General features: G+C 51.2%; 86 protein-coding genes and 5 tRNA genes (1 of these 91 running past the window's edge). 55 read left to right on the forward strand and 36 right to left on the reverse strand.

The features are described 5' to 3' along the window. Window positions 1–383: 383 nt before the first annotated feature. Window positions 384–2,675, reverse strand: coding sequence for a BamA/TamA family outer membrane protein (locus tag H8527_RS04225; RefSeq protein WP_370539225.1), 2,292 nt, complete (start codon window positions 2,673–2,675; stop codon window positions 384–386). A gap of 85 nt (window positions 2,676–2,760) precedes the next feature. On the opposite strand from H8527_RS04225, the gene H8527_RS04230 reads away from it, so the two are divergent. From H8527_RS04230 to H8527_RS04290, 13 genes are all read left to right on the forward strand, one after another. Beyond that, window positions 2,761–3,522 carry an RNA methyltransferase gene (locus tag H8527_RS04230; protein ID WP_187545897.1) on the forward strand — a complete coding sequence of 254 codons (762 nt, stop codon included), beginning with the start codon at window positions 2,761–2,763 and terminating at the stop codon, window positions 3,520–3,522. A 45-nt stretch (window positions 3,523–3,567) separates the two neighbouring features. Next, the gene (locus tag H8527_RS04235) at window positions 3,568–4,800 is read left to right on the forward strand and encodes a glycosyltransferase family 2 protein (protein WP_187545899.1); all 1,233 of its coding nucleotides are present in this window, start codon (window positions 3,568–3,570) and stop codon (window positions 4,798–4,800) included. A 171-nt stretch (window positions 4,801–4,971) separates the two neighbouring features. Then, window positions 4,972–5,895: a M23 family metallopeptidase gene (locus H8527_RS04240; RefSeq protein WP_187545900.1), complete on the forward strand. Its 924-nt coding sequence runs from the start codon at window positions 4,972–4,974 to the stop codon at window positions 5,893–5,895. Window positions 5,896–6,373: 478 nt separating this feature from the next. Continuing rightward, the gene (locus H8527_RS04245) at window positions 6,374–6,982 is read left to right on the forward strand and encodes a thiamine phosphate synthase (protein WP_187545902.1); all 609 of its coding nucleotides are present in this window, start codon (window positions 6,374–6,376) and stop codon (window positions 6,980–6,982) included. 49 nt (window positions 6,983–7,031) lie between these two features. Further along, window positions 7,032–7,964, forward strand: coding sequence for a ribose-phosphate pyrophosphokinase (locus tag H8527_RS04250; RefSeq protein WP_187545904.1), 933 nt, complete (start codon window positions 7,032–7,034; stop codon window positions 7,962–7,964). Between the two features lie 128 nt (window positions 7,965–8,092). Then, window positions 8,093–10,456 carry a transglycosylase domain-containing protein gene (locus H8527_RS04255; RefSeq protein ID WP_187545905.1) on the forward strand — a complete coding sequence of 788 codons (2,364 nt, stop codon included), beginning with the start codon at window positions 8,093–8,095 and terminating at the stop codon, window positions 10,454–10,456. A 7-nt stretch (window positions 10,457–10,463) separates the two neighbouring features. After that, on the forward strand, window positions 10,464–11,216 hold the full coding sequence (gene kdsB / locus H8527_RS04260; protein ID WP_187545907.1) for a 3-deoxy-manno-octulosonate cytidylyltransferase: 753 nt from the start codon (window positions 10,464–10,466) through the stop codon (window positions 11,214–11,216). Window positions 11,217–11,329: 113 nt separating this feature from the next. After that, entirely contained in the window at window positions 11,330–12,460 is a 1,131-nt protein-coding gene (locus H8527_RS04265; protein WP_187545909.1) for a phosphatidylinositol-4-phosphate 5-kinase, read from the forward strand. A gap of 50 nt (window positions 12,461–12,510) precedes the next feature. Beyond that, window positions 12,511–14,586: an alpha amylase C-terminal domain-containing protein gene (locus H8527_RS04270; protein WP_187545911.1), complete on the forward strand. Its 2,076-nt coding sequence runs from the start codon at window positions 12,511–12,513 to the stop codon at window positions 14,584–14,586. Then, window positions 14,587–15,555, forward strand: a complete 969-nt coding sequence (locus H8527_RS04275) for a DUF6057 family protein (RefSeq protein ID WP_187545912.1) — start codon at window positions 14,587–14,589, stop codon at window positions 15,553–15,555. It abuts the gene before it with no gap. A 10-nt stretch (window positions 15,556–15,565) separates the two neighbouring features. Then, the gene (locus H8527_RS04280; protein ID WP_187545914.1) at window positions 15,566–16,090 is read left to right on the forward strand and encodes a DUF5063 domain-containing protein; all 525 of its coding nucleotides are present in this window, start codon (window positions 15,566–15,568) and stop codon (window positions 16,088–16,090) included. A 15-nt stretch (window positions 16,091–16,105) separates the two neighbouring features. Next, a complete protein-coding gene (locus tag H8527_RS04285) occupies window positions 16,106–16,939 on the forward strand; it encodes a 3'-5' exonuclease (RefSeq protein ID WP_187545916.1) in 834 nt (277 codons plus the stop codon). Then, complete coding sequence (locus tag H8527_RS04290; protein WP_187545918.1) at window positions 16,936–18,126, forward strand: class I SAM-dependent rRNA methyltransferase; 1,191 nt, start codon at window positions 16,936–16,938, stop codon at window positions 18,124–18,126. The genes H8527_RS04285 and H8527_RS04290 overlap by 4 nt, the downstream gene beginning before the upstream one ends. 356 nt (window positions 18,127–18,482) lie before the next feature. On the opposite strand, the gene H8527_RS04295 is transcribed toward H8527_RS04290, so the two are convergent. Then, a complete protein-coding gene (locus H8527_RS04295) occupies window positions 18,483–19,349 on the reverse strand; it encodes an ATPase (RefSeq protein WP_187545919.1) in 867 nt (288 codons plus the stop codon). Between the two features lie 152 nt (window positions 19,350–19,501). On the opposite strand from H8527_RS04295, the gene H8527_RS04300 reads away from it, so the two are divergent. The 11 genes from H8527_RS04300 to H8527_RS04350 all read left to right on the forward strand — a co-directional run bounded on the left by H8527_RS04300 (window position 19,502) and on the right by H8527_RS04350 (window position 39,110). Then, window positions 19,502–20,797 carry a M64 family metallopeptidase gene (locus H8527_RS04300; RefSeq protein ID WP_187545921.1) on the forward strand — a complete coding sequence of 432 codons (1,296 nt, stop codon included), beginning with the start codon at window positions 19,502–19,504 and terminating at the stop codon, window positions 20,795–20,797. A 14-nt stretch (window positions 20,798–20,811) separates the two neighbouring features. Next, entirely contained in the window at window positions 20,812–23,340 is a 2,529-nt protein-coding gene (locus H8527_RS04305; protein ID WP_187545923.1) for a DNA translocase FtsK, read from the forward strand. A 1-nt stretch (window position 23,341) separates the two neighbouring features. Further along, window positions 23,342–23,944, forward strand: a complete 603-nt coding sequence (locus tag H8527_RS04310; protein WP_187545925.1) for a LolA-like putative outer membrane lipoprotein chaperone — start codon at window positions 23,342–23,344, stop codon at window positions 23,942–23,944. Window positions 23,945–23,981: 37 nt separating this feature from the next. Continuing rightward, entirely contained in the window at window positions 23,982–24,920 is a 939-nt protein-coding gene (gene trxB, locus H8527_RS04315; RefSeq protein ID WP_187545926.1) for a thioredoxin-disulfide reductase, read from the forward strand. A 1,066-nt stretch (window positions 24,921–25,986) separates the two neighbouring features. Further along, window positions 25,987–32,853, forward strand: coding sequence for a hypothetical protein (locus tag H8527_RS04320; RefSeq protein WP_187545928.1), 6,867 nt, complete (start codon window positions 25,987–25,989; stop codon window positions 32,851–32,853). Window positions 32,854–32,962: 109 nt separating this feature from the next. Beyond that, window positions 32,963–33,574: a hypothetical protein gene (locus H8527_RS04325; protein WP_187545930.1), complete on the forward strand. Its 612-nt coding sequence runs from the start codon at window positions 32,963–32,965 to the stop codon at window positions 33,572–33,574. Window positions 33,575–34,036: 462 nt separating this feature from the next. After that, window positions 34,037–35,119 carry an aldose epimerase family protein gene (locus tag H8527_RS04330; protein WP_187545932.1) on the forward strand — a complete coding sequence of 361 codons (1,083 nt, stop codon included), beginning with the start codon at window positions 34,037–34,039 and terminating at the stop codon, window positions 35,117–35,119. Between the two features lie 52 nt (window positions 35,120–35,171). Further along, the gene (locus H8527_RS04335) at window positions 35,172–36,452 is read left to right on the forward strand and encodes an MFS transporter (RefSeq protein WP_187545934.1); all 1,281 of its coding nucleotides are present in this window, start codon (window positions 35,172–35,174) and stop codon (window positions 36,450–36,452) included. Between the two features lie 127 nt (window positions 36,453–36,579). Further along, window positions 36,580–37,740: a galactokinase gene (gene galK / locus H8527_RS04340; protein WP_187545935.1), complete on the forward strand. Its 1,161-nt coding sequence runs from the start codon at window positions 36,580–36,582 to the stop codon at window positions 37,738–37,740. A 112-nt stretch (window positions 37,741–37,852) separates the two neighbouring features. Next, a complete protein-coding gene (locus tag H8527_RS04345; protein ID WP_187545937.1) occupies window positions 37,853–38,545 on the forward strand; it encodes a LysE family translocator in 693 nt (230 codons plus the stop codon). A 1-nt stretch (window position 38,546) separates the two neighbouring features. Next, the gene (locus tag H8527_RS04350; protein ID WP_187545939.1) at window positions 38,547–39,110 is read left to right on the forward strand and encodes a DUF4924 family protein; all 564 of its coding nucleotides are present in this window, start codon (window positions 38,547–38,549) and stop codon (window positions 39,108–39,110) included. Window positions 39,111–39,571: 461 nt separating this feature from the next. On the opposite strand, the gene H8527_RS04355 is transcribed toward H8527_RS04350, so the two are convergent. From H8527_RS04355 to H8527_RS04410, 12 genes are all read right to left on the reverse strand, one after another. Continuing rightward, on the reverse strand, window positions 39,572–40,858 hold the full coding sequence (locus H8527_RS04355) for a DUF4374 domain-containing protein (protein ID WP_187545940.1): 1,287 nt from the start codon (window positions 40,856–40,858) through the stop codon (window positions 39,572–39,574). Window positions 40,859–40,908: 50 nt separating this feature from the next. Then, window positions 40,909–42,207: a DUF4374 domain-containing protein gene (locus tag H8527_RS04360; protein WP_187545942.1), complete on the reverse strand. Its 1,299-nt coding sequence runs from the start codon at window positions 42,205–42,207 to the stop codon at window positions 40,909–40,911. Between the two features lie 52 nt (window positions 42,208–42,259). Beyond that, window positions 42,260–44,467 (reverse strand): TonB-dependent receptor plug domain-containing protein, encoded by a 2,208-nt coding sequence (locus H8527_RS04365; protein WP_187545944.1) that lies wholly within the window; start codon window positions 44,465–44,467, stop codon window positions 42,260–42,262. A gap of 512 nt (window positions 44,468–44,979) precedes the next feature. Continuing rightward, on the reverse strand, window positions 44,980–46,287 hold the full coding sequence (locus H8527_RS04370; protein WP_187545945.1) for a TolC family protein: 1,308 nt from the start codon (window positions 46,285–46,287) through the stop codon (window positions 44,980–44,982). A 10-nt stretch (window positions 46,288–46,297) separates the two neighbouring features. Further along, entirely contained in the window at window positions 46,298–47,425 is a 1,128-nt protein-coding gene (locus H8527_RS04375; protein WP_187545947.1) for an efflux RND transporter periplasmic adaptor subunit, read from the reverse strand. 76 nt (window positions 47,426–47,501) lie between these two features. Further along, on the reverse strand, window positions 47,502–48,752 hold the full coding sequence (locus tag H8527_RS04380) for an ABC transporter permease (protein WP_187545949.1): 1,251 nt from the start codon (window positions 48,750–48,752) through the stop codon (window positions 47,502–47,504). A gap of 170 nt (window positions 48,753–48,922) precedes the next feature. Next, window positions 48,923–50,173, reverse strand: a complete 1,251-nt coding sequence (locus H8527_RS04385) for an ABC transporter permease (RefSeq protein WP_187545950.1) — start codon at window positions 50,171–50,173, stop codon at window positions 48,923–48,925. A 4-nt stretch (window positions 50,174–50,177) separates the two neighbouring features. Beyond that, the gene (locus H8527_RS04390) at window positions 50,178–50,888 is read right to left on the reverse strand and encodes an ABC transporter ATP-binding protein (protein ID WP_187545952.1); all 711 of its coding nucleotides are present in this window, start codon (window positions 50,886–50,888) and stop codon (window positions 50,178–50,180) included. Between the two features lie 132 nt (window positions 50,889–51,020). Beyond that, window positions 51,021–51,839, reverse strand: coding sequence for a GIN domain-containing protein (locus tag H8527_RS04395; protein ID WP_187545954.1), 819 nt, complete (start codon window positions 51,837–51,839; stop codon window positions 51,021–51,023). Between the two features lie 81 nt (window positions 51,840–51,920). Continuing rightward, window positions 51,921–52,295 (reverse strand): GntR family transcriptional regulator, encoded by a 375-nt coding sequence (locus tag H8527_RS04400; protein WP_187545956.1) that lies wholly within the window; start codon window positions 52,293–52,295, stop codon window positions 51,921–51,923. A 32-nt stretch (window positions 52,296–52,327) separates the two neighbouring features. Then, on the reverse strand, window positions 52,328–53,212 hold the full coding sequence (locus tag H8527_RS04405) for a hypothetical protein (RefSeq protein ID WP_187545957.1): 885 nt from the start codon (window positions 53,210–53,212) through the stop codon (window positions 52,328–52,330). Window positions 53,213–53,239: 27 nt separating this feature from the next. Then, on the reverse strand, window positions 53,240–54,079 hold the full coding sequence (locus H8527_RS04410; RefSeq protein WP_187545959.1) for an ATP-binding cassette domain-containing protein: 840 nt from the start codon (window positions 54,077–54,079) through the stop codon (window positions 53,240–53,242). A gap of 377 nt (window positions 54,080–54,456) precedes the next feature. On the opposite strand from H8527_RS04410, the gene H8527_RS04415 reads away from it, so the two are divergent. The 3 genes from H8527_RS04415 to H8527_RS04425 all read left to right on the forward strand — a co-directional run bounded on the left by H8527_RS04415 (window position 54,457) and on the right by H8527_RS04425 (window position 54,736). Next, window positions 54,457–54,533 (forward strand) — tRNA-Asp (locus H8527_RS04415). A gap of 23 nt (window positions 54,534–54,556) precedes the next feature. Beyond that, window positions 54,557–54,630 (forward strand) — tRNA-Arg (locus H8527_RS04420). Window positions 54,631–54,662: 32 nt separating this feature from the next. Then, a tRNA-Arg gene (locus H8527_RS04425) sits at window positions 54,663–54,736 on the forward strand. A gap of 527 nt (window positions 54,737–55,263) precedes the next feature. Here H8527_RS04425 and H8527_RS04430 read toward each other — a convergent pair. The 14 genes from H8527_RS04430 to H8527_RS04495 all read right to left on the reverse strand — a co-directional run bounded on the left by H8527_RS04430 (window position 55,264) and on the right by H8527_RS04495 (window position 67,977). Next, the gene (locus H8527_RS04430) at window positions 55,264–55,467 is read right to left on the reverse strand and encodes a winged helix-turn-helix domain-containing protein (protein WP_187545960.1); all 204 of its coding nucleotides are present in this window, start codon (window positions 55,465–55,467) and stop codon (window positions 55,264–55,266) included. Between the two features lie 131 nt (window positions 55,468–55,598). Further along, window positions 55,599–56,702, reverse strand: coding sequence for an Mrp/NBP35 family ATP-binding protein (locus H8527_RS04435; RefSeq protein WP_187545962.1), 1,104 nt, complete (start codon window positions 56,700–56,702; stop codon window positions 55,599–55,601). 57 nt (window positions 56,703–56,759) lie between these two features. After that, window positions 56,760–57,062, reverse strand: a complete 303-nt coding sequence (locus H8527_RS04440) for a Dabb family protein (RefSeq protein ID WP_187545964.1) — start codon at window positions 57,060–57,062, stop codon at window positions 56,760–56,762. A 27-nt stretch (window positions 57,063–57,089) separates the two neighbouring features. Further along, on the reverse strand, window positions 57,090–57,866 hold the full coding sequence (trmB, locus tag H8527_RS04445) for a tRNA (guanosine(46)-N7)-methyltransferase TrmB (protein WP_187545965.1): 777 nt from the start codon (window positions 57,864–57,866) through the stop codon (window positions 57,090–57,092). Then, on the reverse strand, window positions 57,853–58,053 hold the full coding sequence (gene xseB, locus H8527_RS04450; RefSeq protein WP_187545967.1) for an exodeoxyribonuclease VII small subunit: 201 nt from the start codon (window positions 58,051–58,053) through the stop codon (window positions 57,853–57,855). Before xseB ends, trmB begins: the two co-directional genes overlap by 14 nt. A gap of 5 nt (window positions 58,054–58,058) precedes the next feature. Continuing rightward, window positions 58,059–59,372: an exodeoxyribonuclease VII large subunit gene (xseA, locus tag H8527_RS04455; protein ID WP_187545968.1), complete on the reverse strand. Its 1,314-nt coding sequence runs from the start codon at window positions 59,370–59,372 to the stop codon at window positions 58,059–58,061. 30 nt (window positions 59,373–59,402) lie between these two features. Then, window positions 59,403–60,779, reverse strand: coding sequence for a S8 family serine peptidase (locus H8527_RS04460; protein WP_187545970.1), 1,377 nt, complete (start codon window positions 60,777–60,779; stop codon window positions 59,403–59,405). 86 nt (window positions 60,780–60,865) lie between these two features. Then, window positions 60,866–61,198 (reverse strand): translation initiation factor, encoded by a 333-nt coding sequence (locus H8527_RS04465; protein WP_370539226.1) that lies wholly within the window; start codon window positions 61,196–61,198, stop codon window positions 60,866–60,868. Between the two features lie 13 nt (window positions 61,199–61,211). Continuing rightward, a complete protein-coding gene (locus H8527_RS04470; RefSeq protein WP_187545972.1) occupies window positions 61,212–62,159 on the reverse strand; it encodes a PstS family phosphate ABC transporter substrate-binding protein in 948 nt (315 codons plus the stop codon). Window positions 62,160–62,278: 119 nt separating this feature from the next. After that, window positions 62,279–63,130 carry an energy transducer TonB gene (locus H8527_RS04475; protein WP_187545974.1) on the reverse strand — a complete coding sequence of 284 codons (852 nt, stop codon included), beginning with the start codon at window positions 63,128–63,130 and terminating at the stop codon, window positions 62,279–62,281. A gap of 21 nt (window positions 63,131–63,151) precedes the next feature. Beyond that, complete coding sequence (locus H8527_RS04480) at window positions 63,152–63,781, reverse strand: biopolymer transporter ExbD (RefSeq protein ID WP_187545976.1); 630 nt, start codon at window positions 63,779–63,781, stop codon at window positions 63,152–63,154. A 17-nt stretch (window positions 63,782–63,798) separates the two neighbouring features. After that, window positions 63,799–64,407, reverse strand: coding sequence for a biopolymer transporter ExbD (locus tag H8527_RS04485; protein ID WP_187545978.1), 609 nt, complete (start codon window positions 64,405–64,407; stop codon window positions 63,799–63,801). A 25-nt stretch (window positions 64,408–64,432) separates the two neighbouring features. Beyond that, on the reverse strand, window positions 64,433–65,296 hold the full coding sequence (locus H8527_RS04490) for a MotA/TolQ/ExbB proton channel family protein (RefSeq protein WP_187545980.1): 864 nt from the start codon (window positions 65,294–65,296) through the stop codon (window positions 64,433–64,435). A gap of 818 nt (window positions 65,297–66,114) precedes the next feature. Continuing rightward, on the reverse strand, window positions 66,115–67,977 hold the full coding sequence (locus tag H8527_RS04495) for a S9 family peptidase (RefSeq protein ID WP_187545981.1): 1,863 nt from the start codon (window positions 67,975–67,977) through the stop codon (window positions 66,115–66,117). A 244-nt stretch (window positions 67,978–68,221) separates the two neighbouring features. Here H8527_RS04495 and H8527_RS04500 point away from each other — a divergent pair, with 244 nt between their 5' ends. The 7 genes from H8527_RS04500 to H8527_RS04530 all read left to right on the forward strand — a co-directional run bounded on the left by H8527_RS04500 (window position 68,222) and on the right by H8527_RS04530 (window position 75,516). Continuing rightward, entirely contained in the window at window positions 68,222–69,913 is a 1,692-nt protein-coding gene (locus H8527_RS04500; RefSeq protein ID WP_187545983.1) for a hypothetical protein, read from the forward strand. A gap of 13 nt (window positions 69,914–69,926) precedes the next feature. After that, window positions 69,927–70,574, forward strand: coding sequence for a ribulose-phosphate 3-epimerase (rpe, locus tag H8527_RS04505; RefSeq protein ID WP_187545985.1), 648 nt, complete (start codon window positions 69,927–69,929; stop codon window positions 70,572–70,574). A gap of 154 nt (window positions 70,575–70,728) precedes the next feature. Further along, entirely contained in the window at window positions 70,729–71,769 is a 1,041-nt protein-coding gene (locus H8527_RS04510; protein ID WP_187545987.1) for a bifunctional oligoribonuclease/PAP phosphatase NrnA, read from the forward strand. A 558-nt stretch (window positions 71,770–72,327) separates the two neighbouring features. Continuing rightward, window positions 72,328–73,503 carry a PLP-dependent aspartate aminotransferase family protein gene (locus tag H8527_RS04515; RefSeq protein ID WP_187545988.1) on the forward strand — a complete coding sequence of 392 codons (1,176 nt, stop codon included), beginning with the start codon at window positions 72,328–72,330 and terminating at the stop codon, window positions 73,501–73,503. Between the two features lie 27 nt (window positions 73,504–73,530). Next, window positions 73,531–74,718 carry a MalY/PatB family protein gene (locus H8527_RS04520; RefSeq protein ID WP_187545990.1) on the forward strand — a complete coding sequence of 396 codons (1,188 nt, stop codon included), beginning with the start codon at window positions 73,531–73,533 and terminating at the stop codon, window positions 74,716–74,718. A 231-nt stretch (window positions 74,719–74,949) separates the two neighbouring features. Further along, window positions 74,950–75,023 (forward strand) — tRNA-Thr (locus H8527_RS04525). A gap of 61 nt (window positions 75,024–75,084) precedes the next feature. Beyond that, the gene (locus H8527_RS04530; RefSeq protein ID WP_187545992.1) at window positions 75,085–75,516 is read left to right on the forward strand and encodes a hypothetical protein; all 432 of its coding nucleotides are present in this window, start codon (window positions 75,085–75,087) and stop codon (window positions 75,514–75,516) included. Between the two features lie 132 nt (window positions 75,517–75,648). Here H8527_RS04530 and H8527_RS04535 read toward each other — a convergent pair whose 3' ends face one another. After that, window positions 75,649–75,981, reverse strand: a complete 333-nt coding sequence (locus tag H8527_RS04535) for a hypothetical protein (protein ID WP_187545993.1) — start codon at window positions 75,979–75,981, stop codon at window positions 75,649–75,651. A gap of 39 nt (window positions 75,982–76,020) precedes the next feature. Continuing rightward, window positions 76,021–76,335 carry a thioredoxin gene (gene trxA, locus H8527_RS04540; protein WP_187545995.1) on the reverse strand — a complete coding sequence of 105 codons (315 nt, stop codon included), beginning with the start codon at window positions 76,333–76,335 and terminating at the stop codon, window positions 76,021–76,023. A 516-nt stretch (window positions 76,336–76,851) separates the two neighbouring features. Between trxA and H8527_RS04545 the strand changes: the two genes are divergently transcribed. The 6 genes from H8527_RS04545 (at window position 76,852) to H8527_RS04570 (ending at window position 85,358) form a co-directional block, all read left to right on the forward strand. Further along, window positions 76,852–78,795 carry an ABC-F family ATP-binding cassette domain-containing protein gene (locus tag H8527_RS04545; RefSeq protein WP_187545997.1) on the forward strand — a complete coding sequence of 648 codons (1,944 nt, stop codon included), beginning with the start codon at window positions 76,852–76,854 and terminating at the stop codon, window positions 78,793–78,795. Window positions 78,796–78,819: 24 nt separating this feature from the next. After that, a complete protein-coding gene (locus H8527_RS04550; RefSeq protein WP_187545999.1) occupies window positions 78,820–80,169 on the forward strand; it encodes a DUF389 domain-containing protein in 1,350 nt (449 codons plus the stop codon). Between the two features lie 40 nt (window positions 80,170–80,209). Next, entirely contained in the window at window positions 80,210–82,234 is a 2,025-nt protein-coding gene (locus H8527_RS04555) for a M13 family metallopeptidase (RefSeq protein WP_187546001.1), read from the forward strand. A gap of 120 nt (window positions 82,235–82,354) precedes the next feature. Next, on the forward strand, window positions 82,355–82,729 hold the full coding sequence (locus H8527_RS04560) for a DUF1304 domain-containing protein (RefSeq protein ID WP_187546002.1): 375 nt from the start codon (window positions 82,355–82,357) through the stop codon (window positions 82,727–82,729). Between the two features lie 6 nt (window positions 82,730–82,735). Further along, the gene (locus tag H8527_RS04565) at window positions 82,736–83,605 is read left to right on the forward strand and encodes a homoserine O-succinyltransferase (RefSeq protein WP_187546004.1); all 870 of its coding nucleotides are present in this window, start codon (window positions 82,736–82,738) and stop codon (window positions 83,603–83,605) included. 115 nt (window positions 83,606–83,720) lie between these two features. After that, the gene (locus tag H8527_RS04570) at window positions 83,721–85,358 is read left to right on the forward strand and encodes an ABC-F family ATP-binding cassette domain-containing protein (protein ID WP_187546006.1); all 1,638 of its coding nucleotides are present in this window, start codon (window positions 83,721–83,723) and stop codon (window positions 85,356–85,358) included. 984 nt (window positions 85,359–86,342) lie between these two features. Here H8527_RS04570 and H8527_RS04575 read toward each other — a convergent pair. Next, the gene (locus H8527_RS04575) at window positions 86,343–86,516 is read right to left on the reverse strand and encodes a hypothetical protein (protein WP_187546007.1); all 174 of its coding nucleotides are present in this window, start codon (window positions 86,514–86,516) and stop codon (window positions 86,343–86,345) included. A 100-nt stretch (window positions 86,517–86,616) separates the two neighbouring features. Here H8527_RS04575 and H8527_RS04580 point away from each other — a divergent pair, with 100 nt between their 5' ends. Together H8527_RS04580 and H8527_RS04585 are read left to right on the forward strand one after the other, a co-directional pair. Then, the gene (locus tag H8527_RS04580) at window positions 86,617–93,474 is read left to right on the forward strand and encodes a hypothetical protein (protein WP_187546009.1); all 6,858 of its coding nucleotides are present in this window, start codon (window positions 86,617–86,619) and stop codon (window positions 93,472–93,474) included. Between the two features lie 109 nt (window positions 93,475–93,583). Continuing rightward, window positions 93,584–94,195, forward strand: a complete 612-nt coding sequence (locus tag H8527_RS04585; RefSeq protein ID WP_187546011.1) for a hypothetical protein — start codon at window positions 93,584–93,586, stop codon at window positions 94,193–94,195. 53 nt (window positions 94,196–94,248) lie between these two features. Here the strand turns inward: H8527_RS04585 and H8527_RS04590 are convergent, their stop codons facing one another. From H8527_RS04590 to H8527_RS04610, 5 genes are all read right to left on the reverse strand, one after another. Beyond that, window positions 94,249–94,764 (reverse strand): hypothetical protein, encoded by a 516-nt coding sequence (locus H8527_RS04590; RefSeq protein WP_370539227.1) that lies wholly within the window; start codon window positions 94,762–94,764, stop codon window positions 94,249–94,251. A gap of 308 nt (window positions 94,765–95,072) precedes the next feature. Beyond that, window positions 95,073–95,145 (reverse strand) — tRNA-Pro (locus H8527_RS04595). Window positions 95,146–95,227: 82 nt separating this feature from the next. After that, entirely contained in the window at window positions 95,228–96,475 is a 1,248-nt protein-coding gene (locus H8527_RS04600) for an ABC transporter permease (protein WP_187546013.1), read from the reverse strand. A 78-nt stretch (window positions 96,476–96,553) separates the two neighbouring features. Beyond that, complete coding sequence (locus H8527_RS04605; RefSeq protein WP_187546015.1) at window positions 96,554–97,753, reverse strand: pyridoxal phosphate-dependent aminotransferase; 1,200 nt, start codon at window positions 97,751–97,753, stop codon at window positions 96,554–96,556. An 86-nt stretch (window positions 97,754–97,839) separates the two neighbouring features. Beyond that, the gene (locus H8527_RS04610) at window positions 97,840–98,751 is read right to left on the reverse strand and encodes an RluA family pseudouridine synthase (RefSeq protein ID WP_187546017.1); all 912 of its coding nucleotides are present in this window, start codon (window positions 98,749–98,751) and stop codon (window positions 97,840–97,842) included. A gap of 184 nt (window positions 98,752–98,935) precedes the next feature. Between H8527_RS04610 and H8527_RS04615 the strand changes: the two genes are divergently transcribed. The 13 genes from H8527_RS04615 to H8527_RS04675 form a co-directional block, all read left to right on the forward strand. Beyond that, on the forward strand, window positions 98,936–100,009 hold the full coding sequence (locus tag H8527_RS04615) for a hypothetical protein (RefSeq protein WP_187546019.1): 1,074 nt from the start codon (window positions 98,936–98,938) through the stop codon (window positions 100,007–100,009). A gap of 267 nt (window positions 100,010–100,276) precedes the next feature. Continuing rightward, window positions 100,277–101,917, forward strand: coding sequence for a hypothetical protein (locus H8527_RS04620; protein ID WP_187546021.1), 1,641 nt, complete (start codon window positions 100,277–100,279; stop codon window positions 101,915–101,917). A 168-nt stretch (window positions 101,918–102,085) separates the two neighbouring features. Beyond that, window positions 102,086–102,376, forward strand: coding sequence for a DciA family protein (locus H8527_RS04625; RefSeq protein ID WP_187546022.1), 291 nt, complete (start codon window positions 102,086–102,088; stop codon window positions 102,374–102,376). Window positions 102,377–102,395: 19 nt separating this feature from the next. Continuing rightward, the gene (locus H8527_RS04630) at window positions 102,396–105,725 is read left to right on the forward strand and encodes a DEAD/DEAH box helicase (protein ID WP_187546024.1); all 3,330 of its coding nucleotides are present in this window, start codon (window positions 102,396–102,398) and stop codon (window positions 105,723–105,725) included. Between the two features lie 614 nt (window positions 105,726–106,339). Then, window positions 106,340–108,361: a transketolase gene (locus tag H8527_RS04635; protein WP_187546026.1), complete on the forward strand. Its 2,022-nt coding sequence runs from the start codon at window positions 106,340–106,342 to the stop codon at window positions 108,359–108,361. A gap of 208 nt (window positions 108,362–108,569) precedes the next feature. Then, window positions 108,570–109,007 carry a ribose 5-phosphate isomerase B gene (gene rpiB, locus H8527_RS04640; RefSeq protein ID WP_187546027.1) on the forward strand — a complete coding sequence of 146 codons (438 nt, stop codon included), beginning with the start codon at window positions 108,570–108,572 and terminating at the stop codon, window positions 109,005–109,007. Between the two features lie 255 nt (window positions 109,008–109,262). Continuing rightward, a complete protein-coding gene (locus H8527_RS04645) occupies window positions 109,263–109,538 on the forward strand; it encodes an HU family DNA-binding protein (protein WP_187546029.1) in 276 nt (91 codons plus the stop codon). A gap of 317 nt (window positions 109,539–109,855) precedes the next feature. Next, on the forward strand, window positions 109,856–111,436 hold the full coding sequence (locus H8527_RS04650; RefSeq protein ID WP_187546031.1) for an Rne/Rng family ribonuclease: 1,581 nt from the start codon (window positions 109,856–109,858) through the stop codon (window positions 111,434–111,436). Between the two features lie 262 nt (window positions 111,437–111,698). Continuing rightward, on the forward strand, window positions 111,699–112,340 hold the full coding sequence (locus tag H8527_RS04655; RefSeq protein ID WP_187546032.1) for a hypothetical protein: 642 nt from the start codon (window positions 111,699–111,701) through the stop codon (window positions 112,338–112,340). Window positions 112,341–112,371: 31 nt separating this feature from the next. Beyond that, window positions 112,372–112,665: a hypothetical protein gene (locus tag H8527_RS04660; protein WP_187546034.1), complete on the forward strand. Its 294-nt coding sequence runs from the start codon at window positions 112,372–112,374 to the stop codon at window positions 112,663–112,665. Between the two features lie 20 nt (window positions 112,666–112,685). Beyond that, a complete protein-coding gene (locus tag H8527_RS10030; protein ID WP_187546036.1) occupies window positions 112,686–113,009 on the forward strand; it encodes a cell division protein ZapA in 324 nt (107 codons plus the stop codon). 11 nt (window positions 113,010–113,020) lie between these two features. Continuing rightward, entirely contained in the window at window positions 113,021–114,559 is a 1,539-nt protein-coding gene (gene rny, locus H8527_RS04670; RefSeq protein WP_187546037.1) for a ribonuclease Y, read from the forward strand. Window positions 114,560–114,926: 367 nt separating this feature from the next. Further along, a protein-coding gene (locus H8527_RS04675; RefSeq protein WP_187546039.1) for a sugar transferase crosses the window boundary here: on the forward strand, window positions 114,927–115,343 show its 5' portion. The gene runs 183 nt beyond the window's last position; only the first 417 of its 600 coding nucleotides appear in the window; the start codon lies at window positions 114,927–114,929; its stop codon lies beyond the right edge, outside the window.

Consider the following 115,343-nt stretch of genomic DNA (forward strand, 5'->3'; position numbering starts at 1 on the left):
AGCACTGCCGAAGAAAGACCCTATATATAATATGGTGTGCTTGCGGTGGTGGAAGAGGTGTGTGAGGGGGGCGGAGTTGGGGGATGGTCGTGGCACACGATGGAAAGCTCTCCTGCATCATGGACGAGGAGTGATGGAGCACTACTCGTTTTCGGCGGTCATCGCGAAGTGGGATGTTTTTCGTCTCTTCGCGATGGGACGTTTGTTCCTTCCCGAAGGGACACTCGTTTCTTCTCGAAGGGACGTTCGTCTCTTCCCGAAGGGACGATTGCTTTCTGCCATCGGCATCACAACAACTCACACGCTGTCGGTCACGGCCATTGCCCCATGGGGTGTGGTCGGAGACGGCGAGTGCGAGAAAGGGAAGCAGGGCCGAGGCTTCGTCAGAAGGGCAATCCCACGGCGAAGTGGAGGGCGAAGTCGCGGCTGAAACGAGGATGGAAGATGGGGTAGTGGTCGCGCCCGGAGGGCACGGTGGGATTGATGGCTTTCATGCCGCCATCGAAGCGGAGGATGAAGTAGTTGAGATTGAGCCGCAGACCTACGCCATAGGCTACGGCAATTTGCTTGTAGAAACTGTTGAAACGGAATTGTCCGCCGGGTTGATCCATATAATTGCGTGTGTTCCACACGTTGCCGGCATCGACAAAGGCAGCACCTTCAAATTTCCAAAACAAGGCGGCGCGATATTCTGCAGAGAAATCGAGTTTGAGATTGCCGGTTTGGTTGATGAAATCGATGTTGCCGTCTTTCCCTACGTAAGCGCCGGGGCCGAGGGTACGTACGCTCCAGCCGCGCACCGAGTTGGCACCTCCTGAGAAATAACGCTTTTCGTAAGGAATAATCGTGGAATTTCCGTAGGGGATGGCGATGCCGAATGCGGCATGGAAAGCCACGGAACTTTTCTCGTTGATGCGTAGGCTCTGAGAATAGTCGAAGTCGGCTTTGATGTATTGCGAATAGGGGATATTGAAGAGGGTATAGTGTCCGTCGGCATTACGGTGGATGTGGAGCACTTTTGACAAGCCGTAGAGCAGATTGCCCGCACTCTCAATGTTGGCCCGCACTTGGTAACCGTTGCTTTGATAGAGTTGGCCGCCGGAGCGTGAGCGGAGAGAATTGTAAGTGAAACCATAAGACGACTTCATGATGAAGAGGTTCTCATAGGAGTAACGTAGTACGGCATAACGTGGATCGTCGCCCTCAAGGTAGTTTCGGCGAAAGGTTTGTGAAATCCACGGCATGAATACATAGTTGAGCGAAAGGAGATCAAGGTGGTTCTGCCAATTGGGCTGGCTGTGCTTGTTCCAATTGAGTTGCCAAGCAGCTGTGAGCAGGCGACGGTGAAACTCGGGGCGGTTTTGAGAGTTGTAGAGCAGCGATAGGTCGGTAGCGCCTTTGTAACGCCTTAGTCCCGCACGTGTGGTCGTGATGGGTAGGGTAGGGAGGCGCAATGTGCTCTCAAACCCATATTCAATATAGTCTTGATGGGCATAGCCTTCAAGGTGTCGGATGGATTCGTAGGCGCCACGCAACTTCATGGAGAGCGATTCTGCTCCGCGGAAGAGATTGCGATGGGTATAGGCCAGTGTAGCTGCTCCTCCGAGGTCGCCGGCAGTGTTGGTGCCTTCGAGATCGAAGCTGATGCCGTGCGGCTTGTTGAGCTGTACGAAGATGTGGGCTTGCAGGGTGCTGTCGGACGGCTGTGGCGGCAGATAGCGGATGGAGGAATAGTTTACCGCTCCGAGTGCGTTGAGATTTTGATAAGAATATCGGGTGGCGCGATCGCTGTAAAGGCTGTCGAGCAAGATGAAGCAGTTGCGGGCATAGACAAAGCGGTTGATCTGCTGTCGGCCATTGGTGAAGAAGTGTATGCCGCGATAGAAAGTGCTGTCGGTGGGCTGCCCGTCTTCGACATTTTCGTAGAGGTTGATGCGTCCGATGCGGTAGGCGCGATAGGCCATGGCACGGTCGGTGTTGGGCGGCAGACGGAAGTGGAAGGTGAGGTCGACACTTGTAGAGTTGGCGGTTGTGTCGGCCGTGTAGCTCACAAATTCATTGTTGATGTTGGCAAAGCCCTTGTTCTGCAAGAGTTGTATGATACGGTTGCGTTCGGCATCGAGCACGGCCAAGTCAAGCGGCATTCCGCGATAGAGCAAAGACCGGCTGCTGTCGGCGCGCACAATCGCGGCAATGGTGTCGCTGTCGTAGAGATGACGGAGGGACTGTACATAGGAGCGCCGACCGGGCTTCATCCGATAGATCAGGTGAGTGCGCTGCCCCTTGTGTTGCACCTCGGTGTCGACGGTGGCTTGAAGGTAGCCTTTGGTCCGAAGGGCGCTGACGAGCGAGGCTTGCGAGTGACGCATCAGTGTGTCGTTGTAGACCACAGGGGCTTCGCCGATGCGGTGCATAATGCGGTTGAAGAGCAGGCGGTCGTTGGTGCCCGAGAGGCAGTAGATGCCCAAAGGCACTTTGATGGTGCTGAGCCATCGGAGATTGGGCTCTTGGCGGATGTGGGAGCGATAGTCGGCCGGATTGACCTGCGCTGCATCGCTCTTGAGACGAACGCTTGAAAGCAGGCTTTCTCCCTCGCCCATGAAGCGGGTGGGGGAGCAGGCAGAAAGGAGAGCCAGACACAGACTCAGCAGAAGGAAGGAGAGGGAAAACTTCACGAAAAGAGGCGATTTTGAGTTGCAAAGGTAGGCATTTGTAGAAAAATGCTCGTATCTTTGCACCATAAATTTATGTAATCCTCGCATGCTCTCTAAAAACAAACAGAAGTACGTCCGCAGCCTCGCGCTCAAAAAGCACCGCGATGCCCAAGGGGTGTTCATAGCCGAAGGACCGAAGGTGGTGGGCGACTTGCTCCCCCTCCTGCCCTGCGTGTTGCTGTGTGCCACGCCTCAATACCTGGCAGCGCATCCCACGGTGCAGGCAGAGGAGGTGGAGGAGGTCGATGAGCGCACGTTGGCGCAGATTTCGCAACTCACCACGGCCCATGAGGTGCTGGCCGTGTTTCGCCGACCGCAGCCTACAACTGCCGACCTCGTGACGCTGGCACGGACGCAACTTTGCCTTGCGCTGGATGGCGTGCAGGATCCCGGCAATGTGGGCACGATGGTGCGCATTGCCGATTGGTTCGGGATTGAACACCTCTTCTGTTCCCGCGACACGGCCGATGTCTTTTCGCCAAAAACGGTGCAAGCCACGATGGGGGCCATTGGGCGCGTGCAGGTGCATCAAGTGGATTTGGCCGAGTGGGTCAAAGGCCTGCCCCTGGATGTGTCGGTCTACGCCACTACTTTGGAAGGACGCAACTTATATACAGAGGCTTTGACGCCCACGGGGGTCGTGGTGATGGGCAACGAGGGGCGGGGGATTTCGGCCGAGGTGCTGAACCAGGTCAATCGGCAGCTCTTTATCCCCAACTATCCTGCCGAGCGTGCCACGAGCGAGAGCCTCAATGTGGCCATCGCTACGGCCATCGTCTGCGGTGAGTTTCGACGGCGCTTGGCTTGACCTCTTGTTGTTCTGTCTCCTTTATTTTGCTTTCCTTTATTTTGCATGATGTTTCCTCTCTTCTTTATGATTCCTCTGGCCGTGACTTTGGTGTCGGTACTGTTGCTGGCGTGGCTGCGCTGGGGCGCTTTCTCTTCCCTGATGAAACTGGCCACAGAACAGCGTCAACAAAGCCTGCCTGCAAGCGAGACTTCCTCCCACCACAGCCTGAAGGAAGAGCGCCACTTGCCACCACGCGTGTCGATTGTGGTGCCGTGTGAGAACGATGGATGGTGGGTGGAACGCCATTTGGAGTATTTGCTGAAGCAGAACTTCGACCGCTTCGAAGTGATTGTGGCTGATGCCTCTGATGCCGAGGACTCCACAGCCCACTTTGTGAAGCGCTTGCAGATGCAGTATCCCCATTTGCGCTATACGGCTGTACCCGAGGCCAATCACAACATCGTGCGCCGCAAGCTGACACTTACCTTGGGCGTCAAGGCGGCATGGTCTCCTTGGGTGGTGTTCATCAATCCCGAGGGAGCTCCCGACAGCCCCAATTGGTTGGCACATCTTGCCTGCCACTTTCATGACGAAACCGATGTCGTGATGGGCTATGCCAACTACGATGACAGTGTCGGAAGCCCCGGTCGGCGGGCTGTGCTCCAGCGTGCCCATCGTTTTGCTCAACAGGTGCAGGCGCTCTCTCGTGGCACAGTCGTGGGCTGCGATGCGTGCAATGTGGCGCTTCGCCGCGAGTGGTTTCTTGCCCAAGGTGGTTTTGCCGACAGTTTGGCGCTGCCCTATGGAGAGTGTCTGATGTTGGTGGCTTTACGCGCTCAGGCAGATCGCGTCGCCGTGGTGTTGCATCCCGAAGCCAAGGTGCGCATCCCACTGCCGGATGCCGTGTTGCTGCGCGAGGAGCGTCAGCGTCAGCGGGAAGTGCATCGTCTGTTGCGGCACCGTTGTTGCTGGACATTTGTGCGCGATAGTTGGGCCTCATCCGCACTCTGTTTGGCCCAACTCTCCACCTTATTGTTTGTGCTGACGAGGATGGCTTATTTCTTTGGTGGGAGTTGGCTTTGGTTGCGCGAAGTGGGCATCTATCTTCCAACTCCTTCTCCCGTCTATGCCTGGATGGATTTGCTCTACGATGTGCCGGCTTTCGTGCTGCTGATCGTGTTGATGACGCTCCCCATACGCTCTGCGCGCCGTTGGCTTTCCGCTTTGGGCGAAGAGGGCTATGGTTTCTACATCTACGTTTACGAGTGGCTTCAACCTTGGCGGGCTTCACGGTAAGGCGATAAGCAGTCATAAGTGCAAAGTATACTGCATATATGACTGGGTGGAATGCAGTTGTATCACTTGCGCGCGTCATTTTATGTAGCTTCTCGGGAAGAAAATCGTTGGATTGCTTGGCCGAGTTGCAGAAAATAAGTATTTTTGCAGGCATAACTTCATCCCTCACTAATGCATACTCTCAGTTTACCTCGTGTTTTTTCCCTCCTTTTTGCTTTCTGTGTGGCCGCGACATTCTTCGGTCAAGACTTGATAGCTCGTCAAGCTCCTATTGATAGGAAAATGAAAACTGTAGATTCTGTTTCGATCAATCGTGTGATGAAGCGCGCTGAAGTGACGAACTACGAAAACACCGAGCTCTACACTTCTTGGAATACCTCGAAAGTGCACTGCTATGCCAATGCCACTCTGCCCGAAAGCTACCGCATCGACCTCCGTGGATTTGCAATGCCTACGCCCAGCCGTGTAGTGACATCGAAGTTCGGCTATCGCCCCGCTTTTCGCCGTATGCATAAGGGGTTGGACATTAAAGTCTACACCGGCGATACGATTGTAGCTGCTTTTGATGGAAAAGTACGCATTGTTGACTATGAAGCTGCAGGGTATGGCTATTATGTAGTCATCCGTCACAAGAATGGCTTGGAAACAATCTACGGACATCTCTCTAAGCAACTGGTGAAATCAGGAGATATGGTCAAGGCCGGTGAAGTGATTGGCTTAGGAGGGAACACTGGACGTTCCTATGGGTCGCATCTCCATTTTGAGACCCGCCTCTTGGGAGTCGCTATCAATCCTGCTTTGCTTTTTGATTTTGCCAATCAAGACGTGACCGGTGATTATTTCGTGTTTCACGCCAATGAAGACTATTCCGGCAGTTCTCCCCGATTGGTGGCCAAGACCGACCAGGGTAGCGAACATACGATTGGAGGAGCTGTGGCTATGCAACAGTCGAAACATTACAAGGTGAGCCGTGGTGAAACCCTTTATTCTATTGCAGAAAAAACGGGACTGACCGTTGCGACACTCTGCGACCTCAATGGAATTAGCGCTTCTGAAAAACTTAAACCTGGTCAGATTCTCAATCTTCGCCATTAACTCTGCGAGAGGCTTTGAGCAAAATAGGGATAAGTAGGTGTTCAGAATTAATTGATACTATATTTGCTTCCATCTTCTGTCAGTTCATCTTAGCAAAGAAGGAGTGTAGTGGGCTACACGATTGATGAACAAGAGCGAGATGGCGGGAAAGGAGGAACAAAGAAGGTATCAAAGTAGAGAACATCCTATGACTAAGATGTCTACGATTAATTTTGAACACCTACTTACTATATTTACTTTTGTACACCGCAAAATTTGTAGATTCTATCTGCAAATTTTGCGGTGGATTTTTGTAGAAGATATACGATTCTTCTTCACTTCTTCTCAGAAGGAGGGAGAAGCTCTATCGGAATTTGCAACTCCCACCAACAAAATATGTAGGCTATGGGTGGAAAATCACCATTTTCTATTTGAAAGTAAGGTCAGCTCATCCTTTTTCACTACCTTTGCATCACAATTAAACATCAAGCCAGCGGTAATGAAACTTATCTTAATGACTCGTCCGGAGTTCTTTGTCGAGGAGCATCAGATACTTACTGTGCTTTTTGAAGAAGGCTTAGACACACTTCACCTCCGCAAGCCCAACACGGAGCCGGTCTATTCGGAACGTCTGATTTCTCTCATACCGGAAGTGTACCGACGGAACATTGTGGTGCATGACCACTTCTATCTCAAAAATGAATATGGGTTGAAAGGTATCCATCTCAACCAGCGCAATCCCGAACTTCCCACGAATTATAAAGGACACATTTCCTGCTCCTGCCACACTGAGGAAGAGCTCAAAGCATGTTCGGCCTTTTGTGACTACGAGTTCCTCTCTCCTATTTTTGAACGTGTAAATGATAGCGAGTTTAGTGCTGACTTTTCTTCCTCGAAACTCCATGATTTTCGAAAGCGCCACTTTATCAATAAGAAAGTGATGGCGATGGGTAATGTCGGTCTAGACAATCTTTCACTGCTGAAAGACTATGGCTTTGGAGGAGTTGTTGTTTTGGGAGATTTGTGGAACCGATTTGATATCCATACTCACCACGATTATAAAAACATCATCAGCCACTTTCGGAAACTTCGTAAGGCGGTGAATTGATGTCCTGCTTCTTGTCTTCACACCCACCAACCCAATAATCCAACCCAACATGAACAGTAAAATTAAGGTTTTCTCGGGCACTAAGAGTCGCTATTTGGCCGAGAAAATTTGTGAGAACTTAGGTTGTGAAATGGGCAATCTGACGATTACCTATTTTGCCGATGGCGAATTTGAAGTTTGCTACGAAGAGTCTATCAGAGGCTGCGATGTTTTTTTGATTCAAAGCACTTTCCCTTCGGCCGACAATCTGATGGAACTGCTCCTTATGGTCGATGCCGCAAAGCGAGCTTCTGCACGCACCATCAATGCTATTGTCCCTTACTATGGATGGGCGCGGCAGGATCGCAAAAGCAAACCGCGTGTGTCCATTGCGGCTAAATTGGTTGCCAATATGCTCAGTTTGGCCGGAATCAATCGCATCATGACGATGGATTTACATGCTGACCAAGAGCAAGGATTTTTCGAAGTCCCGGTCGACCATCTGTTTGCCTCCACAATTTTACTTCCCTATATCAAGCAGGCCAATCTCAAGAACCTGTGTATTGCCACGCCCGATGTCGGAGGCACAAAGCGAGCCAGTACCTATGCTAAGTACTTGGATTGCCCAATGGTGATTTGCAACAAAACTCGTCAACGCGCCAACGAAGTCGCATCTATGGAGGTGATTGGCGATGTCAAAGGTATGGACGTCGTGTTGGTAGACGATATGGTCGATACCGCAGGAACGATTACTAAGGCTGCCGATCTCATTAAATCGATGGGCGCTAACTCTGTGCGGGCTTTGGCCAGCCACTGCATCATGTCCGGACCGGCCGATGAACGCGTAAGCAACAGCCAGTTGGAAGAAATTGTGTTTACCGACTCCATTCCCTACCAAGGAAACTGCAAAAAAATTAAGCAGCTCAGTGTTGGCCCTCTCTTTGCAGAAACCATCCGTCGCGTCCTCAACAATGAAAGTATCAGTAGCCAATACATCATCTAACTTTCTACGCTTCGTTAGTTAAAATAAAGTGGTCATGCAGGAACTTCATCTTCCGGCATGACCACGTTTTGCTTCTTTTGGTCTTCATATTGCTTCTACGCCTTAGCCTCTCCTCTTACATCAACTCTATGCGTCGTACTTTTATCCTCACTCTTTGGTGGTTGCTTCTCAGCTTTATTCTACTCATAGCTCTTGGCATCTTTATGATTGAGCGTGGCTGGATAGGCAATATGCCCGATCTCAAAGAACTTCAAAATCCCATCAGCAAGTTTGCTTCTCAAGCCTATACTGCTGATGGAGAACTCTTGGGTACGTGGTCGCGCAATGAAAATCGTGTATTTGTGGTCAAAGATAGCATTTCCGACCATGTCTTCAAAGCACTTGTTGCCACGGAAGATGTACGTTTCTACAACCATTCGGGCGTGGATGCCAAAGCCTTGATGCGAGCCATTGTGAAGCGTGGCGTGTTGGGGCAAAGAAATGCCGGTGGTGGCTCTACGATTACACAGCAATTGGCCAAACAACTCTACTCGGAACATGCGCAGAGCACTTTGCAGCGTCTCTTCCAAAAGCCCGTGGAGTGGGTGATTGCCGTTGAGATTGAACGCTATTACACCAAAGAGGAGATTATGACTCTCTACCTCAACTACTTTGATTTTCTGCACAATGCCGTCGGCATTAAGACCGCTGCCAATGTCTACTTTGGTAAGTCTGCCCGCGAATTGACCATCAACGAGGCTGCCTTGCTGGTGGGGATGTGCAAGAACCCCTCTTATTTCAATCCCGTTCGCGAAGGAGAGCGTTGTCGCCAGCGGCGCAATGTAGTGCTGCAGCAGATGGTCAAGGCGGGCTATCTTGATGCCGATAGTTGTGCACGCCTGAGTCAAGAGCCGCTCCAACTCAACTTCCATCAGGTCGATCACAAAGAGGGGAAAGCTACTTATCTGCGGGAGTATCTCCGCCAAATATTAATGGCAGATAAACCCGACAAACGAAATTATCGGGCTTGGCAGATGCAACAGTTTTATAGCGATTCACTCTCTTGGGAACAAGACCCACTCTATGGCTGGTGTAAGAAAAACAAAAAACGCGATGGCGAAAACTATGATTTGTATACGGATGGTCTAAAAGTATATACGACCATCGACTCTCGGATGCAGCAGTATGCCGAAGAGGCTGTGTTCAAGCAAGTCGCACTGAACTTGCAACCCGCATTTAATCAAGCCAAACGCGGCTCTTCGACATTCCCTTATTCATCAAAACTTTCTCGCAAGCAAATTGACAATATCCTCAATAAAGCGATTCGACAGACTGAACGCTATCACACGATGAAGTCGGCAGGCGCAGACGAAGAAACCATCCGGACTGCATTTGCCACCAAAGTCCCGATGACGGTCTATTCGTACCATGGAGATATCGACACACTCATGTCTCCTTTAGACTCTATCCGCTATTATAAAAGTTTCTTACGTGCAGGACTCCTTTCCATCGACCCTGCCAATGGCTATGTAAAAGCCTATGTGGGTGGACTTAATTATGCCCACTTCCAGTATGATATGGCCATGGTGGGACGCCGCCAAATCGGTTCGACGATGAAGCCCTTTGTTTTTTCCATGGCGATGGAAGATGGCTATAAGCCTGACGATTTCATTTCCAACGCCCAACGCACTTATGGAGGGTGGACGCCTCGTAATGCCAATCATGCTCGGGCCGGTGAGATGGTTACTCTGAAATGGGCATTGTCGCAATCGAGCAACTGGGCCACGGCCAATTTGATGAATGAGGTGGACAGAACAGGTGTTCGACTTGCCGAACTTCTGCATACATTTGGCGTGGCCAACCCGGATCTTTACCCCTCAATGGTGCTGTGCTTGGGGCCTTGCGATATCACTGTGGCAGAAATGGCCTCCGCTTATACCGCATTTGTCAATAAAGGGATTCGCTGTGCCCCCCTTTTGGTGACCCGCATAGAAGACAGTGAGGGCAATGTGCTGGCGGAGTTCACACCGCGCATGAACGAAGTCATTTCCGAAAAGACCAGTTACGAGATGATTGATATGATGCGTGCGGTCATCGACCAAGGTACCGGACGTCGTCTACGCTATAAGTTCAATTTGGAAGGTCCGATAGCGGGCAAGACCGGAACGACCAACAACAATTCAGACGGTTGGTTTGTTGGATATGTGCCCCGCCTTGTCACTGCCTGTTGGGTAGGGGGAGAGGACCGAGATATCCACTTTAACTCAACAGCACAAGGACAGGGAGCATCAACTGCCCTACCCATTTGGGGGTTGTACATGAATCGCGTGTTCAAAGACGCCCACTTGGGCTATGACCCCAAAGAGAACTTCTATGTGGGAGAACGCCCTCATGGAGCCGACAGTCTCCGAAATAACACCGCGGTTCCTTCTGCTGCGGCAGATGGAGGAGAAAGTAGAAAAAACAATACTCCTGCAAAGGCCGAGTTCTCAGACGACAAACTCTTTAATTGATGTCCCGATGAAGTTTATTGCTATTATTCCAGCCCGTTATGCTTCCACACGCTTTCCTGCCAAACCACTTGCATGGTTGGCAGGAAAACCAATCGTCCAACATGTCTATGAACGAGTTTCTCAGGTGATTGCCGATACTTTTGTGGCTACCGATGACGAACGTATCTTTGCCGCCGTGGAAAAATTTGGCGGCAAAGCTATTATGACTTCTACCGAACATCGGAGTGGAACGGATCGTTGTTATGAGGCGGCTTGTAAGTTGAACATGGAATATGATGTCGTTATCAATGTACAAGGTGATGAGCCTTTCATTGCAGCTTCACAGTTGCACGCCCTGATGGATTGTTTTGAGCATCGTCGGACCCAAATTGCCACTTTGGTAAAGCCTTTCGCACTTCATCAGGGGTGGGAGGCGCTTTCCAATCCCAACTCTCCCAAAGTCGTCATTGATGAGCAGGGTTTTGCGCTCTATTTCTCTCGCTCTGTGATACCTTTCCTGCGAGGTATTCCCGAGACAGAATGGTTGGCACACCATACTTTTTACAAGCACATCGGCATTTATGCCTATCGAAAGGAAGCACTGCACACCATCCAAGCTTTGCCTCAAAGCCGTTTGGAGATTGCAGAAAGCTTGGAGCAACTGCGCTGGCTGGAAGCAGGATTGAAAATTCGTGTGGGGCAAACGGAGATAGAGACAATTGGTATTGATACTCCCGAAGATTTGCAGAAAGCAGAGATTTTCTTAGCCCGGCAAGCATAAAACCTTTCTTTCTCTTTGTTATATGCAAAAGTAATAGTAACTTTGCCGATATACAGCGGTGTTCACGCCATGGTATCCATCCTTACGACTTCATTCTCTTGGGCTTTTACGATATGACGAAAAACTTTCTCACTTTCATCTTCTTTCTCTTTTTCTCTGTGGCTTTTCTTCATGCCCAAAAATTAGAAGTAGGCACTTACACTTTCCCGAAAACAAAGGCTGTCTATACCGGTGAGATGATAGGCAAAAAACCTTATGGAAAGGGACATACCGTCTTTGTGAATGGAGATAGCTATGAAGGAATGTATGAAAACGGGAAGCGTCAGGGCTATGGCACTTATCTCTATGCCGATGGCGAAAAGTATGAAGGAGAGTGGTACAAAGATCAACAGCATGGCCGTGGCACTTACTACTTCATTAACAACAATCGTTATGAGGGATTGTGGTATCGTGACATCCGCGAAGGAAAAGGTACGATGTTCTACTACAATGGAGATATCTACGTTGGCGATTGGAAGCAAGACAAGCGTGAAGGTGAGGGCACTTACACCTTTGTGAGCGGGGCTTACTATCGTGGACATTGGGTGGCCGACAAGAAACAAGGCAAAGGAACTTTTGACTGGCACGATGGCACACGCTACGAAGGGCAGTGGTTCAATAACCTGCGCAATGGTTATGGGACTTATCAATATGCCGATGGCGATGTCTACATTGGTGAGTGGAAAGATGACAACCAGCACGGAAAAGGCATTTACAAATTTCGCAATGGTGATGTCTACGAAGGCCAGTATGTAGCCGGTGAACGTACTGGTGAAGGAGTTTGCAACTTTGCGAGTGGTAATAAATATGTCGGCAGTTATAAGAATGGTGAACAAAGTGGTATGGGGACTTACACCTGGAAAGGACAAGCCACTTACACCGGCCAATGGAAAGCCGACAAGCCCAATGGACAAGGCGTTTACAAAACCAAAACTGGTGATGACTACACCGGTCAATGGAAAGATGGCCTGATGGAAGGCGAAGGAGTGCTTCACACGGCCAATGGAGAGCGCTACAAGGGACATTTCCAGAAAGGTCTTAAACACGGCCGTTGCATAGAGATACAGACGGATGGCACGCGTTTTGAAGGTTCTTATTCCGAAGGAGAACGAAACGGTGACTTCATCGAATATGACCGAAATGGAAATAAAATTGCGGCTGGCACCTACGAGCGTGGACGACGCGTTGAAACCTATAAACGCTAACCCCAGCTCATCAGATATCTCACACAATAGCATCATAAAAACAGGCAAATATGAAAGTTCCGACACAACAGGAAACACAACTCCGCACGGAAACTAAAAAGACAGCGGACAAGAGACCGACGGTTCTCAAAATCGTACAAAACGATTCTTGGCTCGAGCCCTTTAATGCTGCTATTCTTGGGCGTCATGAGCACGCGCTGCAAAAAAAGCATGAACTTACGCAAGGGACTCAAACCCTTGCCGAGTTTGCTTCCGGACATCTCTATTTCGGTCTGCATCAAGAAGCTCAACAATGGGTCTTTAGAGAGTGGGCGCCCAACGCCACACGGATGTTTCTGGTGGGCGACTTCAATCAGTGGCAGGAAACGCCGGAGTACGAGTTGCAGCGCCTCGAAGAAAATGGAAATTGGGAAATCAAACTTCCTCTCAAAGCCATGGCCCATGGTGACTTGTTCAAACTGCATGTCTATTGGGAGGGTGGACAGGGAGAGCGCATCCCTTCTTATGCCCATCGTGTGGTGCAAGATGAGCAAACCAAAATCTTCTCTGCACAAGTCTGGGCTCCCGAACAGCCTTATCGCTTCAAACATACGGACTTCAGGCCCGACCGCAACCCCCTCCTCATCTACGAGTGCCACATCGGGATGTCGCAGGACGCGGAAAAAGTGGGCACTTACAATGAATTTCGTGAGAATGTCCTGCCCCGTGTGATTGCCGATGGCTACAACTGCCTGCAAATTATGGCTGTGCAGGAACATCCTTATTATGGCTCGTTTGGCTATCACGTCTCCAACTTCTTTGCTGCTTCAAGCCGTTGTGGCACTCCCGAAGAGTTGAAAGCCCTCATTGATGAAGCCCACAAGCATGGCATTGCGGTCATTATGGACTTGGTGCAGAGTCATGCCGTCAAGAACGAGGTCGAAGGCTTGGGCAACTTTGCCGGCGACCCTCACCAGTATTTCTATTCCGGCGACCGTCGCGAACATCCGGCTTGGGACAGCCTTTGCTTCGACTACGGAAAGAACGAAGTCATCCACTTCCTACTCTCCAACTGCAAATATTGGCTCGAAGAGTTCCACTTCGATGGTTTCCGCTTCGATGGCGTGACGTCTATGCTTTATTACAGCCATGGGCTTGGAGAAGCCTTTGGCGGCTATGGCGACTATTTCAATGGACACCAAGACGACAATGCCATCTGTTACCTCACCTTGGCCAACGAACTCATCCATCAGGTCAATCCCCATGCCATCACCATTGCCGAGGAAGTCAGCGGAATGCCCGGTTTGGCAGCGCCTTTCAAGGACGGCGGCTACGGCTTCGACTATCGTCTGGCTATGAACCTGCCCGACTATTGGATCAAGACCATCAAAGAACTCAAAGACGAAGATTGGAAACCATCTTCCATTTTCTGGGAACTCACCAATCGTCGCGCTGATGAGAAAAACATCTCCTATGCCGAGAGTCACGACCAAGCCTTGGTGGGCGACAAAACCCTCATCTTCCGCCTCATTGATGCCGACATGTATTGGCACTTCCGCAAGGGCGATGAAAACGAACGCGCCCACCGCGGCATCGCCCTGCACAAGATGATACGCCTCGTGACGGCCTCCACCATCAATGGCGGTTACCTCAACTTTATGGGCAATGAGTTCGGTCATCCCGAGTGGATTGACTTCCCCCGCGAAGGCAACGGATGGAGTTACAAGTACGCCCGCCGTCAGTGGAATTTGGTCGACAACAAGGAGTTGTGCTATCATTTCCTGGGCGATTTCGACCGCGCCATGCTCAGTACGCTCAAGCTGGAGCACAACATCCAAAATCTGCCTGTTGTGGAGATTTGGCACAACGATGGCGACCAAATCTTGGCTTACCAGCGCGGCGACCTTCTGTTTGTCTTCAACTTCTCGCCCACCAACTCCTACACCGACTATGGGTTTATGGTCAAGAAGGGGGCTTACAAGGTGGTGCTCAACACCGACAACCCCGACTTTGGAGGTTTCGGCAACACCGACGACACCATCACCCACTTCACCACCGACGACCCCATCCTCGATGCCGACGGCAAAGGCTGGTTGCAACTCTACATCCCGGCACGCTCGGCCGTCGTGCTGCACAAGAGCAAATAGATGAAACTTCCCACTTTCCTTTATTCTCTCTATCTCCGAAGAGTGCGTATTCTTCCCTACGCACTCTTCGGAGTGTTTATCTTCTGCTATGCTGCCGTGCTCAAAGGCGAAACGCTCACAGCCTGGATCTACGGCCTGACCGAAGGGCGGCTGCTACTCTCCTCTGGGTGGTTTGGGATTCTCGGGGTGATGTTCGTCCTGCCTCTCCTTCGCCTGGCCCAATGCTTTCTCCTGCCGAAAGTCTGTGACTCAACGCCCACTTTCAGTCTGCATCGCACATTGCTGACACTGCTTGCCGTTTGTTGGGGCATTGGTATCCTCACTCCCTCCGATGAAGCCCAAACCCTCGAACTGAAGATGGGCCGACTTTGCCTACAAGAACACTATGTCGAAGCTCTCTCCGTTGGCGAAAACTTTGCTCATCCCACGCCGCGAGTCGTGGCACTGAGAGCCTATGCCCTCACGCAGTTGCAGCGCGACACCCTCAGCAGCCCTTTGGCCGACACCTTTTTTGACTATCCTCTGCCGTCCAAAGCAAATGCGGCGATGCTCCGGATCGTCCCGACTGCCGCAACACCTTATTATGCTGAACTCGTGCACCGGTCGCTCGCGGCTTCTCCCGCTCTCCGCCGTTCGCGGCAGCAGCACCTCCATTGGCTTGGGCTGTTGCTGGACCGAAAGTTGAGCACCTTTGCCGAGGAGTTTCGTTCCTCCCCATTTGCCTTCTCTCATCCGGAGACACTGCCCATGGCCTATCGAGAGGCTCTCGTCCTTTATCGCCGTACGGGTGCACAACCTTTCGTCTCCTATACCGATGCCACCATCGAAGCCAACTACCGTGATTTCCTCGACTTACGGCAAAAGTTCCTTGCCACGCAGGCTCACTCACCCATCGAAGAGAGCAACCTTCTGCGTAGCGACTACGGACAAACCTACTGGCATTTCTATTTCTACAATTCAATCTACTGAACATCTATTTATGGAAGAACTTCAACATATCTACCGCCGTGACGTACTCGAATTTGTCACCGTTGCCACCGAGTTTTGCAAACAGCTCGAACAGTGCCCGGGAAGCGAACGAAGCGAATTTACCTCCCTCATGCAGCGTCTCATCCCCATGGTCTACCTCAAAGCCACTCTGGTGGAAGAAGTTGAAGAGGGCATTGGCTACGTCGAACCGGCCGTCACCGAAGCCGATTACGAATTTGTGCGCACTTCCATTGCAGCCATCTTGCGCAATGCCGACGACTATCTCGACGTCTTTGTCGAAGACTTTCGCTACTCCGATGGGCCCGTGGTGTGCACCATCAGTGAGAGCCTTGCCGACTGCTACCAGACGCTCCGCAACATGGTCGAAGCCTTTCGCTCCGAAATCGACGAAGCCATGGAAGTGGCCCTCTACGAATGTCTCGAAGACTTCCGCAACCGCTGGGGGCAACCGCTTCTCGGCGCGCTCCGTGCCCTCCACGAACTTGTTGCTTCCGGACAGGTCGATGAATTGTAGTACATTTACTTACCTATGTTAGAACTCTTCACCCAAACCGATAAAAAGCTCATTCCCACCCTGCCGCGCTACACCTTCTCCGGCCGTATCATTGTGGTGCAGAGCGAATCCGAAGCCGAACGCGCTGTGCGCTACCTCCGCACCTGCCCTCTGCTGGGCATCGACACCGAAACGCGCCCCTCCTTCCGCCGCGGCACCACCCACCAAGTGGCGTTGCTGCAAGTGGCGGGCGGCGACCTTTGCTTCCTCTTTCGTCTCAACTTCATGGGCTTCCCCGACTGCCTTGCGCAACTTCTCGAGGACGAAAACCTTTGCAAAGTGGGTCTCTCGCTCAAAGACGACTTCCACCAACTCAGCCAGCGCCTCCCCGACTTCACACCGCGAGGCTGCATAGACCTCCAGCAGATGGCCGCCGCGATGGGCATTGAGGACATGAGTCTGGCCAAACTCTTTGCCAACTTCTTCCGCCGGCGCATTTCCAAAACGGCGCAACTCACCAACTGGGAGGCCGACATTCTCGATGAAAAACAGCGCCTTTATGCCGCCACCGATGCCGATGCCTGTATCCGCCTCTACGAACGTATGGTGCAACTGCAAGCCTCCCACGACTTCGTCCTGCTTCCCGCTCCTCCCAAGCCTGAGCCTCCCGAAAGTGCAGCACCGATGGCTTCGTCCGCCCTACGAGCGACGACAAAAACTCGCAAGACAGCCACCAAACGAACTTCCAAAGCCACGACCTCCCCAAGTCGCTCCAAAAAGAAAAGCAGCACGACGGCCAAAAGCAAAACCACTGCTCGCAAGCGCACCACCTCGCGCAGACAATCTCCTAAAGACGCCCCCACCTTATGAACACGCTCATCCTTCGCCGCGGCAAGGCCGAAAGCCTCAAGCGCTTCCACCCTTGGATATTCTCTGGTGCCATCCTCGGCACACAACCTCGCAACACGCCTCTCACCGAAGGCGAAATCGTACGCATTGTCGATGCCGAAGGACAATTCTTAGCCATCGGACACTATCAAATCGGTTCCATTTCCGTGCGCGTCCTCACCTTCCACGACGAGCCCATCGACCACGCCTTTTGGGTGCGCCGTCTGCGCCAAGCCTTCGCCATGCGTGCCGCGTTGGGGCTCAATACCGCTCCCGAGCGCAACAACATCTATCGCCTTGTCCACGGTGAGGGCGACCAACTCCCCGGTTTGGTCATCGATGTCTTTGGCCGAACCGCTGTCATGCAGGCCCACTCTGTGGGAATGCACTGCGACCGCGAACCCATCGCCGACGCCCTCCTCGAAGCCGCCGAAGGCCGTCTCGACCATGTCTATTACAAAAGCGAAACGACCCTCCCCTTCAAGGCCGACCTCCATCAGCAAAATGGCTTTCTGCGCGGCGAAACCACGGCCGATGTGGCCTGCGAAAACGGCCTGAATTTCCACATTGACTGGCTCCATGGGCAGAAGACGGGCTTCTTTGTCGACCAGCGAGAAAACCGCACCCTGCTCGAACATTACAGCCGCGACCGCGCGGTGCTCAACATGTTTTGCTACACCGGTGGATTCTCCGTCTATGCCATGCGTGGCGGCGCCCGCCTTGTCCACAGCGTTGATGCCTCAGCCCAGGCCGTCGAACTCACGCGCCAAAACATTGCTCTCAACTTCCCCGACAACCCTCGCCACGAAGCCTATGCCGAGGATGCGTTCCGATTTCTCGAACGCGCCGGCGGCGACTACGACCTCATCGTCCTCGACCCGCCGGCCTTTGCCAAGCACAAAGACGCGTTGCGCAACGCCATTAAAGGCTACACGCGCCTCAACGCCATCGCTTTCCGCAAGATTCGCCCCGGCGGCATCGTCTTCACCTTTTCTTGCTCGCAGGCGGTCAACAAGGACCAGTTCCGCCTCGCCGTCTTCACCGCTGCCGCCCAAAGTGGCCGCCACGTGCGCATCCTCCATCAGCTTCACCAGCCGGCCGACCACCCCATCAACATCTACCATCCTGAGGGCGAATACCTCAAAGGGCTTGTGCTCTACGTCGAATAGCCCCTCGCCCGATTTTCTCTACCCCCAACTCCCTTTCAACGGCTGCCATCGTTCCTGCACAACGATGGCAGCCGTTCGTTTTGCAGAATCCTCCACTAAGGAGAAAAAGTGGCTTACGTCAAGGAAAAACTATAAACCAAACTTTGAATTACATAAACCAAACTTTGGTTTATATAAACCAAGGTTTGAATTACATAAACCAAGGTTTGGTTTATAGTTTTTCCTTGACGTAAGCCACTTTTCTTGCCGAAGAAAACATCTTTGAAACGAAGCCAAGCAAAAAAGCACCCAGCGTATTTGATCGCCTATGGTTATAAAAGGCAGTCAAATGCGATGGGTGCGTTTAAAGTGTGGACTTAAAGTTCGGGGGACAAGGCTTGCTCAATGAGGCTGTCCAGCGGTGCACGAAGGATGCGCCCCGTGCAGAAGCCTTCGAGCTGTGCGGCAGCAGAGAGTTCGTCGGCAAATAAGGCAGCGATGCTTCCCACAAAATTGACGGCTAAATCCGGGCGGCGATAAGGGAGGATGTTGCGACGGAAGAAGGTGCGAAACTCGTTGAGGAGGAAGGCGCGGATGCTCTCTTCCTGCCGATGGCGCAGGAGAAAGGGGGTGAATTGCGCCAAATAGCGATTGGGAGCAGGCTCGCGGTAGACGTGCTGAATGAGTTTGGGCAAATCAATGGGGTAGTCGGCTTGAAAGGCTTCGCAGAGATGAGGAGGCAGCACGCCTTTGAACACATCGGCCACCAAGTGCTTGCCCAGCGATCCACCGCTCCCTTCATCGCCCAAGATGTAGCCCAGGCTTGGCGTGGACTGCACGAACTTCTCACCATCGTAGAGTGCGCTGCCTGAGCCTGTGCCCAGGATGCAGACAATGCCGGCTTCCTGCGTGCAGAGGGCGTGGGCCGCTCCCAAGAGGTCGGAAGCCACGCGGACGGACAGGGCCGAAAGTTGCTGTTTCAGTAGGTCGGTCATGCGCGCTTCTTGTTCGGGACGGCAGCCGGCGCCGTAGAAGACCAGTTCATCCAAGGCTTCCGCGGCTGAAAACTCCGGAAAGGCCTTCAGAGCCGGCAGGAGTTCGTCGCGAAGCACGTGAGTGATGCTTTCGTCGGTCATCAGACTGGGGTTGAGGCCCGCGGTTTGTAGGCGGCAGACCAACCGGCCGGCAGAGAGCAAAGCCCAGTCCGTTTTGGTCGAGCCGCTGTCGACAATCAACTTTTTCATATTTCCTATTCAGTGTCGGGGTGAAAAACTCGGCAAAAGTACAAATAAACGTCCAATGGCGCCGCCGTTTCGGCAAAAAAATCGTAACTTCGCTGCACTTTTGTTCTATAGAATAGGGCATTCTAAAACCAACAAATTCCTCTGCTCCCGATATGAAAAAGTTTTTGCTCTTCTCCTTCCTTTTGGTGTCGCTTTCGCTTTCGGCAGCCGCTCCGGTTGATTTCGACCGCTATTTCAGCGACCGGACTTTGCGCATCGACTACATCTTCTCCGGCAATGCCCGACAGCAGTTCATCGCTTTGGACGAATTGCATGTGGCCGAAGGGTGGGCCGGCCGTCGGGTAAATTTGGACGAAGTGCCTTTGCGCGGCAATGGCCAGATTACGATGCGCGATGCTGCGACAAAGGCGGTGATTTACAAGACCTCCTTTTCCACTCTGTTTCAAGAATGGGTGAGCACGGAAGAAGCTACTGCGACAACCCGCTCTTTCGAAAATGTGTTCCAACTGCCGATGCCGCGACAGAATGCCGAGGTCACGGTGGAACTCTACAATCCGCGGCAGCAAACGACAGCGACGTTCACGCACTTGGTCAAAATCGACGACATCCTCATCCGCCCTTTGCCCTCCGCTTCGCCCTATCCTCACCGTTATTTGCACAAGGGCGGCGACAGCAAGCAGTGCATCGACATCGCCATTGTGGCCGAAGGCTATCGGGCGGAAGAAATGGACGTGTTCTATCGGGATGCACAGGTGGCAACGGACGAATTGCTTTCTTATGCGCCTTACTCTACGTACAAGGACCGCTTCAACATCGTGGCCGTGGCTGTGCCCAGCGCCGAGAGCGGGGTGAGCATTCCGCACAAGAAGGAGTGGAAGACCACCGCCCTCAACTCCCATTTCGACACGTTCTACAGCGAACGCTATCTGACAACGTTGAGCCTCAAGACACTCAACAACGTGCTCGCCGGTGTCCCCTATGAGCACATTATTATTCTGACCAACACCGACAACTATGGCGGTGGCGGTATCTACAACAGCTACACCCTCGTGGCGGCACACCACGCACTCTATAAGCCCGTAGTCGTGCATGAGTTTGGGCATTCTTTCGCCGGATTGGCCGACGAGTATTTCTACGACAGTGCCTATGGCGAACTCTTTCCGACGGATGTGGAGCCGTGGGAGCAAAACCTCACCACGCGGGTGGACTTCGCCCAAAAATGGCAGAACATGTTGCCCAAGGGCACGCCCATCCCCACGCCCACTCAAGGAAAGCCCGACACGGACATGACCCGCATCGGGGTGTACGAAGGCGGGGGCTATCAGAGCAAGGGCGTCTATCGCGCTTTCCGTGATTGCCGTATGCGCACCAACGAAGCACCCACCTTTTGCGCGGTGTGCCGTCGTGCTACGCAACGTCTCATCCAGTTTTACACAGAACAAAAATAAGCCGAAACCTACGAATGGCAGAACAAAGAAAAAACGTGTATTCTACTTCTAAAAGCAAGACAACGAGAGGAAAGAAACCATCGAAATCGCAACGCAACGCCCAGTTGCGCGAAGAGTTCAAGAGCGTGGCCGGAGTGAGTTCGCGCCGCGACTACTATCGCTTTGCAGGAGGAATGTTGATCTTGGTCATCGCGTTTTTCATGATTATCTCGATGGCATCCAACCTCTTCACCGGTAGCGAAGACCAAGCCGATGTCTTGGCGGGCACGGTTTCGCACGCGTCCAACTACGGCGGCAAACTGGGAGCTTATTGCGCCTATTACTTTATGAACAACCTCTTTGGCGTGTTCAGCCTTCTCATCCCGGTGTTCCTCTTGGGCGTTGTGCTGAAACTGATGCTCAAAGAGGCCAGCCCCATCCGCTTGTGGCTGCTGTTCATTCATCTCGGTGTCATCATGGTCGTGGGCAGTGTGGATGCCCATTGCATTCAGGTGCTGTTCCTCTCGACCTTTCAGCACGAACTCTCTTTCGATTTGGGCGGTGCTCACGGTCGGCTGGTCTATGAATGGATGACCAATTATGTGGGCGAAGTGATTACGGCGATCATCTTGTTGCTTATCACGTTGAGCTACATCGGCTATTGGTTCACACAAGTGTTCATCTGGTTCTTCAAGGCTTTCCATAAACTCAGCCGTGTGCTCTTCGGTGTGCGGGAAGAGGAGGAAGAAGAGGCTGAAGATGCCGCCGAAGAAGAGGTGGCAGACGAAGAAAACGACCCAGCCGATGATGAAGCCGCCTCGCCTGCCGACCCGGAGGAGGAGAGTGAGGAAGAGGACGCAGCGCCATCGCTGGTGTTCAACATCACCGACACCACCGCTGAAGAACAAGAAGCCGAGGACGTTGCCATTGCTGCCGAAGAGGGCGAGGAAGACGAGGAGGACGCTTTGGAAATGACGCTCAACACGACTGCCGAAGAAGCCAAAGCCGATGCGCAAACCTTGGGCGATGTCGCCGACCTGCCTCCCTATGACCCGAAGCGCGATTTGAGCCACTACAAATATCCTCCCCTCACCCTCTTGGCCAAACACAGCGCCGGCAACACTCCTATTGATATGGCGGAGCAGCAGGCCAACAAGGAACGTATCGTCACGACCTTGGGCAACTTTGGGGTGGAAATCACAGAGATCTCGGCGACCATCGGCCCGACCGTGACGCTCTATGAGATTGTGCCTGCTCCGGGACAGCGCATCTCGAAGATTAAGAACTTGGAGGACGACATCGCGCTCAGCCTTGCGGCCTTGGGCATTCGCATCATCGCTCCCATTCCCGGCAAGAACTCCATCGGTATTGAAGTGCCCAACAAGAAGCCGCAGATTGTGTCAATGGAGAGCATCCTCAACACGCAGAAGTTTCAAGAGACGGACTACGAGCTCCCCGTTGCTTTGGGCAAAACCATCACGAACGAGGTCTTTATGGTCGACTTGGCCAAAATGCCCCACCTCCTCGTAGCCGGTGCAACGGGACAGGGTAAGTCGGTCGGGCTCAACGCCATCATCACCTCCTTGCTCTACAAGAAGCACCCCGCCGAATTGAAGTTGGTCATGGTCGACCCGAAGAAGGTGGAATTTTCCATGTATCAGCCTTTGCTCAAACACTTCTTGGCGCAAGTGCCCGACAGCGAAGAGCCCGTCATCACGGATGTCACAAAGGTGGTGCAGACACTCAAAAGCCTGTGTCAAGAGATGGACAATCGCTACGACCTGCTAAAAATCGCGCATTGCCGCAACCTGAAAGAATACAACGCCAAGTTCATCAAGCGCCGCCTTAGTCCCGAGCACGGCCATCGCTTCCTGCCTTATATTGTAGTGGTCATCGACGAATATGGCGACCTGATGATGACGGCCGGCAAGGACATCGAGCTGCCGATAGCCCGTATTGCGCAGTTGGCGCGTGCCGTGGGCATCCACATGATCATTGCCACGCAGAGTCCGCGTGCTGAAATCATCACGGGCAAAATCAAAGCCAACTTCCCGGCACGCATGGCTTTCAAGGTGATGGGTTCACGCGAAAGCGGTATCATCCTCGATGCCAAAGGGGCCAACAACTTGATTGGACGCGGAGATATGCTCATGCTGACCAATGGCAAACTCACCCGTGTGCAATGCGCCTTTGTCGATACCCCGGAGGTGGAAGCCATCACCGACTTTGTCGCAGCTCAACAAGGCTACCCTTACCCCTTTGAATTGCCGCTGGTGGCCGAAGAGGGCACTGAGAGTGGGGGGGACATCGGTTTGGGCGAAGGCAGCACGTTCGACCAAGTTGCGCGCTTCGTGGTGAACACCCAACAAGGCTCTACTTCCAAAATTCAGCGCACCTTCAAAGTCGGATTCAACCGTGCCGGCCGCCTGATGGACCAGCTCGAAGAAGCGGGCATCGTCGGCCCCGTCAATGGCTCGAAACCGCGTGAAGTCTATGTGCAGTCTGAAATCGAACTCGAACAAATCTTGGGCAATCTCAAAGCCCAAGGCAAACATTTTGATTGATATGAAACAACGCATCTTTCTCCTTATGCTCACGCTCTTGCTGGCCGTGGGCGGCAGTGCACAGACAGCTACCTCTGTGCTCGACAAAGCAGCAAAAGCCCTCACGGGCGGTAGTGTGACGGCAGCCTTTTCGGCCAAAGGTGGGATGGGCAACTCCTCGGGCACCATCACCGTGCAAGGCGACAAATTCGTTCTCCAATCCCCGCAAGCCCGCATTTGGTTTGACGGCAAAACGGAGTGGGCTTTGGCACAAGGTTCGGGCGAAGTGAACGTCACTACCCCCACCGCAGCCGAAATCGCCTCGATGAACCCGATGAACTTCCTCCACCTCTACAAGCGCGGCTATAAGGCTACCCTCACAACGCAAGGAAACAACTACGAAGTCCACTTGGTGGCCGAAAATGGAAAAGCGGCCATCAAGGAACTTTACATCACCCTCAATTCCTCTAACTATCAACCCTCGACCGTCCGACTGCGCACCAACAGCCACAATTGGACCACCATCAGCATACGCTCCCTTCAGAAATCCGGCAAGAAGTCCGATGCCTTCTTCCGCTTCAACCCCAAAGATCATCCCAAGGTGGAGGTTGTCGACCTCCGCTGACGCTCATTCGAACATCACACTCAAAAACAACTCAATTATGGAACTCTTAAAAACGCTCATCCTCGGCAGCGGCCCTGCCGGATATACAGCGGCCATCTATGCCGGCCGCTCAGGCATCACCCCCGTCATCTACGAAGGCATTCAGCCGGGTGGACAACTCACGCAGACCACCGATGTCGACAACTTCCCCGGCTACCCCGAGGGGGTCGATGGCAACGCACTGATGGACGACCTCCGCAAGCAGGCTGAACGTTTTGGCGCGCAAATCCGCACGCAGATTTGCACCAAAGCCGACCTTTCGCAGCGTCCTTACACGCTCACGTTTGACGATGGCAGCCAAGTGCAAACCCAAACGCTCATCATCGCCACGGGCGCCAGCGCCAAATATCTCGGACTGCCTGACGAAGAGAAGTATCGCGGCATCGGTGTTTCGGCCTGCGCCACTTGCGACGGTTTCTTCTACCGCAAGAAGACGGTGGCCGTGGTCGGCGGTGGCGACACGGCCTGCGAAGAAGCTACCTACCTGTCGGGACTCGCACAAAAGGTCTATCTGATTGTGCGCAAGCCTTTCTTGCGCGCTTCGCAGGCCATGCAGGACCGCGTGTTTGCCAACGAAAAAATCGAAGTGCTCTTCGAGACCAACACGCTCGGCCTTTATGGGGAAGATGGGGTAGAAGGTGCCCACTTGGTTCACCGTAAAGGCGAAGCCGATGAGCGTCGCTATGACCTCCCCATCGATGGCTTCTTCCTGGCCATCGGGCATAACCCCAACAGCGAACCCTTCCGTGAGTGGCTCGAAGTCGATGAAATCGGCTACATCAAGACCCAGGGCCAAACGCCACGCACCAATGTGTCCGGCGTCTTTGCTGCCGGCGATGTGGCCGACCCGCTCTATCGTCAGGCCATCACCGCCGCCGCCAGCGGTTGCAAAGCTGCCATCGAAGTGAAAAACTTCCTGGACGAACACGACCTTTAAGGCGGCTCTTCCTCAGCCTACTCTCTTCCACACCCTCCTTACAGCCGGCCGGCTTTCTTCGGAAAGTCGGCCGGCTTTTGCTTGTTCCGCCATCTTATCTCCTTTTTCCGAAAAACACCATGCCTATGGAGGTTTATTTCTATGCTCTCGGAGGCTTATTTCCACGGCGTGGCGTTCCAACGCCATCCTTTTGGCGATGCGTCGCCAACCCTTTGGCGTTTTCGTGGCGACAGATGTGCTTGTAAAACAAAGCATTACAAAAAATAATGATGAGCCGCTTGCTCCGTCTGTTCATTGACGCTTGAAACTACTTTCCCTTTCCAGTCTCTTATGAGAGGAGATTGGACAGCTTTTCTTACTTTTGCTGCTTTCCAATAGAAAAGCGAATGTCTGAGAAACGTTTTAAGATAAGTGATGCAGTCAAGGGGCTCGTTTTTTAGAATGAAAGTATTCTCCTCGTCCCTCCATAAGTTTATCTGATTTTCTTTTAGTTTTTCGCCTGTTTTTGCAAACTGTACATTTCAAAAAATAGGGGGGGGGTAAATTGATTTTGTTGATTTTCCAGTAATAGTTTTTGAGTTCGGTAAAAGTTGTTTACTTTTACAGCGGAATTCATTTGGGAAATTCTTCTCGAAATACCATTCCTGTGTGAAGTTTCGGATATTCGCCCCCTTCGGGGACGCAACGCCGTGCATGACGTCTGCCGTAGGTTCGTCTTCTTTCGTCCTCCTCGCCTACGGTTATTGAGATTGGCCCCTTCCCGGGACCTCATGCTGCACTCAATCACAGCGTATCATCCTCTCTCTTCACAGCTTTGCGTGTTGATAACGCCGCAGGACCGCCCCCAAAGGAGGTATCTCTGAATAGCCGTGGGTGAGGAGGACACCGCCCGAAGAACCTACGGAAAGCCATCCGCCGAACGAAACGCCCCCGACGGGGACGTCCTTCGGCCGAAGAACGACTCACGGCAGAAAACCGTCTCCCCCGAGCCTGCTCAAAGACTTCTCACTACATCGTGACGTACACACTTCATCCTGAAAATCAGTAATTTTCAAAATATAGTTTTATGTATTCTCACTTCTCACACTTACGTTGGTATTGCCTGCTGCTGTTGGCAGCCGTGGCCACCATAGCGAGCGGTCAGGGATGTCCCGGCTTGTCGAAAGGAGATTTCACTGTCGAGCTTGATGCAGGCAACACTACCTGCAATCAGCCCGGAGTGGTGCACATTTCCTATCGAAATGCCGTGCGTGGGTTCACAAAACTCACCTATCAGTTCTCGACCGACCGTAACACTTACCCCATTGCCCAAGACGCACTCCCCAGCGAACGTGTTTCTGTGCCGCTCGACAACCACTGGAGCGAAGGAACGCCCATCTACATTCGTGTCTTGGCCGAATGTCCCGGCCAGCGAGTGCCGCAAAGTGTAGGACTCGACAAACTTACCTACACGGAACTCACTGCGAGTCATCCACAAATTGTTGCCACGACCCAGTCTTCCAACGGCTGCACCGGTAAACAAGGTGTGATACGAGCACGTATCGGAGGTGTTACGGGATTCTCCAAAGCCTCTTACAGTCTTTATAAAGGGACGACATTGGCGCGTACCCTCTTCTCGGCCAAGCCCGCGAACTATGTAGAGTTCACAGGCTTGGCTGCCGGTACCTATCGTCTGGTGGCGAAACTCACTCCCTCCTGCACCATCGGAACGCCGCCCACAGCTCCTGCAGGAGCCACTTGGAGCGGTGGCGAACTCACCATCGAAAAGGAAGTCGTGGTGGATGTTTTCACGCTTGGAGCTTATGGTTATCCTGTTGTTGGAACTTGTCTGGGTCAAGTCTCTGCCGGTGTGTCGCGTGCCAACGGCATCACTTCGATGACTTATGAGGTCCTTCCACGAGGTGGCGGCGCTCCATTAGCCACCGAAACCGTGACTGCACCTACTCCTAATCTAGGAAAAATCTTCGGAGCGCTTCCTGCGGGTGACTATACTCTCCATGCTACGGCCAACTGCGGTAGTGCCGAACTATCTGCTGATTTTACCGTAGGAACTGTAGAAATCGGTACGCTCAATGCCTGGGTAACGCGCCAGCCGCTCCCCACTTGCGGAGGCGGAAGTATTCAGGTTTATTTGCCGGGCGTTACGCTTACAGCTCCTGCAACGTTCCGTTTATTGGATGCAAGCAATAGTTTGGTCGAGACATTGACCACAACAGATACCTATGCCAAGTCCGGAGGAGTCGTCAATTTCAAAAACTTAGCCGAAGGCAAATATACTATCGAGGCAGAGATGTGTGGAAGTCTCGTCCAGCGAAAGGAAGTTGAGCTAAAGGCGCAAGCACAACTCTATGTGGGTGCTCGAACCTATGCAAAAGGGATTTGTGCCGGCAGTGGAGGAGGTGAGCTTCAAATCAGTTTTAATCCTCAGTTGGATCAGTCTGGACAACTTGAAGTCTTTTATGCCGGTAGTTTGATACGTACGATGCAAGTGGCTTCTGGCTGGCAAGGAACAAAATTGACGGGTCTTCCTGCGGGAGATTACAAGGCTCGCTTAACCTTGGCTTGTGGTGAGGTGATTGAGACAGAGACCGAATTGCGAGCAGACAATGTGCAATACAATCTCAATGCCCAACAAAGTTTTGCAGAACGATTCTGCACAGGCTATTTTATCACCCTTACTCCCAATATCTATAACAAACCTGAGATAAGACAGCTTTTTTTGGATGGTCGCTATGAAATCATACAAGGGAGCACGGTGGTAGCCTCAGGGCTTTACAGTGCTTATGATGAAAAAGTGGGTGTACAAGTACCGGCTCCCGGGAAATACACTGTCCGCCTTATTGCCTCTTGTGGAACGGTTTCTATGAAGACTGAAGTAGAGGTAAAGAAACCCACCTTGAAAGTTAGTGCATACGAAAGTACTGCTCCATCTCCTTGCGAAAGTGATGGAAAAGCGCGTATCGATACCCAATTAGATAATAATAATTACACCGCTAACAATGCAAAACTTTCCAAGTTATTCACTTGGAGTCTCGAAAAGGATGGTACCCCTTATACTCCGGAGTATATACAATATTATGATCAATCAGGTTCTTACTTCAGCATTGAACTCGAGCGACTTCCTGTGGGAACTTACAAAGTTAAGGTTAGTTCAATATGCGATCCGACTCTGAAAGATGAATCCACTTTTGTTGTCACAGCGAAGGCTAAATTTTCCAATACTTTGGAAAACGTGAAAGTTTTTCCCGCTTGCGGTAATCTTACGCTCGGTGGGCTAGAGAATGATAATATTAACCTACCTGCCGGTACTAATCAAGTAACAGCCAAAGTGATAAATCGAGATACGGGAGTAGAGGTCTTTTCTGAAAGTAGAAATCGAACAGGTAGCTCTTATGATCCTCCTCTTGAGAAGAAACTACCCGTGGGTAACTATCGTTTAGAAGTGCAACCTTATGGTTATTGCTCTTCCTATCCTTTGTTTACCTATGAATTTACAATTCCCAATCAAACTGAGCCTTTTGAGAATATAGACTTCAACAGTGGAGAAAGTCCTAACACTTGGAATGCTCCCATCATCAAGGGGACGGCTCCATGTGCCAGCACAGGAAGCCTTCAAGTGGGTATGAGAGACTATTCGAACAAACTCCCGGCTGTCATTTCCTCCATACAATTCATTCTAACTCCGGAAAATGGAGGTACCCCCCAAACCTTGTCGATGAACAGTAAAGATGGGTATGTGAAATTCCAAAATCTGGCGGCCGGAGACTATAAACTCAATATGCTTATTGATGGGGCAGACTGCTTCAAGACTTTGAAAGTCACGATTCCCACCTCCTTAGAAGACATTCCGGTTTTAGCAGCGGTCGATCCTGTCGTCAATGAATGTCCCCGTCAGCGTGGAGCTACATTTAAGATTGAAGGAAACAATTCCTTCGTTCAGTCGAAGCCGAAAATCTGTAAAGTCTGGATGTGGGATGATGCCACTAAAAAATATGTAGAACAGCTTTCTCAGACGATTCCTCCAGGACAATTCGAAACGTACTTCCCCAATATTCCCAACTACACGGGCACGCAAGCTTCCAACAACCCTTGGAGCATGCCTTTCGGGGTGGCTTGGCCCTATATGCTCACGGTGGATATGTGCGGAGAAACGATTTATAAAACCTATGCGGCGAGTACCAACGCCGGTGCTCCTATGGCTAAGATTACCCATACGGATGTCACTCTAGCCAAACAAGGAACGATTACTGTACGAGCATTAACAACGCAACAGAACAACCCCAACTATTTTTATCCTATCGGACAGAAGGATAAAATAGAATGGACGGTAACCAATACAGCAGGTACGGAAACGTTTACCAAAACAGTAAAGGCTACCGACAGCTACACCTTTACCGGAATTCCTGAGGGTACTTACAACATCACAGGTGTTTACAAGATAGACCAATGTGAGGCGACTTATCCTCTGAATATGGGTTGGCCGGTTACGCCTACCGTCATCAAGCCGGGTACAGTGTTGGCTAAAATCACCGGAGTGAATGGTGATTGCGATGCCAATGCACAACTAAAATTGGCATTGCAGGATCCCACAGGAGTTACTAAGGTTACCTATTTTGTCAAAAATACGAAGACCGGAACTGAAACCGTAATCTCGACTACGACACCGGCCGTGGAGAAGGTGATAACCGGATTGGATGCAGCCACTTATAATATCAGAGTAGAAAGTGAAGTACCCACCGGGGCAACCTTGACAACCTACACAGACAATGTGTCCGTAACGCTGACCACCTCTTCTCCTTATATGACGATTGTTCAGGATGTTAGGCGGACTCGTCCTTCTTTCAAAAATTGTGCTACGGGCTATTTGGCTTTCCGTTTCCAAAAGGATTACTCCGATCAATACTCTGGCTATCTTCCCTATTTTATTGATGATGCAGAGTATCATTTCCGTATCACAGCAGCTCCTCCAGGAGTCACTGTGCCACAAGATATTGTTCTGGACCATCCTTGGAAAGGTCAAGGAAACACATATGGATATTGGGATCATGATGATCTCGCCAAGTATGGTAGCTACAATATCACTCCGATGCGCAATTTACCTGCGGGCAAATATAAGGTTGAGGTCACCAATCGTTGTAAGACTGCGATTGTCGACTGTGAAATTCCGGAAAGTGACAATCTTCCTAATTTTAATAGTTGGTATGGACATTGTGGATTATCTAGGTTAAGATTTCAACCGAAGAATGATGGTAAATACTATGCAGATTATAGACCTTTCATAGGCACAGGTTCTACGGACATACTTTGGGATGATTTGTTGACTTTTGATTTTCACGCCACAACGGGTACAGTTCTTTCAGGAGTCCCATATATCAATGAGGATTACAATGGGCGCAGTAATTCAGCCTCTACTGTAGTCTATAATTTTCGTCCTTGGCTTTTGGATAAGATCACTCTGAAGGCCAAATGTGGTGGAATTCCAGATGTCGAATACCCCTTAAATTTCAATGTTTGTGGAGGAGACTTTTGTGGCGAATTGACTTTCTCTTATGACCTTTCAGCTTACAAAGGGGTTGAGGATCTCACTTTGCTCATCGAGGAGCTACCAACCACTCATTGGGATTATTTGACCGGAAAAATGGTTAAAACTCCCGGAGCGGAGATTAGACGTGTGCCTCATTGGCAAGGAGGTATTTACAACTTTGGCCCTCTTTCACGTACTGTCTATGTACGCATTGTTACTGCCGATGGGTATAATATTGTAGAAGCAGATATGACCCCGAGGAGTTCTACGGCATCAGTTTACCACAATTACACCTATTCGTATTGTGATGGATATACAATAAGTACATATGATAGTAAGGATTGCCAGCGTAAAACATATATAAGCATACAGAAAGATGATGCTGCTCATACAGAAATAGAGCGTTCGCCCTTGCTGTTTGATCATAAAGCATGGGAACCTAAAACCCATTTGCAATATGGTGAAAACTATGTTGTGGTTTCTATGGATGAACATGGGACACCGCAGGCCACCCAAAAGTTTAAATACGATAATCGCACCTTTGTTGCTGGCTATAAGTTTAGCAACTATTGTGATTATCCCAACTCATCTTGCCAAAATGATGGGCAAGGAAACAATGTTTGTAGTTATACACCAGAATGGGTAGAGTTGATTCCTCCATCAGGATATGGAGCTCCTCCACTTAACATGGAATGGTATGTTCCTGAAGATATTGCCTTTACGGTGGTGCTGAATGGACGTAGATATACTGCTAAACCCTACTATCGTCCGTGGGGTAATGCAGGGAATAACAGTTATGTTCATTGGACAAGAGTAACAGATTACTTGGGAAATACCAGCTCTAGTGAACCCCGTATACAGTTGAAATGGACCTACGAAGAAGGAGGAGTGACTTATGAAGATAAGCCCAAATTTGATATCGGATCCTCTTTCACTGCAACTGCGACGAGTGCAACTTGTGGAACCAAATCTGTACCAGGCATAACTTCACTCCGTGGTACAATCTATGTAGATGGGACTGGAAGTTGGCAGCAAACCTGTACCGGATGGGATTACTATCCTCCATCATGGGTTACTTACAAGGATGGGAGTGGGCATAGCCATGGTTATAGTGTCTATCAATACTACAACAACGGTAATTGGGTAAGTGTCGGTACGCCGCTTGCTGTCCCAAAGACTTCATCAAGAGTCCAACTCCAATTTAAGGGCAGTTATGAGTGCGAAATGTACTATAGTACAGATCTTGTCTACAAGGATCACTACGTAAAGGCTTCGGAAAGCGTGTCTTACTTCTGCTCGAGCAGCAATAAAGGACAAATCTACGTGGCGGCTACCTCGGGTAATCCTCCTTATCGATTTGATTTGTTGGACGGCGATGAGGAAAGTTCGCCCGTGGTGATGACCCTAACCAGTCCCAACGAAAGTCCGGTGCTCTTCGAATATGGTGATGTGGGTAAGAAGTATCGCATCAATGTCTACGACAAATGCAACAACCTGCGTATCGCCTACCATACTACCGTAGTATCGACCGGAGACTTGGCCTATCAGCTGAGTGGAAAGAAAGAGTTTTGCGCAGAAGAGAACATGGATCTCGTCGGACAATACATCCCAGGAGCGATATACACTTGGACTTTGCCCGATGGCTCTACGAGATCCGGACAGATTCTCTCTCTCGGTCCTGCTCGGACAGCACTGGCGGGGCGATATACCATTGATATCCTGCCGCCGAACTGTGCCAGCCACATCACCTCTACCTACGACGTTACGGTGAAAGGCATCACTCAGCCGGCTTGGTTTGCTCCCTCCCAGACCATCTGTCAGGGTAATCCTGTGACCTATGCCCCGGGGCCTTCTATCGTAGAGACGAAGACTCCGACGACGACCACACCGGGTACGCCGAAGTATCAATGGCAGATGGCAGTAGGCACGGGAGAGTTTGCCGATATTGCCGGTGCCACCCATGAAAGCTATACCTATCCGGCAGATATGGCTGGTACGTACCGCTTCCGCCGTATGACCACCTATGTGGGCTGCTCCACACAAACGGGTGTGGCGCAGTTGACGGTGCAACCCGGACCTTCACAGTCGCCCTCGCCCGACGAGTTGAATGTCTCGGTGCGAAAAGGAGCACAGTTTACTCTCACAGCCGGCTACACCCAAACGGGTGGTGTTCCAGTGGACTATAAATGGGAACGCAGTCCGGACGGCGTCACATGGACGACTGTGGGTACGAGCGAACTCTATACAGAAACGAGCAAGTTCAAGCAGCGTAAGATGTACTACCGCCGCACGATAGCCCCTCAATCAGGAATCGGCTGTCAGAGTGTAACCCCCACTATCACTGTCACTTTCAAGGGAGGTTCGGCAGCACGTATCAACCCCCATCTGCGCCTGCGTGTACCAGAATAATCCCTCCTTGTGAGATATAGGCCGTTTCAGCACATAATGTGCTGAGCTGCCTATTGTCTCACGAGGGCCAATCAGAACAAAATGTCTCACTCAAATTCTCATACACAAAATGAAACTCAAAATTTTCAGCCTCTTTGCCGGACTTCTCTTTTCCTTGACAGCCTTGGCACAAAATGAACGTGTGGGTGTCAACACTCGCACCCCGACAGAAGATATGGACGTGAAGGGCAGTTTGCGCATCCAAACCTTGCCCAAAACCGGAGAGGGCATCAACACCGATGCGGCAGGCAACTACGACGCCACAAAGTCGAACCTCTATGCCCCCGATCGGGTGCTGGTGGCCGACGACCATGGCGTAGTGGGAATGATGAACGCCGTGTGGCCTCTCTTCTTCTACATGCCCAGCATCGTAATTCCCACCGACACGAGCGACCCTGCCTATGACGGTACCTCAACTTTTGAAATCGACCTCTACCAGAAATATTTCGATCAGTTTACCCCCTCTTTTCCCGCCTCCAGTGCGCAGAACCCGGGTGCAACGAGTACACTTCCCGTTTTGGCACGCACCGAGTTGGACTACTTCGTGACGTACTATGACAATACCGTCTTCAACAATGTCCAAGTGGACGACAACGGACATCTGCGCTATTCCCTCATCAATCCTGCCTCTCCCGATGTGACGGAGAAGACGTTTATGAATGTGGTGTTCCGTCGTAAATAAGCAGGACGAGCACAATTTGTGAAGGCACACGTCTTCCCAGATGCACCTTACTTTCAGCCGTAGCCATTGGCATCCCTTCGATGAAATCGTTTGAGAAGCGATAAATAATGTGTGAGAGACATCGAAGCTGCACAATGCGCTACGGCTTTTTTTGTCCGAAAAAGTGAGGCTGATTATGTTTCCGCCTGCATGACTTAAGTAGGTGTTCTGAATTGATTGAAACAAATATAGTATCAAATGGAGAGAACTACCTACAACTAAGATAACTACGATTGATTTTGAACACCTACTTATCCTTTTGCTGCAAAAAAAGAATGGGCATGACATTTTTTAGAAGCAAAGTTTTGTGCGAATGAAAGTTTTTCGTAGATTTGCAATACAAAGTAAACAATTCTCCACCAATGTAAGGGGGAATGCTCAAGGCTTTGGCCGAAAAGCAACCCTAAGAAAAATCTAAAAGTCATGGAAAATAAAGCAATCAGCGGACTTAAAGCAGCCGATTTCCAAAAGGAAATTGGTGGAAAGAAGGTGGATCTCTTCTTCCTGCGCAATGCGAATGGCTACGAAGTGGCAGTCACAAATTATGGCGGCACTATCGTAGCCATTATGGTACCCGACCGTCAAGGCAACTTGGCCAATGTCATTCAAGGACACGACAACATTGACGATTGTGTCAACTCTCCCGAACCCTTCCTCTCGACTTTGGTGGGGCGCTATGGCAATCGTATCTGCCATGGAAAGTTTCACCTCAATGGAAAAGTCTACAACCTCTCCGTCAACAACGGTCCCAATCACCTCCATGGAGGCCCAACGGGATTTCATGCCCGTGTTTGGGATGCTGAGCAGATTGGCAAGCAGACGCTCGTGCTGCGCTACGTTTCGGCCTACTATGAAGAGGGATTTCCCGGCGAATTGTCGATGACCGTACGCTATACCTGGACGGACGAGAACGAACTGGTCATTGACTATCGGGGCACGACGAACAAAAAGACCATTGTCAATATGACCAGCCATGGTTTCTTCTCGCTCCAAGGTATCGGCAATCCCACCCCTTCGGCCATGGACACAATTTGCGAAATCAACGCCGACTTCTTCATCCCTATCGATGAGAACAGCATTCCTACGGGCGAAATCCGAAAGGTGGAGGGTACGCCCTTCGACTTCCGCACTCCCTACGTTGTGGGGCAGCGCATTGACGAGGTCACCGACGAACAAATCAAGCATGGAGCCGGCTACGACCATTGCTTTGTGCTCAACAAGAAAGAGGTTGGCGAACTCTCTTTTGCCGCCAAAATCACAGAACCGAACTCCGGGCGCACGATGGAAGTCTACACCACCGAACCCGGTGTGCAGTTTTATTCCGACAACTGGGCTGATGGCTATCGCGGTCAGCACGGCGCAACGTTCGGCCGACGTTCGGCCTTGTGCTTCGAAGCGCAGCACTTCCCCGACAGTCCCAACCACCCCCATTTCCCCAGCGTGGTGCTCAACCCCGGTGAAGTGTATCTCCAAAAGACTATTTATAAGTTTGGTACGGACCAATAAATGAAATTCAATTACTTCAAATCTATAATCCTTTAATCTTCAACAACCTCAAATGGCTCAACAAACAAAACAATGGGGCGCAATTGCCGTGATGATTGCCCTCTTTGCGATGATTGCTTTCGTGACAAACCTCTGCACGCCGATGGCAACTATTATCAAAAACCAAGGAGAAATCTCCAACGTACTGGCACAGATAGGCAACTACGGTAACTTCGTAGCCTATCTGGTGATGGGTATTCCTGCGGGTATGCTGATTTCTAAGTTTGGCTATAAGAAAACAGCCCTTATCGGTCTTGCTGTGGGCAGTGCTGGTATCCTTATCCAGTGGTATAGCGGCCAATTGAATGCCCAAGAAAACCTTGGTTTGGTGTTTGGTGTTTACTTGATTGGTGCTTTCATTGCCGGTCTTTGCATGTGTATCCTCAACTGCGTGGTCAACCCGATGCTCAACATCTTGGGCGGCGGCGGCAACACGGGCAACCAACTCATTCAAATCGGCGGTGTGTTCAACTCCTCTGCTGCCGTTGCCTGCTACATCGTTATGGGCGCTCTGATTGCCGATGCCACAAAGGCCAAAATTGCCGATGCCACTCCTGCTTTGATGATTGCACTGGCCATCTTTGTGATTGCGTTTGTCATCATCCTCTTCACCAAAATCGAAGAACCCGAACAAGCCCCCGTTCGCGTTGATCTCATTGCTGGCGCTATGAGCCATCGCCACTTTGCTTTGGGCATGCTGGCCATCTTCACCTATATGGGTGTAGAAGTGGGTGTGCCTAACTTTGTTCAGCAATATCTTTCTGACCCCAAAGGGATGCATATCCCCTCTGCCACCGTAGGTCTTCTCGTTGCCGTATATTGGTTTATGATGCTCATCGGCCGCTTCGTGGGCGCGAGCATTGGCAGCAAGGTGAGCAGCCGTGCCATGGTGACCAGCGTGTCGATTGCCACGCTTTGCTTGGTGCTCTTCGGTATGTACGCTCCCACAGATATTTTTGTCAACTTCCCCGGCGTAGACTGGGGTAAATTGGAGCTGATTTGGCAGCCCATCCCCGTTGGCATCTTCTCCTTCCTCCTGGTCGGTCTTTGCACCTCAGTGATGTGGGGCGCCATCTTCAACATGGCTGTTGAAGGATTGGGCAAATACACAGCTATCGCCAGCGGCTTGTTCATGACCATGGTGTTCGGATGCGCCGTGATGATGGCCATCCAGGGCTATGTGGCCGACCTGACCGACTACATCACCTCTTTCTGGGTGGTTGTCGCTTGTGCCGCCTACATCCTCTTCTATGCGCTCGTGGGCAGCCGTGTCAGCAAGCGTTCCGATGTATAATAGTCCGGCAGAAACACCGGATAATCTTTGACATCTTCATCTCTCCACAGCATCAGTTCATAGCGTACTGATGGCTGTGGAGGTCGTTTCCCCTCTATTCTTCCAACCTCTCAAACACTTAATTCTCATGAAACTCACAATCGACGACGTTCGCAGCCGCTTCCAGAAGCACTTCGATGGCACTACCGGCTCTGTATATGCCTCTCCCGGTCGCATCAACCTCATCGGCGAACACACCGACTACAACAACGGCTTCGTCTTCCCCGGTGCTGTGGAACAAGGCATGATTGCCGAAATCAAGCCCAACGGCACACGCACCGTGCGCGCTTACTCCATCGACCTCAAGGACTACACCGAGTTCTCCCTCGACGACGAAAAGGGACCTTCTGCCTCTTGGGCACGCTACATCTTCGGTGTCTGCCGCGAAATGATGGCCCTTGGCGTACCTGTTGAAGGCTTCAACACCGCCTTTGCCGGCGATGTGCCCCTTGGTGCAGGTATGAGCAGCTCGGCAGCTCTCGAAAGTGTCTATGCCTTTGCCCTCAACGACATCTGGGGCGGCAACAAAATCGAAAAGATGGAGCTCGCTCGCGTAGGACAGCGCACCGAGCACAAGTATGTAGGCTGCAACTGCGGCATTATGGACCAGTTTGCTTCCGTACACGGAAAGAAAGGTTCGCTCATGCGCCTCGACTGCCGCAGCGGTGAGTTTGAATACTTCCCCTTCAATCCCGAGGGCTACAAACTGGTGCTCGTGAACTCCCAGGTGAAGCACGAACTCGTGGGCTCTCCCTACAACGACCGCCGTCGTAGCTGCGAGCGTGTGGCCGAAGCCATCCACAAGCTCCACCCCGAAGTGGAAAGCCTGCGTGATGCCACCTACGAACAGCTTGACGAAGTGCGCGGCCAAGTGAGCGAAGAAGATGCTCTCCGTGCGCACTATGTCATCGGCGAGCGCGATCGTGTTCTCACCGTTTGCGATGCTCTTGAAAAGGGCGACTACGAGACGGTGGGTCAAATGATGTATGCCACCCACGAAGGGCTCTCGAAGGAATATGAAGTGTCCTGCGTGGAGCTCGACTACCTCAACGACATCGCCAAAGAAGAAGGCGTCACCGGCTCGCGCATCATGGGCGGCGGCTTCGGTGGATGCACCATCAACCTCGTGGCCGATGAGCTCTACGACAATTTCTGCAAGGTTGTCAAAGAGAAGTTTACCGCTAAGTTTGGCAAATCTCCCATCATCATCGATGTTGTCATCGGCGATGGCTCGCGCAAACTCTGCTAATCTTCCGTAGGATATACTAACAGCAAATCCCACGATTTACCTTTCCAGCACTAAGCGATTATTCCGCTTAGTGCTTTTTTATCTCCTTAGAAATTCCGAACTTTGCAGCATTATGCACATCGACCCGACCATTACCACCATTTGGGCAGAGTTCAGCTCCACCTTACAGCTTGTTGTCAAAGGGCTTATCATCGGCATCATTGTTTCCGCACCGATGGGGCCCGTTGGCATCCTTTGTATCCAACGCACCATGCACAAAGGCCGCACCTACGGACTGGTCACGGGAGCGGGGGCAGCGCTTTCCGACATGATTTATGCCCTCATCACCGGATCGGGAATGGCGCTCATCATGGATTTCATCGAACGCCCCGAAATCATCTTTTGGCTCAAAGTGGTGGGCAGTCTGCTGTTGCTCATCTTCGGCCTGCACACGCTGCTCTCCAACCCCATCAAAGTGATGCGCAAACCCTCCGGACAGAAAGGCACGCTCTTCAACAACTTCGTGACTTCCTTTCTCGTCACCCTTTCCAACCCGCTCATCATCTTCCTCTTCATCGCCCTCTTCGCACAGCTTACCTTTGCCGTGCCCGAGAACATCTTCGGTGTGGCCTGCGGCTACCTCTCCATCTTTGGCGGTGCCATGTTGTGGTGGTTGGGCTTGACGTATGTCATCACGCGCATGCGCCGCTCTTTCGGACTGCGCGGCATGTTCGTCATCAATCGCACGGTCGGCATCGTCGTCATTCTGGTCAGCGTGCTCTACGCTTTATCCACCGTCTTCAAAATCTCCCTCACCTTCTATTGATATGTTCATCGCACGACAACTTCAAGACAAGAACCGCGCCGAATACCTGCTCTACATGTGGCAGGTCGAAGACATCCTTCGCGCCCACCAATGCGACATCGACCGCTTGCGCAAAGGCTATCTCGCGCAGTTCGACCTCCCAACCGACCGAAGGGTAGAACAAGAAGAGTGGTACGCCCACCTCTGCAACATGATGCGCGAAGAGGGAAAGATGGAGCACGGCCATCTGCAAATCAATCGCAACGTCATCGAAGGGCTCGCCGAGGTGCACCATCTCCTCATCGGCTCCACCAAATATCCCTTCTACCGCGAGATGTACTACAAAGTGCTGCCTTATCTCGTCGAACTGCGCTCCAAAAAGCCATCCACTTCCACTCCCTCCCGCGGCGTGGCCGAAGAACTGGAATTGTGCTTCGAACTCCTCTACGGCCTCATGCTCCTGCGCCTCCGCCGGAAGCCCATCTCCCCCGAGACCGAAGCCGCGGCCAAAGACGTCTCCACCTTCCTCGGTCAACTCTCCGACTACTACAAAACTTACAAAGCCGGCGATCTTACGCTCGACTGACCTTGCCTGTTCCGCCCCTCGGCTCCTACCGAAACGGAAAAGCACAACCGCCTCCCATTGAACTTCTGGTTCTTGGGGGGCGGTTGTGCTTGATTGTGCTTGTGCCCTTCGTCATACAGATGTTTTTTTCGCTACGGCCGTGCTCAAAATAAAACTGTTCCTACAAAAAGTTGCTTACGCCAAGGAAAAACTATAAACCAAACCTTGAATTACATAAACCAAACTTTGGTTTATATAAACCAAGGTTTGAATTACATAAACCAAGGTTTGGTTTATAGATTACTCCTTGACTTTTGAACTTTTCTTCTGAGAAAACGAACTTTGTCTGCCGGACGAGTGGTTCCCAAACGACGGCAAGACTTTCCATACGACGCAGCAATACTTCCCAATACAACGAAAGCGTGCCGAGCGAGGAAGCTCGACACGCTTTGTGCGTTTGATGAGGTCGGAAGGACAAAGGCTTACTTCACGATGGTGAAGCCCTTGATGATGTTGCCCGACTTGAGCGTCATGAAGGTAGAAGCCTTACCGTCGGCACCGAACGTGTAGACGGTGGCGCGCTGAGGCGTAACTTCCTTCAAGATAGCGCCATTGCGAGGACTGGAGAGCAAGCCTGTAGCACCGCTGATGGGAAGATAGAACTTGCCGTTGTAGCTGTCGCCGCGGCCGATGTAGAGGCTGCCGTTGCTCAAGCCGGCGGGAAGCCCGGTGACCGAAGTGTATGTACCGCTCGTGAGGTTGAGCACACCGAAACTGCTGCCACCGAAAGCAGAGATGCCCTGCGCACCAGCCTCGGTGTAGAGTTCCACGACATAGACACCCGCTGCGAGGGGAAGCGCACGGCGGATGCGATGGTTGCCGGTGAGTTTGCCGAAATCGAGGGCAAAACTCTTGTCAAACTCGGTCGTACCTTTCTTGATGCGCAGCACCACCTGACGGTCGTCGTGCTTGGCTGTTCCGCCGAAGAGGAAGAGGTCGCCGCTATCGTCGAGTTCGAGTTGGCCGACGCGGAAGCCCTTGCGGTTGGAAGCGCCGGAGCCGGCACGACTGTCGACAATCACCTTGTTAATCTTGAGATCATAGTCGGCAAAAGCGACCACAGCGCTGTCGCGGTCGGGGAAAGTGAACGACATCGCCACGCCGCCGTTGAAGTCAACGATACTTGCCACCTGAGGAGATTTGCCGTAAGCGAGGAGCTTTTCGGGATTGATGGTGATGTTGGTGTGGTTGCCGGAAGCATCGATGCGGGAAACGTCGAACTTGCTGCGGTTGGTCGTGTAGTGGTAACGGCCGAAGTGACCGAAGGCGGCATAGTTGTCGTTGCTCACAGGACCTACAGCCGTGATGCTGTTGCCGTTGACCTTGAAGAGGTGCACGCCATGTCCTTTCTTGAGCGCACCTTCGCGGCCGCTAGCGCCTTTAGCGTAGACATTGCCGGCAAAGATTTGTGTGGAAGGATTATAGTCCACCTGCGCAATGCCGTCCCACACGAAGACACCGTCCGTGCCTTTGTAGAGACTGTCGTAGACGGACACATCACGGCGCGAAGCATCGTTGAGGTTCGTAAACAAGCGCACTGTCGTGCCGCCGTTCAGGTCTTTGAGGGAGTCGGTGGCGGTCACGAGGAAGCGCATACCGGAAGCCGTGGGACCGTTGGGCGTGGGGCCGTCGTTGTCGTCGCAGGACGTGAAAGCGGTGCCGAGGGCAAGCGCCACTACGGAGAGCTTGAAGAATTTAGCGTAGTTCATTGATTTGATATTATTGATTTGGATAAAAAAGAGGTTGCTTGGAGACCTACTTACTGCAAGTAGATGATGGTGCGTAGTTCGTGAGCACCGGTGATGGTGGTGATGGGTTTTCCTTGCCCTGTGTTGATGTCGATTTTGTAAATTTGCGCATCGCCCGAGAGTTTGGTCACGGGAAGGTAAAGGTAGCCATCGTGGAAGAGCGGAACACCTCCGCTTTCCGAGCCCGAAGAGATGAGGTCCGGGTTGGGCAGCAGGTCGGTCTTGTTGTAGTTGTTGAGCCAAAGGATAGATTGCGTCTCCATGTCGGCAACGGCAAACTGGTGGCCGGGTGTGAGCGACTCGACGTTCTTGGTGTTGTAGATTTCCAACAAGAATTTGCTGCCTGTCAGGTGCCACACGCGGCGGAACTTGTAGCCGTTGGTCTTCTCTTGGAGGTTGAAATGATAAGTCGGGTCAAACGTTTTCGCACCGGGCAGGATGCGCAAAGCTCCGGCGGGATGCTTGGTCTTCTCGTGCATCCCGTTGGAGAAAGCGTAGACTTTCCCATCGTCTGCCCGCAGGAGTGTGCGCATCATCATGGAGCGATACTGGCCTGCGGCATAACTCTGCCGACCATCGCGGAAGATGTGCTTCACGTTGAGTGCCGTGTCCAACTGAGCCACCCAGCAGCTGTCGGGATAGCTCACTTCGCCGATGCTCGAACCGCCGTTTTCGCTGTTGCGTTCGCGATAGCCGGACTCAACCATCGCGCTGAGGAAAGTCCCATCCGCCAGCGGAATGATACCGGAGAACGTGGCTTGCTCCCCGTTGCCAGTGATGTCGGAAGTCCAGAGCGTCTTGCGGCGAACCAGTTTTACGCCGCCGGCGGGCGTGATGTTCCAAAATTCAAACGTGGCACCGTCGTTGCGCTTCCCGTCGGCCGAGACTTGTCCGCCCACGCTCGTGACAAAAGTGGTGTCGTTCAGGTACTCGTAGTTGGTGAAACGGCTGCGTACAATAAATTCTCCCAACTTGTTGAGCGTGAGGTCAGGATTCAGTCCCAGAGCATAACCGACGCCGGGATTGCCTTGCTGATAACTGAAACCTACGGCCGTCTTTCCGTTCGACAGCCAGGTGTAGTGTTTGTTCGGCATCTCCAGGATGTTGTCTTTGATGTGGAAGGTTTTCCCTTCGATGTCGTCGGCATGGATGACGTATTCCGAACCGTCGGATTGCGCATTGACAGTCAGCACCCAATGGCCGCGGGTGTTCTGCAGAAGGTCGGGCGTGGGCACTTCGTTCGTGCTGCACGCTGCCAGGAAGCCTGCACCGAGGAGGAGCAGTGCGGAGGAGGAAAATGATTTGAGCATAAGTCTGGTTTAAGAGATAAGAGATGTTCCCTCGTGGGGAAAACGATTGAATTTAGAAAGCAAAGCGCAGTTTGCACATCACGTTGCGGCCGGGCTTCTGCAGACTGTAGTTGTCGTAGAGCAGGGCATCGGTCAGATTGTTGGCTTCGAGCGAGAGGTGATAGCGCGTCCCCCAACTTGCGGTGAGGGCGGCATTGTGAGCAAACTGCGTGGGAATGTAGATTTTCGCCCCGTTTCCCCGCCAAGTACGGAAGAAGCGATAGACGTAGTCGGCCGTGTAGTGGAGCGTAAGGGCAAAGGGAAACGCTTTGCCGCCGCGTCCCTGCCGAACATTATCGCCCCACAAGCGGTAGGCCGCATCGACATTTCCGAAACTGAAAGGGAGGTTCGGCACTTGGTCGCCATAGGTCACCGACCGTGCCCCTTGAGGTGTCAGGCGCTCGCGGTTGGTCATCCGCTGGTAGGCGTAGGCAGCATCGACTTCCAGCCGTTGCCAAGCATAGTGCAGGCCCAAGTCGATGCCCATCCCCAACACGCTGCCGTGGTTTCGGCTCACCGCGCCTCCCTTATCGTTGATGGTGCGGACGATGTAGTCGTGGATGTAGCGCACGTTGCTCCCGGCTTCCACGCGCAGGTAGTGTCGGCGTGCCGGCCGACTCTCCCACACCACGTTCAGGTTGACATTGTGGCTGCGCTCGGGGCGGAGGCCAGCGGCACCGTCTTCGAGGTCGCCGTCACCGAAGAGCTCGCGCAGATTGGGCAGGCGAAGAGCGTGCTCGTAAGATACTTTCCATTGCCAGCCGCGAGGAAGACGCAGCGTGCCGGCTGCTCCCACACCCAAGGCCGACACCGTGCGGCTGCGCTCGGCATAGTAAGGCCGCCGGCCCACTTCCTCAACGAGCACCGGGCCGCGCACGGAGGTGAGATAGTGCTTCCCCATCAGCATGGCGTTCCACCACGCTGAGGGCACATATTTATATTCGAGCCCAAGGATGTTCTTCGTGTTCTTGCGTTTCATGAAAGCCGAAGCCGACTGCTGCGAAGCGGCCCCCGAGTGGTCGTCGGTCTTTCGGTCGAAATGGCTCGACGTGTTGCTCAGCGTGAGGGTGCTGCTGCCGAAGCGAAAGCGCAGGCCAGCCACACCGACGAGGTTGTGTCCCACGAAACTGCCGATGACCGGAAGCCCCGATTCGCCCTGTCGGTCGTTGGCGCGGCTCTCGCCTTTCCAGTTGTAGAAGCGGGTAGCCGTGTCGGTGTTGGTGGTGTGCGTGCGGTCGTAGCGCAGGTTGAGGCGCACGTCCACCCGGTCGAAAAGGTTGCGCTTTTCGTAGGTCAGACTCGGCGAAAAGCCTTCTGCCGTGCGGTGCTTCTGCCCGAAGACAATCTTCATCAGATTGGCGTTCTGCACGTCTGCCGACTCGTGGTTGAGGTTCACACCCAGCATCAAGCGGTCGGCCCAAGGTTTGTCCACCACGCCCGCTTGCACGATGATGGCTTCATTGTGGTAGTGGTCGTGGAAGCGGCGATACCATCGGTCCTGTGGGTCGAAAGCGTCGGTTTTTAGGTCGACGTTTTGCGTCAAGACACGATAATTGTTGGCCGAGGCGTTTCCGTAAGCATTGAGACGAAGCGTAAGCCCGCTCCGGAAGGTGTGCGACAAGTTGAGGTGCGCTTTGTGCGTCTGGTATGACCCATAGGCGTAGCTCGCGTCCAAGTGGGTGCCCGGCTCGTTGCGGGTCACGATGTTGATGGCGCCACCCAGGGCATCGCCGCCTAAGCCTACCGGCACAACGCCTTTATAGACCTCAATCTGTGCGGCCAGGGTGACGGGGATGTTTTGTAGACCGAAGGAGGAGGCCTGCCCATCCATCGGCACACCATCGACAAAGAGTTTGACGTGCTTTCCCGTAAATCCGTTCAGATTCACTTGCGTGCCCGAACCAAGACCTCCGTTTTGACGGATACGTACACCGCTCACCTTGGCCAAAGCGCCGGCAAGGTCGAGCGTGGTGTTGGCGAGTTGCCGCGTGTCGAGTGCCACCGCGTTGAGCGCCGAGGTGTTGATGCGCCGCACTGCCTGCCCCGTCACTTGCGCTGTACCCAGCTGCACCTGCGGTTCGCGAGGCAGCTCGGTGCGGTCGTGCCGACGGCGATTTTGCTCGACGCGCTGTTTCTCGTCGGGCATCCCGTGCTGCGACCGTTGCGCCAGGGCAGAAGCGGTGAGTAAAACGAAAAGGAGGATAAGTCTAAGTTTAAGCATACGTCTGTCTAATCGCCTGCAAAGGTACTCTCGTATTTTTATATGAGCAATACCTAAAAGTGATGATACTATTTCTGTTTGAAATATTGCAAATCATCACTTTGTGGTATGTTTTTTTGCCGTAAGTAACCATCTATTCTATTTATCTACCGCTCTACTTGTCTACCGCCCTACTTGTCTACCGCTCTACTTGTCTACCGGTTTACTTATCTACCAGTTTACCAATTCCTGTGAAGTGCAGAGCGGATCGCGATGCTGTTTCACCCTTTGAAGATCTTTTTCCAAGCGTATAGAGATAATTTGGAACGCATAGGATGTTGTGTCGCCAATCGCATGGCGGGAAATTGACCGTAGAGAGCCCCGAAGGCGAAAGACGGGAGCTGCGGACGGAAAGTGCGTTCTTGTCCACGAAAAGGTTCTTATCCACGAAAAGTGCGCCTCTGTTTCGCAACAGAGACGCACGCAAAGAAAGAGGATATGAAGAAAAGAGGTAGAAGCAATGAGCTGGAACGCTATCGGAGCGTGGTGCCGCGATAGAAATCAAGTATTTTGGAGCGGAAGAGGAACTCGTAGCGCGCCGAGATGCGGTTGGTCGCTGCGACGAAATGCTTGTTGAATGCCTCGTCGAACTCGGGAGTAGTGGCGCGGCCACCCTCCAACTTTTTGATGACGGTCGTGAGCGAAACCTGAGCCGCCTCTTCCGCCACCAGAGCCGCACGATATTTCTGCTGAGCCGCCAGGGCGTTGTAGTAGGCGTCTTGGATTTCCTTGTAGAGCGTCTTCTTCGTGTTGTCGAGGGCAAGTTGCTGTTCGAGCACCGCGAGACGGGCCTGGCGGATGTTGTTGCGCGTGGCGTGGCGGTCGAACAGAGGGAAGTTGAGGCTCAAACCGATGCTTTGGGAGAAATTGTCCTTGATCTGCCGGCTGAGAGTGGGATTGGTGATGCCCGAAGTATGATAATAGTTCGAACCAAGCCCGGCGGTGAGGGAGAGAGTGGGATAGCGTGCGGAGCGGGCAATGGCGATGCCCTCTTGCGCAGCACGGATGCGGAGGTCGGCCACACGGAGAGAGGGGCGATCGCTGAGAGCAAGGAGGTAGGTCTCTTCGGGGTTGCCTGTGATGTCGCGCAGTTCGCTCTCTTCGGGGCGTACGATGGCGAGGCTGTCGGGAGTCGAGAATTCGAGGAGCTGCGAGAGGGAGAGTAAGGCGAGGTGATGGTTATTCTTCGCCTGCACAAGGTCAAGTCGGTTTTGCGCAATGCGGGAAGTGGCTTGTGCCAATTCTACTTCCGGCAGTCGGCCTGCCGCGATGCGCTTGCGCACTTGCTCTTCCTGCTGGAGGGCGAGACTGAGGTTTTCGTTGGTCTGTGTGACAACATCGGCGTAGTAAATCACTTGCAGATAAGCCTGCGTCACTTGCAGCGAGAGGTCTTCGCGAAGGCGATCGACGTCGGCCACGGCAGCAGCGAGATTGAGGTCGGCTTGCTTGTTGACGTGTCCGATGCGGCCGCCTGTGAGCAAGGGCATGGAAGCACCGAGGGAAAGGGAGGTCGAGGAGGTGTTGCGCGACTCATAGGTGTTGTTTGCGGTGATGCCGCGGCCGAACGAGAGATTTTCGCCGGCGCTTGCGTTCACCTCCGGCAAGCGGGCGTTTCGTGCGCTGCTGACATTGACTTCTTGCTGTCGGCAGTTGAGGAGGGCTTGCCGCACTTGCAGGTTGCGCTCGTTGGCGCGGTCGATGCACTGACGCAGGTTGAGGGGAGTCTGTGCTGCAGCGGTGAGGGAGCAGAGGGCGAGAAGTCCGAGGAGGAATTGTTTCATAGCGGTGGCGTTATTGAGCGGGTTTCACTTCTTCGGATGTTTTGACATTTCCACGCACGTTGTCGCCGGGTTTCAGTCCGGAGGTGACGGCAATGTTCACTCCGTCCGACAAGCCGGTCTGGATGCGGCGTCGTTCGAAAGTTTGCGGTTTGGCGTCCTTTTTGGACGTGAGCACGTAGACAAAGGCTTTTTCGCCTTCAAATTCGACAGCGGATTCCGGGACGGAGAGCACGTTCTTGAGTTCTTCGAGGACAATCTCGGCGTTGGCGCTGTAGCCGGCACGAATGGTTACTCCGCTGCCTACGCTCAGCGCGCCTTTGATTTCAAATTGGTTGGCGTTGTTCGTACCTTGGCTAACCTTGGGAGCAATGAACTCGAGCACGGCATTGAACTTCCTCTCCGGAAGCGCCCCGATGCTGATGTCCATGGACATGCCCTTTACCAAGCGAGCGACTTCGGTTTCGTCGATAGTCCCTTTGAAAAGGAGGTCGGACATGTTGGCCACGGTGGCGATAGTTGTTCCGTCGTTGAAGGAGTTGCTCATCACGACCGAGTTTCCCACTTTGACAGGGATGTCGAGTATGAGGCCGTCGATGGTGGAGCGGATGAGCGTGGTGGAAAGGTCGGCCATCGAAGTGCTGACACCCTCTTTGGCGATTTGCAGCGCATCAGCGGCGCTGTTGACCTCTTCGCGATTTTGACGCAGAGCAAGGCGTGCCTTTTCAAACTCTTCGGTCGAAATGAGGTGGTCGGCATAGAGTTTGTTGGCACGGTCGAAGTCGGCTTGCGCCTGCTTGACGTTCATTTGGGAGAGGCGAACGCGACTTTCGGCAGCATTGACCTGCGACATTTCGGGGATGACCTTTACTTTGGCAATCACTTCGCCTTTCTTCACCATTTGTCCCGCTTCCTTGTAGAGTTCGGCGATGATGCCGGTGATTTGCGGTTTGATGGCCACTTCGTTGCGCGGTTCGATCGTGCCGGTCACGACGGTGGTGCGGCGGATGGTTTCGGTCTTTGCGGTGAGGAGTTCGTACTCTGTTTCCTTAGGTTGTGACTTCTTGTAGAGGAACACGAAGGTGCCGATGAAAAGGAGGGCGACCAAAACAAAGGCGATAATTCTAAAAGCTTTCTTCATGGTGGGTATGAATTTATTTTTATTGGATTTTGCTGTGGAGAGATTGTGGCTTTATCTTTTCTTTCATGCTGGTGCTCTATTCGTCACGAATGGCATCGATGGGTTTGATGGCCAGGGCGCGCAGGGCAGGAGCAATGCCAGCTGTGGTGCCGAGAACGGCAAGTGCTACCGCGGCCCCCAGTGCCATGACAAAGGAAATCTGGAATTGTGCGTCGGCAAATTCGGAGGGTGCACCGCTTTTCATGGCTATCTCTGCGCCCGCAAGAATGAGCACCGCCAGTACGATGCCGGAGAAGCCGGCGAGGAGAGTGAGTACCATACTCTCGGTGAGGATTTGGGAGAGCACGGTGGACGGACGGGCACCGATGGCGCGGCGGATTCCGATTTCGGTGGTGCGCTCCTTGACCACGACCATCATGATGTTGGAAACACCGATGCTGCCGGAGATAAGCGTCCCGATGCCGATGAGCCAAACCAGGATGTTGATGCCGTCGAAGAGGGATTGCACCATCTGAAACATGGCTTCCATGTTCATACCATTGATGGCCTGCTTGTCCTCGGGCGCAATATGGTGATTCTTCTTGAGCAAGTCCTCGACCTGACCTTGGAGACTGCTTACCGAATAGCCGGGCTTGGCCGTAACGGCGAGGACATCAAACTCTCGTCCGCGGTTCTCGAGGCGTTGGAGCGTTGTGTACGGCACGAAAATCGTGTTTTCCGTATTGCCGCCCACGGCCATCTTACTGGTGTTGCCCGAGATGCCCACCACTTGGAAGTAGACACCGTTGACGTTGATGAACTTGCCGATGGGGTTGGGCTGGTTGGGGAAGAGGGTGGTGGCGACTTTTCGTCCGATGATGCATATCTTTCGGAAATCGCGCACATCGACCGATTGGATGAAGCGCCCATGGGTAATCTTTGGATTTTCGATGGCGGCATAGTCGGGATAAACGCCTTTTATGGTGCCGTCGTGGGTCTTGTCACGGAATTTGAACACGCCTCCCCATTTGGCGATGAGTGGAGTGACAATGTCGGCATGGCTCACATAGCGGCGCACGGAGAGGATGTCGTCGTCGCTCATCTGCCACGAGCGCCCCACTTGAAAACCTCCGTAAGGCTTGGAGGTTGTTCCCGCAAAGGCCATATAGGAGTTTTGGGCGAAGCCGTCGAAAGTGCTTTGCAAGATGCTCTTCATTCCTTTTGCTCCGCCCATAAGAAGGATGAGCATGAAAATGCCCCAGAAGATGCCGAAGGCGGTGAGCATGGAGCGCGACTTGTTGCGGGTGATGGCTTGAAAGATTTCAGCCCATTTGTCTAAGTCGAACATATCTTTATTAAGTAGACTGGTGATTAGTAGAGTCGTAGATTGGTGATTGGTGGACTGGCATACCGGTTGATTCGTAGATTGGTGTGGGTGACCAATAGGTTAGTGGTTGGTTCGTTCGTAGACTGGTTTACGAATTACCGATTTACTAATCTACCAATTTACCGGTTTACCTACTTCGCATTCAAAGCTTCGATGGGTTTTACCTTCACGGCCTTGCGGGCGGGGAAGAAACCAGCCACCAAACCGGCAATGATGAGTATGGTGAGGGCAGAGATAGCGATGCGGAGGTCGATGGTGGGGTCGAGGAAAGTATAGAACTTTTGGTCCATAATCTCCATGACTTGCTCTCCGCTTTTGCGATCCATCCATTCGGTAGCAGCGATGCCGGCCACCAGTCCGATGTAGCCCGAGAGAATCGTGATGATGATACTTTCGAGCATTACGCTGCGCAGAATGCTCCAAGGACGAGCGCCGAGCGCTTTGCGGATGCCGAACTCATGGGTGCGTTCCTTGACGGTGATGAGCATAATGTTGGAGATACTCACCACGCCGCTCAGCAATGTGAGAAGACCGATGATCCAAAGGGCGTTACGGAGGATACCGATGGTGGTATCTTGCTCCTTGGCGCCTTGGGCGGTGTTGTTGATCCAAAGAGCATTCTCGTCGGTGGGCGAGAAACGGTGGCGGCGGGATATGGAGCGACGGATGTCTCGAGAGAACTGTGCTGCAGCGGAGTCGGTGGCGACACCGGTGGTGCGGAGGTTGAGCTCATCGATGTTGATGCCGGTGTTGTAGGCTGTACGCAGGGTGGTGAAGGGGATGTAACTTCGAGCCTGTCCCCAGTCGCCCTTGTTGCTGCGTACACCGATGATGCGGTAGGAGAGGGAATCGACCCGCACCATTTTGTCGATGGCAGCTTCGGACGACCCGAAGAAGTCTTCTGCCACTTTATTGGTGATGACCACCACTTTGCGGCATTGCTTCATGTCGAGGTCGTTGATGAAGCGACCGGCGAGCATCTTGACGTGTCCCATCTCGACCGCGAGCGGATAGACGCCTTCAAACCAACTGCTCACTTGGTGCTCACCGCTGATGATGCGCATCGTTTGCTTGAGTGAAATCTTGGCGGTGGCTTCGGTGATGTTGCCGGGCAGGGCAGTGCGGGTGAGCCTGACATCACGGTCGTCGAGCTTCACGCTGCGGTCTTTGGCCAGACCATCATAAGGCTTGGAGGTGTAGCCGGGGAAGACTTCGACCACATCGGTGGCAAAGTTGCTCCCGTTGGCCTGGAAAGCATGGATGAGGCCGTTGCCTGCACCGAGCAGGAAGATGAGCAAGAAGATGCCCACCGACACGCTCAGCCCCGTCAGTGCGGTGCGGAGTTTGTTTTGATTGAGGTGGGTAAGGATTTCTTGAAACATAAGACTACTTCATAAGTTCGCCGAAGGGCTTGATGTCTTCGGGGTTGTTGATTTCGATGTTGCCGATGAGGCCGTCTTTGATGTGCACAATCTTCTTAGTACGATAGGCCACGCCACTTTCGTGAGTGACGACAATCACAGTGCGTCCTTCGGCATTGAGGTCGGTAAGAAGCTGCATCACCTCAGCGGAAGTCTTCGAGTCGAGTGCTCCTGTAGGTTCATCGGCCAGAAGGATTTGAGGGTTGGTAATGATGCTTCGGGCAATGGCAACGCGTTGCTTTTGTCCGCCAGAAAGTTCGTTGGGCATGTGGTGTGCCCACTCTTTGAGGCCGAGACGTTCGAGGTGTTCCATGGCGATGGCGTTGCGCTTGCGGCGGGAGACACCTTGATAGTAGAGAGGCAGGGCCACGTTTTCGAGGGCATTTTTATATCCGATGAGGTTGAAGGATTGGAAGATAAAACCAATCATTCGGTTGCGATAGTCGGCAGCTTTGGCTTCACTGAGGTTCTTGACGAGTACATCGCCGAGGTAATATGTTCCTTCGTCGTAGTTGTCGAGGATGCCGAGAATGTTGAGCAAGGTGGATTTTCCACTGCCCGATGCGCCCATAATGCTCACAAATTCGCCGTCTTCGATGTCGAGGTTGATGCCTTTGAGCACGTGCAGCGGTTGACCGGCATTGTAGGTCTTATGGATGTTTTCGAGATGAAGCATAGGTCGGGTGGAATGGTAATTGAGTTGAAGTGTCGCTATTGTGAAAGGACTGCTGAGGAAAAAAACAAAAATCAGATAAGCAGCCCAAGAGGTGGAGAGAGAGAAAACTCTTTCCCCACCTTTATGGGTGAATTAGTGGTTGGTGACACTACCGCCCGAACTGGTATCTTTTTGCAGTGAACGTGCTTTGCAATCGATGTCGGCACCACTAGAAGCAGTGGCTACGGCTCTTTCAGTGAAGAGTTCTTTGGCAGAGATGTCGGCACCGCTCGAAGCCGTGAAGTTTGCAGTTCTTGCCGTACCCTTGCAGTCGACATCAGCACCACTGCTGGCGCTGATATTTACGTTGTCGGCGGTGAGATACTCACAGTCAACATCGGCACCTGACGAAGCGGCGATGGTCAGAGAGGGAGTGTTGAAATTGTTCAAATCGACATCACCCGATGAGGATGCGGCAATGTTTACAGCTGTTGCCGATCCACCAATGAGTGAAATAGAGCCAGTGGAACTGGTGCTGATGTTGAGAGGGCATTGTAGAGTGAGTGGTTGGAGCACTTTAATCTCACCTGATGAGGAGGTTTTCATATCGTTGATTGTATACCCCGAGATTTCTACTACGGTGTGGACGGAATTGTCGATGTAGCGTGCTCCTTTGTAGGCTGCAATCAAGGTATTGCCCGATACATGGATATTGAGGAGAGATGGATCTTTGAGGTTGGAAGTGACGGTGATGCTTTTTTGTCCCGTAGGGATATAGCGTACTTCGATGTCTTGTCGTGCATCGATTTTGGTTACTTCGCCGGTGACATTGAGGGTGTGTACTCTGGAGTGAGGCACAACTTCGAGACGTGTTTCACTTGGGGAATTGATGCCGGCAATGACGATTTCTTTGCAGCTCCAGAGGCTGGTAGTCAGAGATAGGGCGAGGAGGGATAGAATAAAACGTTTCATAATTAAAATGTTTAGAAGTGTGAAGTGTTTTTTACTAATACGAAAGAGTGATGGATTTGTGACAGGAGAGCAGCATAATTGTTAGATGTCTGTGGCATTCTCAAGTAGCAGTTCTAAACGCTGGGTTACTTGAGGCAACGGGATGTTGAGCATCTGCATGCTGTGTGCTAAATCGGGGAGCTGTTGGTTGAGAAAATCTTCGCGGCGTGTAGCGTGGATGATGGTTTGTGCATCGGCGGCAACAAAATATCCCAATCCGCGCTTGGTGTAGAGAATGCCGCGTTGAGCGAGCACATCAAAGGCTTTGACGGTGGTGTTGATGTTGACTTGCAGCAGAACGCTGTAGTCGCGAACGCCGGGGACTCGTTCGTCGGCCTTATATTGGCCGGCCATAATCTCATCCATGAGTCGCTCCGCGATTTGGAGATAGATAGGTTGGCCTTCGCGGAATTTCATAATGGAGTGAGTTCTGTTTGAGCAGTCCGGGGTTAGAGTCCGATGCTGCGGTTAATAATGACATTGGAATTCTTGAACATACGGTAGGAGAAGTAGATGCATCCGATTGTCCAAAGTAGATGAAATAAGTAGATGGCGACACTTAGCCAAAGAATGTACTGCGTGATGCTTTCTGAAGCAATGTCTGTGGGAAAGTCGTCTACGTAGTGCTTGACCATAAAACTTGCAACTAAGGTCAGAATTAAGGTGATTACTACGGAAAGGACGAAGATGAAAGCGGTAGTAAGGATGAATGCGTAGCGACGGAAGAGGGTGCCACCGAGGATGTAGGTGGCTTCAGCAGAGAGAAAAAGGAAGAAGGGTAGAGGGAGAATGAACACTTCGGGCCGGACGATGATTTGTGTTTCGGTCTCTCTGATGAGATCCATATGTAGGAAATTGATTTGATCTAATGGATCAAAGATGTGGAATGCAACGAGTTCACCCCCCTCTCGAACAATGGCGCGTATCACCCAGTTGAGTAAGTCAGCAGCCACGAATGCAACAACAATGCCTATTAGTACGAAGAAGGTGGATAGTATCAGGCGGTTGAGATATTTTTCTGTGCTTGTGGCGGGAAGCATATAGTAGTTGATACGTGCTTGCTTCGTTTTTAGATCTGCGAAAATAGAGCTGGCACCAATCAGTGCAAAGATATGGGCCGCAAAAAGAGATAAGGAGATCACAAAGGTGTACAAACCGTGCTCAATGGAATCATCGTGGTAGAACAGATAAGGAGTAGTGGGTAATAGTAAAATGAAGAAAAAGCCGAGGAACATACCTCCCCACATCTTAAACAGATCTTTCTTGTGCATCAAGCAATCGTGCTTAAAGACATAGCAGAAGCGGGTGAAATCAAAGTTATGATGAGCAAACATAGTGAACAGATGTTTAGAGGAAATAAATTATACATTTTGAGGTGTCTCGAGTAGATCCGGATGTTGTGTGAGTGCATTAAACAGAAGTTCAAGATCTATTTGAGTGTTTTGAAAACCATCGCCACGTGTAATGAGTGCTGTTCCGGCCAAAGAGGGTTCGGCATAGAGGGCATCGCTGATATCTTGCCCATAGGGACGTTGCTCAAACCGCAATTGTTCACAAATGTGAGCCGTGGTATCGTTGATTAAGAGACGTTGTCCTTCAAGCATCAATACGCGGTCTATGAGTGTTTCGACATCGTGTACTTGATGAGTCGAGATGATGATGGTTCGCTCATCAGTCATATGCTGAGAGATAACTCGACGGAATTGTGTTTTTGAAGGAATATCTAAACCATTAGTGGGCTCGTCCAGCAGCAGAAGGCGGGTATTGGTGGCGAGGGCAAAACTCATAAATACCTTTTTCTTCTGACCCATCGAGAGGGCTTCAAGTTGTAAATCGACTGGGAGTTCGAAGTCGCGGAGCGCCTGCTCGAGAATCTCGTTTGAGAACTTAGGATAGAAAGGTCGGTTGAGCTCTACAAAGCGAGAAAGGCTTATGTTGGGTAGTTCAAACTCTTCAGGTACAATGAACATCTCTTCTTGTACTTCAGGGCGGCGTATTTGGGTTTCAATCCCTTTATATAAAACCTTCCCTTGTTGTGGATGGAGTAGCCCTGCTATAAGATAAAGTAAGGTGGACTTTCCTGTGCCGTTCTTTCCAAGTAGCCCAATGATATTGCCTTCTTCAAGATGAAGTGAAAAGTTGTGGAACACCGCCGTCCGCCCTGCGCGGTATCTGAAGGTGAGGTCTTTTATGTCTAACATGGCGCTGAAATGTTAAGGGGTTTCTGTGTTATAGTTTTGTATTACACTGCGAAAGTAGGAAGGTTTCAATTAACCACCAAACAAAATCATAAGAAAATGATATAGAACCCCAAGAATTAACTTCTGTTTGAAATTACTCCAGTGCTATTCCAACGCTGAACGATGTAGAGAAGAAAAGGAATAGAGAGGTATTAAAGGGGTACAAATGTTTCAGAAAAGAATGTCTTTGAGGACAAATATCCTTGAGAAGCACTCAAAATTCCACTTTTTTGAAAAAAACTTAGTGAAACATTTTGTGGAGTCGAAAAAAAACTATTCCTTTGCACTCGCAAACAAGAAAGCAACACGACGTCACTTCTTGCACTGCGAAACCATTTGGTGCGTTAGTTCAGTTGGTTAGAATACATGCCTGTCACGCATGGGGTCACGAGTTCGAGTCTCGTACGCACCGCCAACCCTCTCTATTGTAGAGAACAAGGTTCCGTAGCTCAACTGAATAGAGCATCTGACTACGGATCAGAAGGTTACAGGTTTGAATCCTGTCGGAATCACTCTTCTTTGTCTGAGAAGTAAAATGAAAGACGGCTTCGTAGCTCAACTGAATAGAGCATCTGACTACGGATCAGAAGGTTACAGGTTTGAATCCTGTCGGAGTCACTTTGAATAAGCAACCGCGCTAAAACGAATGTTTTGGTGCGGTTGCTTGATTTGTATCCTATTGTCCCCTATTGTCTCCCCCTCAAAGAAGGTCGACTGTGGATAAGACTTGTCTTCCTCAGAGATAGTTTTTTCTATCTCTGAGAGAGTTGTATTTATCTCTGAGGTAAATTTCCCTACTTCCTTTCGTTTTCCCTCGCGCGTACGCGCGCGTCACTACATGAAAGTTTTGTTTTTTGCCTTCACTGCCTTCACCAAAAGGCATAAACAGCTGTAAATAAGTGAATTGTCGATGAAGGGAAAGCTCGTGAATGAGGTGAAGGAGAAACTACCTCTTGCCTTCACCCGCAACCTGCTGTCTCTCTGTAACTTACCTATCTGGGTGAAGGAGTGAAGGCAAAATACACATACTATTGTAGGGAACGCGCGCGAGGGAGAGGAGAGCCTCTTTCATCGTGCAAAAACACAACGTGCCCTCTTGCGCCATACAGCGAAAGAGGGCACGTTGAAAATAGGAAGCACTGCAGCTATTTGAGTTTGACGGTGATGTCTTTCTCAATTTCTGCTGTTTCGATTTTCTCTTCGCGAAGCAACCAACCCAGACCGAGGAACAAGTCCTTATCGGTCAGTTTTCCGCATGCTTTTTTCAATTCTTTGCCTGTGAGCGTACCCTTTTCATTGAGTGCGGTCCAAATCTTTCCGGCAATTTCACCGGCCTTAATGGTAAGCATAGTTGTAAATAGAATTAAAGAATGGATGATTTCGCTTGCAAAAATGAAAAAAAACGGGCAAAATGAAAAACTTTTGTGCGAGAAAACGACAAGTTGGCTTGTTCGAAGGGTGAGTTTGTTACCCTTAGTCGTCATTTTGTGGTGATTTCCACGATTTTAGTGGGGGCGAGTTCGTGGTTGCGGCGGTCGGTGGCTTCGACAACAGCAGTGGCCAAGGCGGCAAAGGCTTGGCCAGTCATACTGTCGGGCCGGAGCGCAACAGGCTCACCATTGTCACCGCCGTCGCAGATGCTCTGTACGATGGGGATTTGTGCCAAGAGGGGAGTGTTGAGCGATTCGGCCAGTCGGGCTGTCCCTTCACGCCCAAAGATATAGTAGCGATTTTCGGGCAGTTCGGCGGGAGTGAACCAAGCCATGTTCTCCACGAGTCCGAGGATGGGGACGTTGACCTTTTCATTGCGATACATGTCGATGCCTTTGCGGGCATCGGCCAGTGCCACTTGTTGCGGAGTGCTCACGATGACTGCTCCCGTGATGGCAAGGGTCTGAAGCAAGGTGAGGTGGATGTCACTGGTGCCGGGAGGGGTGTCGAGGATGAGATAGTCGAGTTCGCCCCAGTCGGCATCGGCAATGAGCTGTTTGAGAGTATTGCTGGCCATCGAACCGCGCCAAAGGGTGGCTGTTTCGGGATTGACAAAGAAACCCACAGAGAGGAGTTTTACTCCATATTTGAGCGCGGGAATGAGAAGCTGACGGCCTTCTACCCTGTGGGCGTAGATTTGTTCATTCTCGAGAGCGAACATTTTTGGCATCGAAGGGCCGAAGATGTCGGCATCGAGCAACCCCACGCGGTAGCCTTGTGCCGCAAGTGCCACGGCAAGGTTGGCCGAAACGGTACTTTTGCCAACTCCCCCCTTGCCGGAGGAGACAGCAATGACGTTTTTAACTTGAGGTAGGAGTTTGCCTGGTTCGGGGCGTTCGGCCTGCTTGTATTTTGGGGTGATGGTGAGCTGCACTTCGGAGTCGACCTCGCGGAGAATGGTGGATTCGATGGACTTAAAGAGACTCTTCATGAAAGGATCGGGGTTCTTCTCGAAGATGATAGAGAAGCTCACTTTCATGCCATTGATGCGGAGGTCATCCTCCACCATACCGGCTTCGATGAGGTTTTTGCCATTACCAGGGTAGCGCACTGTGGCGAGGGCATCAGTGATGAGTTTGGGGTATAATGTCATGTCTATTTTGAGTAAAAAGATTTGCAGAGAGAGAGGGAGCGTTAAGCGGTGCGGAGGTTATGCGTTGTAGTCCACTACCACGCGGGTGTCGGTAACACGTTTAGCATAGTCGGCAATGACGAGATGCTTGGGATGGTTGGCGTAGCGTTGTAGGGCTTCGATATCATCGACGACGACGGTGAGTACGAGATGGAATGAGGCTGGGGTGTGTAGTGTATCGAGTCCGCACTCTAAGCTGCGGATTTCGGGAACTACCTCCACAAGGGCATCAAGGTGTTGTTTCATCCATACTGCGTGTTCTGTTGCGGTGCGACCTTCTGCACTCTCTTTGAAACGCCACATTACAATATGTTTAATCATAATCTTTTATCAAGTTATACAGAATACTTACCTACTTGTTTCCAATCCCGATCGCTTGCTGCGATTATAGGAGCGATAGGAGTCGAGTTCGATTTCCACATCGGGCTCTACGAGAGTGCCCGCTTGTGGGAGATGGAACTTCAAGTATTTGATGTTCAGGCCTCTGTCAATCCATTGCTGCTCGTAGTAAGTACGGATGCCCAAGATTTGGCGTACTTCATTGTCCTCTTCTGCCGCAAGAGTGTGGTAGAGATTGTCCGTGCGAAACTCTACAGGGAGATGGTTTTCCTGCACCATAAAGTCGGTGTAGGTGAAGAGGAAGTTGGAGTCGGTCTTGAGATGAACCAATCCGTTGTCGCGCAGGAAGTGACGATAGCGAGCCAAGAAGTGGGTGGAAGTGAGCCGTTTGGTGACTTTCTTCATCTGTGGGTCGGAGAAAGTGAGCCAGATTTCAGACACCTCATCCGATGCAAAAAACTTGTCGATAAACTCAATGTGGGTGCGCAGAAAGCCCACGTTCTTCAACCCTGCCTCTTTGGCTTCGGTGGCGCCGCTCCACATCCGTGCCCCCTTGATGTCCACACCGATGAAGTTCTTGTCGGGGAAGAGACGCCCAAGTCCTACGCAGTATTCACCCCGGCCGCAGCCTAATTCAAGTACGATGGGGTTGCTGTTGTGGAAAAACTCCTCGTGCCACTTACCATAAAGTGGGTGATTCGGTGAGGAGGGCGTTTGAAAGGGGGCTTCGACAACGTGGTCGTAGGTGGCCATTTCGGCAAATTTAGAGAGTTTATTTTTGCTCATGGTCGAGTATCTTCTGAACGTCTGTTTGTACTTTCTGGAGTTGGTTTTTGCACTGCGCCAGGAGGATTTGGGCGCGTTTGAGTTGCGTGGTGAGTTGGTCTATTTCGAGTTCACCGCGCTCTACGGCGTTGACGATGCTGTCGAGTTCGGCCAACGCTGCTTCATAGGAGAGAGAGGCTTTGGGCATAAGGCTTATTTTGAGGAGGTATAAAGGAGTTCGCTCACCACTTCGCCATCAATCAGCTGCGTGCGAATCCGACAGTTCTTTTTGAGTTGTCGAACAGAGCGCACCACTTGTCCTTCTGCATCGAACGTGAGGGAGTAGCCCATACGGAGGATGCGTTCAGGGTCGGCCATGCGAAGGGCCGTGTCGAGGCGTTCGAGGTGGTTCGCTTCGTTCAGAAAGCGATGAGACAAGGCGGTGTGGAGGCGTGCGGGGAGTTGCTGCAAGGAGAAATCTGCTTGCTGCAGTTTTCGAGCCACAGAGATTTGCAGACGATGAGTGGCTTGTTGAAGTTGCTTATGTTGATACACCACGAAATGATCGGCGGCCTGCTCGTAGCGATGGGCCATGCGATCGAAAGCATATTGATGCTGCTGCAAGTAGCGATGGGTTGCGGTGATGAGGCGTGTCGTAAGGGTCTCTAACCCCTTCGTCTCTTCTTGCATCTTCTCGATGAGGAAAGCCGCAACAGCCGTTGGCGTCTTGAAGCGAGTGTGTGCCACAAAGTCGATGACTGTGTCGTCGCGCTCGTGTCCGATACCGGTGAAAATGGGAAGTGGGAATTGTGCTACGTTGGCAGCGAGCAAGTAGGTTTCGAAGCCGTTCAAATCGCTCGAAGCCCCTCCTCCACGAAGGATGGTCACGCAGTCCCATTGTTCGTGCTCGGCGGCAATGGCGTTGAGCGCGGCAATGATACTCATTTCTACATTTGAACCCTGCATCGTGGCTGGGAAGAGGCGGGTGTGAAAGAGAAATCCTGATTGCTCAAGTTGGTGGACAAAGTCACCATATCCCGCCGCACCTGCTGCACTAATCACGGCAATGCGCATCAGTGGTCGAGGCAGCGGCAGTTCTTTGTTGAGGGTAAGCACCCCATCGTCTTCAAGTTGATGAAGAATTTCCTGCCGCCGCCGTGCTACCTCACCGAGCGTATAGGTGGGGTCGATGTCCAAAATCGTGAGTGTGTAGCCGTAGACTTCATGGAAGGTGGGGCGCACCTCGACAAGCAACTTCATGCCGGCTTGCAGATGCTGCCCCGTAGTGTTGAAAAACTTCGGGATAATCGTTGCTGCTGTCGTGTGCCAAATGTTGCCACGGGCTTTGGCGAGAAACCTCCCACCTACTGCCGATTCGTCTTTTTCCACAAACTCCACGTAGTAGTGCCCATTGGACGCCTGTCGAATCTCGGAGAGTTCGGCCATCACCCACACTGCCTCAGGAAGGGTGAGGACAAGGGCATCGCGCACCAAGCGGTTGAGTTCGAATAGGGAAAAGGGAGACATACGTGCTGAGATTTTAGAATTTTGAGATCATCACTTGGTCTTGTTTCCTAAGTTTTGATAGACTTTCCACAAATCGGGAACACCATAGCCATAGATTTCATTGGGGTGGGCGTAGTTGCTTCCACTCTGCTGAAGGAGGGCGATGACTTCTTGGGGGGAAAGGGTAGGGGCAGCCTGCCAAAGACAGGCCACGGCACCGGCAAGAATTGGGGTCGCAAAGGAGGTGCCGTTGGCCATGGACACACTACCCGTCCCATCGATGACAGCGCTGTTGCTCCCCATAGCCATCAAGTCGGGCTTGATGCGCCCATCAGCCGTGTAGCCCACGCCGGAAAAAGTGCTGTTGTGCCTCTCTCTGTCGACAGCGCCCACGGTGAGGATGTCGTGTGCATCGCTGGGAAAGGTGATTTTTTTCCAAGTGTCCTCACCTTCGTTGCCGGCAGCGTTGAGCAAAAGCAAACCACGACTTGCGGCCAATGAAGCTGAGCGCGAGTTGAGCTCTGTCTGCCCGTCCAACCACTCATACTTCAACTCGATGCGAGGAGCTTCGTAGAGGTGATAGCCCAAAGAGGTGGTGACGATGTCTACCCCCAGCGAGTCGGCATATTCGAGGGCTGCACACCAGTTGTCGGCTTCGCCACGGTATTCGATGGCGGTGTCTTCGCTTTCCAAAAGGTAGAAAGCGGCTTCCGGGGCTGTGCCCACAAGCCGGTGGGGCAGATTGGTCGCTATGCAGGAAAGCACCATCGTGCCATGTACGTGATCGTCGTAGACCGAAGAACCTGGACGTGCAAAATTGCGTGTACCTAAAATTTTTGTAGATTGAAAGGCGGCAATCGTGTCCGTGTTGTAGAAACCTCCATCAATGACGGCTATCGTCATACCTTGTCCGCGAAATCCTGCTTCGTGGAGTGGACGCAGGTTGAGCATATCGGTCTGCGCAGCGCCTGCCCCATAGAAATCCGACACTTCAAATACCCGATCTTTAATCTGTGATTTGCGGTCGTGAGGTGAGGTGGTCGGTGGAGCAAAGGAACTGTCGTAAACCATTTCCGTACTCTTTACAAAGGGCAAGCGCCTCACACCGGTCAGTAGGGTAGTGTCGTTCACCTCGATTTGTACGGTGTTGTTCCATTTCGATAGGTTGAAAATGCGAACCCCTTGTTGGCGCAGGGCATCCAAATAATGAGGGGAAATGGGCAAATCGTGATGGTCGACACGAAGGTGGAACTTGGCTCTGCGTGCAATGGCTTTTGGCGACAGAAATTGTTCGGGATGCTTTACAGAAAAAGGAGTGCCCTTCTTGTCGGTGAGCGTTACGCGATAACGGTAGATGGTGTGGTGTGCGTTTTGTGCAAGCGTTGTAAGCGACAATATAACAACAAGAGTGAAAATAAATTTTCGCATTATGAAAGGGAGAAAAGATGGACTGTAAGTGAGGTTACAGAAGAAGATGATCGAGAAACGATTCTACCATGGAGAGCCAGCCCAAGTTATTTGGTTTGGCTATAACCTAAGTTTTTGAGTAAGTCGATGACACGCTGACGAAAGTCCCCTTGTACCAAAATCTCTCCATCTTTGACAGATCCTCCGACTCCACATTTTGTTTTGAGCGTTTTCGCAAGTTGGCTTAAATCACTTGAAGAGCCTACAAATCCTGAGATCAGGGTGACTACCTTTCCACCTCGACCTTTCTTTTCGATGCGGACACGGAGACGCTGTTGTTGCGTGGGGAGCGTCGCCGTCTCTTCTTCTTGTTGAAGCGCATAGTCGAAGTCGTTTGCAGTACTATAAACGATGCCGAGTCTTGCTTTCCAATCGGTCATAAGCAGGATTTAGTTAGTTTACATTCACATCCCGCACCTGGACTTGGTTGCGAGGAAGGAGTTGTGAGGAGTTGCAGATGACGCGCTGTCCGACGTTGTCTTTCAAGAAGAAATAAAAAGAACGCAAAGTGCTGCGCGAACGTGGATCGGTCACAATGGCCCACACGGAGCGAATGAGAGGATATTCCCCTGTTGCGATGTAGTATTGGTAGGGACGTTGCCAATCGGCCGCTTTTTTGCCCACTTTTCCCACCAACATCACATTGACATCCAAGTTGCGAAACGAGGCCATCGCAGCGGTATCACCTTTGCACACACGCAACCAGTCGGTCGATACCACGCCGATGACATCGGGATTGCTCTTGACCATGTCGAGGACAGCACGATTGCTGCCTTGAGCATAAATCTTGCCTTTCAGAGGACGTCCGTTGTTGAGCGAATCCTTCATGTAGCGTACTGTGCTTGAACCTGATGCGTCAAACACCACGGAAATGTCGCCATGTTTGGATCCCATCTCCAGCTGTTCCCATCGCGTCAGTTTCCCCATCATAATGTCACGAAGTTCTTGCACGTTGATGGCGGTGTCGGGATTGGACTTGTTGACAATGAGAGCGAAGGCGTCGTAAGCAATGCGGCTTTGCAAAAGCGGAAGGTTGTGACTTTCCACCAACATCTTTTCTTTTTCGAGCAGAGGACGTGTGGCAATGGCGAAACGAACACTATCTTTGAGCAACAGGCGAATGGCTGAATCTTCGCTGCAAAAGAGCGGTTTCATAGTGGCCTCGGGAGTGCGAAGGGCAAACAAGTCGGAGAGTTCGCTCACGATGGGCTCAAAACTCACATCACCCGCAAAGGCTACATCATCCTCGTGGAGGTAGGCATTCGCACGCTTCGGGTTCGAACTGCAAGCGCTCACCAAAAGAAATATGACCACAGAAAGGGGGAAAAGTAAGGACTTCATAAAAAAGGCAGACAAATAATCAAATAATGGAGTAGAAAACAAGAACCTGCGCCTCGCGACCGAGGCCGGAGACGCAGGTTGATAAGAGTAATGACGATTAAGTCAATGCGTAAGATGACTTACTGAATGACATAACGTACGGGAAGTGAGAACCAAACGCGAACAGGCTTACCCTGTTGCTTACCAGGAATGAAGCGAGGGAGCGACTTGATCACACGAACTGCTTCAGCATCGCAGTGAGATTCAAGACCTTTTTGAACTTGCACTTCACCAATACGGCCGTCTTCAAGTACCACAAAGCGCAGACGAACTACACCTTGGATTTCTTGCTCTTGAGCAATTGCCGGATACTTGATGTGGCTGTTCACATAGTTGAGCAGTGCGGCTTCGCCACCAGGGAAAGAAGGCATTTGCTCTACGATTGTGTAAGTTTTGGTATCTTCTACAGGAGGAGCAACGGTACTACCACCTGTGCTTTGGTTATCACGAAGGTCGTCAATGTTGATTCCGTTCTTAGAGTCACCGACATAGTCTTGTGAGGCAATAGAGATATTTGAACGCGAGAGGTCTTCTTGGTTCTTCATCTTCTTGGTCTCATCGACATGGTCTACGATTTCAGGTACGGTGAAAGCAATAGATGCCTTGACGGCCACCTTTTGCACTTCAGGCTTAGGTTCTTCTTTTTGAACCTCAACCTTCTTTTCTTCCTTCTTAGGTTCGTCCTTCTTGAGCTGCGAGAATTCCGTCGTCATCTCTTCCTCACCGGCCATAGATGCCTTGATGGCTTCTGAAGCGGCAACATAAGTAAAGATGAGCGCTGCAATCACAGCAATACCAATCAGGATGTCAATGATCGCGAAAAGGTGGCGCTTACCGGCTTTGGAACGCAAATCATAAGCTCCATAGCTCTTGTTGCGCCCTTCAAAAACGAGGTCACACCATTCGCGCGAAATGATATCTACTTTAGACATATTCGTTGTTTTTACTTATGATTACTTTGCAAGTCCGGCCACCATAGCCTTGTCTTGTTCATTAACTTTATCAATCACATACTTGCCGATGTAGCAATTCTGCATCTCGTCAAGCACGTCAATCAGGTTGTTGTAAGTCGACTCGTCCATAGGCTTAATAATGGCCGTCGGCGTGCCGTCGGCATTCTTAATTTTAGAGAGTCGTTCCTTAAACTCTTGCTTGTTCTTTTCAGCCTTCTGAGCATTGGCGGTATAGCGACCTTCAAACTCGCGTTTGAGCTTGTCCACTTCGGCCTTTGCCTTTTGGTTTTTGGCCAAGAGGATGGCACGAATACCTTCCTTGCCATAGGTTGTCTCTTTGAGCTGAGCATCCGAGGCTTTACCCTCGAAGTAGTAGAGTTTATTGTCCTTGCCGATGATAATCGTGACAGCTTCGTCCGTCTGCACCTGACTCTTGTTCTCCTTCTTGATGTCTTCCTTGTCAGAAGGCATTGTGATTTGCATCGTTTGAGGCTTGAGAAGTGTAGTACAGAGCATGAAGAAAGTCACGAGCAACATAATCATGTCCACCATAGGGGTGAAGTCGACGCGGGCATTCATCTTCTTTTGCTTGGAATTGCCCTTTCCGCCGCCTGTATCTAATTGTGCCATAACTTTATTCTGTCAGATTATTCTCCCTTGAGCGTTGTGATGAGGTTGTAGCGGTTCTCATCAATCTTGCGGAGAGAGTTCATTACTTCTTTGATTGTGCTGTAAGGAGTGGACTTGTCGGCTTTGATGGCCAGACCCATGTTCTCTCCATTGGCTTTGCGGGCTGCTGAAACCCATTCTTTGAGTTCGTCGTTCACACTGTCGCAAGGAATACCCGCATTGGCATCTTTGTTCAAAATGTCGTTGCGCTTGGAACTTTCCAAATCAACCCAACTTGCGATGGTGTTGAGGGGGCTTCCGAAAGTGGGGACCTCAGAGAATGCCTTGAGTTGTGCCGCACTAAGGTTCAGCTTCTTGCTATCAATCAGCTCTTTGGCCATCGCTTCTTGCGCCGTAGGATTGTCCATATTCATGAAAATCTTTCCCTTGGGCGAGATGAAGATGGTGAGCAGATTCTTTTCAGGAATTTTGATTTCAGAAACAGACCCGGGCACATTCACTTTGACAGGTTCTTCCTTGGTGAACGTTGCAGTGAGCATAAAGAAGGTAAGCAGCAGGACCATGACGTCACTCATCGGCGTCATGTCGATGAATGTGTCTTGTTTTTTTACTTGAAAACGTCCCATTTCTTATGTGTTACCTAATTTATGATTACTTCTGAGTGGTCTTGAAAGTTTCTACGATAGTGAAACCGAGTTCATCAATAGCGAAAGTGAGGCGGTCAATCTTGTTGGTGAAGAAGTTGTAAGAAACAACAGCTGCAGCACCAGTGGCGATACCGGAAGCCGTGTTTACAAGTGCTTCAGAGATACCTACGGAGAGAGCAGAAGAGTCTGCGCCACCACCTTCACCGGCCATAGCGGAGAACGACTTGATCATACCCATTACCGTACCGAGAAGACCCATAAGCGTACCGAGCGTTACGATAGTACCGATGATGGGAAGGTTTTCTTGCATCATGGGCATTTCGAGAGCCGTAGCTTCTTCGACCGTCTTTTGGATGGCGAGCACCTTCTTTTCGGTTTCCACTTCCGTGGAGAGTTGCTTCTTGTACTCGGTGAGGGCAGCGAGTACAACGTTGGCAACAGAACCTTGTTGCTTGTTGCAGAGTTCTTCAGCCTTGTTGAGGTCACCTGTTTTGAGGGATGCCTTTACAGCGGCAGCAAACTTACCGAGGTTGCCCTTACCATTGGCAGTGCGGATGGCAAAAGCGCGTTCGATGGTGAGAGCGAGAACAGTGATAAGCAGTGTCCAAATGATAGGCACGATGAAACCACCCTTGTAGACAGTACCAACGATACCGGCAGGTTCGTAAGATTGCTCTTGGAAGAAGTGGAAGGGAAGACCAGTGGCACCTTCAGCGTGGAAGTTGCTGAGGTGACCTGCGCCAAACACATACAGACATTCTGCAATGACGAAGCAGACAAGGATTACTGCAAAGCCGGACTTGATACCGGTGAAACCTTGAGATTTCTTGGGAGCACCCTTGGGTGCGGTAGCATTAGTAGTTGCCATTTAAGAAAAAATTAATTGGTTAAGATTAATGATGAATTGAACTTCAGATTGTAGAATGGGGGCTGATGTTGTGCCGTTGCTGACATTGACGCTGGCCAATCGTACAAAGGGTGAGGTGCTCATCGTTGAACACGCAACTTTGTAAACTCAGGCTGTTGTGAAGCCCATTGTAGATTTTGCATCCTCTTGATAATCTAATAAATAGCGAGATGACTCACCAAACGTTTGGCGGATTTGCTATCTGTACTTGAGAATGACAGCACAAAAATAGCGACTTCTTGTCACTTAGCCAAACTTTTTTGCATTTTTCTTCTGCATTTCTGCAATTCTCCTGCTGAAAAGAAGGGTGAGTTTGGGACTGGTATCGCCTAAGTAGGTGTTCTAACTTCCCTTCTTGTTAGCGCTACCTCAGAGGTAGTTTGATTTAGCTCTGAGCTGAGAAAAACTACCTCTGAGTTTTTTTCTTCAAGATAGGGAGTGGGGCATGACGCTCTTTGTTCTTCTAATGCTCGTGCTTCTCGCGCATGCGCGTATACCCTCTACACTATATTGTTGTTTTTCTCCTTCATTCCTTCACCTTTTGCTGTATTACCTTGAAAATGATGAATTTAGAGGTGAAGGCAAGAGGGTGGAAAATCCTTCACCTGAAATTCATTCAGACGCTTGACCGAGGAGACGCATCAACAATCGGAGTGAAGGGCTTTTTAGATTTGCCTTCACCCTTTTATTGCTGACTTCCAGATAGATAAATGCGGTGGTGAAGGAATGAAGGTTTTTGACACAGAGCTATAGTAGAGTATACGCGCGCGAGGGAGAGACTAACAAGTTCGGAGATGTTGGTGCAGGAAGTGCTCCATGGCCCGATAGAATGCAAAGCGGTTTTCCTCGTTGCGGAAACCATGCCCTTCGTTGTCCTTGACCATATATTCCACAGCAATGCCGCGAGCGCGTAGTGCCTCAACCATCTGGTCGCTTTCGGCCTTGTTGACACGAGGATCGTTGGCGCCCTGGGCAATGAAGAGCGGACAGCAAATCCGGTCGGCATGGAGGGCGGGCGAGGTGGCTGCCAGTTGCTCGTGATCGCCTTCAGGGTCGCCCACCTGCTCGTGCATCATCTCCAGCATAGGTCGCCAGTAGGGTGGGATGGTCTGCAAGAAAGTGAAGAGATTGGACACTCCGACATAGTCGATGGCGCAGCAATAGAGATGAGGCGTGAAGCAAATGCCGGCCAATGCGGCATAGCCCCCATAACTGCTCCCATAGATGGCAATGCGGCGGGCATCGACAATGCCGCTGCGGATGAGCCACTGCACGCCCTCGGTGATGTCGTCCTGCATCTTCAGTCCCCACTGCTTGTAGCTCGCTTCGAGAAAGCGACGCCCATAGCCCGTGGAGCCGCGGAAGTTCATCTGAAACACCGCATAGCCTCGCGAGCACAGAAACTGCACCTCGGAAGAGTAGCCCCAATAGTCCCTTGCCCATGGTCCGCCGTGAGGATTGACCACAACAGGGACGGGAGCGCCATTCTTCAGACGGAGGGTGTCACCCTCCTGCACCAGTTCCACGCCCTTGGGCAGACTCAAGTAGGCCTCAATGTCCCAACCGTCGGAGGTCGTGTAGCGCACAGCGTGCATCTCGACCATGTCGTCGGCCACAATCCAAGGGGCGGTGTCGGTGATATGCGCCAGTCGTCCGGTGGGGAAGTGGTAATAATAATAAGCTCCTCGTGTGCGATCGCTCCCCACGAAGAGAAGGGCATGGTCTTCACTCTTGTCCATGTCGGCTACACCGCAACGCAGACCGGGGAAGAGGGCATCGATTTGCTCCCGGCGTCGGTGCGCTTCCTCATCGAAGAAGTGACGAATCGGGGTGCGATGACCGGTGCAAAAGACACCCAGTAGTCTCTTGCGGCGCTGCGAATAACTGATGCTCCCCACATCATAGCGTTCGTGGGCATAGAGTTCCTCGAGTTCCTCTCCCGTCCTCGGGTCCATCAGTACGAGGGCACTTTGGTCGCGATGGAGGTTGGTCGTGGCCCAGACGTTGCGGTTGTCGGGCGTGAAAAGCAGAAAGCTCACTTCCTCCTTAAAATTGGTGGTGAGAACGGGACGAAAAGCTTCGTCTTCCGTGTCGCGATATAAAATCTGAGTGTTCACACCGTCCACGATGGCATAGACCACGCGAAGGCGTCCTTCGTGGTCGGTGGTCCAACCTTGCCAGTTGCCGGGATTTTCTGCCAAGAGTTCCAGTTGGCCGGTGTCGAGGTCAAGGCGGTAGGGATCGAAGGCTTCGGGGTTGCGGCGGTTCAGGCCGATGATGATTTTTCCCGGCACGTCCTCAAGGTCGTCGATGATGGAGGCACGCACACCGGGAAAGTCGGTGTAGGCGCGCAAATCGCTCCCATCGAGGCGCACTCCGAAGAGGTGGTAGTTTTCGTCGCCGCCTTCGTCTTTGGAGAAGACAATTCGGTCGTTGTCGGCCCACATATAGCTGCCGACGCTGCGGGCTGTCTCGAAGGTGAGTTGGCGGGGAGTACCAAGATGGGCAGTTTCGTCGATGGACTGCACGAACACGTTCATGCGACTTTCATAGGGAGCGAGAAAGGCGAGATGATGCCCATCGGGCGAAATCTGGTAGGCGGTTTGTTCGGAGTTGCGGAAGAAGTCTTCGAGTGGGAGCATAACAAGAAAAGAGATTAAAGTGAGCGATTGTCGCGCGAAATTACATGATTTTGGTGAGAAAGGCTAATCGTCAGAAATAAAAATCGTATCTTTGCAGTAACATTGTGATTTCTTTTTCCGCTTTCCCTCCCTCTTTTCTATTGATAAAGCACAACGTTTCATCGATGGTTTCGATTGGTCTCGTTTTTTACTGATTGGCTTTTTCCGAGATGAAATGAGGGAGTTCGCAATTCGTATTTATCGGATGATTCGAAAACTCTTTTCTAAACTTTTTCCTCGCTCCTCCTCCCCGCTCACAACGACTGCTACACAGCGCCTGGAGCACGTGTTGCATCGGCTGCAGGTGGAGTGGGAGGTGACTCCGACGAGCCAAGGGGGTGCAGAGATGGACTATCATTTCCACTTCCAAAACGGCGATTTCCACGCTATGGCGCGTGAGGGACGCCCTTACGTGCGGGTGCACTTTCTCTTCTTCTTAGACACGGCTTTTGGCAATCTCGACAATGTGCGCTATGCTTGCAACGAGTTCAATACGCAGTATCCCGAATACAAGGTTATTTATACACTCGATGAGAAAGAACACAAAATCAATCTGCACATCGCTATGAGTTTCCGCCTTGCTGATGCTCAAGAAGTGGATGTGCGCGACTTTGGGAGCAGCCTGACCATGTGCTTTGAAGCAGCGCGGACTTATCGTCAGCTGCTGGAGTCGATTCTGGAAAGCGACAATTCGAACTTAGAGGAAAACACGGCGATGAACCGAAGGGAAGTGTTTTTGGCACGCGAGGCCGAGATACAGCACCAATCGCCGGCTTACCGCTGGCGCACCAACGAGACAGAGCGCCACACCCTTGGGCAACTCTTGCGCACAATGCTTGGGGTGGACGAAGTGAATTTTCTTCGGTTGCGTGTGGTGGCTCGTGAATTTTGGGAAACTTCTGTTGAGGAGGAAATGGAAAACTACGACTTGGCCGATGTGCTCACGCGGCGGGAAGATGATGGGACGGCCCTCTTCGTGTGCGAAAGTGCCACACTCATCATCGAAGTGACCACGACAGCTCGTCAGCGTGAAGAGTATGTGGTGCATCTCCATGCCGAAGACGAGGCCGAGGGCACACTCTATATGCGCGTCACACTGGTGCAGCCGACCCTCTCCGCTTCACCTCGCCACTCGTTGGTCAGCGCAGAAGCTGCCAAAACAACACCCCTCAGTTTCTTGATGGCTCTTGACACCACCGACCCTCGACAACGTCTGTCGGAGTTCCAGTACATCTGGGACGAGGTGCAGGCAGCCTTAAAGGAAGGGAAACCTTTGGAGGGCGATCGTCTCTTTGTCAGCCTCAGCGAGTGGCCCAACGTGGGCTATGATCTCTATTGGGGCCGTCGCTTCTTTGAAAGTCGCAGGTACTACGAAGCGTTGCAATACTTCGAAAACGCCTACATCGTGCTCAGTCGCAACTATCATGAGATGAGCAAGTCCTCCAAGGAGAAGTTCTATGAGTTGGCCTACTACATCGGGCTTTGCTACTCTCACCTGAAGCTCTATCGTCAAGCCTACTTCTATCTCGATGCCACCTACTCGCAGCACTCCATCCGCTACACCACGGCTTATGTGAACACGTTGGTCGACTCCTGTGATTTCCGAGCGCTGCCCATTATCAATGTTCTGCTCAACAATCTCTCCGAAGAACTCGAAAGCGACAGTGAGGAAGAAGATCGGGATAACCTCCCACAGAACCTATTCGATTTTTTGCGTTTCTTGCGGCGGAGAAAGGCTTATGCCCTCATTGACCTCCACCACTATGACGAAGCCGAACAGCTTCTCCACTCCTTGCTCGGCAATCCCGATGATGAAGCCTTTGTACTGGACGAACTGGCCTATCTCGAACAACAGCGGGCGGCCGAAAAAGATAATGACGCTCAACCTCAACCCTAATTCCCTTGAAGATATGACAATGGTTTCCCCTTCGCTGCTCAGTGCCGACTTTGCGAACTTGCAGCGTGATATTGAAATGCTCAACCAGAGCGAGTGCGACTGGTTTCACCTCGATGTGATGGATGGTGTGTTTGTACCCAACATCAGTTTCGGATTTCCTGTGATGCAGGCCATGGCACGCCATGCCGAAAAGCCCCTCGACGTACACCTGATGATTGTGCAGCCCGAAAAGTTCATTCCCGAAGTCAAAGCACTGGGTGCACGTGTGATGAACGTGCACTACGAAGCCTGTACCCATCTCCACCGTGTGGTGCAAGCCATCAAGGCCGAGGGAATGCTGGCCGGTGTCACTCTCAATCCTCATACACCGGTGAGCGTGCTCGAAGAGATCGCTCCCGACCTCGACTTGGTGATGCTCATGAGCGTCAACCCCGGCTTCGGCGGGCAGAAGTTCATAGCTTCGTCCGTAGAGAAAGTGCGCAAACTCCGTGCGCTCCTCGACCGCACAGGCTCCAAAGCGCTCATCGAAGTGGACGGTGGGGTCAATCGCGATACCGGCCGCTTGCTGGTCGATGCCGGGGCCGATGTGCTGGTGGCGGGAAGTGCGGTGTTCAATGCCCCTAATCCACAGGCCGAAATCGCGGCACTGCGACGACTGTAAGACCTAAGTTGGTGTTCAAAATTAATCGTAACTATCTTCTGCGTGGGGTATTCTCTACTTTGACACCATCTTTGTTTCAATTTTCCGCCACCTCGCCTTTGTTTATCAGTCGCGTGGCCTACACTTCTTTTTATCCACCTTTGAATCCTCTCCGATGGAAATAACGCCCATACTCTCCGGGGCTGAAATGCTCCAACTTATGTCGCTCCTGCGCGATGTCAAACACGTGGTGACCCTCGGCCATCGTGGTCCTGATGGCGATGCCATGGGGGCTAACCTTGCTTGGGCCGACTATCTGCGCCGGCTCGGCAAGCAGGTCACCGTGATCATGCCTAACCCTTGCCCCGACTTCCTGCGCTGGCTGCCTGGTGCACAAAATGTACTATTCTTTTCGCAAGACGACCACCGCGAGACGGCACTCGATGCTATCCGTCGAGCCGACCTCATCTGTCTGCTCGACTTCAACGCCCTACACCGCATGCAGGAATTGGCGCCCATCGTAGAGAAAGCCAAAGCGCGCCGCTTGATGATTGATCATCACGAGAACCCCGACACAACTTGTGCCGACCTCATCATCTCCCGTCCCGGAGCGTGCAGTACCTGTGAATTGGTGTTTCGCATCGTCTACCAGTTGGGAGGCTTCGACCAGATGCCGCGCGGTGCCGCGGCCTGCATCTACTGTGGCATGATGACCGATACCGGTGGATTCTCCTATGCTTCCAACAATCCCGAGATATTCATCATCATTGCTCACCTCTTGACGAAGGGCATTGATAAAGACAAAATCAACCGCAATGTCAACAACTCGTGGTCGGACCACCGCTTGCGCTTTTGGGCCTACATCATCAACGAAAAACTCACCTTCCACCGCGCCCACAAAGCCGCTATCCTCACCATCACGCGGGAGGACATGAAGCGCTTTCGCTACATTCGTGGCGATTCCGAAGGGCTGGTCAACGAACCCCTCAAAGTGCGCGGTATGCGTTTGAGTATCAGTTTGCGTGAAGACACCGAAAAGGATGTCGTCCGGGTCTCGGTGCGTAGCGTTGATGACTTCCCGGCCAATCGTCTGGCGGAAGAGTTTTTCAATGGCGGTGGCCATTTCAATGCTGCCGGGGGCGAACTCCCCTTCCCACTTGAAGAGGCTGTGAAAACGGCCGAGCGCGCCATTGCAGCTTACGCCGACAAGCTTTGAACTTTCTTCATCTCTACCTCGAAGGTGTTGTTGGACTTTGATGACTTCCTGAACCTCATTTCGCTCTGGTGTGGAAGCTTCTCAAAGTCCAACAACGCCTTTTTTGACTCTGGCATACAAAAAAAGTTGAGACCGGAAGAAATCCAGCCCCAACTTGATGTTTTCACAACGGAATAATCCTTATTGTGAGTTGCTTAAATTTGATGCTGCAAAAGTCGGAATAAAAACTGAAACTACCAAATTTTTGATGAAAAAGTGGCGTTTGGAGCACGAAAAGACGTATTTTCTGCCTCTGGCTTGCTCCCTATGTCAAAAAATGGAGCGCTTTTGCAGCTGAGGCTTTGCTTGAAAAGTATGGGCTATCCGAAAAGACACTCCGAGTAATTCCACTAAGACTGAAGATGCTTTGAGGAAGAAAAAAAGTCTTTTTGTGTTTGGTAAAAAGAATAATTTTCCGTATCCGCTCCCCGCGCTTGGGCAGAAGAAGGAAAAAGGCTACCTTTGCATAGGAATTTCACTCCTTCCCCCCACACCTTTCTTCCTCAACCCCTTTGCAGCATGAAACGTACCACCCAAGCCATTCATACCTCCTTTGCGCAACCTGACCCTTACGGTGCCATCAGTATGCCTGTCTATCACACCGCCGCCTACGAATTTGCCGATGCAGCGGTAATGGCCGATGCTTTCTGTGGCAGAAACTCGTTGCCTGACTATTCGCGTGTGACTAATCCTACTGTGAGTTTCTTTGAAGAGCGAGTGCGTCGGCTCACCGATGCGCACGATGTCGTGGCCTTCGCTTCGGGTATGGCGGCCATCAGCAACGCTTTTCTTGTGGTGGCCGCAGCGGGGAAGAACATTGTGACCTCCAAACACGTGTTTGGCAACACGTTTGCACTGCTCGACACAACGCTCAAACGCTTCGGTGTAACCACAAAATATGTCGACCTCACTCGTCCCGAAGAAGTTGTGGCTGCGGTGGATGCCGACACGTGCTGTATCTATCTGGAAATCCTCACCAATCCTCACCAAGAGGTGGCTGACTTGCAAGCGCTGGCGGCAATAGCTCACGCTGCGGGCATCCCCCTTATAGCCGACTCCACGGCCATCCCTTTCACAGAATTGCAAATCAGTGCGTTGGGAGTGGACATCGAAATCGTGTCTTCTACCAAATATCTTTCGGGTGGAGGCACTTCCATTGGTGGCCTCGTTATCGACTACGGTACCGTTCCGCAATTTTCACGCCGGCTTCGCCACGAGATGTTGCTCAATCTTGGGTCTTACATGACGCCTCATGTGGCCTATATGCAGACTCTCGGTCTCGAAACGCTCCATGTGCGCTATCAGCGGCAGGCGACGAGCGCGCTGGCCTTGGCGCAGCGGTTGCGTGGGCGAACCGAAATTGTTGAGGTCAATTATGTAGGGCTGCCCGACAATCCTTTTTACGCGCTGGCACAACGGCAGTTCGGCCCGACCGCGGGGGCGATGCTCACCATCGACTTGGCCGACCGAGAGGCTTGTTTCCGTTTCATCAACCACCTGCAACTCATCCGCCGCGCCACCAACCTGTTTGACAATAAAACGCTGGCTATCCATCCCGCCAGCACCATTTTTGGCCCGTTCACCGATGAACAACGCCGGCAGATGGATATCCGCGACACCACCATTCGCCTGAGTGTGGGGCTGGAGGACGTGGACGACTTGATGGCCGACCTCGTACAGGCTTTGCAGGCTTAATCCCTCACGACTCCTCTTTACAACGATATGAAAACTTACGATTTCGACAAAATCATCGACCGCACTGGTAGCGGTGATCTCAAACACGAAGTGTTGGAACAACGCTACGGCCGCATTGACCTGCTGCCCCTCTGGGTGGCCGACATGGACTGGGAAACGCCCGACTTCATCACCGATGCGCTGCGAGATCGTTTGAACCATTCACTTTATGGCTATACCATCGAACCGACCGATCTTTGGCCATCGGTCATCGATTGGATACGCAATCGCCACGGCTGGGAGGTGCAGCGAGAGTGGCTCACGTTCATTCCCGGCATTGTGCGTGGCATCGGTTTGGTCGTCAATCGATTTGTGAAATCCGATGAGAAGGTTATCATTCAGCCACCGGTCTATCATCCTTTTCGCCTCACGCCTGCCGGAAATCATCGCGAGGTGGTGTGCAATCCGCTGCGCCGTGAGGCTGACGGCACTTATCGTATGGACTTTGAGCAGTTGGCTGCGATGGTCGATGAAAAGTGTCGTTTGCTCATCCTCTCCAATCCTCACAACCCCGCCGGCATCACTTGGGACAGAAGTACGTTGGAGCAATTGGCCGAATTTTGCGACAGCCACGGCATTTTAGTGGTGAGTGACGAAATTCATGCTGACATGGCCCTCTTCGGGAATACACACATCCCGTTTGCTTCTGTGAGCGAGGCGGCAGCGCGTTGCAGCATCACTTTTGGGGCGCCCAGCAAGACGTTCAATATGGCGGGTATCATCAGTTCGTGGGCGGTAGTGCCCAATCCGAAACTGCGTGCTGAGTTCTACCGATGGCTCACGGTCAACGAACTGAACGAACCACATATTTTTGCTCCAATTGCCACCATCGCGGCCTACCGCAAAGGCGAGGTTTGGCGTGAGCAGATGTTGCGCTATGTCGAAGGGAATGTCAATTTCGTGATGGACTATTGTCGTCAGTATCTTCCGCAGATTCGGCCGTTGCGCCCACAGGCTTCTTTCTTGGTCTGGCTCGATTGCAACGCTTTGAGGTTAACGCAGACCGCGCTTGTCAACCTTTTCGTGAACGAAGCTCGACTTGCGCTCAACGATGGCGCGATGTTCGGTCAAGGCGGCGAGGGCTTTATGCGCCTCAACGTGGGGACGCAACGTTCTCGTCTGCAAGAGGCTCTCGAACGTCTCAAAGCGGCTGTCGAAGCATGTCGGTGCAGCTAAATGCGCGTTCAAAGTTCTCTAAAAGGTGCAAAACCTCGTGGAAAGGCAAAAAAGATGTGTGAAGATTTGGCAGTTCAGAAAAAAAGTATTTCCTTTGCACTCGTAATCGAAAAGGTTACTTCCTACCACATGGGAAAGTGCTACACGGCTAGCTCCTTTCGAATCCTCCAGGGCTTGATCGCAGCAAAGGTAGTTAGTTGTAGCAGCGCGATGTGGTTAGCTTTCCCACCCGCCTCTTTAGCTCAGTTGGCCAGAGCACGTGATTTGTAATCTCGGGGTCGTTGGTTCGAATCCGACAAGAGGCTCACCAAGACATCTACCCAATGGGCAGATGTCTTTTTGATTTATCTTGACACACCAATTCTTATGATTTCCAGAAAACAATTTGCCCACGAACTCATTCCTGCCGTTTTGCAGTTTGGACTCAACGAGGGTGGGGGAGAGGCGGTCGCAGCAATGCTCCACAAAGACTTTTGGGAAGGGATGGTGGAGCATGCCCATCCTGATGGTGCCGACTTCGATTGGAACGAGTTTACTGTTGAAGGTATAGACTATGACGACCGCCTGGTGGCCATTGTCTTTGAATTTCCACTGCCAGTGCAAGAAGAGGAAGCGCGCTGGGGCGTTATTTTTATTGCAAAACAGGGAGACGGAGCACAATACTTCATACTGCAACGTGCCGTGTCTGACCGCTGGATGGTATGCACTCCTGAGGCAGAAGGGTCGCAGTGCCTACACGTTTTTGCCACGTGTCCCTCACGTGCGGAACTCTTGGCATTCTTGGCAGCACAAGTGTGAGTGTGGGCAAGTTTGGATGGTACAGAGAGAGGGTACGGACATTCCCTAACAAAATGACGACACCCTTGCCACATTTCGGGGCAAGGGTGTCGTTCTTTTTTAAGATGTGTATTGTGCAAGTGACGATGCACCTCAATCTTCAAAATCGTCGCCAAAGGAAAGTTCTGCTTCCACTAAGAGCAAGAGGTCCTCAGGTGGGAATATACCCATACCGTCTTTCTTGGCTTGCTGTTGCAGATGCTTGGCCATCTCCTCCACATCGATGTTTACAAAACCATCTTCGTCAGGCTCTTCGTCGAGCACGTTGCTGTTTGCCAGATACTCTTCGATCACATCGTGAAAGTAGTAAAGCAGTTCTTCGTCATACTTCTCCTTCATTTCTTGAGGGAGATTGTTGTGCACAAAGGCAATGATTTCGGCATCCAGCCGAGCATCATTCATGAGTTCGTCATCGAGAACAGCCATAAGTAGTTGTTTTTGGGGGTGAGTGGAGGTGAAATGGGGTTAGAGCGCGGCTTGCACCTTGCTCACGATTTCCGACTTGGGCACAGCACCGACAAACTTGTCGACCACTTGACCGCCTTTGAGGAAGAGCACGGTGGGAACGCTGCGGATGCCGAATTCAACGGCGAGATCTTCGCTCTCATCAATATCCACCTTGACGATATTGGCTTTGCCTGCAAATTCTTCGGCTACTTCATCAAGGATGGGAGAAAGTTTTTTGCAAGGGCCACACCAAGTGGCGAAAAAGTCTACAACGAGAAGGCCGTCTTGGGCTGCGAGTTCTTTGAAGCTTTGAGTGTTTACGATTGTTGCCATAATGATTGGAATGATTGTGGTTATGGTGAGTGGTTGAGAAGCGCTTTGCTTCTGTATTTTTGCAAAGGTAGCAATTCGCCTGCAAACAGCCAAATATTTTAATTTTATTATCCTCGTGTCGGCTGCGATTGTTTATTCCTCGCATTTAAAGTAGGTCTTCAAAATTAAACGTAACTATCTTATTCGTAGGTGATTCTCTACTTTGACCCTATCTTTGTCTCCCTTTTTTGCCCTCTTGCCTTTGTTCATCAGTCATGTAGCTCGCTACACTCATTCTTCGCAAAGACAAACTAACGGATCTTCGCAAAGACAAGCTGACGGAAAAGGAACACAAATATAGTATCAATTCATTCTGAATAACTACTTAGTTCGCATTTTTTTGTATTTTCATAAGTATAGAAGAGCGTTTATCCTCTCTATTGCTAGGAGGATTGAGAGGGAGAGGAAAGGGAAGGCTTCTAAACAAAATTGGCTTCTATCGTTTTTTTTCTTAACTTTGCAGACAAATAGCCTATCATGATTTCGGTAGAACATCTTAAAGTAGAATTTTCAGCGCGTCCTCTCTTTTCAGACGTTAGTTTTGTGGTCAACAATCGTGACCGCATAGCACTTGTTGGAAAAAACGGTGCCGGCAAAAGTACGATGCTCAAAATCATTGCTGGTTTGCAGCAACCTACGGATGGACGGGTCGCGGTACAACGCGAAGTGAGTGTGGGGTATCTGCCACAAGTCATGGTGCTGAGCGATGATACCACGGTGATTGCAGAGGTGGAAAAGGCGTTCAGCCACATCCACGAACTACGCAGCCAAGTGGAACAACTTAACCAAGAGCTGGCGGAGCGCACCGACTATGAAACGCCCGATTATATGGAGCTGGTCGAAGCTTTCAGTCGTGAGAGTGAGCGATTGCAGATGATGGGCGGACAAAACTATCATGCTGAAATGGAACGTACGCTCACCGGTCTGGGATTTTTGCGTACGGACTTTGAGCGCCCCACAAGAGAGTTTTCCGGAGGATGGCGCATGCGTATTGAGTTGGCAAAACTGCTCCTCGCTCACCACGATGTGCTGCTCCTTGATGAGCCGACGAACCACCTTGACATAGAAAGTATACGCTGGCTTGAGCAATTCTTGGCCAAGAGTTCCGGGGCGGTGATGCTCGTCAGCCACGACCGTGCGTTTATTAATAATGTGACCAACCGCACGCTCGAGATTTCCTGTGGCAAGGTGATTGACTATCGTGTACCCTATGATGAGTATGTACAGCTTCGTGCCGAACGCCGAGAAAGTCAGATTCGTGCCTACGAAAATCAGCAGAAGGAGATGGCCGATATTCGTGATTTCATCGAACGCTTTCGCTATAAACCCACGAAAGCTGTGCAGGTGCAGAGCCGTATCAAGCAACTCGAGAAGATGGTGCCCATTGAAATTGACGAAGTGGACACAGCGCAACTGCACTTGAAGTTTCCACCCTGTTCGCGTTCGGGCGACTATCCCATCATCTGCGAAGAGGTGGGCAAGAGTTATGGAAATCATGTGGTCTTCTCAAACGTTAATCTCACCATTAAACGTGGAGAGAAAGTGGCCTTCGTCGGTAAGAATGGCGAGGGAAAGTCTACGTTGGTGAAGTGCATCATGGATGAAATCACGCATGATGGTGATTTGAAAATTGGGCACAACGTCGAAATTGGCTACTATGCTCAGAACCAAGCTCAGTTGCTGGACGACGAACTTACCGTATTCGACACCATTGACCAAGTGGCCAAAGGTGAGATACGCACCAAAATTCGGGACCTCCTTGGGGCATTTATGTTTGGGGGCGAAGCATCAGACAAGAAAGTGAAGGTCTTGTCCGGAGGCGAACGTAGCCGTTTGGCTATGATAAAACTATTGCTTGAACCGGTCAATCTCCTTATCCTTGACGAACCGACCAACCATCTGGACATGCGCACGAAAGATGTGCTGAAAGAAGCCATTTTAGCTTTTGACGGCACAGTGATTGTGGTCAGCCACGATCGTGAATTCTTGGACGGATTGGTGACGAAAGTTTATGAGTTTGGAGGAGGAAAAGTGCGCGAATGGTTAGGGGGCATTTACGACTTTCTGCAAAAGAAAGACCTTGAAAGTCTTGATGCGCTTTCTTCTCATATCGAAAATGGAGGGACGTCTCCCTCAGCGGTGGTTGCTTCGTCTAAAAACTCCGATATGCCTTCGGAAGGTGCACTTTCCTATGCCGAACAAAAAGAGCAAGCCAAGGCACGGCGCAAACTTGAACAAGCCGTCAAAGAGGCAGAAGCCGAGTTGGAGCGCTTGGAACAGGAAATCTCCGAAGTAGAAAGCCGACTTTCCACTCCTGAGGGAGCAGCAAATCTTGAACTCTGTACGCGACACGGAGAATTGCGTAAGCGTCTCCAAGTCGCTGAAGAGGTTTGGGGGGCAGCGGTAGAAGCACTGAACTAAATCTCAATTTTTTTCTGAAACTCTATGTCATCTATTCTTCTTTCCATTTGGACAACGATAAAAGGCTATTTTGACCTCTCCTTTCAGCGAGACGATGAGGCAGTAGTTATTGCACAGATACGTGAAAGTGTCAATTTCCGAGGGGCCAACTCTTGGGTATTGATTTTTGCCATCTTCATTGCGTCGTTGGGACTCAATGTCAATTCCACTGCCGTCATTATCGGTGCGATGCTCATCTCGCCACTGATGGGGCCGATCATTGGTTTGGGTTTGGCCATTGCCATCAATGATTTGGAACTTCTGAAGCAATCGTTTCGCAACTTGGCCGCGGCGACGTTGATTAGTGTGCTGACGGCGACGGTCTATTTCTATATCACCCCCCTGGATGAGGCACAAAGTGAACTTTTGGCGCGCACCTCTCCAACGATTTATGACGTCCTGATTGCCTTGTTTGGCGGAGCAGCCGGTATTCTTGCGCTCTCCATGAAGGGGCGTGGCGGCAATGTCCTGCCCGGAGTGGCGATTGCCACGGCCTTGATGCCTCCGCTATGCACGGCGGGCTACGGATTGGCCACGGGGCAGCCCTCCTTCTTCTTCGGTGCGTTCTATTTGTTCTTTATCAACATCGTATTCATCGGTCTTGCCACTTTCTTGGGTGTTCGTCTGATGAAGTTCACGCCCACGGCCGAAATGGACAAGACACGCTTTGCCAAAGTACGGAAATACATCATCGCAGTGGTGGTGCTCACCATGTTGCCAGCGACCTATATCACCTTTAATATCATTAGAGACAGTCTGTCTGATCGCCGTATTCAACATTTTGTCAAGGCAGAACTCAACTTTCCGGGTACTTACATCTTATCCCATTCGGTCGATGCGAAAACCAAAACCATCAGCATTGTTGCTGTGGGCAAGGAAATCTCAAAAGCACAGCAGCGCAGTTCCGAGCAACAACTGAAAGAGTATAGTTTGGAGAAATACCAACTGCACTTCATTCAAGGGACGGAAAGCGATAGTTTGATGCATCAGCAAGGACATACATTTGCTAAGCAACAAGCGATGACGCCCGAACAATTGGCCCAGCAAAAGGTCCAAATCGAAGGCCTTCAACAGCAACTGAGTGGTTATCAAAGTTTGGAACAAAATACGCCTGCCATCCTGCAAGAGATGCGACCTTTGTTCACCTCGGTTTCTTCCTTGGCTTTGAGCCAACTGGCAGAGAGTAAGATGCACGAAGATAGTATGGTCTGCGTCAGAACCATACTGGCGCTCGTGGGGACAAAAGGCAGCCTCTCACGAAATGAGCGACAGACGATGCAACGCTGGCTGAAAGCACGCTTGAAAGTAGACAGTGTGCAGGTGGTCCTAAAATAACTCCTCCTCTCGAAAAGTCATACATTAAAAGACAACAGATATGAAACTAAAACACCTTCTTCCGATGATGGCACTCACAGCCACCACGGCTTTTGCCCAAGGGCTGACCACGGGTATTGACAAAGCCAACATGAACCTCGCCGTTAAGCCGGGCACAGACTTCTTTGAGTATGCCGGTGGCGGATGGATGAAAGCCCATCCCCTGACCCCCGAGTTCTCGCGCTACGGGCAGTTTAACGCACTTGACGAAATGAACCGCAGCCGCCTCAAGTCGCTCATCGAAGAGATGGCCGCGAAGCAAGCGGCACCCGGCACCCTCGAACAGAAAGTGGGCGCTCTCTACCGCCTGGCCATGGACAGCGTGCGCCGCAACCGCGAAGGTTTCACGCCCATCAAGCCCCTGCTCGAGCGTGTGGCAAAAGTTGAGGACAAGCAGACCTACTTCTTCCTCGTCAACGAGTTGGGCCGACAAGGTGTGCCGGCCTTTATGAGCGTCGGCTGCGATGCCGACTTGAAGAATGCCAAGATGAACTTGGTGCAAATCAACCAAGGAGGCATCACCCTCGGTGAGCGTGACTACTATCTTGAAAATGATGAAGCCACGCTCAAAATCCGCAACGCCTACAAGGAATACATCAAGCAACTTTTCACGATGACGGGCGACGATGCTGCTACGGCACAAAAGAAGATGGAAGCTGTTCTCGCCATCGAAACGCGCATCGCCAAGGCCTCTTACTCCGCCACCCAGTTGCGCGATGTGGAAGGCAACTACCACAAGATGACCTATCTTGAACTCGTCAAGAACTATCCCGGCATCGACTGGAGTACGCTCTTCCTGCTGCAAGGCATTCCGGCCGTGAAGGAAGTGTCGGTCAATCAGCCCGAGCCCATCCACGAATTGGAAAAAATCTTTGCCGAGACCTCCCTCGACGACCTCAAAGCCTATCTCTCTTTCAATGTCATCCGTGACGCTTCGAACGCTTTGAGCGATGATTTTCGTGCCGCCACCTTCAACTTCTTTGGCCGTACGATGCAAGGCAGTGAGCAAGACCGCCCCCGCTGGAAGCGCGCTGTGGGCGCTGTGGAAGGTGTGTTGGGCATGGCCATCGGTAAGATTTATGCAGAAAAGTACTTCCCTGAGTCTTCCAAGAAGCGCATGCTCGAACTGGTCAAGAACCTGCAAGTGGCCCTCAGCGAACGCATCGACCAGCAAACTTGGATGAGCGCTGAAACCAAGAAGCAGGCCCACGAAAAGCTCAACAGTTTCTACGTGAAAATCGGTTATCCCGACCAATGGCGCAGCTACGATGGGCTGAACATCGATGAAAACCTCTCTTACTACGAGAACCTCACCCGGGCCACGGTGTTCGACACGGACTACTACATTCAAAAGCGTGTCAATAAGCCCGTGGACATCCACGAATGGGGCATGACACCGCAAACCATCAATGCCTACTACAACCCCACGACCAACGAAATTTGCTTCCCCGCCGGTATTCTCCAGCCCCCCTTCTTCAACGCAGAGGCCGACGATGCTGCCAACTATGGCGCTATCGGTGTGGTGATTGGTCACGAGATGACGCACGGCTTTGACGACCAAGGTGCACAATTTGACAAGGATGGCAACCTCCGCAACTGGTGGACGGAACAGGATAAGAAGAACTTCAAAGCCCGTACCGAACGAATGGTGAAATTCTTCGACAAAATCGAGGTGCTGCCCGGCCTTCACGCCAATGGCGCACTCACCTGTGGAGAAAATATTGCCGACCACGGCGGTCTGAAAGTGGCCTTCCAAGCTTTCCAAAACGCCATGAAGCAAGCCCCCCTCACCACGGTCGATGGGCTCACTCCCGAACAACGCTTCTTCATCAGCTACGCCCTCGTGTGGGCCGGCAACACACGTGATGAAGCCCTCCGCAATCTCGTCAAGACCGACCCCCACTCGCCCGGACGTTGGCGTGTGAACGGAGCACTTCCCCAAATCCCTGCTTGGTACAAGGCTTTCAACATCAAGAAAGGCGACAAACTCTACATCGCTCCCAAAGATCGCGTAGACATTTGGTAAACGCTTCTCCATCCTTAATTTGACTCTACGAACCACCGCGAATGTTCGTCTTTTTGCCCGAAAAGATTTCGGAAAAAGGAGGGACATTCGCGGAAGTTCGTATCCACCCATCCTCTTTCGATGTCTTTACTCACACATATCTTAGTGGCCATCGTGGCCCTTGAACATCTTTACATCCTCTACATCGAAATGTTCGCTTGGAACACCACCGGTCGCCGCCTCTTTCGTGGTGCTTTGCCCGACGAACTCTTCCCGAAAACGACAGGAATGGCCGCCAATCAGGGACTCTACAACGGATTTCTCGCTGCCGGACTGGCGTGGAGCTTTGGAGTAGACTCGCCCGTATGGAGCAGCAACCTGCGCCTCTTCTTCCTGGGCTGCATCATCGTGGCCGCGCTTTATGGGACGGTTCGCTCCTCGCGCTCCATCTTCTTCAAACAGGGCTTGCCAGCCATCCTTGCGATGCTGGCCGTGCTCCTCTCTCGTTTTTGCTGACGCGCTATGCTCTATCTCAACACCGACCTTCCTGCCCTCCATCAGCTCTGCACAGAGGGATTGCCCATTGCCCGCGGCCACCACGATGCTGCCCTCAACGTGTGGATGCTCAACCTCATGCCGCTCAAATGCGCCACCGAGCTCGACCTCTGCCGTATGCTTGCCGCATCGGGCATCGAGGTGAACCTTACGCTGGTCAAGTTTCCCGGACAGACCTATAAGTCCACCCCGCAAGCCTATGTCGAGGCACACTATCTCGACCTCGACAGCGCGATGCTCCGGCACACCATCGACGGCCTCATCATCACCGGCGCTCCCCTCGAAAACATTCCTTTTGAAGCGGTGCGCTATTGGGAGGACCTCTGCCGCTTGATGACGTGGAGCACCACGCACACCCGCTCCACACTCAACATCTGCTGGGCAGCACAAGCCGCGCTCTACTTCCATCATCGTGTGCCGAAGCATCCGCTTGCCGCAAAGATGTTCGGGGTATTCCCTCAAACGGTCTATCGCCCCGAACATCCCCTTATGCGGGGCTTGGGCACAGCCTTTCCGATGCCCCACAGCCGCCACACCGAAGTGCAGCGAGAGGCGCTGCCCACCGAGGTCGAGGTGCTCGCCGGCGGAGGAAAATCGGGATTGGGCATCTTGGCCGATGCCGTGCGTCGGCAAGTGTTTGCCATCGGCCATTTGGAATACGAGCCCCTCACACTCGATGGCGAATATCGCCGCGACCTGGCCAAAGAGTTGCCCATCCTGCCGCCCGAAAACTATTACGTCGACGACTGCCCCGACCGCGGGGTCGACTTCTCTTGGCGCACAGCCGCCTTGCAGTTTTACAAGAACTGGCTGACCACCCTTCGTCCGGCTCCCTGACCAGAGGAAAAGGTGCGACCCCCATTGCCTCACGTCGCTGCCCGGCTCCCCCACACCCTTTCCAGCCTCATTCCTCTCTCCGCTTTTCCCACAACCCCCTTTCCACAAGACTTATATGATTTCAGTAGATGGCCTCACCGTCGAGTTTGGCGGTACGACCCTTTTCAAAGACATTTCCTTTCAGATTAACGAAAAAGACCGCATCGCCCTGATGGGCAAGAACGGTGCCGGCAAGAGCACCCTGCTCAAAATCTTGGCCGGTGTGCGGCAGCCCACACGCGGCAAGGTGTCGGCCCCCAAGGACACCGTCATTGCCTACCTGCCGCAGCACTTGATGACCAAGGACGGCCGCACCGTCTTCGAAGAAGCCTGCCTGCCCTTCGCCCACCTCAAAGAGTTGGAGGGAGAAATCGAAGCCATGAACAACGAACTGATGACCCGCACCGACTACGAGAGCGAAGACTATATGGCGCTCATTGAGAAGGTGTCGGCAATGAGCGAGAAATTCTACGCCATCGACCTCACCCACTTTGAAGAAGATGTGGAGAAGATGCTCCTCGGTTTGGGCTTCGAGCGCACCGACTTCGGGCGACCTACCTCCGAGTTTTCGGGCGGATGGCGCATGCGCATCGAGTTGGCTAAACTTCTCTTGCAAAATCCCGATGTGCTGCTGCTCGACGAGCCGACCAACCACCTCGACATTGAGAGCATCGGTTGGCTCGAGGACTTCATCATGACTTCGGGCAAAGCCGTGGTGGTCATCTCCCACGACCGCAAATTTGTCGACAACATCACCACGCGCACCATCGAAATCACGATGGGGCGCATCTACGACTACAAAGCTTCTTACTCCCAATATCTTGAACTGCGTCGTGAACGCCGTCAGCAACAACAGAAGCAATATGACGACCAGCAGAAGATGATTGCCGAAACGAAGCTCTACATTGAGCGCTTCAAGGGCACGTATTCCAAGACCAACCAAGTGCAGAGTCGCGTGCGGATGCTCGAAAAACTCGAACTGGTCGAAGTGGACGAAGAGGACACCAGCCGCCTGCGCTTGAAGTTTCCGCCTTCGCCCCGTTCGGGCAACTATCCCGTCACGATGGACGGCGTGGGCAAGGCGTTCGATGGAAAAACGATTTTCCGCAACGCCAACCTCATGGTGGAGCGTGGCGACAAAGTGGCCTTCGTCGGGCGCAATGGCGAGGGAAAGTCTACGCTGGTGAAGTGCATCATGGGCCAACTTCCCCACGAAGGCACGCTCACCCTCGGCCACAATGTGCAAATCGGCTATTTTGCCCAAAATCAAGCTTCGCTCCTTGATGAAGACCTCACCGTGTTCGACACCATCGATGAAGTGGCGAAGGGCGACATCCGCTTGAAAATCCGCGACCTCCTCGGTGCATTCATGTTTGGGGGCGAAGAGAGCACGAAGAAGGTGAAAGTGCTGTCCGGCGGCGAGAAGACCCGCCTGGCCATCCTCAAACTCCTGCTCGAACCCGTCAATCTGCTTATCCTCGACGAGCCGACCAATCACCTCGACCTCCGCACGAAGGATGTGCTCAAACAGGCGCTTCAAGACTTCGACGGCACGCTCATCGTGGTGAGTCACGACCGCGATTTCCTCGACGGCCTCGTCACGAAAGTCTACGAGTTTGGCCATCAGCGCGTGCGTGAGCACCTCTGCGGCGTCTATGAGTTCCTCGAAATGAAACGTATGGAAAATCTCCAAGAGTTGGAGCGCAAAGCCTAAACCTACCTTAAAGTTGAGTTCGCCGACCTTCGAAAGAAAGTCGGCGAACTTCTTTTTGAGCCTTCGGCCCTCGTGCGTCCTCTGCCGATGGGGAAGCCCGACATCGCCAGAGACCCATAGACGCGCGGGGCAGGACGAAAGGTTGAAGGAAGCCCAGAAAAGTGGAGCGCGAGGGAGAAAAAGTGAAGTGCGACAAAGATATTCTATAAACCAAACCTTGGTTTATATAAACCAAAGTTTGAATTACATAAACCAAACCTTGAATTATATAAACCAAGGTTTGGTTTATAGATTACTTCCCTTTGGCGCAAGTTTTTCAGTGGAGAAAATAAGTTTTCCGGCTTAATGGTTAAAATTATTGAAACAAAGATGGTGTTAAAGTAGAGAATATCCGTACGCAGAAGATAGTTACGATTAATTTTGAAGACCTACTTAAGTGATGCAGTCAAGGGGCTCGCTTTTTAGAATGAAAGTATTCTCCTCGTCCTTCCATAAGTTTATCTGATTTTCTTTTAGTTTTTCGCTTGTTTTTGCAAGCCGTACATTTCAAAAATGGGGGGGGTAAATTGATTTTGTTGATTTTCCAATAATAGTTTTTGAGTTCGGTAAAAGTTGTTTACTTTTACAGTCGAATTCATTTGGGAAATTCTTCTCGGAATACCATTCCTGTGTGGAATCTCCGATATTCGCCCCCTTCGGGGACGTAACGCCGTGCATGACGTCTGCCGTAGGTTCGTCGTCCTTCGTCCTCCTCGCCTACGGTTATTGAGATTGGCCCCTTCCAGGGACCTCACGCTGCACTCAATCACAGCGTATCATCCTCTCTTTTCACCGCTTTGCGTGGTGATAACGCTGCAGGGCCAGCCCCGAAGGAGGTATCTCTGAATATCCGTAGGCGAGGAGGGCACGGCCCGAAGAACCTACGGAAAGCCGTCCGCCGAACGAAACACCACTGATGGGGACGCCCATCGGCCGAAGAACAACTCACGGCAGAAAGCCGTATTCCTTATGGTGTTGATGACGCTGCAGGGCCGCCCCCGAAGGGGGTATCTTTGAATAGCCGTGGGTGAGGAGGGCATGGCCCGACGAACCTACGGAAAGCCGTCCACCGAGCGAAACGCCCCTGACGGAGACACCCATCGGCCGAAGAATGCTCACGGCAGAAAGCCGTATCCCCCGAGCCTGCTCAAAGACTTCTCACTACATCGTGACGTACACACTTCATCGTGAAAATCAGTAATTTTCAAAATATTGTTTTATGTATTCTCACTTCTCACACCTACGTTGGTATTGCCTACTGCTGTTGTCAGCCGTGGCCACCATAGCGAGCGGTCAGGGATGTCCCGGCTTGTCGAAAGGAGATTTCACTGTCGAGTTCGATGCAGGCAACACTACCTGCAATCAGCCCGGAGTGGTGCACATTTCCTATCGAAATGCCGTGCGTGGGTTCACAAAACTCACCTATCAGTTCTCGACCGACCGAGACACTTATCCCCTTGCACAAGACGCACTCCCCAGCGAACGTGTTTCTGTGCCGCTCGACAACCACTGGAGCGAAGGAACGCCTATCTACATTCGTGTCTTGGCCGAATGTCCCGGCCAGCGAGTGCCGCAAAGTGTAGGACTCGACAAACTTACCTACACGGAACTCACTGCGAGTCATCCACAAATTGTTGCCACGACCCAGTCTTCCAACGGCTGCACCGGCAAACAAGGTGTGATACGAGCACGTATCGGAGGTGTTACGGGATTCTCCAAGGCCTCTTACAGTCTTTATAAAGGGACGACATTGGCACGTACCCTCTTCTCGGCCAAGCCCGCGAACTATGTAGAGTTCACAGGCTTGGCTGCCGGTACCTATCGTCTGGTGGCGAAACTCACTCCCTCCTGCACCATCGGAACGCCACCCACAGCTCCTGCAGGAGCCACTTGGAGCGGTGGCGAACTCACCATCGAAAAGGAAGTCGTGGTGGATGTTTTCACGCTCTACGCTTATGGTTATCCTGTTGTTGGAACTTGTCTGGGTCAAGTCTCTGCCGGTGTGTCGCGTGCCAATGGCATCACTTCGATGACTTATGAGGTCCTTCCTCGAGGTGGTGGCGCTCCATTAGCCACCGAAACCGTGACTGCACCTACTCCTAATCTAGGAAAAATCTTCGGAGCGCTTCCTGCGGGTGACTATACTCTCCATGCTACGGCCAACTGCGGTAGTGCCGAACTATCTGCTGACTTTACCGTAGGAACTGTAGAAATCGGTACGCTCAATGCCTGGGTAATGCGCCAGCCGCTCCCCACTTGCGGAGGCGGAAGTATTCAAGCTTATTTGCCGGGCGTTACGCTTACAGCTCCTGCAACGTTTCGTTTGTTGGATGCAAGCAATAGTTTGGTCGAGACATTGACCACAACAGATACTTATGCCAAGTCCGGAGGATCCGTCTATTTCAAAAACTTAGCCGAAGGCAAATATACTGTCGAGGCAGAGATGTGTGGCAGTCCCGTCCAGCGAAAGGAAGTTGAGCTAAAGGCGCAAGCACAACTCTATATGAATGCTCAAACCTATGCAAAAGGGATTTGTGCCGGCAGTGGAGGAGGCGAGTTTCGAATCAATTTTTATCCTCCGTTGGATCAGTCAGGACAACTTGAAGTCTTTTATGCCGGTAGTTTGATACGTACGATGCAAGTGGCTTCTGGCTGGCAAGAAACAAAATTGACGGGTCTTCCTGCGGGAGATTACAAGGCTCGCTTAACCTTGGCTTGTGGTGAGGTGATTGAGACAGAGGCCGAATTGCGAGCAGACAATGTGCAATATTCTGTTTCTGCCCAACAAAACTTCGGTGAAAGATTCTGCACCGGCTATTTCATCACCTTTACGTCTTATACGAACAAACCTGAGATAAGACAGCTTTTTTTAGATGGTCGCTATGAGATCAAACAAGGGAGCACGGTGGTAGCCTCAGGGCTTTACAGCACTTATGATGAAAAAGTGGGTGTACAAGTACCGGCTCCCGGGAAATACACAGTCCGCCTTATTGCCTCTTGTGGAACGGTTTCTATGAAGGCTGAAGTAGAGGTAAAGAAACCCACCTTGAAAGTTAGTGCATACGAAAGTACTGCTCCATCTCCTTGCGAAAGTGATGGAGCAGGGACTATCTCTGTCCAGCTGGAGGGAGTTACTGTTTCAAATAGGGCGGCCTTGTCTGAATTGTTCAGTTGGAATATTGAAAAAGATGGGGCTCCTTATACTCCGAATTATACGGGGTCTACACAAGTAGGCGCTTCTTTTAGTATTGCTTTAAAAAGACTTCCGGTAGGGACTTATAAGGTTACTGTTAGTCCCAAATGCAATCCCAGTATGAAAGAGGAGCAAACTTTCACGGTTAGCTCCAAAACAAAATTACAAGATGGATTTAAAATTATACCAGCTTGTGGAAATCTTACACTTGGAGGGCTCGAGTATGCTTATGTCAGATTTCCACAGGGAGTGAATCTTGCTATTGTTAAAGTATTTAATAAGGATACTGGCGTGGAGATCTATTCTGACAAAAAGAAAGATCCAGGTAGTTATAACTTAGAACTTAAGAATAAACTGCCGGTAGGTAACTACCGTTTAGAGGTACAACCCTATGGCTATTGTCCCTCCTATCCTCTATTTACCTATGATTTTACAATTCCCAATCAGACTGAACCTTTTCAGAATGTAGATTATAATAGTGGAGAAGGAAGTAGTTGGAATTCACCTCTTATTAAAGGGACTGCCCCCTGTGCCAATACAGGAAGCCTTCAGGTTGGACTTCGAGATGATTGGAATACCTTGCCTGCGGTAGTTTCCTCGGTTAAATTCTCTCTTACACCAGAAGGTGGCGGTACTACACAAACGCAGACGATGAATAGTAAAAAGGGGTATGTTAAGTTTCTGAATTTAGCTGCCGGAGACTATAAACTCAATATGTTGGTTGATGGGGCAGATTGCTTCAAAACTTTGAAGATCACTATTCCTACCCACTTAGAAGATATTCCGGTTTTAGCAGCAGTTGATCCTGTCGTCAATGAATGTCCTCGTCAGCGTGGAGCTACATTTAAGATTGAAGGAAACAATTCTTACGTTCAGTCGAATCCGAAAATCTGTAAAGTCTGGATGTGGGATGATGCCACGAAACAATATGTAGAACAGCTTTCTCAGACGATTCCGGCAGGGCAATTCGAAACGTACTTCCCCAATATTCCCAACTACACGGGCACGCAAGCTTCCAACGATCCTTGGAATATGCCTTTCGGGGTGGCTTGGCCTTATATGCTCACGGTGGATATGTGCGGAAAGACGATTTATAAGACCTATGCATCGAGTAGATCCGGTGGTGCTCCTGTGGCTAAGATTACCCATACGGATGTCACTCTAGCCAAACAAGGAACGATTACTGTACGAGCATTAACAACGCAACAGAACAACCCCAACTATTTTTATCCTATCGGACAGAAGGATAAAATAGAATGGACGGTGACCAATACAGCAGGTACAGAAACGTTTACCAAAACAGTAAAGGCTACCGACAGCTACACCTTTACCGGAATTCCTGAGGGTACTTACAACATCACAGGTGTTTACAAGGTAGACCAATGTGAGACGACTTATCCTCTAAATATGGGTTGGCCGGTTACGCCCACCGTCATCAAGCCGGGTACAGTGTTGGCCAAAATCACCGGAGTGAATGGTGATTGCGATGCCAATGCACAACTAAAATTGGCATTGCAGGATCCCACAGGAGTTACTAAGGTGACCTATTTTGTCAAAAATACGAAAACCGGAACTGAAACCGTAATCTCGACTACGACACCGGCTGTGGAGAAGGTGATAACCGGATTGGATGCAGCCACTTATAATATCAGAGTAGAAAGTGAAGTACCCACCGGGGCAACCTTGACAACCTACACAGACAATGTGTCCGTAACGCTGACCACCTCTTCTCCCTATATGACGATTGTGCAAGATGTCTTACGCACTCGTTCTTCGTTTAAAAATTGTCGCACCGGCTATTTAGCTTTTCGGTTCCAAAATGATAATGCAACCTATTATCATGATATGCCGAAGTTCATTAATGATGAATATCATTTCCGCATTACGGCAGCTCCTGCAGGAGTAACTGTTCCACAAGATTTTGCTTTATCACATCCTTGGTATTCTACAAGTTGGGGCTCAGATAAATATGGCTTCAATATCACGCCTATGCGTAATCTTCCTGCGGGAAAATACAAAATAGAAGTAACGAATCGTTGTAAAACAGCTCTCATTGATTGTGAAATCCCGGAAATTGATAAAATTCCAGATTTTGATAGGCACAATAATAATTGTGCTCTGTCAAGCTTAAGGTTTCAGCCAAGTAATGACGGCAAATATTATGCGAATCCTTGGGGTGTACTCTATGACCCATACCCTTATGGGTATAGTAATACCCTTTGGGATGACTTGCTTACGTTTGATTTCCACTCTACGACTGGGGCGGTTCTTTCTAATGTACCCTATGTTAATAAAAATTATAATGGAAATTATTCTTCAAGTTCACTTACTTCTGTTTATAACTTTCGTCCTTGGACACTTGATAAAATTACAGTAAAGGCGAATGCTTGTAGTAGTATTCCAGACGTAGAGTATCCTTTAACTTATGGTGCGTGTGGCGAATCCTACTGTGGCGATTTGATTATATCTTATGACCTTTCTGCTTATGAAGGAGTTGAAAACTTAACCTTGATTTTCGAGGAACAACCAACATATAATTATAATCATATCACAGGAAAGTACACTCGTGTACCAGGTGCGGAAATTAGACGCGTTCCTAATTATAAAGGAGGAGTATATAATTTCGGTAGTATTTCACGTAGCGTTTATGTACGTGTTGTTACTGCTGATGGACATAATATTGTGGAACAGTCTTGGACGCCCCAAAATTCTACTCCATATATTAGTCAATGGTTTGGTACTACTTATTGTGATGGTTATAAAATATATGCCCGAGCTAGTAAAGAATGTCAACGTAAAGCATACTTGCTGCTTCAGAAGGATGATGCGAGCCATACACTTATAGAACGTTCTCCGATGCTTTTTGACAACGAAATTTGGCATCCTAATACGCGCTTGCAATATGGAGAAAATTATGTTTTGGTTATGACAGATGAGTATGGAACACAGCAAACTACTAAGAAAGTAACTTTAGCAACCTCTTCTTTTGTAGCAGGTTATAAATTTAGTAACTATTGTGATCGTCCCAATTCATCGTGCACCAATGATGGGAAAGGCAATAACATTTGTACTTACACTCCCGACTATGTGGAACTCGTTCCTCCTACGGGGTATGGTAAACAAGGAAATAAGCCCGGCAGTCCTACAATCAATGGGAATTGGTATATACCAGCAGATGTTGTGTTTACATTGGTTCAAGGTGGACGAACTTACACAGGTGTTTTTGAGAATATAGATAATTGGAACGATGTTAATGGAGATCGTAATTCTTCTGTCTATTGGGAATACACAACAGATGCTTCTGGATATTATACTTATCACGAACCTCATATGCGATTGAAATGGACCTATGAAGAGGGAGGAGTAACTTATGTGGAAACTCCCCGATTGGATATAGGTGTCTCCTTTACAGCAACTGCAACAAGTCCAACCTGTGGTACCTTATCAGTGCCAGGAACGACTTCGCTTCGAGGTACAATTTATGTAGATGGTGCTGGGTACTGGCAGCAAACTTGCACAGGATGGAATTACAATCCTCCTTCTTCTGTCTCGTATAAAGATGCCAGTGGGAATACCCGCACTTACAGCGTTTATCAGTATAGAGGTGATAGTGGATGGACCAATATATGGACACCATATGTTGTCCCGAAAACTTCTGGACGAATTCAGCTGCAACTTAAGGGAAGTTATGAGTGCGATATGTATCTTCAAGATACACCAGTCTACAAGGATCACTACGTAAAGGCTTCAGAAAGCGTGTCTTACTTCTGCTCGAGCAGCAATAAAGGACAAATCTACGTGGCGGCCACCTCGGGTAATCCTCCTTATCGATTCGACTTGTTGGACGGCGATGAGGAAAGTTCGCCCGTGGTGATGACCAAAACCAGTCCCAACGAAAGTCCGGTGCTCTTCGAATATGGCGATGTGGGTAAGAAGTATCGCATCAATGTCTACGACAAATGCAACAACCTGCGTATCGCCTACCATACTACCGTAGTGTCGACCGGAGACTTGGCCTATCAGCTGAGTGGAAAGAAAGAGTTTTGCGCAGAAGAGAACATGGATCTCGTCGGACAATACATCCCAGGAGCGACATACACTTGGACTTTGCCTGATGGATCAAGCCGGTCGGGACAAACACTCTATCTCGGTCCTGCCCGGACAGCACTGGCGGGGCGATACACCATTGATATCCTGCCGCCGAATTGTGCCAGCCACATCACCTCTACCTACGACGTGACGGTGAAAGGCATCACTCAGCCGGCTTGGTTTGCTCCCTCCCAGACCATCTGTCAGGGTAATCCTGTGACCTATGCCCCGGGGCCTTCTATTGTAGAGACGAAGACTCCGACGACGACCACACCGGGTACGCCGAAGTATCAATGGCAGATGGCAGTAGGCACCGGAGAGTTTACCGATATTGCCGGTGCCACCCATGAAAGCTATACCTATCCGGCAGATATGGCTGGTACGTACCGCTTCCGCCGTATGACCACCTATGTGGGCTGCTCCACACAAACGAGTGTGGCGCAGTTGACGGTGCAACCCGGACCTTCACAGTCGCCCTCGCTCGACGAGTTGAATGTCTCGGTGCGAAAAGGAGCACAGTTTACTCTCACAGCCGGCTACACCCAAACGGGTGGTGTTCCAGTGGACTATAAATGGGAACGCAGTCCGGACGGCGTCACATGGACGACTGTGGGTACGAGCGAACTCTATACAGAAACGAGCAAGTTCAAGCAGCGTAAGATGTACTACCGCCGCACGATAGCCCCTCAATCAGGAATCGGCTGTCAGAGTGTAACCCCCACTATCACTGTCACTTTCAAGGGAGGTTCTGCAGCACGTATCAACCCCCATCTGCGCCTGCGTGTTCCGGAATAATCCCTTCTTGTGAGATATAGGCCGTTTCAGCACATAATGTGCTGAGCTGCCTATTGTCTCACGTCGGCCAATCAGAACAAAATGTCTCACTCAAATTCTCATACACAAAATGAAACTCAAAATTTTCAGCCTCTTTGCCGGACTTCTCTTTTCCTTGACAGCCTTGGCACAAAATGAACGTGTGGGTGTCAACACTCGCACCCCGACAGAAGATATGGACGTGAAGGGCAGCTTGCGCATCCAAACCTTGCCCAAAACGGGAGAGGGCATCAACACCGATGCGGCAGGCAACTACGACGCCACAAAGTCGAACCTCTATGCCCCCGATCGGGTGCTGGTGGCCGATGATCATGGCGTAGTGGGAATGATGAACGCCGTGTGGCCTCTCTTCTTCTACATGCCCAGCATCGTAATTCCCACCGACACGAGCGACCCTGCCTATGACGGTACCTCAACTTTTGAAATCGACCTCTACCAGAAATATTTCGATCAGTTTACCCCCTCTTTTCCCGCCTCCAGTGCGCAGAACCCGGGTGCAACGAGTACACTTCCCGTTTTGGCACGCACCGAGTTGGACTACTTCGTGACGTACTATGACAATGCCGTCTTCAACAATGTCCAAGTGGACGACAACGGACATCTGCGCTATTCCCTCATCAATCCTGCCTCTCCCGATGTGACGGAGAAGACGTTTATGAATGTGGTGTTCCGTCGTAAATAAGCAGGACGAGCACAATTTGTGAGGGCACACGTCTTCCCAGATGCACCTTACTTTCAGCCGTAGCCATTGGCATCCCTTCGATGAAATCGTTTGAGAAGCGATAAATAATGTGTGAGAGACATCGAAGCTGCACAATGTGCTACGGCTTTTTTTCGATTTATCCGACATTTCGCGTGATGACACAATCGTGCAGGATTAATGGTCTTGATGTGTTTCTTGTAGAGTAGAAGCAGCCGTCTGACCTCCTTGGTCAACGGCTCTGCCTTCTTCCCATGGGCAAGTTTGGTCATGAAGAGCATGTTTGTGGAACGCTCCACGATCGTGAGTATGGCGTGGTTGTACCTATCCACAATCAAATCCATCTCAAAATCCCCAAAGCGTTTTCCGTCCGCCTGCTCGGGACGCGAGTGAATGCTCGTTCTATCGGCTATGGGAAAAAGCTTGCGTTTGGGTCGGCGTCTATATTTGAGCTTGTGACGCGTGTGGCGCGCCAATTCTCCGCTTGTATCGGAATGGATTAGATTGTAGATACATTGATGTGAGACACTGACGTCTTCCTTCTTCAACACGCCCGATATTTGTCGCGGTGACCATTGTTCTTCTAGCTTCTAGGATGAGTTGTTTGATTCTCCACACCAATTCGGGAGCAAGGGCTGCATTGCGTGTGGAACGCTTGCGATGCTCCATAGCCTTGTCGTGCGCCTTGAACCAAATATACTTGCCCGACCGAGTGCTGTTGCGTCTTAATTCACGAGAAAGCGTGGATTGCGTACTTTCAATGAGCGGGGAGAGGCTGAGGCTTTTCCGTGTACTGGCTGCAACGAAAAAGCCGGAAGCGAAGTTTTTATCAACTTGCTTCCGGCTTTTGCCTGCAGTGTCGGGGCGACAGGATTCGAACCTGCGACCCCCTGGTCCCAAACCAGGTGCGCTACCAACTGCGCTACGCCCCGTGAGGTCTTTTCGAAATCGATGGCAAAATTACGCTTTTCTTTCGAGATAGCCAAGCTCTTCCGTGCTTTTCTCCGGCTTTTCCTACTCGAAACGGATGGCTTTGGCAGGCTGGATGCGCGAAATCATGTAGCTCGGAGCCACGAGGGCGAGGATGGTGATGACGAGCGTGCCGACATTGACAGCAACGATGGCAATCGGGTCGAGGAGGATGGGGACCGTGTCGACATAGTAGGTCGAGGCATTGAGGTGGATGAAGCCCCAGTGCTTTTCGGCCATGAGCAAAGCCAGGGCGAGGACATCGCCGATGAGCAGGCCGCGCAAGGTGATGAGGGCGGCAAAGTGGAGGAAGATGGCGCGAATGCGCGTGTTGCCGGCACCCAGGGCTTTGAGCACACCGATGGTCTGTGTGCGCTCGAGGATGAGGATGAACAGGCCGCTCACCATCGTGAAGCCGGACACGGCCACCATGAGGCAGAGGATGACAACCATGTTGACATCGAGCAGGTTGAGCCAGGCGAAGACTTGGGCATAGTGTTCCTTGATGCTGAGGGGCTGACGCGACTTGGTATCGGGGGCAGTGTTCATCTGCTCGCAGAGTCGGCGCAGGGCAGGGAGGGTTTGTGGGATTTGGTCGATGTCGTGGAGGCGCACTTCGAGCACAGAGGCTTGCGTGTTGTCCCAATGGTTGAGCCGCTCGATGGTGGAGATAGGGGTGAGTACGTAGTTGTTGTCGAAGATGTTCATGTTGGAGCAGTAGATGCCGCAGATAGTGAAGCGGCGGGTCTTGATGCTCTCTTCGAAGAAGTAGGAGAAGACGCGGTCGCCCACCTTCAGCCCCAGTTCGTCGGCTTGCAGGCGAGAGATGAGGATGTCGTTGCTGTCGGTGTCCTGCCAGCGAGGCAGTCGGCCCTCAACGAGGCACGAGGCAATGAAGGTGGTGTCGTATGTGGCGGGCAACCCCTTGAAGGTGATGCCTTTGAAGTCGGTGTTGGTCTTGATGATGCCCATCTTCTGCACAACGCGGTCGGTGTGAGCCACATTGGGCAGATGGCTGACGGCGGCGATGAAGGCCGAATCCGTACGAATGGGGAAGCCATCGGGAGCAGTGAGGGTGCCGAGGTCCAGCACTTCGATGTGGCTGCCAAATCCTTCTATTTTCTTGGAAATTTCGCTCTTGAAACCGGCAATGACGCTGATGGTGATAATCATGACGGCCAGCCCGATGGCCACACCTGCCGTGGCTATGGTGATGCTGGGGTTGGAGGAGCGTGGTTTGTCGGGGCTGATGTTTTGGAAGAAACGGCGGGCAACGAAGAAAGAGAAGCTCATAGTGGGCAAAAATTAGAGAAGCGGGAACAAAAATCATGCCCGTGTGGGAGGCCACACGGGCAGAGAAGGGGGCGATGCTTAACGGATGCGACCAGGATAGGCATCCAGGGCCTTGTTGAGCACGAAGAGTGCGCGCTGGAGGTCTTCCTTCTTGAGGACGTAGGCAATGCGCACCTCGTTTCGGCCGGCACCGGGGGTGGTGTAGAAACCGGCAGCCGGGGCCATCATGATCGTTTCGCCCTCGTAGTCGAAATCGCTCAGACACCAAGCGCAGAAGCGTTCGGCATCATCGATGGGCAGGCGTGCCATCGTGTAGAAAGCTCCCATCGGGACGGGACTATAGACACCGGGAATGCGATTGAGTCCCTCGATGAGGCAGTTGCGGCGCTCCACGTACTCTTCGTACATCTCCTGCATGTAGCTTTGCGGCGTGTCGATAGAGGCTTCTGCCACAATCTGTCCGAGGAGGGGAGGGGAGAGGCGGGCTTGGCAGAACTTCATCACGGCCGTGTGAACAGCTTCGTTTTTAGTGATGAGCGCACCGATGCGTATGCCGCATTCCGAGTAGCGCTTAGACACAGAGTCGATGAGCACCACGTTTTGCTCAATGCCTTCGAGATGGCAGGCCGAGATGTAGGGCGTGTCGGCGTAGATGAACTCGCGGTAGACCTCATCGGAGAAGAGGAAAAGGTCGTGCTTTTGGACCAAATCGCGAATTTGGTTCATCTCCTCGCGAGTGTAGAGGTAGCCCGTCGGGTTGTTGGGGTTGCAGATGAGGAGGGCTCGCGTGTGCTCGTTGATGAGGGCTTCAAACTTCTCAATGGCGGGAAGGGCAAATCCCTCTTCGATGGTGGTGGGGATGGTGCGGATGCAGGCACCGGCGGCAATGGCAAACGCCATGTAGTTGGCGTAGGCGGGCTCGGGGACGATGATTTCATCACCGGGGTTCAAGCAGGAGAGAAAAGCAAACAGCACAGCCTCCGAACCACCGGAAGTAATGATGATGTCGTCGGGAGTGAGCTGAATGTTGTAGCTGTGATAGTAGTCGACCAACTTCTTTCGATAACTTTCAAGCCCCTGTGAAGGGGAGTATTCCAAGATGGGGCGCTCCAGATGCCGCAGCGCCTCCAATCCCTGTTCCGGCGTGTGGAGGTCCGGCTGTCCGATGTTCAAATGATAGACCTTCACGCCACGTGCAGCAGCGGCATTGGCCAACGGCGCCAGTTTGCGGATGGGCGACTGTGGCATTTCGATGGCTCTTTCTGAAATGTTAGGCATAGCAATTAGGATTTATAGGGGGAAGATAGAGACGAAGGTGTGCATGCGGACAAAGGAAGGGGTTGTCTGGGAGAAATGAGGCGCGTTCAGTCTGCCGTCTTTTCAGAACTTTCCGACCTAAACACGCTGAGGAAGGCCTTGGGCACGGCGGTTTCAAAATGAAGGTGTTCGTTGGTGATGGGATGATAGAAGTCCAAGCGGAAGGCGTGGAGGCAAAGACGTCCGATGGGGTCGTCGCCATTGCCGTACTTGATGTCCCCACACACGGGGTGCTTCAAATCTTGAAGGTGCACGCGAATTTGGTTTTTACGTCCCGTTTCCAACTTGAGTTCCACCAAACTGTAGCGGTCCGTGGTGCGCAGAGTACGGAAGTGAGTAAGAGCATATTTCCCCCCGTTGTCGGTGGGCGAAGAGTAGGTGATGTAGGCTTTGTTGTCCTTCAGCCAACTTTCGACGCTGCCCTTCTTCTGTTCCATCCGCCCACTCGCCAAAGCGATGTAGCGGCGGTCAGTGACGATCTGCCGCCAGTTGTGCTCCAAGATTTGTTCGGCCTCCATGGTCTTGCCATAAACCAGCAGGCCGGAGGTGTCACGGTCGAGGCGGTGCACCACGTGGGCCGCGCATTTCTGTCGTGTTTTGTGAAAGTAGTCGTCCAAAATGGATTTGACGCAAAGCTGCCCTTGCGTTGAAGCCATAGAGAGAATGCCGATATTCTTCTCGATAACAATGATTTGTGCATCCTCGTAAACAATCTTGAGGTACTTGCTTTGGAAGTGGAAACGCTGCTTTTGCTTCGAGATTTCGACTTTCATGCCCACCGTGAGTGGGAAGTCGTGCTGGGACACATTACGACGATCCACGCGCACACCCCCTCCGGAGAGGATGGCTTTGGCCTTGGAGCGGCTGATGCCATCGAGCGCTTTCATGACAAAAGGAAGTAGTTCCGTGGCTTCACGCACCGTGAAGAGGGTATATTGCGGCTTTCGAGGGTTGTACATAAGAAGATGAGCATTTGAGATTGCAAATTTACATCAAGATGTTGAAATCGGCAAATAAAAAACGAGAGAATACCCTCGTTTTGTTAAAATACTGCTTTCTGCAATAAAGTTTTTGCGGAAAAACATCGGCGTTATTCAAATAATACATATCTTCGCAGTATCAACCACTCAAAATTTTGTAGTCATGAAACAGTTTGCTCTATCTCTCATCTCGCTCCTTGCACTGAGCAGTGTAGCTTGGGCACAGGACGATGTTTACTTCGTTCCCACCAAGGAAGCTTTGCAAGTTGAACAACAGCAGAGCAACCAACACCATAGGAATGCCTACGGTCATAGTGCATCGACCTATGATTATGACAATTGGGCCGACTATCGTGTTGGGTCACGCGATGTGGACGAATACAACCGACGCCACGGTGACCGTACACGTAAAGAAATGGCGGACAGCCTCTATGACGACGAACGACAGACCGCGACCGGACGCATTGTGCGCTTCCGTTCCCCTCGTGGAGTCATTGTCGCCTCACCTTATTACTACGATTATTATTATGACTTGGCCTACTACGACCCTTGGTTCTCCGACTGGGGCTGGAGCAGTTGGTATGGCTGGTATGACCCCTTCTACTACGGCTGGTCTTGGAATCGCTGGTACTCACCTTGGGGCTGGAGCAGCTGGTATTCGCCCTGGGGCTTCAGTGCTTGGTACTCACCTTGGTACTCCGGTTGGAACTGGGGCTGGGGTTGGAATTATGGATATTGGCCTTACGACCGCTATGGTTGGGGAGGCTATTATGGAGGTTATGCTTACAACGTGCGTCCTCATGGAAACACCTATTATGGGGTGAGTGGTGCCAACTCTCGCTCTGCCGGTGCTTTTGACAGCCGCGGTGGTGGTTTCACGTCTCGCAATGGCAGTGCTTCGCGTGGCGGCTCTTGGAGTGGAAGAAACAACTATGACGATACTTCGACAACCCACTCCTCTTACCGATACAACGACACGCCTTCCTACCGCGGAGACATTGTCAATTCCTCACGTCGTGGTGGTCGACCCACAGAAAACTACTCTCCCTCACGCTCCACGAGCAATAGTTACTCGCAACCTTCGCGCAGCAGCGGCTTTGATATGGGCGGCTCTCGCAATGGCGGCTTCTCCAGTGGAAGTTCGTCAGGCGGTGGTTTCTCCGGTAGCAACTCGGGCGGTGGCTTCTCCGGTGGTGGTTCTTCACGCGGTGGAGGCGTCATCGGAGGGCGCCGATAGATTGACGGCAACTGCTGTCGCTTAAGTAGGTATTCAAAATTAATCGTAACTATCTTCTGCGTAGGGTATTCTCTACTTTGACACCACCTTTGTTCCTCTTTTCCGCCATCTCGCCTTTGTTCATCAGTCGTGTTGCTCGCTACACTCCTTCTTCACAAAGACGACCTGACGAAAAAATGAAACAAATATAGTATCAATTAATTTTGAACACCTACTTATTTCGAACACCTATTATACTTATACATTGACATCTTTCACTTACCATCCATGAAAAAGATATATTTTTCGGCCATGCTTCTTACCCTTTGTGGGGTACAGAGCGGAATGGCACAAGACATTTATAAAGTGCAGCAATTCTCTGCTACCGACCTCAACGGAGATGCGCGCTACATCGGTATGGGGGGAGCAATGAGCGCCCTCGGTGCCAACCTCTCTGCAATGGGAACCAACCCCGCCTCTACCGGTTTGTATCGTCGTGGAGATGCCGCAATCACAGGAAGTCTGCTCACTCAGTCGGACAAGAATGGTGTGGCGACACATTTAGGGAGTAGCGCCACGAACACAAGTCTCGACCAAGCGGGGTTTCTCTATTCGCTCAATGTCGATGGAGAGAATTTGAAATTTGTCAACTTGGGCTTTAACTATAAGAAGTCGCGCAACTTCCGCAACCTCATCTCGCTTAAAAATGTCCCCTTGTTAGGCGGAGTCTCTCAGACTTGGCAGATGCGTGAACTGGCCAATACGCTCAGTAAAGGCTGGCTGGATTTGAAGGTAGATGCCGACCGTGCCTTGACAACTCCTTTGACCAATTTGGGCTACGACGTATTTTTGATTGACCCTATCCGCGATGCCTCTGGACACGTGACGGACTATAAGCATGGGTATGCCGAGGCTTATCACTACCATCGTGCTCAGAAGGGTGGTGTGCAACAATATGATTTCAACTTGGCTTTCAACGTCAGCAATCGAGTTTATTTCGGTGTAAATGTGGGTGTTTACGACATTCAGAGCCAGAGTATGTTGGAATACGAAGAAGCCTCGCTGGATGAGGCGGGCGTCCCCTTTCAAGATGCCAAGGGACGCCGAAAGACCTATCTGATGAAGCAGATTGAAACGGTGTCCGGCACCGGAGTAGATGCCAAATTGGGCGTCATTGCGCGGCCCTTTGCAGAAAGTCCTTTCCGCATTGGCGTGGCGATGACCCTGCCCACGTTCTACACCATCAGCAGTTCTTCCCGCCTGTTCATGAGTTCTCCCTACGAACACACCAATACCAAAACCGGTGAGCACTACGAGTACACCGAGAGTGCGATGGAGAGCAACAACGACTACTACATGCGCTCCCCCTTGAAGTTCAATTTCAGTTTAGGCACAACGATAGGGAAGGATGTGGCCATCGGTGCAGAATATGAAATAGCCGACCATACCACAGCGCAAGTGCGCCAGCCCGATTCTGGCTATTATGATGGAGGGTGGAGCAGCGGTACGAAAGACGGATATATGCAGGACCAAATCAACGCCTATCTGCGCGATACGCATACTGTCCGTCTCGGCGTTGAGACACGGATTGCTCCTAAGTTTTATACTCGTGTGGGCTATAACTTCGTGAGTGCACCTATGCGCAAAGAAGCTCTGCTCAACCTTTTCACATCAAGTCCGTCCTATCGCTTTGCAACGAACACGGACTATGTCAATCTGGGGGCAACCAACCGTTTCACTTGTGGTTTGGGCTATCGGGGTGCCAATTTCTACACCGACATTGCCTATCAATACCAAACCCAGAAAGCCGATGTCTATCCCTTTGCCTATAATAAAGATGGGGCAGCAGCGGAGCGTAACGACCTCCCGGCACAACGGCTCAACTTGAATCGGCATCAAATTGCTTTGACTTTCGGCTATCGTTTCTAAATGAACACAGCATCATCCCACTAAAAAGAGAAGGGCGCGTCCATCGAGACACGCCCTTCACGTTTGCTGGCGAGGCTGATTGGCCGTATTTACCTCTGAGACAGCAGCAAGTCTCTAAAAGATAAATCTTCCCCCCTCCCTTAGATACACATATTCCTCTTCTTGAGAATGAAAAGAAGAAAACCAGATAAAGTAGATGTTGTGTTGGATTTGTGCATTCAAGACCCACAAATCCAAACCCCGCTACTGCAACATCGGGTTCTGCAAGCTTGGAGCGAAGTCCTGCCCGATGCCGTGGCCAACCGCACAGAACCCCTATATGTGAAGGACACGACCCTTTGGGTGCGGGTGCACACCCCTGTCATCCGCACACAGTTGAGTTTGAAACGGCTGCAACTGATAGAGCAACTCAATCGCCGAGTCAAACACAATGTCATCAGCGATATTAGATTTATATGACCATCCAGACAAAAGCAATATGCCTCTTCTTCCAGCAACCTATTTCTTCGATGAAATCGAGCAGGCTTTGACGAGTTCCACCCTCACGATACGCCAGCGTTCCGTGATGGCCTATCGCTTGTTGGTCGAACTGCTCAACGAAGCAACCGCAGAAGCAGAGGTGGGACTGTCGGGCACGTTTCCGCGTTTGCATTATGTGTGTACGCACCTCAACATTCCGCCCGAGGTCTATCGTCGGCTCAATGACTTTCGTGTGCGCATGTCGAAGGTAGAGCAAGTCGAAGAAATCACGCTGTCGCAAGCGCTTTCTTATGATTTGCGTCTGTTGGCCAAGTTTGTGGCGCGGCTTAAAGAAACTGCGATACCCGCGGCTTTGGAGCAGTTGCTGCCCAAGCAAGACCGAGCGTGGAGAGAAGAAGTGAAGATAGACACACACGTTCGGCGTGTGGTGTTGGCGACCAAACATCCCGATTTCATCGAAGTGCTTCCTGCCGACCATCCCACGGGGATTGCTTTGAAGATCTGGCTGACGACGACCGATGAAACGCGGGATTTTCGCTATCTGTATGATCTGCTGAGACCTGGTATGTCGTTGAACCTCATTGACACGAAATCCCGCGATGAGGGCTTGGAAGCCGCACTCATCATTGTCGAACCGGACTATTTGGTCGATGTCACCGCCATTTCATCGTGCTTTCAGCCTTTTGGCATCACGCCCGACCTCCATGTCGTGCATCGCTTCTTGCCGGCGCCCACCGGCCGACCGCTCCTGCTGGGAAACTTCGCCTCTCAACTCTTGGACGAAGCCGTCCATCAGTTTCCGCTCAACTATGCAGCAAGCATCCAGCGCTTCTTCAAGACCAACGCCCTCTCTCTCGCAGCCACACTCCAGAGTGCGCCTCTTGCCGACTTTCATCAGGAAGCACAACAGCAACAGCAAAATCTGTACAACCTCGTCGGACGCCAGTTTGTCCCCGAACTGCACGTCGACAATCATGAAGAGGTGTTGTTGGAGCCCTCCTTCTTCTGCGAAATGCTCGGTGTGCAGGGGCGTATGGACTTGCTCACAAGAGATTTGGACGTGGTGATTGAGCAAAAGAGTGGAAAGAAAGAGTTTGCCACTCAAGGCCCACACTTGCACCATCGCATTCAGGTGCTCCTCTATATGGCCATCCTCCACTACGCCCACCACAAGCGCTATTCTGAAATCAATGCCTACTTGCTCTATTCGAAGTATGCCGGCAAAGAGGGACTGATACGTGTGCAAAATGTCCCCAAACTCTTGCAGCAGGCTTTTGAAGTGCGCAATCGGATGGTTGTGCGTGACTTGGAGTTTGCAGAAAGAGGGAGTGCAGACTTCTTTGAGGAGTTTACGCCCGAACAGTTGCACACACTCTCCTGCGGAGTGCTGTGGGAGCGCTATAAGCTCCCTGAATATCTCGATTTTATCAACGTCTTCCGCAGTGCCACCCCCGAAGAGCGCGCCTACTTCTTCCGATTTCATCGCTTCTTAGCACTCGAACAGTTGCGCGCAAAACTCGGGTCCTCTCAGAGAGAAGCGAGCGGTTTTTCCGCTGCTTGGCTGTCCACCCTCGATGAGAAAATGCAGGCCGGCAACATCATGCCTCAGTTGTGTTTGGACCGCGGAGGCTACAAGACGAGTGCCACCGGAGCCATCCTTGAGGTGCGGCTACTCTTCCTCACCGCCCCTCGCGAGGAAGACATTTCCACCGTCCCCAACTTCCGAAAGGGGGACATCGTGGTCTTCTACTCCTACGAAGCGTTGTGCACACCGGATTTGCGCGAAGGCATGGTGTTTCGTGCCACGATTGGGGAAATCACCCCTACCCACATCGTGTTGCGTCTTCGTGCCCCGCAGACCAATCCGCGCATCTTCGACCGAAGAAGCACCCACGTTTGGGCGATTGAACCGGACTTGATGGAGGCCAGCGCGACCGCGCTCTATCGCGGCCTGTATGCCTTCCTTTCCGGCGAAAAGCACCGCCGTAGACTACTCACCCACACCTGCACCGCACGAGTGGACACCACGCGTAAACGGCAACTTTCTTTTGACACGCCTGAACTGGACACGCTGGTCGAAAAGGCAGTGCAGGCGCGCGACTTCTTCCTCTTGGTGGGACCGCCGGGGACGGGAAAAACCTCTTATGGGCTGATGAGCCTATTGAAGGAAGAACTTGCCACCGCAGAACACCAGGTCCTGTTGGGGGCTTTCACCAATCGCGCTGTCGATGAAATCTGCAGCAAACTTGTGGCTGCCGGGCTGGACTTCCTGCGCATCGGCAATGCCTTGACTTGCAGCGAGGAATACTTGCCTTATTTGCTGGAAAACAGAACTTCGGAGAAGAAGAACGTGGCAGAAATCACGCAACTCCTCCAAACGGTGCGTGTTGTGGTCGGCACTACCGCCTCTTTGTCGGCCGCCACATCCCTCTTTGCGCTCAAGCACTTCTCGCTGGCCATCATCGACGAGGCCTCCCAGCTTCTTGAACCCCACCTCCTCCCTCTCCTTATGGCCGAACATCATGGGCAACTGGCTGTCGAACGCTTCGTCTTCATAGGTGATCACAAGCAGTTGCCGGCAGTGGTGCAACAAAGCGAAAGGGAAAGTCAAGTCGACGATGCCCGTTTGCACAAGATGGGGCTGACCAACTGCCGGTGCTCTCTCTTCGAACGCCTCATCCAGATTCTTCCCGAGCGCTGCGTGCACGCTTTCCATCGCCAAGGACGTATGCACCCCGAGGTGGCTCGGTTTGCCAATGTCCATTTCTATGGAGGGCTGCTTCGCCCCATTCCGCTGGATCATCAGCGAGTCGTCTCGCCCTATCGTCGCGTGATGTTCTACCCCTGTGTGCCCGACGAGAGTTCTACCTTTACGCCCAAGACCAATCAGGCAGAGGCGCAACTCATCGCCCACCTCTGTCGGCAACTTTATCAGGAAACCCAGGAGTGCAAACCTTCGCAGATAGATTGGGCGGTGGAGTTGGGCATCATCGTGCCCTACCGCCACCAGATTGCCCTCATACGCCGCGAATTGCACCTCGCTTGCCCGGAGTTGAGCGGCATCACCATCGACACGGTGGAGCGATTTCAAGGTTCGGAGCGCGAAACCATTATCTTCGGTTTCACCGTGAGCCGACAGTCGCAGCTCAATTTCCTCTGCAATTCGCAGTTTGTCGATGAAACCGGCCATTTCATTGACCGCAAACTTAATGTCGCGCTCACTCGGGCCAGACAACGCACCCTCTTGGTGGGCAACCCCCATCTTCTGCGCGAAGTTCCGCTATTTGCCGAACTCATCGACGAATGCGTCTCACCTTCTGTAGAATAAACCGCCCCTTCTCCGCCCTCCTTTCTCGTGGCCCTGCTCATCCTAAAAAATCTCGCGAAACAGCTTTCGCGAGATTTTTTATACGGATAGGATGCCCAACATCTTCCCCCCTATTCTTTTGCGCCCTTCTCGGTATGATGTGCGAAACGTGTGCCGGTGGGTGCAAAAGAGCCTTAATTCAACCCTTCCCCGAAAAAAACAAGAGAAGCATGATGAAAGTTTACGGCATCGGAGGAAAAGTCAATTACCTCAAGGATATTCTATAAACCAAAGTTTGGTTTATATAAACCAAGCTTTGAATTACATAAACCAAACCTTGAATTATATAAACCAAACTTTGGTTTATAGATTTCCTTTGTCGCAGTTGACTTTTTCTTTGACTTTCTGAACTTTTTTCAAGCAAATCAGAAGTAGCACTACTTTCAAATAGAAGTGCAATTCCTTTCTCTCTCGTAGGAAAGTTGAACTTTGGTTTGGCGGAGAGGTAAAAAAATCGTAATTTTGCACGGAAAACCTACGCATACTACTTGCTACTCGTAGATTTTGTGTAAAAAGGTTCTTCCCTTTCTCATCCATTTGCTCACGTTTTGGTGGGCTTCATCTACATCTTACTTATGGAAAATTCTTCAGAACTTCTCACTCTCGCTGCCGACAACATCCGTGTGCTGGCCGTCAGTATGGTTGAACGTGCCAAGTCCGGCCACCCAGGAGGGGCTATGGGAGGCGCCGATTTCATCAACGTCTTGTATAGCGAGTTCCTTACCTACGATCCGGAGCGTCCGGAGTGGGAATGTCGCGACCGCTTTTTCCTCGATCCCGGCCACATGTCGCCTATGCTTTATGCCCAGTTGGCCTTGATCGGTCGGTTCAGCCTCGAAGAACTGCAAGAGTTTCGTCAGTGGGAGTCGCCCACACCCGGCCACCCGGAAGTCAATGTGGCACGTGGTATTGAAAACACCAGTGGCCCTCTCGGACAGGGGCACACCTATGCTGTGGGAGCCGCTATCGCTGCCAAAGCGCTTTACGCGCGCACCGGCAATCCCGGATTTAAGAAAGAAAAGATTTATGCCTATATCTCCGATGGGGGCATTCAGGAGGAAATTAGTCAAGGCGCCGGTCGTATGGCCGGGCACTTGGGACTGGACAACCTGATTATGTTTTTTGATGCCAACGATGTGCAGTTGTCGACCATGACGGCCGATGTGATTTCCGAAGACACCGGAATGAAGTATCGTGCTTGGAATTGGAACGTGATTGAAATTGATGGCAACGACCCTGTGCAAATCCGCAAAGCTCTCCGCGATGCAAATGCCGAAACCGCCAGACCTACCCTCATCATCGGACATACCGTGATGGGCAAAGGAGCACGGCAGGCCGATGGCAGCAGCTATGAGGCTGATTGTCGCACGCATGGTGCTCCGCTCGGTGGTAATGCCTATCGCAACACCGTGGTGAACCTTGGTGGCGACCCGGATGCACCTTTTGTGGTGCGTCAGGAAGTGGCCGAACTTTATGCCAAGCGTCGCGAAGAACTGAAAACCATCGTGGCCGAACGCCGTGCCGAAGAAGAAAGTTGGGCCGCGGCTCATCCCGCAGAAGCCCAACTCCAATCCGATTGGTTTGCGCAAAAGCTCCCTCAACTCCCTTGGGACAGCATTGTGCAAAAGCCCAACAGCCCGACCCGCAACGCATCGGCAGCCTGCTTGGCTATGCTCTCCAAAGAGGTGAAAAATATGATTGTCTCGTCGGCAGACCTCTGCAATTCCGACAAAACGGATGGCTTCCTCAAGCACGCCGGCGTCATCTCTCGCGATGACTTTTCGGGAGGTTTCTTGCAAGCCGGCGTCAGCGAACTGACCATGGCTTGCGTCTGTCTTGGCATCGCTTTGCACGGAGGGATGTGGACAGCTATGGGCACGTTCTTCGTTTTCTCCGACTATATGAAGCCCGCTATTCGTATGGCAGCCCTGATGGAACTTCCGGTCAAGTTCGTCTGGAGTCACGATGCTTTTCGTGTTGGTGAGGATGGTCCTACCCACGAGCCAGTGGAACAAGAAGCCCAGATTCGCCTCATGGAGAAACTCAAAAATCACTCCGGGCGCGACTCGGTACGTGTGTTCCGTCCTGCCGATGTCCACGCCACCACTGAATGTTGGCGCATGGCGATGGAAAATGTAGATACGCCCACAGCACTCATCCTGAGCCGACAGAATGTCAAAGATCTTCCTGCCGGAACCAACTATAAGGGGGCTGCCCACGGTGCTTACGTTGTCCTGCCTGAAGCAAATCCGGAGGTGGTGTTGGTGGCCAGTGGTTCGGAAGTCTCTACTTTGGTCGACGCGGCTGCCTTGCTGCAAGCCGATGGTATTAAGGTGCGTGTGGTGAGTTGCCCCTCCGAACAACTGTTCCGGCATCAAGATGCGGCCTATCGCGCCGAGGTTCTTCCCCAGGGAGTGAAGAAGTTCTTCCTCACAGCAGGACTTCCCGCTGTGTTTGAAGGCCTGGCCGATGATAATAGCTACATTTTTGGCCTCACTCATTTCGGCAAGAGTGCTCCTTTCGGCGTGTTGGATGAGAAGTTTGGCTTCACCTCAACCCATATTCACCAAGAAGTAAAGCGCTTTTTGGATAAGTAGGTGTTCGAAATTAATTGATACTAGATTTGTTTCGATTTTTCTTCAGGTTGTCTTTGTGAAGAAGGAGTGTAGCGAGCTACATGACTGATGACCAAAGGCGAGATGGCGAAAAAGGAGAACAAAGATGGTGTCAAAGTAGAGAATACCCTACGCAGAAGATAGTTACGATTAATTTTGAAGACCTACTTAAATAATTTATAGTGACTTTATGGAAATAATTGGATTGGCCTCCGACCACGCAGGTTTTGCATTAAAGCAGAGCGTTAAAAGCTATCTTGACGAAAAAGGCATTCCTTATCGCGACTACGGCACAGATAGTGAGGCCTCTTGCGACTATCCCGACTATGCTCATGCCTTGGCAGAAGGCTTGGCAAAGGGCGAATGTCAGCGCGGCATAGCGATTTGCGGTAGTGGCGAAGGCATCTCGATGGCTCTCAACAAGCATCAGCACATTCGTGCCGCTCTGGTGTGGATGCCCGAGATTGCCAAGATGACGCGCTTGCACAACGATGCCAATGTCTTGGTCATGCCCGGACGATACATCAGTTCGGATACTGCCCGAGAGATTATGGATGCTTTCCTCAATACGCCTTTTGAGGGTGGGCGTCACCTCAATCGCGTTGCCAAAATCCCAGTGCCTCAGTAGTAGCCGGCTTGTTCTCCAAAACTGAAAATCCGAAACAATATGGATTGGAAAGTCGCGAGATAGGTGGGTGCTACATCGACCTTCCAAAGTCGTCTGCCTATCGCGGAGACGGTGATAGACGAAAGCAAGAAACATGTATTTCCTCTCTGCCTGATGTAAAAAAGGTGGGCAAAATCTTGTGGCAATCGATTGAAAATTATAACTTTGCACTTCGATTGAACACAAGACATCCAAATACTCAAAACTACCATAAAGATGACCAAAGCAGAAATCGTAAAGGAAATCTCAAAAAAGACGGGTATTGAGAGTGCCATTGTTCTGGCTTCTGTGGAAGCATTCATGGAGACTGTGAAAGACTCCTTGGCAGACAATGAGAATGTTTATCTCCGAGGTTTCGGCAGTTTCATCCTCAAAAAGCGTGCACAAAAGACCGCACGTAACATCTCTCAAAATACCACGCTGATTATCCCTGAGCATCATATTCCGGCATTCAAACCCGCCAAGACTTTTGTGGCTCAAATCAAGCACTAATCCACTGCTTCCCATGGCTTAGTCTCGTTTTGAAAGAATTGAGTGCATAGGGGAAGCTCACAGATACACGTTTTATTAACTAGTTAAAACCATTTCAATCATGCCTAACGGAAAGAAAAAGAAGAGACACAAGATGTCTACTCACAAGCGCAAAAAGCGTCTGCGCAAGAACCGCCACAAGAGCAAGTAACCACTTGCAGCCACGTGGCTGTTGGAAAGTTAAAAGTCCTGCGTGCTTTCACCTTGGCTTTTAACTTTTCATTTTATCCGCATCAAAATCTCGACTTCTATAAGTCGATATTAAAAGTAAAAAGAACATGACAAGCGAAGTAATCGTAGATGTCCAGAAGAAAGACATTTCCATCGCTCTGCTCGAAGACAAACGTCTGGTTGAGTTTCAGAAAGAAGGGCGGTCGGAACAGTATTCGGTGGGTAACATCTATCTGGCCAAGGTGCGAAAAATCATGCCGGGCCTCAATGCGTGCTTCGTGAATGTCGGTTACGAACGCGATGCATTCCTTCACTATCTTGACCTAGGAGTGCGCTACAAGCAGTTCGAACATTACCTCAGTCTCATTGCTGATGGAAAGCGAAAGCCGCTTCCCCTCAACAAAGTGCCACGCCAGCCCAATACCGAGAAAGAAGGACAAATCCAAAACACGGTCAAACTCGGGCAGGAAGTGCTCGTGCAAGTGGTCAAAGAGCCCATCTCTACCAAAGGACCGCGCATCACTTGCGAAATCTCATTTGCCGGCCGCTATTTGGTGTTGATTCCCTTCACCGATAAGGTGAGCGTTTCCACAAAAATCAAGAGTGATAGTGAGCGAGCACGCCTCAAGCAGCTCATCATGAGCATCAAGCCCAAAGGGTTTGGAGTGATTATCCGCACAGTGGCCGAAGGTCGACGTGTGGCCGAACTTGATCAGGAACTACGCATCCTCTTGGGACGCTGGGAAAGTGCCATCGCCAAGATACAAAGCCATAATCCTCAGGACAAGGCGACTCTCGTCTATGAAGAGACCAGCCGTACCGTTGGCTTGCTGCGCGACCTTTTCAACCCTTCTTTCGAGAGCATTCATGTCAACGATAAAGAGGTCTACGAAGAAGTGCGCGATTACGTTACACTCATTGCACCCGAATGCAAGGATGTCGTTAAGCTCTACAAAGGCAAAGTCCCCATCTTCGACAACTTTTCGGTGACTCGGCAAATCAAATCGTCTCTCGGACGTACCATCACCTACAAGCACGGTGCCTATCTCATCATTGAGCACACTGAAGCCATGCATGTGGTCGATATCAATTCCGGCAATCGTTCTCGTAGTGCCGAAGGGCAAGAAGTCAACGCCCTCGACGTCAATCTCGGAGCCGCCGATGAACTGGCACGACAGCTCCGCCTGCGAGATATGGGCGGCATCATCGTGGTCGACTTCATTGACATGGCACAGCCCGAAAACCGCCAAAAGCTCTATGAGCGTATGGTGGAAAATATGAAAAAGGACCGTGCCCGCCACAATATACTCCCCCTCTCCAAGTTCGGCCTGATGCAAATCACCCGACAGCGTGTGCGCCCTGCCATGGACGTCAAAATCGAGGAGGAATGCCCATCATGTGGAGGAACAGGCAAAATCAAATCTTCCTTCCTCTTCACCGATGCCTTAGAGGGCAAGATTCGCATGGTCACCGAAGACTTAGGTATCCGCAAATTCCGACTTCACGTTCACCCATTCGTTGCCGCCTATATCAATCAAGGCGCCATCTCTCTCCGTCGTCGCTGGCAGTTCCACTACGGGTGGGGGCTCAGCATCATTCCCGACCAGAGTTTAGCCTTCTTGGAATACAAATTTGTAGACGCCAAGGGCGAAGAAATCGATATGAAGGAAGAACGCGAAAATCAGTAAGACGCACTGAACACTCCTATCTGTTCATCCATCGTCGAAGTTATCTTTTTGAAACCGTGTTGGAACATCCGTTTTGACACGGTTTTTTATATTTTCCTCTCCTACAATCACTATGGAGGGATTTTTTCAGCTTTCCCTTTGGAGAAACAAAGATTAAATGGTATATTTGCAAATAATTTTGAAGGACCAGTGTAAGGCTGAATAGTTAACTGGTTGATGGATAAACGTATTGTTGCAAAACTAATATTTAACCGAAACTCCTATGGGGATTTTATCAAATATATTTGGACGTTCCTCTAATCGAGAACAGGAACGAGGATGGCGTGTTGGTGGAACGGAGGATTTCATGACGCTGATTCGTGTATACTTTCAAGCCGTGATGGCGGCCAACTTTGGATTGCGTGATATGAGGGCATTGCCCGATTTGCGTGTGTTTAAGCAAACCCTCAAAGTGCCTACATTGAACAATCGCATCGGGCTCGGTGAAAAAAATCGCTGTAAGAAGATGCTGAGTGAGATTTATGGCATCTCGGATGATTTCTTCAAAGAAATTGATGGCAGCATCAAACGTCGCTGTAAGAACCTCAATGAGATGCAAACCTATTTGTTTCAGTTTCAGGGGTTTAGTCAAGAACTTATGATGCTGATGGGCAATGTGATGAGTTGGAAGTTTCGCCTTCCAGGTTTTCTTAAAGGCACATTGCGCAACCTTATTAAAAAGGCAGTTGCCGATATTTTTGTCAAGAACTCTTGGAAAGATGCTGCGACGCATCGCTCAGTAGAAAACATCCGTGCTTATCAAACACAGTTAGGCTACTCGCAACAGTGGATGACCGAGTTCGTCTACAATGTTGTGATTTTGGCAAAAAAAGAGCCTAAGGGGGATGCTACTGAAGAAAAGTAATACTTCTTTATTGCTCCAGTTCTTTTGAATTATGACCACCGAAGAAGAAAAGACCCTCCATCAGTTTGAAGCACGAGTGCGTCAACTTCTGATGAGATATAAGAGTGTCGTTCAAGAAAACAGTCTGCTGAAAGCAAAAGTGGAGGAGCAAAAAAATCAAATATCTGATTTGGAACAAAACATTGCAGTTCTCGAACAGCGCTATTCGACACTGAAAATGGCCAAAATGTTTGAGGTTACCTCCGCTGACACAGAAATGGCTCAAAAACGTATAGCAAAACTCATTCGAGAAGTAGACAAGTGCATAGCTATGCTCAATGTTTAACCTCCCCCCCCCCTTCTACGATGTCGGAAAATAGCGAAAGACTAACCATTAGGCTGCTTATTGACAACGAAATACATTATTTCGTTGTCCCACGGAGTGCAGAGGGCATTTATCGTGCAGCCGCGGAGCGCATTAACAAGGAGTTCGCACGTTATCGTGAACACTACAAAGACCTGTCGCTACAGAAGTATAACGCCTTGGTGCTTACCAGTCTGACAGTCGAGCTTTTGCAAGAGAAGAAAAATACGGACACGTTGCCTTTCTTGACGTCTATAGAGCAGCTCACGTCTGAAATTGCAGAAACTTTGGGAGAAGTACCTTCTCTCGAAAACCCAAAGATTTAATAGAACAATCAATGAATACTCTAACCCTTATCACCGCTATTGGCGCCTTGATTTTAGGCGCAGTAATTGGTTTTGGCTTGTTCAAATATGTCCTTACCTCTATGTTCAAAAACAAGATGGAAGAGGCAGAAAAGGAGGCCGAAGTCATCAAAGAGAAGAAATTACTTGAAGTCAAAGAGAAATTTCTCAATAAAAAAGCTGAGCTTGAAAAAGAAGTACAACAACGCAATCAGCATATTGTGCAAACTGAAAACAAGTTGAAACAGCGTGAGCTCGGCATCAATCAACGTCAAGAAGAACTTGGACGTAGAAAGCAGGAACTTGATTCTATGCAGGGACGCCTTAAAACGCAAGAACAACTTCTTGCTCGTAAAGAGGAAGACCTGGACAAGATGCAGCAACGAGAAATAGAAAAACTCGAAGAACTTTCAGGGCTTTCTGCAAGTGAAGCGAAAGAACGATTGGTGGAAGGCTTGAAAGCCGAGGCTCAGACGCATGCCCAAAGCTACATCAATGAGATTATGGATGAAGCGAAATTGACGGCCAATAAGGAAGCCAAGCGCATCGTCATCCAAACCATTCAGCGTGTTGCAACGGAAACGGCCATTGAAAATAGTGTCACCGTCTTCCATATTGATAATGACGATGTGAAGGGCCGCATCATTGGACGTGAGGGCCGCAACATCCGTGCCCTTGAAGCTGCTACAGGTGTGGAAATCGTGGTCGATGACACCCCTGAAGCCATTGTCATCAGTGCTTTCGACCCTGTGCGCCGTGAAATCTGCCGTTTAGCCTTGCACCACCTCATTTCTGATGGACGTATTCACCCTGCACGTATTGAGGAGGTAGTCGCAAAAGTCAGCAAGCAGGTTGAGGAGGAAGTCATTGAAACCGGTAAACGTACCGCCATCGACCTTGGCATCCATGGGCTTCATCCCGAACTCATTCGTATTGTCGGGAAGATGAAGTATCGCTCTTCTTACGGTCAGAACCTCTTGCAGCACGCCCGCGAGACAGCCAATCTTTGTGGCATTATGGCCGCAGAACTTGGCCTAAATCCCAAAAAGGCCAAGCGTGCAGGTTTGCTGCATGACATAGGTAAGGTGCCTGATGAAGAGAGCGAACTTCCCCACGCGCTCTATGGAGCCAAGTTGGCAGAAAAGTTTAAGGAAAAACCAGATGTGGTGAATGCCATCGGAGCTCACCATGATGAAATCGAAATGACTTCGCTCTTGGCACCTATCGTTCAGGTCTGTGATGCTATTTCCGGTGCTCGTCCGGGTGCTCGTCGAGAGATTGTAGAAGCTTATATCAAGCGTCTCAATGATTTGGAGAATATCGCAATGAGTTACCCCGGTGTCGTAAAGACCTATGCCATTCAGGCCGGCCGTGAACTACGTGTCATTGTAGGTGCTGATAAGATTGACGACAAGGAAATAGACAACCTTTCGAACAATATCGCTACCCGTATTCAAAATGAGATGACTTATCCAGGTCAAGTGAAAATCACCGTGATTCGTGAGACTCGTTCGGTGAGCTACGCCAAGTAAGCACCTTAATCGACTCCCATTTTTGTCAGAGGCGCAACTTATGGTTGCGTCTCTGACCTTATAGAGGCAATAAATCAAAGAAGATAGCGTTATCTCTGTAATTTTATATTTTACAGAGGAGCGCATTGAGTTCTTCTTAAGTAGGTGTTCTGAATTAATGGATACTAGATTTATTTCATTTTTTCGTCAGCTTGTCTTTGCGAAAAAGGAGTGTAGCGGGCTACACGACTGATGAACAACAGCGAGATGGCGAAAAAGAGAAACAAAGATAGCATCAAAGTAGAGAACATCCTGCGACTAAAATTGCTACGATTAATTTTGAACACCTACTTATCTCTAATGTTGATATCCCAATCCCTCTCGCACCATGATAGTAAGCAGCAAGTCCACCTATACACAACTCTTTCTTAAAAGAGCTTTTGATATTTTGGTGGCAGCAGTGCTTTTAGTGGTATTTTCTCCTTGTTTATTGATTATCTATTTGGCTCAAAAAATCACAACACGAGGCTCTGCCTTCTTTTTACAAGAGCGTATCGGCCGAAATGGAAAGCCTTTTATGATTCTTAAATTCAGAACAATGAGAGAAAATGCTGAGGAGAATGGGCCACAATTATGCAACGATTGCCACAAGCAAAGCGAATATACCCCAATAGGACAATTTCTCCGCCATCATCATATAGATGAGCTGCCTCAACTTTTCAACGTACTTAAGGGAGATATGTCTTTAGTGGGCTATCGACCAGAACGCCGGCATTTCATTGATCTCATCCTCCAACATGACAGC

Source organism: Alloprevotella sp. Lung230 (genome assembly GCF_014385435.1).
Taxonomy (GTDB): Bacteria; Bacteroidota; Bacteroidia; order Bacteroidales; family Bacteroidaceae; genus Alloprevotella.

What these genes read in the sequence shown, in the direction of transcription:
- H8527_RS04230 (WP_187545897.1), top strand. Translation starts at nt 2,761, where the DNA reads ATGCTCTCTAAAAACAAACAGAAGTACGTCCGCAGCCTCGCGCTCAAA.
- H8527_RS04235 (WP_187545899.1), top strand. Translation starts at nt 3,568, where the DNA reads ATGATGTTTCCTCTCTTCTTTATGATTCCTCTGGCCGTGACTTTGGTG.
- H8527_RS04240 (WP_187545900.1), top strand. Translation starts at nt 4,972, where the DNA reads ATGCATACTCTCAGTTTACCTCGTGTTTTTTCCCTCCTTTTTGCTTTC.
- H8527_RS04245 (WP_187545902.1), top strand. Translation starts at nt 6,374, where the DNA reads ATGAAACTTATCTTAATGACTCGTCCGGAGTTCTTTGTCGAGGAGCAT.
- H8527_RS04250 (WP_187545904.1), top strand. Translation starts at nt 7,032, where the DNA reads ATGAACAGTAAAATTAAGGTTTTCTCGGGCACTAAGAGTCGCTATTTG.
- H8527_RS04255 (WP_187545905.1), top strand. Translation starts at nt 8,093, where the DNA reads ATGCGTCGTACTTTTATCCTCACTCTTTGGTGGTTGCTTCTCAGCTTT.
- kdsB (WP_187545907.1), top strand. Translation starts at nt 10,464, where the DNA reads ATGAAGTTTATTGCTATTATTCCAGCCCGTTATGCTTCCACACGCTTT.
- H8527_RS04265 (WP_187545909.1), top strand. Translation starts at nt 11,330, where the DNA reads ATGACGAAAAACTTTCTCACTTTCATCTTCTTTCTCTTTTTCTCTGTG.
- H8527_RS04270 (WP_187545911.1), top strand. Translation starts at nt 12,511, where the DNA reads ATGAAAGTTCCGACACAACAGGAAACACAACTCCGCACGGAAACTAAA.
- H8527_RS04275 (WP_187545912.1), top strand. Translation starts at nt 14,587, where the DNA reads ATGAAACTTCCCACTTTCCTTTATTCTCTCTATCTCCGAAGAGTGCGT.
- H8527_RS04280 (WP_187545914.1), top strand. Translation starts at nt 15,566, where the DNA reads ATGGAAGAACTTCAACATATCTACCGCCGTGACGTACTCGAATTTGTC.
- H8527_RS04285 (WP_187545916.1), top strand. Translation starts at nt 16,106, where the DNA reads ATGTTAGAACTCTTCACCCAAACCGATAAAAAGCTCATTCCCACCCTG.
- H8527_RS04290 (WP_187545918.1), top strand. Translation starts at nt 16,936, where the DNA reads ATGAACACGCTCATCCTTCGCCGCGGCAAGGCCGAAAGCCTCAAGCGC.
- H8527_RS04295 (WP_187545919.1), bottom strand. Translation starts at nt 19,349, where the DNA reads ATGAAAAAGTTGATTGTCGACAGCGGCTCGACCAAAACGGACTGGGCT.
- H8527_RS04300 (WP_187545921.1), top strand. Translation starts at nt 19,502, where the DNA reads ATGAAAAAGTTTTTGCTCTTCTCCTTCCTTTTGGTGTCGCTTTCGCTT.
- H8527_RS04305 (WP_187545923.1), top strand. Translation starts at nt 20,812, where the DNA reads ATGGCAGAACAAAGAAAAAACGTGTATTCTACTTCTAAAAGCAAGACA.
- H8527_RS04310 (WP_187545925.1), top strand. Translation starts at nt 23,342, where the DNA reads ATGAAACAACGCATCTTTCTCCTTATGCTCACGCTCTTGCTGGCCGTG.
- trxB (WP_187545926.1), top strand. Translation starts at nt 23,982, where the DNA reads ATGGAACTCTTAAAAACGCTCATCCTCGGCAGCGGCCCTGCCGGATAT.
- H8527_RS04320 (WP_187545928.1), top strand. Translation starts at nt 25,987, where the DNA reads ATGTATTCTCACTTCTCACACTTACGTTGGTATTGCCTGCTGCTGTTG.
- H8527_RS04325 (WP_187545930.1), top strand. Translation starts at nt 32,963, where the DNA reads ATGAAACTCAAAATTTTCAGCCTCTTTGCCGGACTTCTCTTTTCCTTG.
- H8527_RS04330 (WP_187545932.1), top strand. Translation starts at nt 34,037, where the DNA reads ATGGAAAATAAAGCAATCAGCGGACTTAAAGCAGCCGATTTCCAAAAG.
- H8527_RS04335 (WP_187545934.1), top strand. Translation starts at nt 35,172, where the DNA reads ATGGCTCAACAAACAAAACAATGGGGCGCAATTGCCGTGATGATTGCC.
- galK (WP_187545935.1), top strand. Translation starts at nt 36,580, where the DNA reads ATGAAACTCACAATCGACGACGTTCGCAGCCGCTTCCAGAAGCACTTC.
- H8527_RS04345 (WP_187545937.1), top strand. Translation starts at nt 37,853, where the DNA reads ATGCACATCGACCCGACCATTACCACCATTTGGGCAGAGTTCAGCTCC.
- H8527_RS04350 (WP_187545939.1), top strand. Translation starts at nt 38,547, where the DNA reads ATGTTCATCGCACGACAACTTCAAGACAAGAACCGCGCCGAATACCTG.
- H8527_RS04355 (WP_187545940.1), bottom strand. Translation starts at nt 40,858, where the DNA reads ATGAACTACGCTAAATTCTTCAAGCTCTCCGTAGTGGCGCTTGCCCTC.
- H8527_RS04360 (WP_187545942.1), bottom strand. Translation starts at nt 42,207, where the DNA reads ATGCTCAAATCATTTTCCTCCTCCGCACTGCTCCTCCTCGGTGCAGGC.
- H8527_RS04365 (WP_187545944.1), bottom strand. Translation starts at nt 44,467, where the DNA reads ATGCTTAAACTTAGACTTATCCTCCTTTTCGTTTTACTCACCGCTTCT.
- H8527_RS04370 (WP_187545945.1), bottom strand. Translation starts at nt 46,287, where the DNA reads ATGAAACAATTCCTCCTCGGACTTCTCGCCCTCTGCTCCCTCACCGCT.
- H8527_RS04375 (WP_187545947.1), bottom strand. Translation starts at nt 47,425, where the DNA reads ATGAAGAAAGCTTTTAGAATTATCGCCTTTGTTTTGGTCGCCCTCCTT.
- H8527_RS04380 (WP_187545949.1), bottom strand. Translation starts at nt 48,752, where the DNA reads ATGTTCGACTTAGACAAATGGGCTGAAATCTTTCAAGCCATCACCCGC.
- H8527_RS04385 (WP_187545950.1), bottom strand. Translation starts at nt 50,173, where the DNA reads ATGTTTCAAGAAATCCTTACCCACCTCAATCAAAACAAACTCCGCACC.
- H8527_RS04390 (WP_187545952.1), bottom strand. Translation starts at nt 50,888, where the DNA reads ATGCTTCATCTCGAAAACATCCATAAGACCTACAATGCCGGTCAACCG.
- H8527_RS04395 (WP_187545954.1), bottom strand. Translation starts at nt 51,839, where the DNA reads ATGAAACGTTTTATTCTATCCCTCCTCGCCCTATCTCTGACTACCAGC.
- H8527_RS04400 (WP_187545956.1), bottom strand. Translation starts at nt 52,295, where the DNA reads ATGAAATTCCGCGAAGGCCAACCTATCTATCTCCAAATCGCGGAGCGA.
- H8527_RS04405 (WP_187545957.1), bottom strand. Translation starts at nt 53,212, where the DNA reads ATGTTTGCTCATCATAACTTTGATTTCACCCGCTTCTGCTATGTCTTT.
- H8527_RS04410 (WP_187545959.1), bottom strand. Translation starts at nt 54,079, where the DNA reads ATGTTAGACATAAAAGACCTCACCTTCAGATACCGCGCAGGGCGGACG.
- H8527_RS04430 (WP_187545960.1), bottom strand. Translation starts at nt 55,467, where the DNA reads ATGCTTACCATTAAGGCCGGTGAAATTGCCGGAAAGATTTGGACCGCA.
- H8527_RS04435 (WP_187545962.1), bottom strand. Translation starts at nt 56,702, where the DNA reads ATGACATTATACCCCAAACTCATCACTGATGCCCTCGCCACAGTGCGC.
- H8527_RS04440 (WP_187545964.1), bottom strand. Translation starts at nt 57,062, where the DNA reads ATGATTAAACATATTGTAATGTGGCGTTTCAAAGAGAGTGCAGAAGGT.
- trmB (WP_187545965.1), bottom strand. Translation starts at nt 57,866, where the DNA reads ATGAGCAAAAATAAACTCTCTAAATTTGCCGAAATGGCCACCTACGAC.
- xseB (WP_187545967.1), bottom strand. Translation starts at nt 58,053, where the DNA reads ATGCCCAAAGCCTCTCTCTCCTATGAAGCAGCGTTGGCCGAACTCGAC.
- xseA (WP_187545968.1), bottom strand. Translation starts at nt 59,372, where the DNA reads ATGTCTCCCTTTTCCCTATTCGAACTCAACCGCTTGGTGCGCGATGCC.
- H8527_RS04460 (WP_187545970.1), bottom strand. Translation starts at nt 60,779, where the DNA reads ATGCGAAAATTTATTTTCACTCTTGTTGTTATATTGTCGCTTACAACG.
- H8527_RS04465 (WP_370539226.1), bottom strand. Translation starts at nt 61,198, where the DNA reads ATGACCGATTGGAAAGCAAGACTCGGCATCGTTTATAGTACTGCAAAC.
- H8527_RS04470 (WP_187545972.1), bottom strand. Translation starts at nt 62,159, where the DNA reads ATGAAGTCCTTACTTTTCCCCCTTTCTGTGGTCATATTTCTTTTGGTG.
- H8527_RS04475 (WP_187545974.1), bottom strand. Translation starts at nt 63,130, where the DNA reads ATGTCTAAAGTAGATATCATTTCGCGCGAATGGTGTGACCTCGTTTTT.
- H8527_RS04480 (WP_187545976.1), bottom strand. Translation starts at nt 63,781, where the DNA reads ATGGCACAATTAGATACAGGCGGCGGAAAGGGCAATTCCAAGCAAAAG.
- H8527_RS04485 (WP_187545978.1), bottom strand. Translation starts at nt 64,407, where the DNA reads ATGGGACGTTTTCAAGTAAAAAAACAAGACACATTCATCGACATGACG.
- H8527_RS04490 (WP_187545980.1), bottom strand. Translation starts at nt 65,296, where the DNA reads ATGGCAACTACTAATGCTACCGCACCCAAGGGTGCTCCCAAGAAATCT.
- H8527_RS04495 (WP_187545981.1), bottom strand. Translation starts at nt 67,977, where the DNA reads ATGCTCCCACTCGAAGACTTCTTCCGCAACTCCGAACAAACCGCCTAC.
- H8527_RS04500 (WP_187545983.1), top strand. Translation starts at nt 68,222, where the DNA reads ATGATTCGAAAACTCTTTTCTAAACTTTTTCCTCGCTCCTCCTCCCCG.
- rpe (WP_187545985.1), top strand. Translation starts at nt 69,927, where the DNA reads ATGACAATGGTTTCCCCTTCGCTGCTCAGTGCCGACTTTGCGAACTTG.
- H8527_RS04510 (WP_187545987.1), top strand. Translation starts at nt 70,729, where the DNA reads ATGGAAATAACGCCCATACTCTCCGGGGCTGAAATGCTCCAACTTATG.
- H8527_RS04515 (WP_187545988.1), top strand. Translation starts at nt 72,328, where the DNA reads ATGAAACGTACCACCCAAGCCATTCATACCTCCTTTGCGCAACCTGAC.
- H8527_RS04520 (WP_187545990.1), top strand. Translation starts at nt 73,531, where the DNA reads ATGAAAACTTACGATTTCGACAAAATCATCGACCGCACTGGTAGCGGT.
- H8527_RS04530 (WP_187545992.1), top strand. Translation starts at nt 75,085, where the DNA reads ATGATTTCCAGAAAACAATTTGCCCACGAACTCATTCCTGCCGTTTTG.
- H8527_RS04535 (WP_187545993.1), bottom strand. Translation starts at nt 75,981, where the DNA reads ATGGCTGTTCTCGATGACGAACTCATGAATGATGCTCGGCTGGATGCC.
- trxA (WP_187545995.1), bottom strand. Translation starts at nt 76,335, where the DNA reads ATGGCAACAATCGTAAACACTCAAAGCTTCAAAGAACTCGCAGCCCAA.
- H8527_RS04545 (WP_187545997.1), top strand. Translation starts at nt 76,852, where the DNA reads ATGATTTCGGTAGAACATCTTAAAGTAGAATTTTCAGCGCGTCCTCTC.
- H8527_RS04550 (WP_187545999.1), top strand. Translation starts at nt 78,820, where the DNA reads ATGTCATCTATTCTTCTTTCCATTTGGACAACGATAAAAGGCTATTTT.
- H8527_RS04555 (WP_187546001.1), top strand. Translation starts at nt 80,210, where the DNA reads ATGAAACTAAAACACCTTCTTCCGATGATGGCACTCACAGCCACCACG.
- H8527_RS04560 (WP_187546002.1), top strand. Translation starts at nt 82,355, where the DNA reads ATGTCTTTACTCACACATATCTTAGTGGCCATCGTGGCCCTTGAACAT.
- H8527_RS04565 (WP_187546004.1), top strand. Translation starts at nt 82,736, where the DNA reads ATGCTCTATCTCAACACCGACCTTCCTGCCCTCCATCAGCTCTGCACA.
- H8527_RS04570 (WP_187546006.1), top strand. Translation starts at nt 83,721, where the DNA reads ATGATTTCAGTAGATGGCCTCACCGTCGAGTTTGGCGGTACGACCCTT.
- H8527_RS04580 (WP_187546009.1), top strand. Translation starts at nt 86,617, where the DNA reads ATGTATTCTCACTTCTCACACCTACGTTGGTATTGCCTACTGCTGTTG.
- H8527_RS04585 (WP_187546011.1), top strand. Translation starts at nt 93,584, where the DNA reads ATGAAACTCAAAATTTTCAGCCTCTTTGCCGGACTTCTCTTTTCCTTG.
- H8527_RS04600 (WP_187546013.1), bottom strand. Translation starts at nt 96,475, where the DNA reads ATGAGCTTCTCTTTCTTCGTTGCCCGCCGTTTCTTCCAAAACATCAGC.
- H8527_RS04605 (WP_187546015.1), bottom strand. Translation starts at nt 97,753, where the DNA reads ATGCCTAACATTTCAGAAAGAGCCATCGAAATGCCACAGTCGCCCATC.
- H8527_RS04610 (WP_187546017.1), bottom strand. Translation starts at nt 98,751, where the DNA reads ATGTACAACCCTCGAAAGCCGCAATATACCCTCTTCACGGTGCGTGAA.
- H8527_RS04615 (WP_187546019.1), top strand. Translation starts at nt 98,936, where the DNA reads ATGAAACAGTTTGCTCTATCTCTCATCTCGCTCCTTGCACTGAGCAGT.
- H8527_RS04620 (WP_187546021.1), top strand. Translation starts at nt 100,277, where the DNA reads ATGAAAAAGATATATTTTTCGGCCATGCTTCTTACCCTTTGTGGGGTA.
- H8527_RS04625 (WP_187546022.1), top strand. Translation starts at nt 102,086, where the DNA reads ATGAAAAGAAGAAAACCAGATAAAGTAGATGTTGTGTTGGATTTGTGC.
- H8527_RS04630 (WP_187546024.1), top strand. Translation starts at nt 102,396, where the DNA reads ATGCCTCTTCTTCCAGCAACCTATTTCTTCGATGAAATCGAGCAGGCT.
- H8527_RS04635 (WP_187546026.1), top strand. Translation starts at nt 106,340, where the DNA reads ATGGAAAATTCTTCAGAACTTCTCACTCTCGCTGCCGACAACATCCGT.
- rpiB (WP_187546027.1), top strand. Translation starts at nt 108,570, where the DNA reads ATGGAAATAATTGGATTGGCCTCCGACCACGCAGGTTTTGCATTAAAG.
- H8527_RS04645 (WP_187546029.1), top strand. Translation starts at nt 109,263, where the DNA reads ATGACCAAAGCAGAAATCGTAAAGGAAATCTCAAAAAAGACGGGTATT.
- H8527_RS04650 (WP_187546031.1), top strand. Translation starts at nt 109,856, where the DNA reads ATGACAAGCGAAGTAATCGTAGATGTCCAGAAGAAAGACATTTCCATC.
- H8527_RS04655 (WP_187546032.1), top strand. Translation starts at nt 111,699, where the DNA reads ATGGGGATTTTATCAAATATATTTGGACGTTCCTCTAATCGAGAACAG.
- H8527_RS04660 (WP_187546034.1), top strand. Translation starts at nt 112,372, where the DNA reads ATGACCACCGAAGAAGAAAAGACCCTCCATCAGTTTGAAGCACGAGTG.
- H8527_RS10030 (WP_187546036.1), top strand. Translation starts at nt 112,686, where the DNA reads ATGTCGGAAAATAGCGAAAGACTAACCATTAGGCTGCTTATTGACAAC.
- rny (WP_187546037.1), top strand. Translation starts at nt 113,021, where the DNA reads ATGAATACTCTAACCCTTATCACCGCTATTGGCGCCTTGATTTTAGGC.